Origin of the sequence: Oceanihabitans sediminis, from assembly GCF_003337215.1 — a bacterium.
Lineage (GTDB): Bacteria > Bacteroidota > Bacteroidia > Flavobacteriales > Flavobacteriaceae > Oceanihabitans > Oceanihabitans sediminis.
This window is the reverse complement of record NZ_QPIG01000001.1, coordinates 576,713-692,055: the sequence shown is the minus strand read 5'-3', so window position 1 is coordinate 692,055 and position 115,343 is coordinate 576,713. Positions and strand designations below refer to the sequence as shown.

Annotated in this window: 111 protein-coding genes and 2 tRNA genes (2 of these 113 running past the window's edge); 84 read left to right on the top strand and 29 right to left on the bottom strand. The window is 30.9% G+C overall.

The annotated features are described in order from the left end of the window. Window positions 1-138, bottom strand: partial view of a 4-hydroxythreonine-4-phosphate dehydrogenase PdxA gene (gene pdxA / locus DU428_RS03145; RefSeq protein WP_072347710.1) — the start only. Its footprint begins 909 nt before the window's first position; only the first 138 of its 1,047 coding nucleotides appear in the window; its start codon is at window positions 136-138; the stop codon falls past the left edge of the window. A gap of 62 nt (window positions 139-200) precedes the next feature. On the opposite strand from pdxA, the gene DU428_RS03140 reads away from it, so the two are divergent. After that, the gene (locus tag DU428_RS03140) at window positions 201-794 is read left to right on the top strand and encodes a riboflavin synthase (RefSeq protein WP_072347712.1); all 594 of its coding nucleotides are present in this window, start codon (window positions 201-203) and stop codon (window positions 792-794) included. Here DU428_RS03140 and DU428_RS03135 read toward each other — a convergent pair. The 3 genes from DU428_RS03135 to mce all read right to left on the bottom strand — a co-directional run bounded on the left by DU428_RS03135 (window position 791) and on the right by mce (window position 2,040). After that, the gene (locus DU428_RS03135; RefSeq protein WP_243633439.1) at window positions 791-976 is read right to left on the bottom strand and encodes a hypothetical protein; all 186 of its coding nucleotides are present in this window, start codon (window positions 974-976) and stop codon (window positions 791-793) included. The two genes, DU428_RS03140 and DU428_RS03135, sit on opposite strands and share 4 nt — an antisense overlap. A gap of 532 nt (window positions 977-1,508) precedes the next feature. Continuing rightward, window positions 1,509-1,582 (bottom strand) — tRNA-Ile (locus tag DU428_RS03130). Between the two features lie 56 nt (window positions 1,583-1,638). After that, entirely contained in the window at window positions 1,639-2,040 is a 402-nt protein-coding gene (mce, locus tag DU428_RS03125) for a methylmalonyl-CoA epimerase (protein ID WP_072347749.1), read from the bottom strand. Window positions 2,041-2,238: 198 nt separating this feature from the next. Between mce and rbfA the strand changes: the two genes are divergently transcribed. Next, window positions 2,239-2,634, top strand: a complete 396-nt coding sequence (gene rbfA, locus DU428_RS03120) for a 30S ribosome-binding factor RbfA (RefSeq protein ID WP_072347751.1) — start codon at window positions 2,239-2,241, stop codon at window positions 2,632-2,634. Next, window positions 2,634-3,839, top strand: coding sequence for an ABC transporter permease (locus DU428_RS03115; RefSeq protein ID WP_072347753.1), 1,206 nt, complete (start codon window positions 2,634-2,636; stop codon window positions 3,837-3,839). Before rbfA ends, DU428_RS03115 begins: the two co-directional genes overlap by 1 nt. A gap of 9 nt (window positions 3,840-3,848) precedes the next feature. Here DU428_RS03115 and dusB read toward each other — a convergent pair whose 3' ends face one another. Then, on the bottom strand, window positions 3,849-4,844 hold the full coding sequence (gene dusB / locus DU428_RS03110; RefSeq protein WP_072347754.1) for a tRNA dihydrouridine synthase DusB: 996 nt from the start codon (window positions 4,842-4,844) through the stop codon (window positions 3,849-3,851). Between the two features lie 114 nt (window positions 4,845-4,958). Here dusB and DU428_RS03105 point away from each other — a divergent pair, with 114 nt between their 5' ends. Continuing rightward, entirely contained in the window at window positions 4,959-5,492 is a 534-nt protein-coding gene (locus tag DU428_RS03105; protein WP_072347756.1) for a hypothetical protein, read from the top strand. A 16-nt stretch (window positions 5,493-5,508) separates the two neighbouring features. Here DU428_RS03105 and DU428_RS03100 read toward each other — a convergent pair whose 3' ends face one another. Continuing rightward, complete coding sequence (locus tag DU428_RS03100; RefSeq protein ID WP_243633438.1) at window positions 5,509-7,908, bottom strand: outer membrane beta-barrel family protein; 2,400 nt, start codon at window positions 7,906-7,908, stop codon at window positions 5,509-5,511. A gap of 159 nt (window positions 7,909-8,067) precedes the next feature. On the opposite strand from DU428_RS03100, the gene lepA reads away from it, so the two are divergent. Beyond that, window positions 8,068-9,864 (top strand): translation elongation factor 4, encoded by a 1,797-nt coding sequence (gene lepA / locus DU428_RS03095; protein WP_072347760.1) that lies wholly within the window; start codon window positions 8,068-8,070, stop codon window positions 9,862-9,864. Between the two features lie 116 nt (window positions 9,865-9,980). On the opposite strand, the gene DU428_RS03090 is transcribed toward lepA, so the two are convergent. Continuing rightward, a complete protein-coding gene (locus tag DU428_RS03090; protein ID WP_113965784.1) occupies window positions 9,981-11,834 on the bottom strand; it encodes a cation:proton antiporter in 1,854 nt (617 codons plus the stop codon). 272 nt (window positions 11,835-12,106) lie between these two features. On the opposite strand from DU428_RS03090, the gene DU428_RS03085 reads away from it, so the two are divergent. From DU428_RS03085 to DU428_RS03055, 7 genes are all read left to right on the top strand, one after another. Then, window positions 12,107-12,964 carry an MBL fold metallo-hydrolase gene (locus DU428_RS03085; protein ID WP_072347764.1) on the top strand — a complete coding sequence of 286 codons (858 nt, stop codon included), beginning with the start codon at window positions 12,107-12,109 and terminating at the stop codon, window positions 12,962-12,964. 22 nt (window positions 12,965-12,986) lie between these two features. Then, the gene (locus DU428_RS03080; RefSeq protein WP_072347766.1) at window positions 12,987-14,591 is read left to right on the top strand and encodes a S8 family peptidase; all 1,605 of its coding nucleotides are present in this window, start codon (window positions 12,987-12,989) and stop codon (window positions 14,589-14,591) included. A 68-nt stretch (window positions 14,592-14,659) separates the two neighbouring features. Continuing rightward, the gene (locus DU428_RS03075; protein ID WP_113965783.1) at window positions 14,660-16,474 is read left to right on the top strand and encodes a M1 family metallopeptidase; all 1,815 of its coding nucleotides are present in this window, start codon (window positions 14,660-14,662) and stop codon (window positions 16,472-16,474) included. 91 nt (window positions 16,475-16,565) lie between these two features. Then, window positions 16,566-16,949, top strand: a complete 384-nt coding sequence (gene rnpA, locus DU428_RS03070) for a ribonuclease P protein component (protein ID WP_113965782.1) — start codon at window positions 16,566-16,568, stop codon at window positions 16,947-16,949. Next, window positions 16,946-17,764 carry a DUF4349 domain-containing protein gene (locus DU428_RS03065; RefSeq protein WP_072347772.1) on the top strand — a complete coding sequence of 273 codons (819 nt, stop codon included), beginning with the start codon at window positions 16,946-16,948 and terminating at the stop codon, window positions 17,762-17,764. The genes rnpA and DU428_RS03065 overlap by 4 nt, the downstream gene beginning before the upstream one ends. A 5-nt stretch (window positions 17,765-17,769) precedes the next feature. After that, on the top strand, window positions 17,770-19,404 hold the full coding sequence (locus DU428_RS03060; RefSeq protein WP_072347774.1) for a S41 family peptidase: 1,635 nt from the start codon (window positions 17,770-17,772) through the stop codon (window positions 19,402-19,404). 44 nt (window positions 19,405-19,448) lie between these two features. Beyond that, complete coding sequence (locus DU428_RS03055; protein ID WP_113965781.1) at window positions 19,449-20,315, top strand: OmpA family protein; 867 nt, start codon at window positions 19,449-19,451, stop codon at window positions 20,313-20,315. On the opposite strand, the gene DU428_RS03050 is transcribed toward DU428_RS03055, so the two are convergent. The 4 genes from DU428_RS03050 to DU428_RS03035 form a co-directional block, all read right to left on the bottom strand. After that, complete coding sequence (locus tag DU428_RS03050) at window positions 20,312-20,755, bottom strand: GNAT family N-acetyltransferase (protein ID WP_072347778.1); 444 nt, start codon at window positions 20,753-20,755, stop codon at window positions 20,312-20,314. The genes DU428_RS03055 and DU428_RS03050 overlap by 4 nt on opposite strands. Window positions 20,756-20,846: 91 nt before the next feature. After that, window positions 20,847-21,284, bottom strand: coding sequence for an RpiB/LacA/LacB family sugar-phosphate isomerase (locus DU428_RS03045; protein ID WP_072347780.1), 438 nt, complete (start codon window positions 21,282-21,284; stop codon window positions 20,847-20,849). Between the two features lie 72 nt (window positions 21,285-21,356). After that, window positions 21,357-21,686: a T9SS type A sorting domain-containing protein gene (locus DU428_RS03040; RefSeq protein WP_113965780.1), complete on the bottom strand. Its 330-nt coding sequence runs from the start codon at window positions 21,684-21,686 to the stop codon at window positions 21,357-21,359. Window positions 21,687-21,692: 6 nt separating this feature from the next. After that, window positions 21,693-22,664: a leucine-rich repeat domain-containing protein gene (locus tag DU428_RS03035; protein ID WP_113965779.1), complete on the bottom strand. Its 972-nt coding sequence runs from the start codon at window positions 22,662-22,664 to the stop codon at window positions 21,693-21,695. Window positions 22,665-23,409: 745 nt separating this feature from the next. On the opposite strand from DU428_RS03035, the gene rnr reads away from it, so the two are divergent. From rnr to DU428_RS03005, 6 genes are all read left to right on the top strand, one after another. Beyond that, window positions 23,410-25,647, top strand: coding sequence for a ribonuclease R (rnr, locus tag DU428_RS03030; RefSeq protein ID WP_072347784.1), 2,238 nt, complete (start codon window positions 23,410-23,412; stop codon window positions 25,645-25,647). 22 nt (window positions 25,648-25,669) lie between these two features. Then, on the top strand, window positions 25,670-25,969 hold the full coding sequence (locus tag DU428_RS03025) for a heavy metal-binding domain-containing protein (RefSeq protein ID WP_072347786.1): 300 nt from the start codon (window positions 25,670-25,672) through the stop codon (window positions 25,967-25,969). Between the two features lie 72 nt (window positions 25,970-26,041). Then, the gene (locus tag DU428_RS03020) at window positions 26,042-26,719 is read left to right on the top strand and encodes a head GIN domain-containing protein (protein WP_113965778.1); all 678 of its coding nucleotides are present in this window, start codon (window positions 26,042-26,044) and stop codon (window positions 26,717-26,719) included. 39 nt (window positions 26,720-26,758) lie between these two features. Then, window positions 26,759-27,439, top strand: a complete 681-nt coding sequence (locus DU428_RS03015) for a LysE family translocator (protein WP_113965777.1) — start codon at window positions 26,759-26,761, stop codon at window positions 27,437-27,439. A gap of 185 nt (window positions 27,440-27,624) precedes the next feature. Further along, on the top strand, window positions 27,625-28,812 hold the full coding sequence (locus DU428_RS03010; protein WP_113965776.1) for a porin family protein: 1,188 nt from the start codon (window positions 27,625-27,627) through the stop codon (window positions 28,810-28,812). A gap of 8 nt (window positions 28,813-28,820) precedes the next feature. Then, complete coding sequence (locus DU428_RS03005) at window positions 28,821-29,291, top strand: type II secretion system protein GspG (protein ID WP_113965775.1); 471 nt, start codon at window positions 28,821-28,823, stop codon at window positions 29,289-29,291. Window positions 29,292-29,825: 534 nt separating this feature from the next. Here the strand turns inward: DU428_RS03005 and DU428_RS03000 are convergent. From DU428_RS03000 to DU428_RS02990, 3 genes are all read right to left on the bottom strand, one after another. Then, window positions 29,826-29,896, bottom strand: a tRNA-Cys gene (locus DU428_RS03000). A gap of 70 nt (window positions 29,897-29,966) precedes the next feature. Continuing rightward, a complete protein-coding gene (folB, locus tag DU428_RS02995) occupies window positions 29,967-30,338 on the bottom strand; it encodes a dihydroneopterin aldolase (RefSeq protein ID WP_072347796.1) in 372 nt (123 codons plus the stop codon). Then, the gene (locus tag DU428_RS02990; protein ID WP_072347798.1) at window positions 30,338-30,547 is read right to left on the bottom strand and encodes a zinc ribbon domain-containing protein; all 210 of its coding nucleotides are present in this window, start codon (window positions 30,545-30,547) and stop codon (window positions 30,338-30,340) included. The genes folB and DU428_RS02990 overlap by 1 nt, the downstream gene beginning before the upstream one ends. 138 nt (window positions 30,548-30,685) lie before the next feature. Here DU428_RS02990 and DU428_RS02985 point away from each other — a divergent pair, with 138 nt between their 5' ends. The 4 genes from DU428_RS02985 to DU428_RS02970 all read left to right on the top strand — a co-directional run bounded on the left by DU428_RS02985 (window position 30,686) and on the right by DU428_RS02970 (window position 34,755). Continuing rightward, a complete protein-coding gene (locus DU428_RS02985; protein WP_113965774.1) occupies window positions 30,686-32,698 on the top strand; it encodes a glutamine--tRNA ligase/YqeY domain fusion protein in 2,013 nt (670 codons plus the stop codon). A gap of 56 nt (window positions 32,699-32,754) precedes the next feature. Continuing rightward, window positions 32,755-33,237, top strand: a complete 483-nt coding sequence (locus tag DU428_RS02980) for a DUF1761 domain-containing protein (RefSeq protein WP_072347802.1) — start codon at window positions 32,755-32,757, stop codon at window positions 33,235-33,237. Window positions 33,238-33,304: 67 nt separating this feature from the next. Continuing rightward, a complete protein-coding gene (locus tag DU428_RS02975; protein WP_165839140.1) occupies window positions 33,305-34,462 on the top strand; it encodes a peptidogalycan biosysnthesis protein in 1,158 nt (385 codons plus the stop codon). A 74-nt stretch (window positions 34,463-34,536) separates the two neighbouring features. Continuing rightward, window positions 34,537-34,755, top strand: coding sequence for a hypothetical protein (locus DU428_RS02970; protein WP_072347806.1), 219 nt, complete (start codon window positions 34,537-34,539; stop codon window positions 34,753-34,755). A 33-nt stretch (window positions 34,756-34,788) separates the two neighbouring features. On the opposite strand, the gene DU428_RS02965 is transcribed toward DU428_RS02970, so the two are convergent. The 3 genes from DU428_RS02965 to DU428_RS02955 all read right to left on the bottom strand — a co-directional run bounded on the left by DU428_RS02965 (window position 34,789) and on the right by DU428_RS02955 (window position 37,076). Further along, complete coding sequence (locus DU428_RS02965) at window positions 34,789-35,490, bottom strand: hypothetical protein (protein ID WP_072347808.1); 702 nt, start codon at window positions 35,488-35,490, stop codon at window positions 34,789-34,791. A 124-nt stretch (window positions 35,491-35,614) separates the two neighbouring features. Then, window positions 35,615-36,136, bottom strand: coding sequence for a hypothetical protein (locus DU428_RS02960; protein ID WP_072348866.1), 522 nt, complete (start codon window positions 36,134-36,136; stop codon window positions 35,615-35,617). Next, complete coding sequence (locus DU428_RS02955) at window positions 36,129-37,076, bottom strand: SPFH domain-containing protein (RefSeq protein ID WP_113965771.1); 948 nt, start codon at window positions 37,074-37,076, stop codon at window positions 36,129-36,131. The genes DU428_RS02960 and DU428_RS02955 overlap by 8 nt, the downstream gene beginning before the upstream one ends. 75 nt (window positions 37,077-37,151) lie before the next feature. On the opposite strand from DU428_RS02955, the gene DU428_RS02950 reads away from it, so the two are divergent. Next, window positions 37,152-37,838: a hypothetical protein gene (locus DU428_RS02950; RefSeq protein WP_113965770.1), complete on the top strand. Its 687-nt coding sequence runs from the start codon at window positions 37,152-37,154 to the stop codon at window positions 37,836-37,838. Between the two features lie 55 nt (window positions 37,839-37,893). Here DU428_RS02950 and gltX read toward each other — a convergent pair whose 3' ends face one another. Then, a complete protein-coding gene (gltX, locus tag DU428_RS02945) occupies window positions 37,894-39,402 on the bottom strand; it encodes a glutamate--tRNA ligase (RefSeq protein ID WP_072347815.1) in 1,509 nt (502 codons plus the stop codon). A 277-nt stretch (window positions 39,403-39,679) separates the two neighbouring features. Between gltX and DU428_RS02940 the strand changes: the two genes are divergently transcribed. The 5 genes from DU428_RS02940 (at window position 39,680) to DU428_RS02920 (ending at window position 47,193) form a co-directional block, all read left to right on the top strand. Beyond that, the gene (locus DU428_RS02940) at window positions 39,680-43,063 is read left to right on the top strand and encodes a DUF4175 family protein (protein WP_165839139.1); all 3,384 of its coding nucleotides are present in this window, start codon (window positions 39,680-39,682) and stop codon (window positions 43,061-43,063) included. After that, complete coding sequence (gene ybeY / locus DU428_RS02935) at window positions 43,056-43,472, top strand: rRNA maturation RNase YbeY (protein ID WP_072347819.1); 417 nt, start codon at window positions 43,056-43,058, stop codon at window positions 43,470-43,472. The genes DU428_RS02940 and ybeY overlap by 8 nt, the downstream gene beginning before the upstream one ends. Before the next feature lie 135 nt (window positions 43,473-43,607). Continuing rightward, on the top strand, window positions 43,608-45,479 hold the full coding sequence (gene mnmG / locus DU428_RS02930; RefSeq protein WP_113965769.1) for a tRNA uridine-5-carboxymethylaminomethyl(34) synthesis enzyme MnmG: 1,872 nt from the start codon (window positions 43,608-43,610) through the stop codon (window positions 45,477-45,479). Window positions 45,480-45,603: 124 nt separating this feature from the next. Then, window positions 45,604-46,479: a class I SAM-dependent methyltransferase gene (locus DU428_RS02925; RefSeq protein WP_113965768.1), complete on the top strand. Its 876-nt coding sequence runs from the start codon at window positions 45,604-45,606 to the stop codon at window positions 46,477-46,479. 204 nt (window positions 46,480-46,683) lie between these two features. Beyond that, window positions 46,684-47,193, top strand: a complete 510-nt coding sequence (locus DU428_RS02920) for an OmpH family outer membrane protein (protein WP_072347825.1) — start codon at window positions 46,684-46,686, stop codon at window positions 47,191-47,193. A gap of 27 nt (window positions 47,194-47,220) precedes the next feature. Here DU428_RS02920 and DU428_RS02915 read toward each other — a convergent pair whose 3' ends face one another. Next, window positions 47,221-48,384 (bottom strand): DNA polymerase III subunit, encoded by a 1,164-nt coding sequence (locus tag DU428_RS02915; RefSeq protein WP_072347827.1) that lies wholly within the window; start codon window positions 48,382-48,384, stop codon window positions 47,221-47,223. Window positions 48,385-48,658: 274 nt separating this feature from the next. Here DU428_RS02915 and DU428_RS02910 point away from each other — a divergent pair, with 274 nt between their 5' ends. The 5 genes from DU428_RS02910 to DU428_RS02890 all read left to right on the top strand — a co-directional run bounded on the left by DU428_RS02910 (window position 48,659) and on the right by DU428_RS02890 (window position 56,053). Beyond that, window positions 48,659-49,846, top strand: a complete 1,188-nt coding sequence (locus tag DU428_RS02910; protein ID WP_113965767.1) for a phosphoglycerate kinase — start codon at window positions 48,659-48,661, stop codon at window positions 49,844-49,846. Window positions 49,847-49,953: 107 nt separating this feature from the next. Continuing rightward, on the top strand, window positions 49,954-50,709 hold the full coding sequence (locus DU428_RS02905; protein ID WP_113965766.1) for a GLPGLI family protein: 756 nt from the start codon (window positions 49,954-49,956) through the stop codon (window positions 50,707-50,709). 71 nt (window positions 50,710-50,780) lie between these two features. Then, window positions 50,781-53,393 (top strand): TonB-dependent receptor, encoded by a 2,613-nt coding sequence (locus tag DU428_RS02900; RefSeq protein WP_113965765.1) that lies wholly within the window; start codon window positions 50,781-50,783, stop codon window positions 53,391-53,393. Between the two features lie 68 nt (window positions 53,394-53,461). Then, window positions 53,462-55,051: a LysM peptidoglycan-binding domain-containing protein gene (locus DU428_RS02895; protein WP_072347834.1), complete on the top strand. Its 1,590-nt coding sequence runs from the start codon at window positions 53,462-53,464 to the stop codon at window positions 55,049-55,051. 24 nt (window positions 55,052-55,075) lie between these two features. After that, window positions 55,076-56,053, top strand: coding sequence for a DUF4837 family protein (locus DU428_RS02890; RefSeq protein ID WP_072347836.1), 978 nt, complete (start codon window positions 55,076-55,078; stop codon window positions 56,051-56,053). 80 nt (window positions 56,054-56,133) lie between these two features. On the opposite strand, the gene tatA is transcribed toward DU428_RS02890, so the two are convergent. Next, entirely contained in the window at window positions 56,134-56,316 is a 183-nt protein-coding gene (gene tatA / locus DU428_RS02885; RefSeq protein ID WP_072347838.1) for a twin-arginine translocase TatA/TatE family subunit, read from the bottom strand. 115 nt (window positions 56,317-56,431) lie between these two features. On the opposite strand from tatA, the gene DU428_RS02880 reads away from it, so the two are divergent. The 26 genes from DU428_RS02880 (at window position 56,432) to DU428_RS02755 (ending at window position 83,202) form a co-directional block, all read left to right on the top strand. Next, entirely contained in the window at window positions 56,432-57,301 is an 870-nt protein-coding gene (locus DU428_RS02880) for a M23 family metallopeptidase (RefSeq protein ID WP_113965764.1), read from the top strand. Next, a complete protein-coding gene (locus DU428_RS02875) occupies window positions 57,302-58,804 on the top strand; it encodes a GH3 auxin-responsive promoter family protein (RefSeq protein ID WP_113965763.1) in 1,503 nt (500 codons plus the stop codon). A gap of 28 nt (window positions 58,805-58,832) precedes the next feature. Beyond that, window positions 58,833-60,521 (top strand): DUF6909 family protein, encoded by a 1,689-nt coding sequence (locus DU428_RS02870; protein WP_072347844.1) that lies wholly within the window; start codon window positions 58,833-58,835, stop codon window positions 60,519-60,521. Between the two features lie 5 nt (window positions 60,522-60,526). Then, the gene (locus DU428_RS02865) at window positions 60,527-61,582 is read left to right on the top strand and encodes a YveK family protein (protein WP_072347846.1); all 1,056 of its coding nucleotides are present in this window, start codon (window positions 60,527-60,529) and stop codon (window positions 61,580-61,582) included. After that, entirely contained in the window at window positions 61,572-62,627 is a 1,056-nt protein-coding gene (rfbB, locus tag DU428_RS02860; RefSeq protein WP_113965762.1) for a dTDP-glucose 4,6-dehydratase, read from the top strand. The genes DU428_RS02865 and rfbB overlap by 11 nt, the downstream gene beginning before the upstream one ends. Window positions 62,628-62,662: 35 nt before the next feature. Further along, complete coding sequence (gene rfbA, locus DU428_RS02855; RefSeq protein WP_113965761.1) at window positions 62,663-63,529, top strand: glucose-1-phosphate thymidylyltransferase RfbA; 867 nt, start codon at window positions 62,663-62,665, stop codon at window positions 63,527-63,529. Next, window positions 63,529-64,074 (top strand): dTDP-4-dehydrorhamnose 3,5-epimerase, encoded by a 546-nt coding sequence (gene rfbC, locus DU428_RS02850; RefSeq protein ID WP_113965760.1) that lies wholly within the window; start codon window positions 63,529-63,531, stop codon window positions 64,072-64,074. The genes rfbA and rfbC overlap by 1 nt, the downstream gene beginning before the upstream one ends. Further along, complete coding sequence (rfbD, locus tag DU428_RS02845; protein WP_113965759.1) at window positions 64,071-64,928, top strand: dTDP-4-dehydrorhamnose reductase; 858 nt, start codon at window positions 64,071-64,073, stop codon at window positions 64,926-64,928. Before rfbC ends, rfbD begins: the two co-directional genes overlap by 4 nt. Further along, window positions 64,921-65,715, top strand: coding sequence for a 3'(2'),5'-bisphosphate nucleotidase CysQ (gene cysQ, locus DU428_RS02840; protein WP_113965758.1), 795 nt, complete (start codon window positions 64,921-64,923; stop codon window positions 65,713-65,715). The genes rfbD and cysQ overlap by 8 nt, the downstream gene beginning before the upstream one ends. Beyond that, entirely contained in the window at window positions 65,715-66,146 is a 432-nt protein-coding gene (locus tag DU428_RS02835) for a DUF2061 domain-containing protein (RefSeq protein WP_113965757.1), read from the top strand. The genes cysQ and DU428_RS02835 overlap by 1 nt, the downstream gene beginning before the upstream one ends. Before the next feature lie 95 nt (window positions 66,147-66,241). Further along, window positions 66,242-66,844: an adenylyl-sulfate kinase gene (gene cysC / locus DU428_RS02830; RefSeq protein WP_113965756.1), complete on the top strand. Its 603-nt coding sequence runs from the start codon at window positions 66,242-66,244 to the stop codon at window positions 66,842-66,844. Continuing rightward, window positions 66,837-67,742: a sulfate adenylyltransferase subunit CysD gene (gene cysD, locus DU428_RS02825; RefSeq protein ID WP_072347861.1), complete on the top strand. Its 906-nt coding sequence runs from the start codon at window positions 66,837-66,839 to the stop codon at window positions 67,740-67,742. Before cysC ends, cysD begins: the two co-directional genes overlap by 8 nt. Before the next feature lie 70 nt (window positions 67,743-67,812). Then, the gene (gene cysN / locus DU428_RS02820) at window positions 67,813-69,066 is read left to right on the top strand and encodes a sulfate adenylyltransferase subunit CysN (protein ID WP_113965901.1); all 1,254 of its coding nucleotides are present in this window, start codon (window positions 67,813-67,815) and stop codon (window positions 69,064-69,066) included. Between the two features lie 18 nt (window positions 69,067-69,084). Next, entirely contained in the window at window positions 69,085-69,630 is a 546-nt protein-coding gene (locus DU428_RS02815; protein WP_072347865.1) for a hypothetical protein, read from the top strand. Window positions 69,631-69,681: 51 nt separating this feature from the next. Next, window positions 69,682-70,971: an oligosaccharide flippase family protein gene (locus DU428_RS02810; protein ID WP_072347867.1), complete on the top strand. Its 1,290-nt coding sequence runs from the start codon at window positions 69,682-69,684 to the stop codon at window positions 70,969-70,971. Next, window positions 70,953-72,161, top strand: a complete 1,209-nt coding sequence (locus DU428_RS02805; protein ID WP_113965755.1) for a polysaccharide pyruvyl transferase family protein — start codon at window positions 70,953-70,955, stop codon at window positions 72,159-72,161. The genes DU428_RS02810 and DU428_RS02805 overlap by 19 nt, the downstream gene beginning before the upstream one ends. An 83-nt stretch (window positions 72,162-72,244) precedes the next feature. Next, window positions 72,245-73,174 carry a sulfotransferase family protein gene (locus tag DU428_RS02800; protein WP_113965754.1) on the top strand — a complete coding sequence of 310 codons (930 nt, stop codon included), beginning with the start codon at window positions 72,245-72,247 and terminating at the stop codon, window positions 73,172-73,174. A 3-nt stretch (window positions 73,175-73,177) separates the two neighbouring features. Beyond that, window positions 73,178-73,996 (top strand): glycosyltransferase family 2 protein, encoded by an 819-nt coding sequence (locus tag DU428_RS02795; protein WP_072347873.1) that lies wholly within the window; start codon window positions 73,178-73,180, stop codon window positions 73,994-73,996. Then, the gene (locus DU428_RS02790; RefSeq protein WP_113965753.1) at window positions 73,965-74,639 is read left to right on the top strand and encodes an acyltransferase; all 675 of its coding nucleotides are present in this window, start codon (window positions 73,965-73,967) and stop codon (window positions 74,637-74,639) included. The genes DU428_RS02795 and DU428_RS02790 overlap by 32 nt, the downstream gene beginning before the upstream one ends. Next, entirely contained in the window at window positions 74,636-75,799 is a 1,164-nt protein-coding gene (locus DU428_RS02785) for a glycosyltransferase family 4 protein (RefSeq protein WP_113965752.1), read from the top strand. Before DU428_RS02790 ends, DU428_RS02785 begins: the two co-directional genes overlap by 4 nt. A 99-nt stretch (window positions 75,800-75,898) precedes the next feature. Then, complete coding sequence (locus tag DU428_RS02780; protein ID WP_123796484.1) at window positions 75,899-77,161, top strand: hypothetical protein; 1,263 nt, start codon at window positions 75,899-75,901, stop codon at window positions 77,159-77,161. Next, window positions 77,158-78,255 (top strand): DUF1972 domain-containing protein, encoded by a 1,098-nt coding sequence (locus DU428_RS02775; protein ID WP_113965751.1) that lies wholly within the window; start codon window positions 77,158-77,160, stop codon window positions 78,253-78,255. Before DU428_RS02780 ends, DU428_RS02775 begins: the two co-directional genes overlap by 4 nt. Next, window positions 78,233-79,477: an O-antigen ligase family protein gene (locus DU428_RS13610; protein ID WP_113965750.1), complete on the top strand. Its 1,245-nt coding sequence runs from the start codon at window positions 78,233-78,235 to the stop codon at window positions 79,475-79,477. Before DU428_RS02775 ends, DU428_RS13610 begins: the two co-directional genes overlap by 23 nt. A gap of 63 nt (window positions 79,478-79,540) precedes the next feature. Continuing rightward, window positions 79,541-80,845, top strand: coding sequence for a UDP-glucose dehydrogenase family protein (locus DU428_RS02765; RefSeq protein ID WP_113965749.1), 1,305 nt, complete (start codon window positions 79,541-79,543; stop codon window positions 80,843-80,845). Between the two features lie 10 nt (window positions 80,846-80,855). Next, window positions 80,856-81,842 carry a UDP-glucuronic acid decarboxylase family protein gene (locus tag DU428_RS02760; RefSeq protein ID WP_113965748.1) on the top strand — a complete coding sequence of 329 codons (987 nt, stop codon included), beginning with the start codon at window positions 80,856-80,858 and terminating at the stop codon, window positions 81,840-81,842. Between the two features lies 1 nt (window position 81,843). Further along, on the top strand, window positions 81,844-83,202 hold the full coding sequence (locus DU428_RS02755; protein WP_113965747.1) for an undecaprenyl-phosphate glucose phosphotransferase: 1,359 nt from the start codon (window positions 81,844-81,846) through the stop codon (window positions 83,200-83,202). On the opposite strand, the gene DU428_RS02750 is transcribed toward DU428_RS02755, so the two are convergent. Further along, window positions 83,199-84,362, bottom strand: a complete 1,164-nt coding sequence (locus DU428_RS02750) for a glycosyltransferase family 4 protein (RefSeq protein ID WP_113965746.1) — start codon at window positions 84,360-84,362, stop codon at window positions 83,199-83,201. The two genes, DU428_RS02755 and DU428_RS02750, sit on opposite strands and share 4 nt — an antisense overlap. Before the next feature lie 5 nt (window positions 84,363-84,367). Then, window positions 84,368-85,678, bottom strand: coding sequence for a phenylacetate--CoA ligase family protein (locus DU428_RS02745; protein ID WP_113965900.1), 1,311 nt, complete (start codon window positions 85,676-85,678; stop codon window positions 84,368-84,370). A gap of 85 nt (window positions 85,679-85,763) precedes the next feature. Here DU428_RS02745 and purD point away from each other — a divergent pair, with 85 nt between their 5' ends. Further along, complete coding sequence (gene purD / locus DU428_RS02740) at window positions 85,764-87,035, top strand: phosphoribosylamine--glycine ligase (RefSeq protein ID WP_113965745.1); 1,272 nt, start codon at window positions 85,764-85,766, stop codon at window positions 87,033-87,035. A 4-nt stretch (window positions 87,036-87,039) separates the two neighbouring features. On the opposite strand, the gene DU428_RS02735 is transcribed toward purD, so the two are convergent. Then, window positions 87,040-87,267: a DUF6341 family protein gene (locus DU428_RS02735; protein WP_072347894.1), complete on the bottom strand. Its 228-nt coding sequence runs from the start codon at window positions 87,265-87,267 to the stop codon at window positions 87,040-87,042. Between the two features lie 47 nt (window positions 87,268-87,314). On the opposite strand from DU428_RS02735, the gene DU428_RS02730 reads away from it, so the two are divergent. Continuing rightward, window positions 87,315-88,256, top strand: coding sequence for a DUF6427 family protein (locus tag DU428_RS02730; RefSeq protein ID WP_113965744.1), 942 nt, complete (start codon window positions 87,315-87,317; stop codon window positions 88,254-88,256). Here the strand turns inward: DU428_RS02730 and upp are convergent. Continuing rightward, window positions 88,227-88,886 carry a uracil phosphoribosyltransferase gene (upp, locus tag DU428_RS02725; protein ID WP_113965743.1) on the bottom strand — a complete coding sequence of 220 codons (660 nt, stop codon included), beginning with the start codon at window positions 88,884-88,886 and terminating at the stop codon, window positions 88,227-88,229. The genes DU428_RS02730 and upp overlap by 30 nt on opposite strands. Window positions 88,887-88,957: 71 nt before the next feature. On the opposite strand from upp, the gene DU428_RS02720 reads away from it, so the two are divergent. Both DU428_RS02720 and DU428_RS02715 read left to right on the top strand, forming a co-directional pair. Further along, window positions 88,958-89,566, top strand: a complete 609-nt coding sequence (locus tag DU428_RS02720; protein ID WP_113965742.1) for a DUF4254 domain-containing protein — start codon at window positions 88,958-88,960, stop codon at window positions 89,564-89,566. A 39-nt stretch (window positions 89,567-89,605) separates the two neighbouring features. Then, window positions 89,606-90,625, top strand: a complete 1,020-nt coding sequence (locus DU428_RS02715; protein WP_243633437.1) for a glycosyltransferase family 9 protein — start codon at window positions 89,606-89,608, stop codon at window positions 90,623-90,625. A 74-nt stretch (window positions 90,626-90,699) separates the two neighbouring features. Here DU428_RS02715 and DU428_RS02710 read toward each other — a convergent pair whose 3' ends face one another. Next, a complete protein-coding gene (locus DU428_RS02710) occupies window positions 90,700-91,758 on the bottom strand; it encodes a ferredoxin--NADP reductase (protein ID WP_113965741.1) in 1,059 nt (352 codons plus the stop codon). 96 nt (window positions 91,759-91,854) lie between these two features. On the opposite strand from DU428_RS02710, the gene DU428_RS02705 reads away from it, so the two are divergent. The 19 genes from DU428_RS02705 to DU428_RS02615 all read left to right on the top strand — a co-directional run bounded on the left by DU428_RS02705 (window position 91,855) and on the right by DU428_RS02615 (window position 110,252). Further along, window positions 91,855-93,333, top strand: coding sequence for a DUF5687 family protein (locus tag DU428_RS02705; protein WP_113965740.1), 1,479 nt, complete (start codon window positions 91,855-91,857; stop codon window positions 93,331-93,333). An 11-nt stretch (window positions 93,334-93,344) separates the two neighbouring features. Then, window positions 93,345-94,052: an ABC transporter ATP-binding protein gene (locus DU428_RS02700; RefSeq protein ID WP_113965739.1), complete on the top strand. Its 708-nt coding sequence runs from the start codon at window positions 93,345-93,347 to the stop codon at window positions 94,050-94,052. A gap of 149 nt (window positions 94,053-94,201) precedes the next feature. Then, on the top strand, window positions 94,202-96,781 hold the full coding sequence (gene porW, locus DU428_RS02695; RefSeq protein WP_317047493.1) for a type IX secretion system periplasmic lipoprotein PorW/SprE: 2,580 nt from the start codon (window positions 94,202-94,204) through the stop codon (window positions 96,779-96,781). A 15-nt stretch (window positions 96,782-96,796) separates the two neighbouring features. Beyond that, entirely contained in the window at window positions 96,797-97,219 is a 423-nt protein-coding gene (locus DU428_RS02690) for a bactofilin family protein (protein ID WP_113965738.1), read from the top strand. Then, complete coding sequence (locus DU428_RS02685; RefSeq protein ID WP_072347913.1) at window positions 97,176-97,424, top strand: AtpZ/AtpI family protein; 249 nt, start codon at window positions 97,176-97,178, stop codon at window positions 97,422-97,424. The genes DU428_RS02690 and DU428_RS02685 overlap by 44 nt, the downstream gene beginning before the upstream one ends. Beyond that, window positions 97,417-97,788, top strand: coding sequence for a DUF6168 family protein (locus DU428_RS02680; RefSeq protein ID WP_113965737.1), 372 nt, complete (start codon window positions 97,417-97,419; stop codon window positions 97,786-97,788). The genes DU428_RS02685 and DU428_RS02680 overlap by 8 nt, the downstream gene beginning before the upstream one ends. A gap of 137 nt (window positions 97,789-97,925) precedes the next feature. Next, window positions 97,926-99,038: a F0F1 ATP synthase subunit A gene (gene atpB / locus DU428_RS02675; protein WP_072347915.1), complete on the top strand. Its 1,113-nt coding sequence runs from the start codon at window positions 97,926-97,928 to the stop codon at window positions 99,036-99,038. Between the two features lie 106 nt (window positions 99,039-99,144). Next, window positions 99,145-99,333: an ATP synthase F0 subunit C gene (atpE, locus tag DU428_RS02670; protein WP_072347917.1), complete on the top strand. Its 189-nt coding sequence runs from the start codon at window positions 99,145-99,147 to the stop codon at window positions 99,331-99,333. A gap of 100 nt (window positions 99,334-99,433) precedes the next feature. After that, window positions 99,434-99,934 carry a F0F1 ATP synthase subunit B gene (locus DU428_RS02665; protein WP_072347919.1) on the top strand — a complete coding sequence of 167 codons (501 nt, stop codon included), beginning with the start codon at window positions 99,434-99,436 and terminating at the stop codon, window positions 99,932-99,934. A gap of 67 nt (window positions 99,935-100,001) precedes the next feature. Continuing rightward, complete coding sequence (gene atpH / locus DU428_RS02660; protein ID WP_072347921.1) at window positions 100,002-100,538, top strand: ATP synthase F1 subunit delta; 537 nt, start codon at window positions 100,002-100,004, stop codon at window positions 100,536-100,538. Between the two features lie 6 nt (window positions 100,539-100,544). Then, window positions 100,545-102,125 (top strand): F0F1 ATP synthase subunit alpha, encoded by a 1,581-nt coding sequence (gene atpA, locus DU428_RS02655; RefSeq protein WP_072347923.1) that lies wholly within the window; start codon window positions 100,545-100,547, stop codon window positions 102,123-102,125. 105 nt (window positions 102,126-102,230) lie between these two features. Beyond that, window positions 102,231-103,091, top strand: a complete 861-nt coding sequence (gene atpG, locus DU428_RS02650) for an ATP synthase F1 subunit gamma (protein WP_113965736.1) — start codon at window positions 102,231-102,233, stop codon at window positions 103,089-103,091. Window positions 103,092-103,206: 115 nt separating this feature from the next. Then, on the top strand, window positions 103,207-103,743 hold the full coding sequence (locus tag DU428_RS02645) for a hypothetical protein (protein ID WP_072347927.1): 537 nt from the start codon (window positions 103,207-103,209) through the stop codon (window positions 103,741-103,743). Window positions 103,744-103,806: 63 nt separating this feature from the next. Next, window positions 103,807-105,234, top strand: coding sequence for an oligosaccharide flippase family protein (locus DU428_RS02640; RefSeq protein WP_072347929.1), 1,428 nt, complete (start codon window positions 103,807-103,809; stop codon window positions 105,232-105,234). A 43-nt stretch (window positions 105,235-105,277) separates the two neighbouring features. Then, window positions 105,278-105,712, top strand: a complete 435-nt coding sequence (gene dut, locus DU428_RS02635) for a dUTP diphosphatase (RefSeq protein WP_072347931.1) — start codon at window positions 105,278-105,280, stop codon at window positions 105,710-105,712. Window positions 105,713-105,817: 105 nt separating this feature from the next. Beyond that, entirely contained in the window at window positions 105,818-106,837 is a 1,020-nt protein-coding gene (locus DU428_RS02630; protein ID WP_072347933.1) for a nucleotidyltransferase family protein, read from the top strand. A gap of 51 nt (window positions 106,838-106,888) precedes the next feature. Then, window positions 106,889-108,250 (top strand): tetratricopeptide repeat protein, encoded by a 1,362-nt coding sequence (locus tag DU428_RS02625; RefSeq protein ID WP_072347935.1) that lies wholly within the window; start codon window positions 106,889-106,891, stop codon window positions 108,248-108,250. Beyond that, window positions 108,250-109,017 (top strand): DUF4292 domain-containing protein, encoded by a 768-nt coding sequence (locus DU428_RS02620; RefSeq protein WP_113965735.1) that lies wholly within the window; start codon window positions 108,250-108,252, stop codon window positions 109,015-109,017. The genes DU428_RS02625 and DU428_RS02620 overlap by 1 nt, the downstream gene beginning before the upstream one ends. Then, window positions 109,017-110,252 carry a murein hydrolase activator EnvC family protein gene (locus DU428_RS02615; protein ID WP_072347939.1) on the top strand — a complete coding sequence of 412 codons (1,236 nt, stop codon included), beginning with the start codon at window positions 109,017-109,019 and terminating at the stop codon, window positions 110,250-110,252. The genes DU428_RS02620 and DU428_RS02615 overlap by 1 nt, the downstream gene beginning before the upstream one ends. Before the next feature lie 83 nt (window positions 110,253-110,335). On the opposite strand, the gene DU428_RS02610 is transcribed toward DU428_RS02615, so the two are convergent. Then, window positions 110,336-110,845, bottom strand: coding sequence for an acyl-CoA thioesterase (locus DU428_RS02610; protein ID WP_072347941.1), 510 nt, complete (start codon window positions 110,843-110,845; stop codon window positions 110,336-110,338). 153 nt (window positions 110,846-110,998) lie between these two features. After that, a complete protein-coding gene (locus DU428_RS02605) occupies window positions 110,999-111,937 on the bottom strand; it encodes an HU domain-containing protein (RefSeq protein WP_072347943.1) in 939 nt (312 codons plus the stop codon). A 103-nt stretch (window positions 111,938-112,040) separates the two neighbouring features. On the opposite strand from DU428_RS02605, the gene dprA reads away from it, so the two are divergent. Beyond that, entirely contained in the window at window positions 112,041-113,144 is a 1,104-nt protein-coding gene (gene dprA / locus DU428_RS02600) for a DNA-processing protein DprA (RefSeq protein ID WP_113965734.1), read from the top strand. Here dprA and trpS read toward each other — a convergent pair whose 3' ends face one another. Beyond that, window positions 113,145-114,113 carry a tryptophan--tRNA ligase gene (gene trpS / locus DU428_RS02595; RefSeq protein ID WP_113965733.1) on the bottom strand — a complete coding sequence of 323 codons (969 nt, stop codon included), beginning with the start codon at window positions 114,111-114,113 and terminating at the stop codon, window positions 113,145-113,147. 118 nt (window positions 114,114-114,231) lie between these two features. Between trpS and DU428_RS02590 the strand changes: the two genes are divergently transcribed. Continuing rightward, a complete protein-coding gene (locus DU428_RS02590) occupies window positions 114,232-114,972 on the top strand; it encodes a lysophospholipid acyltransferase family protein (protein ID WP_113965897.1) in 741 nt (246 codons plus the stop codon). Between the two features lie 41 nt (window positions 114,973-115,013). Here DU428_RS02590 and recA read toward each other — a convergent pair whose 3' ends face one another. Then, a protein-coding gene (gene recA, locus DU428_RS02585; RefSeq protein ID WP_072347947.1) for a recombinase RecA crosses the window boundary here: on the bottom strand, window positions 115,014-115,343 show its 3' end. It continues 678 nt past the right edge of the window; the window shows 330 of its 1,008 coding nt (coding positions 679-1,008); the start codon falls outside the window, past its right edge; the stop codon is at window positions 115,014-115,016.

Genomic DNA, 115,343 nt, shown 5'->3' with positions numbered 1-115,343 from the left:
TTTGATAGATGCAAAAATTACTGGAGTACAAAACTCTAGCATTCTTGGGTCTTCAAAAGTTTTAAGCACTATTTCTGCTCCTATTCCGTTTAAATCGCCAATAGAAATACCAACTTTTATATTTTCTTCTTTCTTCATTAATAATACTAACTTTTGTTTGTAATTTTACTGCTGCAAATTTAATTAAATAATCGACAATAATGTTTACAGGAATCATTGAAGTATTAGGAGTTGTTAAACAAATAGATAAAGAGCTAGATAATATTCACTTTACTATTGAATGTGCATATACTCAGGAATTAAAAATAGACCAAAGTGTAGCTCACAATGGAGTGTGTTTAACAGTGGTTTCTATAAGCGATAAAAAGTATGTAGTTACAGCAATTAAAGAGACACTAGAAAAAACAAACCTAAAACAATTAAAGGTTAACGATATAGTGAATTTAGAAAGAGCTATGAAACTTGGCGATAGATTAGATGGTCATATAGTACAAGGACATGTAGATCAAACAGCTGTTTGTACTAATATTGAAAATGCTTCGGGAAGTTGGATATTTACCTTTGAATACGATAGCAAACTTAATAATGTGACTATTGAAAAAGGATCTATAACCGTTAACGGAGTGAGTTTAACCGTTGTTAATTCTAAAAAAGACACTTTCAGTGTAGCTATTATACCTTATACTTATGAACATACAAACTTTAAGAATTTTAAGGTTGGAACAGAAGTGAATTTAGAATTTGATGTTATTGGCAAGTATGTAAGTAGACTTGTAAACTTGAATAAGTACTAGGCTTTAGAATTAACCTTAAACCTTAATATTTTATAAGCTCCGTACATCAAACCAATAACTAAAATTACATAAACACCTGAATCAATAGGTAAACCAGGTGGTGGTGCTGGTGCTGGTGGCTGTGGTGTGTCTTGTGCTACACACACAAAACTTATCAAAACAAATAAGACTGAGGCGAGCATATTTTTGTTTCTATTAATCATTGTGTTGTAAATGTATAAAAAAATGTTAATTATCAAAACAAAAAAAAGCATATTTAAATTTATCTAAAAATTTCGTTTCTAGAATTAGAATAACTACTAGAGTACTACTTTGATTCTAAATATCAGATTATCAGATATGTTTAGGATTTTTCATTAGAAAACACAGGCTGTTTTTAGGTTCTTAAAAAATTAACACTTAAGCTAATTATTATATACTAAAATGAGTTTTTACCTAACGAAAAGGAACTATAAAGATTTTACAAAATCAAACTTGAAAATAATTCAAATTTTTGCCAATAATTTATATCTTAACTTTGCTAATTTTATGATTAACAGGGAATCTTGATATAATTAGGCTCCAGAAATAATCACCTAATATGTCACTTTCAACCAAACAAAATTGCTATTTATAAATAATATTAGAGAGTGCTATAAGACTTAAAAACTATAAAATAATTAAGTATTAAGCTAAAAAAGCCTCTACATTTCTGTAAAGGCTTGATTTTAAATGTGGTCCCACCTGGGCTCGAACCAGGGACTTTCTGATTATGAGTCAGATACTCTAACCAGCTGAGTTATAGGACCCGAATTCGGATTGCAATATTACTACTAATTTTAAAATCTTGCAAACCTTTTTTTAATTACTTGATCTCTTGGCAAAGCTCTATAAGTACACCGTTTGTAGATTTAGGGTGCAAAAAGGCTACTAACTTATTGTCTGCGCCTTTTTTAGGTGTTTCGTTTATGATTTTAAACCCTTCAGATTTTAATCTTTTTATTTCTGCTTCTATATCATCAACATCAAAAGCAATATGATGAATTCCCTCACCCTTTTTCTCAATAAACTTTGCAATAGCACTATCTTTATTTGTAGCTTCTAATAATTCTATTTTATTTTCGCCTACTTTAAAAAACGAAGTATTTACTCCTTCGCTAGCCACTTCTTCAACCTTATAATGAGCTTCACCAAAAAGTTGTGCGTATAATTTGTTAGCCTTCTTAAGGTCTTTTACAGCAATACCAATGTGTTCAATTTTATTCATTGACAAATTATTTATATTTCAGTTTTTACCGAAATTTCATTATTATTAAATTAAAATCTATCTTTAAGATATGAAAATTGTATCTTCAAAAGTAAGATAATCTTTAAATATCAACTATTTTTGCACCAAAGAAGTACATACTAATGTTTTATGTGCAAGGAGATCAAAAGAATAACTTAGATCTAAATTATTATTAAAGTGGAAGAAACTCAAAGACAAAAAAAAATAGGTTCTGTATTACAACGCGATTTAGTAGATGTGTTGCAAAATGCTGCATCGCAAGGTGGAATGCGTGGAATTATCATATCTGTAAGCAAAGTAAAAGTAACTGTTGATCTTTCTGTTGCTAAAGTATATTTAAGCATTTTCCCAAATGATAAAGCTAAGGAGTTGTTGGTTGGAATTAAATCTAACACGCCTTTAATTAGACATGAATTAGCGCAACGTACCAGACACCAACTAAGACGTATGCCTAATTTAGAATTTTTTATAGACGATTCTTTAGAGTATATAGACAAGATTGAACAGTCTTTAAAAGGAAAAGAAAACCCAATTACAGATCCAAATCTTTTAGATAACAGAAAAAAAACATAGTGAACTTCGCACTATACATAGCCAAACGTTATTTACATTCTAAAAGCAGCAACAACGCAATAAATTTTATTACCATAATTGCAGCTATCGGAATTATACTTGGCTCTGCCTCTCTTTTTATTGTACTTTCTGGTTTTGCTGGCTTAAAAGATTTTACGCTTCAGTTTACATCTATAGTGGATCCTGATTTAAAAGCTGAAACAGCTAAAGGAAAATCTTTTTTAGTTTCTAATGAAGAATTAGAAAAACTAAACCAACTAGAAGATATTATATCCTATTCTAAAATTATAGAAGATCGTGTTTTTATTGCTTTTGATGATAAAAACTACCCGAATGCATATATAAAAGGAGTTGACGAAAATTACGAAAAAGTAAATGCTATAGATTCTGTTATTCCTTTAGGAAATTGGCTTACACAGAATACCAATCAGATTGTAGTTGGTTGGGGAATTTCAAGCAATCTTTCTTTTGGGGTTTTAGATTACGGAAAACGTGTTAGCTTATATGTACCGAAGCCTGGAAAAGGACAAATAACTTCTGTAAACCAAATTTATAATACTTTTCAAGCGGTTAATGTTGGGATTTTCGACATAAACGAAGAACATAATGATAAATATGTTTACGCTCCTTTTTCCTTTGCTCAAAAGCTTTTAGACTACGAAGAGAATCAAGTTTCTTCGATAGAATTTAAATTAAAAGAAGGATTTAACGAAGATAAAGTACGAGCAGAAATTCTAAATATTCTTGGAGATAAAGTAGTTTTAAAAAATAGAGCTCAACTTAACGATGCGCTATATAAAATGCTTAACACCGAATATCTTGCTGTATATTTAATTTTCACCTTAGTTTTAATTATTGCACTATTTAATGTTATAGGCTCAATAATCATGATGATTCTAGATAAAAAGAAAAACCTAAACACCTTATTTAATCTAGGAGCTACTCAAAAAGATATTCGTAAAATTTTCTTTTATCAAGGGGTTTTAATGACACTTATAGGGGGAATAGTTGGCTTAGTAATAGGCTTGCTACTTATTTTCCTACAACAAACCTTTTCATTAGTAATGATTACACCATCACTTCCCTACCCTGTTTCATTAAAGGCTATAAATGTTTTAATCGTATTTACAACGATAACTATTTTAGGGGTTTTAGCTTCAAAAATAGCTTCAACTAGAATTACCAAAAACTTGGTTTCAAATTAATTTTTAGAATTATTCAGAAAATTGATAACCAGAAAAATTCGCTAGAACCTCATCAAAAGCTGCAAAAACATCTTCGGAGTGATCACTAGTAACCATTTTCATACGGAATTCTTTAAAATGTGGAATTCCTTTAAAGTAATTAGTATAATGTCTTCTAGTTTCAAAAACACCTAGAGTTTCACCTTTCCAATCAATTGCCATTTGTAAATGTCTTCTAGCGGCTTCTACGCGTTCTTCTAAAGAAATTGGAGCTAGATGCTCACCGGTTTCGAAAAAGTGTTTTACTTGCTTAAAAAACCACGGATTTCCAATAGTAGCCCTTCCAATCATACAACCATCTAATCCGTATTCATCACGCATTAACATAGCTTTTTCAGGAGTGTCCACATCGCCGTTTCCAAAAACAGGAATATGCATTCTAGGATTGTTTTTTACTTCGGCAATTGGTTTCCAATCGGCTTCCCCTTTATACATTTGCGCTCTGGTTCTACCATGAATAGAAATTGCAGCACAACCTACATCTTGAAGTCTTTCGGCAACTTCAACAATTTTTATAGAATCATGATCCCAGCCTAAACGCGTTTTTACGGTAACAGGTAAATTGGTTCGTTTTACGATTTCAGCAGTTAGGCTTTCCATTAAACAGATATCTTTTAAAATACCTGCTCCTGCACCCTTACTTACTACTTTTTTAACCGGACAACCAAAATTTATATCAATAATATCTGGGTTCGATTTTTCAACTATATCAATAGTCTGCAACATACTGTCTAGGTTGGCTCCAAAAATCTGAATTCCAACAGGACGTTCTTTTTCGTAAATATCTAATTTCATGACGCTTTTTGCAGCATCTCTAATTAAACCTTCACTAGAAATAAATTCTGTGTATACTACATCTGCTCCTTGTTCTTTGCATAAAGCACGAAAAGGAGGATCACTTACATCTTCCATAGGCGCTAATAATAGCGGAAAATCTGGAAGTTCTATGTTGCCTATTTTTACCAAGTAATAAATATTTTATGCAAAAATAAGTCTTTTATTATTCTTTGCTTGTTAGATTTTTTAAAATATAAATAATGTGTTTTTATTAAAAACGTATCTTTAGCACTAAAATTTTAAATGAAAAAGCCCCTAATTTTACTTTTTACCTCTTTTATCCTACTTTTTAATTGCAGTGTTATTGATGATTTAACCAAATTTGATATAGATTATCGAAGCAATTATTCGGTTCCTGCTTCTACTTTAATCAACGCCCCAATTATTTTTGATACTCCAGATATTACAACAGAATCGGAGACAACTTTTGAAAATAATAACACGAAGAAAAATTTAATTGAAAGTATTAAGCTGAAAAGAATAAAACTTACAATTGAATCTCCAGAAAACGGAAACTTCAACTTCTTAAAAGAAATGCATGTTTTTATAAATGCTGAAGGTTTAGAAGAAATAGAAATTGCAAATATTTACGACTTAGAAAACACCAATTCTAATACTATAGAATTAAACCTTCTTGATAAAGAACTAAAAGAATTCATTAAAAAAGATAGTTTCAACTTACGTGTTAAAACAATAACAGATGAAACCATTAGCGAAACTCATGATATACTTATAGACACCAAATTTAGAGTAGATGCTAAAATTTTAGGAGTTTAATTTTATTTATAAGAGTTTACTTTTCTAAGCGATCTCTTTCTTTCAACTCCTTAATACGCTCATTGGTTTCTAGATTACTATTACCTAATTTATAACTAAGCCCTAGTTTTATATACCTATTAGGTTCTTTAAAATCTCTTCTGTTGTTTTGGTTTAAGTATCTAGAAGTAACACTGTATCCTTGTGTATTAAACAAATCGGAAGCAGATAAAGAAATAGTTCCTCTATTGTTTAAAACAGTCTTTTTTATTGCTAAATCTGTTGCTAGTCTTGTTTTAACATCTTGAAAACCTTGCTGGTTTTTTCCAATATAAACCATGGTAAAGTTTGCCGTCAAACTTCTGTCTTTTAAAAAAGCAAAATCATTACTTAACACCGAATAGTTAGACCAAGTATCTTTTTTTAGCTGAACATCTGAATTATGTACTTGGTCTTGAATATTGTAAAAAGAAGTTACAAAATAAACAAACCAACTGTTTGTTACATTAAAATAAGTACTAAAATCGAAACCAAACTCAATTGTCTTTTCTATATTAACAGGAGTATAAACTAATTGATTATCGATGTTATCCTGAATAGGTAATTCTAAAAAATTATCGATAGAATGATTGTAATATGCTTCAATAGTATAGGTGTCGTTTATAGAAGTACCAATTACAAACTTATCTATAAATGCAGGTTGTAAATTTGGGTTTCCCACAACAACCGTATTATCATTTAAAAAATATTTAAAAGAGTTTAAATCCTGGTATTTAGGCCTATCTACAGAACGATTATAATTTACATATAAACTAGTGCTTTCTGTTAGTTTACTACTTAAGTTAAAAGTAGGAAAAACCTTAAAATAGTCTTGCTTATCTATTAAGTTTGTTAAAGGAGAATCTCCTTCAATATTAGTTTGTTCTAAACGGAATCCTGCCGATAAATCCCATTTCCCCCAATTCTTTGCGTAACTTACATAAGCAGCAAAAATATCTTCGTAATAATTAAATGCATCCGAATTAGCAGGATTATATGTTTGATTACCTCCTACTTCATCAAAATGGCTGATATCACTTTTATTTTCAATTAATGAAGTCTTAACTCCTACACTAAAAGATTCTGTTTCACTTATAGGTAAAGAATAATCAACTTGTACAGTGAAAATATCTGCTACTTGGTTTGATTTTGAATGAAACGCATTTGAATCATTTGGACTACCAGGAAAGAAATAATTACTTAGTACATCTTGTTTTCTATCATAGTCATAAGCTGTATAATGTGAGTTAAAACTTAATTTTGAAGCATTTTTAAATTTGTGTGTATAGTTCAAATCAAAAGCTAAATTATACTTATTATCTCTTGATGTATTTCGTGAGTTAAAGTTATAAAGTAAGTTGTTTTGATTATCTGTAACATCTACTTCACCTTTTGCTATATACTTGTAATACGGCAAAAACAATAAGTTAGAATTAAAGCTTAAAGTGTTAGAATCATCTATAAAATAATCGAAATTTAAATTTAAATTATGGGAGTCTGACCATCTATTTCTATTAATATTAGAAAACCATTTTTCATAAATTTCGCCATTATTTATGTAGTTTATTTCTTCATCACTTTCTCTATCAATTTTACTACGTGTAAAACTATAATTAGTAGAAATGTTGAATTTATCAGTTTTATAAAAATTAGCTATCCCTGCATTATATCTAGGAAAATCTCCTTGCGTATAATTTGCAAAAACAGATCCTTTATAACCTGTTATTAAATTCTTTTCCATGATGATATTCAATACAGAACCACTAGAAGCATCATAATTTGCAGGAGGATTTGTAATAACTTCTATAGATTTTATATGACTTGCCGGAGTACCTTCTAATAATTGGATTAATTCGTCACCTGTAATATGAACTTTTCTATTATTAATATAAACCACTGGTTCAAAATGCTTAATAATAATCGATTCATCTACAATTAAAACTCCTGGAGTACTTTTTAAAACCTCTAGCATATTTCCTTCGCTTAAGGCTGTATTAGCAATATTGAAAACCAACCTGTCTGCTTCTTTTTTAATAGTTGGCTTTTTAGTAATAATGGTAACTTCTTCTAAGTCTTCCTTATCCTCTTCAAGTATTATAGTTGCAAAATCTAAGTTTTTGTCAACTTCAATTTCTTTAGAGAAATCTTTGAAACCAATAAATGAAACTTTAATAATATACTTTTCTGAAGCAATATTATCTATAAAAAAATTTCCAGAATCATCACTACTTGTACCAGTAACAACAGCATCTGTTTCTGTATTTAATAAAACAATATTAGCGAAAGAAATTGGCGAGTTGTTTACATCATAAACTTTACCTTTAACAGAGTAGTCTTGACTAAATATTCCTACAGGGATAAAAATTAATAGGATAAAAAAGTAGGTTTTAATATTCAATATGTTTTGGGTTTTAAATGCAATATAACAATTGTTTATAATATTTTTAGAATGTTTTAATCTTATTTTAAGTGCGGTATTCCATTGAAATAAAAATGTGAAAAGGCCAATAATTGCATTATATTTGCTAAATCTTATACAGATAAGATAAATTGGATTATGAAGCACATTAGAAACTTTTGCATTATTGCACATATTGACCACGGAAAAAGCACGCTAGCAGACAGATTGCTGGATTTTACTGGATCTGTGACAGATAGAGAAAAACAAGATCAACTTTTAGATAGTATGGACTTAGAGCGAGAACGTGGTATTACCATTAAATCGCACGCCATACAAATGGAATATATTCATAAAGGAGAAGAATATGTCTTAAACCTTATTGATACTCCTGGTCACGTAGATTTCTCTTATGAAGTTTCCCGTTCTATTGCAGCTTGTGAAGGAGCTTTACTTATTGTAGATGCTGCACAAAGCATACAAGCACAAACTATTTCTAACTTATATTTAGCTTTAGAGAATGATTTAGAAATTATTCCGGTACTAAATAAAGTAGATTTACCAAGTGCAAATCCGGAAGAAGTAACAGATGATATAGTAGACCTTCTTGGTTGTAAACCTGAAGATGTAATTCCTGCTAGTGCTAAAACTGGTTTAGGAATTAAAGATATTCTAACAGCAATCATCGAGCGTATTCCTGCCCCAAGTGGTAATGTAGATGAACCACTTCAAGCATTAATTTTTGACTCGGTTTATAACCCATTTCGTGGAGTAGAAACGTACTTTAGAGTTATAAATGGTTCTATTAAAAAAGGCCAAAACATAAAATTCATTGCAACAGATAAAAATTACTTTGCAGATGAAATTGGAACTTTAAAACTGAAGCAATATCCTAGAAAAGAAATAAAAGCTGGAGATGTTGGTTACGTAATTACAGGAATTAAAGAAGCAAAAGAAGTAAAAGTAGGAGATACTATTACTGATGCTAAAAATCCAACAACCAATCCTATTGCAGGTTTTGAGGATGTAAAACCAATGGTTTTTGCAGGAATTTACCCAGTAGATACTGAAGATTATGAAGAGTTAAGAAACTCGATGGAAAAACTACAACTTAACGATGCTTCGTTAATTTTCTTACCAGAAAGTTCGGCGGCATTAGGTTTTGGTTTCCGTTGTGGATTCTTAGGAATGCTTCACATGGAAATTATCCAAGAACGTTTAGAACGCGAGTTCAACATGACGGTAATTACCACAGTACCTAACGTAAGTTACTATGCTTATACTAGAAAGTACCCTGAAACTCCAATTATAGTAAATAACCCAAGTGATTTACCAGACCCTTCTACACTTGATCGTGTGGAGGAACCTTATATAAAAGCAACTATTATTACCAAATCAGATTTTGTTGGTAACGTTATGTCTTTATGTATTGAAAAACGTGGTATTATCACAAACCAAACATATTTAACTCCAGAAAGAGTAGAATTAAGTTTCGATATGCCATTAGCAGAAATTGTATTCGATTTTTATGATCGTTTAAAAACAGTTTCTAAAGGATATGCATCTTTTGACTATCATCCTATCGGAATGAAGACATCTAAACTAGTACGTGTAGACGTTTTATTAAACGGACAACCAGTAGATGCACTTTCAGCATTAATTCACGCTGATAACGCGCATAATATTGGTAAAAAAATGACAGAAAAGCTGAAGGAATTAATACCACGCCAGCAATTCGATATTCCAATTCAGGCAGCAATTGGGGCTAAAATTATTGCTCGTGAAACGGTAAAAGCACTTCGTAAAGATGTAACAGCAAAATGTTATGGTGGAGATATTTCTAGAAAGCGTAAGCTACTTGAAAAGCAAAAGAAAGGAAAGAAACGTATGCGTCAAGTAGGTAATGTAGAAATACCTCAAGAAGCTTTCATGGCAGTTTTAAAACTGAATGACTAAACGAAAAAACAATTAAAATAAGAGGATTACCAAAGTCCTTAAATAAAAAAAGATTCCGCTTTTGCTGGAATCTTTTTTTCGTTTATAAACATAATTAACACTACTATATTTACTTTTTAAGAGGCCGATTTCTGTGCATCAGATTCCTCTTCAAATGTTTTCCCAAGATACACTAATTTCCAATTCTTACCAACTTCATCAACCTCAGTATTATGAGAAGGTATAATTTCTAGATTTCCTTTGTCATCTTTAATAAACAACGGAATCATGTCTTTATCCTTATTCGTTATCTCAATTAAAAACTTATAATTTTCGGTATCCTTAATATCAATTTCTTGAATAGAAGGATATCTTTTAGTTAATTCGTTTAAAGAATTAAAATCGTCGGTACTTGAAAACAATCCTTGCTCTGGCGTATTATTTTTGTCTTGCATTTCTTCTGAAGAAACCAATCTAAAAGAACCATTTTCACCAAACTGACTGCTAAATTTATTTATTGCGTATTTGTTAATATCTGTGTTTCCGGTTAACGCCATTAAATAACCAACATCATTCAACTCAATATTATCGGTTAGGGTTTCCGAATAAATATTAGTTCCAAAAGCTTCTAAGCCCACTGCATTTGCTTTAGCAATATTATTATGGTTACTATCAATTAACACAACATGTCTTCCGTTATTTTCTAGGTATTGCCCTAATAGCCTAGAAACTTTGGAAGCTCCAATAATTAAAATACCTTCCGATTTTTTTAAGAACACACCAACAATCTTAGCAAATAATCTAGCAGTTGTAGCATTTAATAAAACCGTTCCTAAAACAATCATAAACACTAGTGGAGTAATATATTCCGCACCAGGAATACCTAATTTAAGCAACTTACTTCCAAAAAGTGAAGCTATACCTGCAGCTACAATTCCGCGTGGTCCTACCCAACTAATAAATAATTTTTCATTGAATTTGAGTTTGGAGCCGGCTGTACTTAAAAACACTCCTAAAGGTCTAATTACAAACACTACTATGGCGAATAATACTGCTGTTTTCCAATTATAAAGAAGCAGTAAATCATCCATATCGATGTTTGCTGCAAGAAGGATAAATAGTATAGAAATTAATAAAACACTCAGAGATTCTTTAAAATAAAGTAGTTCTTTTATGTTTTCTAATTTTCCGTTTCCTAAAACCATTCCCATAACCACTACAGCCAATAAACCAGATTCATGAGCAAATACTTCAGACTCGACAAAAACTAATAAAACGGTAGATAAAGAAACTACATTAAGCAGATAATGTGGAATGAATTTCTTGTTAATGGCATAAGCTAAAGCATGGGCAAATGTAAACCCGAAAGTTGTTCCGAAGAGTATAATTTTACCAAACTCCATTAAAGCGTTTTTAGTAAAACCTCCTTCGCCACCTACACTTATAAACTCAAATACCAAAACGGCAACCAAAGCTCCAATAGGATCAATAAGAATACCTTCCCATTTAAGAACTGCAGAAACATCCTTTTTTAAAGGAATATTTCTTAAAATTGGGGTAATTACCGTTGGTCCTGTTACTATAATCAATCCCGAAAATAAGAAAGATAGCTCCCAGCTTAGCTCAAAAACATAATGAGCAACAATACCTGCTCCAAAAAAAGTAACTGCAGAACCTAATGTAATTAACTTAGTAATTACTGGACCTACATTTTTTATTTCAGATCTTTTAAGGGTTAAACCTCCTTCAAAAAGAATAATACTTATGGCTAAGGATACAAAATAATACAAACCATCTCCAGGAAATAACCCTTTGGTTCCGTCCCAAACAGGCTCTATCCATTTAGATCCATCTGCAGATAAATACTCTGCTGCGATAGGACCTACTAATAATCCAATTAGAATTAAAGGTAATATTGCTGGAATCTTAAATTTCCAAGCAACCCATTGTGCCAATATTCCTAAAATGATTATTCCTGCTAATTCTATCATCTACATGTTTTTTTGTGAAAATAATAAATAATTGTAACTAATAAATAGATTGATTGATTTTATGATAATTAAATATTCCTTAAAATGTTTTTAATTAAAAAAATTACGGGGCGTTTTTAGCACTATAAGTCTTTCATTTTCTTATAATTAATTAAAAATATGGAAACACTTTTTTCAACAAGCACAAAAAATAAATCTTGTAAAAACAAGTAATTTCTTAATATACTCTTAACGTTTTATAACTTATGCATCTTATTTAGTAATTTGCACTTATGAAATTATACCCTATAAACTCTGGAAATTTTAAGTTAGATGGTGGTGCTATGTTTGGTGTAGTACCAAAATCTTTATGGACAAGAACCAATCCGGCAGATGCTAACAATATGATAGATATTGCAGCACGTTGTTTATTAATTGAAGACGGAAATCGTTTAACCCTAATAGATACAGGAATGGGAGATAAGCAAAGCGAAAAATTCTTTGGTTATTACCACCTGTGGGGAGATGATAGTATAGATAAATCCCTAAAGGCACACGGTTTTCATCGAGATGATATCACAGATGTATTCATGACGCATTTACATTTTGATCATTGCGGAGGAAGTATTCAATGGAATAAAGATAGAACAGGTTACGAGCCAGCTTTTAAAAACGCAAACTTTTGGAGCAACAAAAACCATTGGGAATGGGCAACCAAACCTAATAATCGCGAAAAAGCTTCTTTTTTAAAAGAGAATATACTTCCTATGGAAGAAAGTGGACATTTAAAATTTACTTCGCTTCCAAACGAAACAATTCTAAAAAATTCAGAATTAGGTTTTGATATTTTCTTTGCAAATGGGCATACAGATAAACAAATGATTCCTATGATTAACTACAAAGGAAAAACCATTTGTTTTATGGCAGACTTACTACCTACTGTTGGGCATTTACCGCTACCTTTTGTAATGGGCTATGACACAAGACCTTTGCTAACACTTGATGAAAAAGAAACTTTCCTCAATTTGGCAGCAGATAATAATTATTACTTATTTTTGGAGCACGACGCACAGAATGAAATCATTACAGTAAAACACACCGAAAAAGGCGTGCGACTAGATAAGGTTTTTACATGTAATGACATTTTATAAATAAATAAACTAAAACTAAACTATGAGAATTATTAAATCCTTCCTACTTGCAGGGAGCTTTGCACTTGTTTTAACAGGTTGTGGAAGTACAAGTGAAATCCTTTCAACACCTATTGAAAATATAGATGCTTTACCATTAAAAGTTTCTGACTTAACAGATGTAGAAAAAAATAAATGGGGACATTTAGACCTTGTAAAAGATACGATTCCTGGAATGAGCGTTGAAAAAGCTTATGCAGAAATCATTAAAAACAAAAAAGGACAAAAAGTAATCGTTGCAGTAATAGATTCTGGTATCGATATCGATCATGAAGATTTAAACGGTGTAATTTGGACGAACAAAGGAGAAATTCCTGGAAACGGAATTGATGATGATAACAATGGTTATGTAGATGATATTCACGGTTGGAATTTCTTAGGAGAAGCTTATGATGAGCAATTAGAGCACACAAGAATTGTAGCTTCTGGAGATACTTCAAACCCAGATTACGAAGCTGCAAAAGCTCAATTAGAAGAAGATTACGATTTATGGACTGGCCGTAAAGCGCAGTACGATCAAATTGCACAAGCTGTAAAAGGTGCTAATGAAACTTTAGCTAATCACTTAGGTAAAGAAGATTATACACTAGAAGAAGTTAATAATATTGAAACAGAAGATGAAGCATTATCTCAAGCTATTCAAGTAGCAAACGGAATGAATGCTAACGGATTAACTTTACAAGAAGCAATTGGTGAAATTAACGGTGCTTTAGTAAGTATTAACGAGCGTTTAAACTTCCTTTTAAATGTAGACTTCAACGGAAGAACTACAGGGGATGATATCAATGATTTTTCTGAAATTGGATACGGAGACAATAACGTAAAACCAGTAAAGAAAGACGAATCTCACGGTACACACGTTGCAGGAATTATTGCTGCTATGCGCGATAACGGCATTGGAATGAATGGTGTTGCAAACAACGTTGAAATCATGTCTATTAGAGCAGTACCTAATGGAGATGAGTACGATAAAGATGTTGCATTAGCTATTCGTTATGCAGTAGATAACGGTGCTAAAGTTATTAACGGAAGTTTCGGAAAATCTTTCTCTCCACATGCAGATAAAGTAAGAGATGCAATTAAATACGCTTCAGATAACGATGTAGTATTTGTACATGCAGCAGGTAACTCAAGCGAAAATATTGATGTAGAACCTAACTTCCCAGACGATAATGTGAATTTTGTTGAAGTGTCTGACACGTATATCAGAGTTGGTGCATTAACTTCTAAATACGGTTCTAGTATGGTTTCTAGTTTCTCTAACTACGGAAAGAAAAACGTAGATGTATTTGCTCCTGGTTCTGCAATCTATTCTACATTCCCAGAAAACGAATATAAAGCTATTAGCGGAACTTCTATGGCTGCTCCAGGTGTTGCTGGTGTTGTTGCTTTAGTACGTTCTTACTATCCAAAATTAACTGCAGCGCAAGTAAAGCAAGTGATTTTAGAATCTGGTTTACCATTAACAACGAAAGTGGTTGTTGGAGGAGATTCTTCAAATGTGAAGCCTTTTTCAGATATTTCAAAATCTGGAAGAGTTGTAAATGCTTACAATGCTTTAATTATGGCAGATCAATTATCTAAATAATAATCTTTTATAATCTTAAAGGCATCAACTTTTTTTGATGCCTTTTTTTATTAATTAAATTTAACAAAATGAAAAAATTACTTCTACTTGTTTTTGGGTTGAGTTTGGTTTCATGTGGTACTACAAGTACCACTACATCCACTCCTTTAACACCATTAACACCGGCTGTTTCAACAAATTCTAATGTGAAATCTACCTATTGGCAACAACATGTAGAATACAACATGGATATTGATATGGATGTAAATAAATATCAATATAAAGGAACACAAAACTTAGTTTATACAAACAACTCTCCAGATGTTATAAATAGAGTTTATTATCATTTATTCTTTAATGCTTTTCAACCAGGAAGTGAAATGGATGTACGTTCCCGTACAATTGCAGATCCAGACAAAAGAGTAGGAGACAGAATTAGCAAATTAAGTCCGGATGAAATTGGTTACATTAAAGTTTCTTCTCTAAAACAAAACGGTACGCCGTTAAAATATGAAACAGTTGGTACTATTCTAGAAGTAGACTTAGCAGAACCAATTCAACCAGGAGAAAAAGTAACTTTCGATATGGTTTATGATGCGCAAGTACCTGTACAAATACGTCGTTCTGGAAGAAATAGTAAAGAAGGAGTAGCATTATCTATGTCGCAATGGTATCCTAAATTAGCCGAATACGATTTTGAAGGATGGCACGCAGACCCTTATATTGGAAGAGAATTCCATGGTGTTTGGGGTAATTATACAGTAAACCTAACTATTGATAAAGATTATGTAGTTGGCGGAACAGGATATTTACAAGGGGAACCAGAAATAAAAGGAAACAAAAAAACGCTTCGTTATTATGCTCCAGAAGTTCATGATTTTACTTGGGCAGCAGATCCAGATTATATTCATGATACTTTACAAATGCCTAACGGACCTTTATTAAACTTCTATTACAAGAAAGATTTATCGGAAGAACATTTACAATATTGGAAAGATTTACAGCCAAAAACAGCCGATTTAATGAATTTTTTCTCTGAAAAGATCGGTAAGTATCCTTACGATCAATACTCTGTTATTCAAGGAGGAGATGGCGGAATGGAGTATGCCATGTGTACTTTAATTACAGGACAACGTTCCTTTGGAAGTCTTGTAGGGGTAACTGCTCATGAAATTGCTCACGTTTGGTTTCAATTCTTACTTGCTACAAACGAGTCTAAACACGAATGGATGGACGAAGGTTTTACAAGTTATATAAGCGATTTAGCAATGGATCATGTAATGGATTATCAACAAGAAAATCCTTTAGAAGGATCTTATAAAAGCTATATAAGATTAGCTACTTCAGGAGTTGAACAGCCACTTTCTACACATGCAGATCGTTATAATTTTAATACAGCATACGGTGCTTCAGCTTATAGTAAAGGAGCTGTTTTCTTAGGACAATTAGGATATATTATTGGAGAAGAAAACCTTCAGAAAACACTTAAAAAGTATTTCAATGATTTCGCGTTTACACATCCTAGACCAATAGACTTCATCCGTACAGCTGAAAAAGTTTCTGGATTAGAACTAAACTGGTATTTAATAGATTTTACACAAACTACCAACACGATAGATTATGCTGTAAAAGATATTGAAGGAAACAAAGTAACACTAGAAAGAATTGGTCTTATGCCAATGCCTATAGATCTAACCGTTACTTATACAGATGGAACTACAGAAGATATTTACATTCCTTTACAAATGATGCGTGGTGAAAAACCAACAAACGCAACTATTAAAGCAGATTGGGCTTGGGCATATCCAACCTATACTTTTGAAGCTTCAAAAGCAGTTAAAAGTGTTCAAATAGACCCAACAGAAATGATAGCAGATATCAATAAAGAAAACAATATGAAGTAAATACTTCTATTTAAATAATTTTTTAAAACCACTTAAATAGCTGTTAAGTGGTTTTTTTATTTCATTACCTTTGAAGACTAAAATTAATTGTTTGAAATTTACTTATAACAAATCCGAAAAACTTAAAAGTGAAAAGCTTATTACTAAACTTTTTACTGAAGGAAAATCTGTTTCGGCATATCCTTTGCGACTAGTATTTTTAAAAACTACTTTTCAAGATGCAGTTTCCTTAAAAACTGGTGTTTCTGTACCAAAACGAAATTTTAAAAAAGCAGTAGATAGAATTAGAATAAAACGATTAATGCGGGAAGCTTACAGACTTAACAAGCATTTGGTTTCTAACAACATATCTACACAATATGCGTTTATGATTTTGTATGTAGGTAAAGAAAAACCTACTTTTATAGAAGTAGAAGCTGCAACTAAAAAGATGTTTGATAAATTTTTAGTAAAAACCAAAAACAATAATTCATGAAATTTCTAATATCCATTTTTATACTTATCCTTCCATTAGCATGTTCTAATACCGGAAGTAGCAAATCTGAAAGCTCTTACGATGATTTCGAAGTAAAAGAAATGGTTATAGAAAAGGAAGCTTTTCCAAACGGAAATATTCAAGCTACCCCAAATGAAATGGAGCAAAAGCTAATAAAAGAATCTTACCTACGTTTTCAAACACAAGATTTAGAAAAAACCTACCAACAAATTATTCAATTTGTAAAAGCAAACGAAGGTTTTATACAAGATGATAATGCTAGTAAATCTTACAATACTATAAGTAGAAATTTAATTATTAGAATGCCTTCTAGTAATTTTCAAAAAACTATAGATTCTATAAGCAATCATGTTGCTTATTTTGATACCAAACGTATTTCTTCAAAAGATGTAACCGAAGAATTTATAGATATTGAAGCACGTTTAAAAGCGAAAAAAACATTAGAAACTAGATATCTAGAACTTCTTTCAAAAGCTAAAAATGTAAAAGAAATTCTAGAAATAGAAAGAGAACTTTCAGCTATTAGAGAAGAAATTGAAGCCAAACAAGGCCGATTAAAGTACTTACAAAACAGAGTTTCTTTAAGTACGCTAAATATCGAATTTTATAAACAAACAGCAGAAACTGGTGTAACCGTTTCCTACGGAACAAAAATGTGGAATGCTGTTAAATCTGGTTTTAATGGTATATCTTTATTCTTTCTAGGTATATTATATATATGGCCTTTTATTCTTATAGCACTTATTGTTATCTTTTTCTTTAGAAGGTGGCTTCATAAGAAAAATAAAAAATAATACAGATGAAAAAACTACTTACTAGAAGAATACTTATTCCAATATTTGCGGCAAGTATTCTATTTACCGGATCTGCATTTAAAAATGACTTTTTTGAAATAGCTAAACAGATTGAAATTTTTACAACACTGTTTAAAGAGCTAAACATGAATTATGTAGATGAAACCAATCCTGGTGAACTAATGGATTCTGCTATAAAAAGCATGCTTAACAACTTAGATCCGTATACCCAATTTTATAACGAACAAGACGTAGAAGCAGAGCGTATTAAACGTACCGGAGACTATACAGGAATAGGAGCAAACATTAGAACTTTAAAAGATAAATTAATTATTATAGAACCATATAAAGATTATCCAGCAGACAAAGCAGGATTAAAAGCAGGTGACCAAATAATTAAAATCAATGGGGTTTCTATTGAAGATTATAAAGATGACGCAGTAAACTTACTTAAAGGAGCACCAAACTCAACTGTAGATGTTACCTATTTAAGGCTTGGAAAAGAAAATACAGCCACTATTAAGCGTTCTGAAATAGAAATTGATGCTGTGCCTCACTTTTCTATGATAAACGATAAAACAGGCTATATTGTATTAAGTAAATTCAATACCAAAACTACAAGTCAAACTTCTTATGCTTTAAAAGATTTAAAAGCGCAAGGAGCAGAAAATATTATTTTAGATTTAAGAAACAATCCTGGAGGATTACTAAGTGAAGCAGTGAATATTGTAAACCTTTTTGTTCCTAAAGGGCAATTGGTAGTTACTACAAAATCTAAGGTAAAAAAGTATAACAAAACCTACTACACCCAAAAAGAACCTTTAGATACAGAAATTCCTTTGGTGGTTTTAATAAACGGAAATAGCGCATCAGCAAGTGAAATTGTTTCAGGATCGCTACAAGACCTTGACAGAGCTGTTATTGTAGGTTCTAGAAGTTTTGGAAAAGGATTGGTTCAAAGGCCTAAATTATTAACTTATGGTACACAATTAAAAGTAACTATTTCTAGATATTATACGCCATCCGGAAGATGTATTCAAGCACTAGATTATTGGAATAGAGATGAAGAAGGAAATGCCACTCGTGTAAAACAAGAAAATTATCATGTTTTCAAAACCAAAAACGGTAGAAAAGTTTTTGATGGAGGAGGCGTTTTACCAGATGAAAACCTAGATAATTCTAAACTTTCACCTATCACCAAAGCCATAAGCGGTAACTTCTTAATATTTGATTATGCAACCGAATATTATTACAAAAACAATATAGAAGATATTAATAGTTTTAAACTAACAGATGCCGATTTTACTGACTTTAAAAACTATGTAAATGCTTCAGATTTTAATTTTGAAACAAAAACCGAAAAAGCATTAGCAGAGGTTTTAATAGAAGCTGAAAAAGAAGAGCTAGATACAGATATTCAAAAAGATTACAACACGTTAATAAATAATTTAAACCAGTCTAAAAACAAAGCTATAGACAAAAACAAAGAACAAATTCTTGGTTTATTAACAGACGAAATCGTGAAAAGAAATGTTTACAGAGAAGGCTTATATGAATACTATAAAATTCATAATGAAGAAATTAAAACCGCAACTCAAATTCTAGCAAAACCTTCAAAATATCAAAGCTATTTAAAATAATATCAAAAATTCTTGTATATTTATTCTTGGCCTTGATATTTTAAATGAATAAAATTAACCTATATCTCTTTCTTTTTCTGTGTTCTTTTTCCTTGTTAGCTCAAGAAAAACTAACACATGAAGTTTATTTTGAAACAGATGATTTTCAGGTTCTATCTACAGAAGAAAACAGGTTACTACTATTTATTTCCCAACTAGCAGAAATGGATATTGATAAAATATCTATCTACGGATTTTGTGATGATAGAGGAAGCGAAAACTATAATCTAACCTTATCACAAAACAGAGCAAATGCTATAAAAACCATATTTTCTAATAACGAAATAGACGAATCTTTAATAAGTAATGTAGACGGAAAAGGAAAAGTGCTACTGAAGATTATAAAAGAGGATCAAATTGATAAAATAAGAGGTTTAAACAGGAAGGTAGAAATAATTGTTACCAAAAAGAAAAAGGAAGTTGTAGTTGAAAAACCTAAAGAAGAAGTAAAACAAAGAGCTAAAAACGAAAAAACTACAGAAGATATTTCTAGTGGTAATATTGTAGCTGGTGATAAAATTAGATTAAAAAATATTTACTTTAAAACCGGTTATGCGGAACTAGCAAAAGAATCTAAATCTACCTTAGACGAAATAGCAAACATACTTGTAGAACACGATAATATTTACTTTTCTGTTGAAGGGCATGTATGCTGTACACAAAACTCTAGAGATGCTGTAAACCGCAAAACAAATCAGCGTAACTTGTCGTTAGCAAGAGCTAAATTCATTTATGATTATCTACTTAAAAAAGGAGTGAATAAAAGACGTATGCGATATATTGGTATGCGAAGAAAATTTCCTTTAGGAGGAGATCCAAAATACGACAGACGAGTAGAAATTTTAATCACACATGTTGCAAAAAAACGCTAGTTTTTAAGCATTTCTATATGCGGAATTCCATCTTCAAGATATTCTTCTCCAATTGCTACAAATCCTAAGTTATTATAGAATTTTCTTAAATAAGTCTGTGCTGAAATTTTAATAGTTTTTTCATTATAATAGTTTTTTATAGCTTCGATGGAAGATTCCATAATAGCATAACCATATTTATGTTTTCTTTGTTTTTCAGCAACTAAAACTCTACCTATACTTGCTTCTTTAAAATAAATTCCAGGTTTAAAAACACGAGTATAAGCAACTAATTGTCCTTCTTTGTAAGCTAAAACATGAAGTGCTTTTTCATCTTTTCCATCAATATCTTGATAGACACAATTTTGCTCTACAACAAAAACTTCACTTCTTAATTGTAATAAAGCATACAATTCTTGAGTGCTTAATTCTTGAAAGGTTTTGGTAATAATTGTTATCATAATCTATGGATATTTTTTTGCATAATTAGCTAGGCTTTAAAATAAAAGACTATTTATTTAAGCCAATAATTAAAAAAGCCGAATTATTATATTAACAAGAAGTAGTAGGAATTTTATTTATTCTATTTTCATGTCTTCCACCTTCAAAAGCAGTTTCAAAAAATGTATCAACCATTTCTAAAACTTGTGGTAATGCCGTAAAACGAGCAGGGATACTTAAAATATTTGCATTATTATGTTGTCTTGCAAGCGCTACAATTTCTTTAGTCCAACATAAAGCAGAACGTACACTTTGGTATTTATTTGCAGTCATATTTGCACCATTTCCACTTCCGCAGATTATGATACCAAAATCGGCTTTTTTAGATGCTACATCTTTAGCTACTGGGTGTACAAAATCTGGATAATCTACACTATCATTGCTATCTGTTCCGTAGTTTGTAACAGTAAATCCTTTAGCTTCTAAATGTTTGATTACTGCAAATTTGTAATCTGTTCCTGCATGATCGTTTCCGATAGATATTTTCATTAATTGTAGTATTTAGTTGTTGTTGTTTTAACAGGATAAAGGTACTAAAACTAAAAAATGAAGCAAGACATTTTAATGTTTTAAAATCTTCTTTACTATTTTATTTTGGTTAATATTCATTACTGCAAAGTAAATTCCGCTGCTTAAAGAAGATAAGTCGATTTCATTTTCTGTACTTATTAACAATTCTTTTCCTTCCATATTAATAATACTAACATCTTGTAATTGTTGCTTATTTTCAATATCAATATATAATGTATGTACCACTGGATTTGGATAGATATTTACATTAGATAGTTTATTGTTAATAGTATTTATTAGCTCACAGTCTTCGCTAAAAATAAAGGAGTTATTATCATTATCCCAATTGGCAGTAGAATAAACTTCATTATCTACATTCATACAGGTTTAATTTGTAGTAATCACATTAAAATTACTAAGATTTATATTGTTTCCATTTCTTAAATCTAGGGAATTGGTTCCACTATAATGAAGTATTAAAGTGTGTAAATTAGGGCTATTAGACAAATCTATATCCAAAACAGTTGATTCCTGTACAGTTAAACTTTCTAAACCTGCTAAACCGCTAAAATCAAAATTTGAAAGATCAACGTGATTTAAAGTTAGATTTTTAAAACTATTACAATTAGATATGCTTAATTCATTGAAAGAAAGACACAGCGAAAGGGTTAGCTTTTCAAGATTTGGACAATTTTCTAAATTTAAATTTTGAATATTACAATCATACAAACCAACATTGTTTATCACTGGGTTATCTATTATATCTAGCGAAGCAATACTTGTTTCACTAATATTAATATATTGTAAAGAAGTACAACCTGTAAGATTTATAGTATGCAAAGAAGATTCACTTACATCAACTCTAACTAAAGAACTCAAACCTTGAAGATCTAAGTCCTGTATGTTGTTACCTTTATAAAAATCTAAATTTGTAAGTGCTGAACAAGTACTTAGATCTAAACTATTAAGAGAGGTGAGTCTTAAATCTAAATCGGTTAATCCTGTACAACCAGTTAGATTTAATTTATCAATGCTCCAACTAGCAAATAAATTTAAATCTTGTAAAGTAGTTAATCCACTTAAATCAAGATTTATAATTCTAGTTTGTGAAGCATTTAAATGTGTTAATACCGTAAAATCCTGAATACCTGTTAAATCTGTTATATTTAAATAAGAAATATCTAAGTTATTAACAATAGCCAAATCACTTGTTAATACCTGTCCGTCTAGTGTTCCTTCACTGTCAATAGCTTGATCTATCAAATGTTGCTCAAAAATAGGGTCTGGAATAAGTGTGTATTGTGCATGAATTTGACATGTAATAACAATACATAATAGAAGTGTGTAAAAATTTTTCATCTGTAAATAGTTTAAATGAAACAAAAATTCTTCTCGGTTTTCAAACCGAAACTATTAACAGTGTAATTTTAAATTTAAAGAGAGGATTATAAATTTACGAAATAAAACCTAATTAATTGATTTTATGATACTTATATTTTAATTTTCTATATTCTTACAGTAATCAACAATAGTCTTAATAACTATCAATATAGTGAGGATAACATGTTAATATCTTCTTATTCTTTTTTAAAACTTTAATTAGGAATATTGATAAAAAATTACAAACCAAAACTGGAAGTTAATATGCAAATTAGTTAGCCGAAATTTTTAGAAAACTTATCCGCATACAATTTCACTTTATCAACGTCAAAATTTTAAATATTTATTAAACAATTTCTGTTAGTTAGACTTATTAACAGTTGTTAATAACGAAATTAAATCCTTTAAAAATGAAGAGATTATCAAATTGATAACTTGTTAATAGAGTACTTTAGTCAAACAATCAAACTAAAATCTAAAAAAGTTATACCGATATTAACAAGCAATAATAAACAGTATTATTTTTTTAAATTTTTAAAAGAAAAAGATGATTATATATATATATGTGGATAACTACTTTTTTTGAGATTTAACCTTAAGGAAATATCGATTAAATATAAAAGACGTAAGTTTGTAAAAACTTAATTACTTCTCTTCTCTAAAATTAAGTTTAGAATAACAGAATTTCACTAACTTTAGAAATTCAATACATTTAATAAATTACATGAGTAAAAAGAAACATAGGAAACCTTCACATAACAAGATTTCCAACCTTACAAATACAATAATTAGTATTTTAAAAAAAGAAAGAAATCAAGCTTTTAATTATAAACAAATTGCTGCTAAACTTGGTGTTAATGACGCTAGTAGCAGAAACCAGATCATTAAAAAATTATCCCAACTTAAAGCTAAAGATGAAATTCAAGAAATTGATCGTGGTAAATTTCAAATAGTAAACAATACCGAATACCATACAGGAATTTTAGATTTAAACTCTAAAGGGAATGGTTACGTGGTTTGTGATGATTTTGAAGACGATATTTTTATTGCTTCTAATAATATTAACAAAGCTTTACACGGAGATGAAGTAGAGCTATATGTTTACAAAAGAAAAAAACAAGGAAAGCTAGAAGGCGAAATAACTAATATTATTAAACGCGCTAAGAGCGAATATGTTGGTGTTATTCAAATTCACGAAAAGAAAAACTTCGCATTTTTTATAGCCGATTCTAATAAAATGCACAAAGATATTTTTGTGCCAATTAATAAAATTAACAAAGCTAAAGACGGCGATAAAGTTCTAGTTTCTCTAGAAGATTGGCCAGAAAATGCCGATTCTCCTTACGGAAAAGTGTTAAAAGTACTTGGAAAACCAGGAGAACATAATACCGAAATTCATTCTATTTTAGCAGATTACGGACTTCCAAATGAATTCCCTCATGAGGTGGAAGAGTTTGCTAATCAGATAGATACTTCTATTACAAAAGAAGAAATTGCTAAACGCCGCGATATGCGAGACGTTTTAACCTTTACAATAGATCCTAAGGATGCAAAAGATTTTGATGATGCATTATCCTTTCAAGTTCTTAAAAACGGAAATTACGAGGTTGGAATTCATATTGCAGACGTTTCTCACTATTTACAAGAAGGAACCATTTTAGATGATGAAGCTTACGAGCGTGCAACTTCGGTTTATTTAGTAGATAGAGTAGTACCAATGTTACCAGAAGTTCTTTCAAATAACGCTTGTTCTTTAAGACCAAATGAAGAAAAATATACTTTTTCTGCTGTTTTTGAAATTAACGATAAAACCGAAATTTTAAATCAATGGTTTGGTAGAACAGTTACTTATTCTAATGCAAGATTTGCTTATGAAGAATCACAAGCTATTATTGAAAATAATGCAGATTTAAACAATATTCAAGCTACGCAATTAAAAGAAATTGATACTACTATTCCTTCAGAAGTAGCTATTAGTGGAAAAGAATATCAAACTTCTCCAGAAGTTGCTTTTGCAACCTTAAAACTAAATGAGCTAGCAAAAATTATGCGTGTTAAACGTATGGGAAGTGGTGCAATTTCATTTGATAAAGTAGAAGTAAAATTCAATTTAGACGAAAACGCAAATCCTATTGGAATTTTCTATAAAACTAGTAAGGATGCCAATAAGTTAATTGAAGAATTTATGCTTCTTGCAAATAAAAAAGTAGCAGAATTTATAGGAAAACAATCTCCAAAAAAGACTTTTATTTATCGTGTGCATGACGAGCCAGATCAAAGTAAACTAGCAGCTTTACAAGGTGTAGTTTCTAAATTTGGTTATAAATTAAATTTAAAAGACAGTAAAACAATTGCGGCTTCTTTAAATAATTTACTAACCGAAGTAAACGGTAAAAAAGAACAAAATCTTGTAGATACGCTTACTATACGTACAATGAGTAAAGCCGAATATACTACCAAAAATATTGGTCACTATGGTTTAGCTTTCAACTATTACAGTCACTTTACTTCGCCAATTCGTCGTTATCCAGATGTAATGGCACACAGACTTTTACAGCATTATTTAGACAAAGGAAAATCGGTAAACGAAGCGGTTTATGAAGATAAATGCAAGCATTCTAGTAATATGGAATATCTAGCTACCAAAGCCGAAAGAGATTCTATTAAATACATGCAAGTAAAATTCATGCAAGATCATCAAGACGAAGAATTTGTGGGAGTTATTTCTGGAGCAACCGATTGGGGAATTTATGTAGAAATTATTTCTAATAAATGTGAAGGAATGGTTAGAATGCGTGATATTAAAGACGATCATTACGATTTTGACGAAAAGCAATTTGCAATTATAGGACGAAACAGTAAAAAAATGTACCAGCTAGGTGATGAAGTTATTGTACGTGTTAAAAATGCAGATTTAGTTAAAAAACATTTAGATTTTACCTTAGTTGGAAAAGCAGAATAAATCATTTTTAAACTAAAATCCAATGATTCTTACTACAACAAATTCTATTGAAGGATTTAAAATTATTGATTATTTAGGGATAGTAACCGGAGTTGGTGTACAACTCCGAAAATCTAGTTTTTCCTTTAAAACCAGTAAATATTTAGATGCTTTAAACGAAAATATAAATAGCATTAAAGAAGAAGCTTTTCAAAAATTACAAGAAAATGCTAAAGCCTTAAAAGCTAATGCCGTTGTAGGAATTAAAGTAGACTTAGAAACGCAACCAACTTATGGTATAAACATTGTTTCAGTAACTGGTACAGCTGTTAAAGTTGTCTAAAAGCCACTTATAAACATTTTTAAGCTATACCAATTTTCTACTTTTACTCGTTATTAAAATAAAAAACATAAGATGAAAAAGATTTTATATCTGTTATTTTTAATAACAAGTATCACAACTTTCGCTCAAGAAACTAAAGAACAATCCATTGGAGAATTTAGCGAAATTAAAGTCTATGATAGGATAGAGGTTGAACTTATCAAAGCAGATGAAAACAAAGTGGTCATCACTGGTAAAAACACTAAGGATGTAGTTATTGTTCATAAAAATGATATTCTAAAAATTAGAATGACTTTTAAAACAGCTTTTAAGGGTGATGAAACTACCGTTCAAGTTTATTATACCTCTTTAGATGTTATAGATGCAAATGAAGGTACTTTTATAGGTTCTAATGATATTATGGACCAGTTTGACCTTAAGATAAAAACACAAGAAGGAGGAGTTGTTAAACTCGCTTTAAAAGATGTTAGATTTTTAGACGTTAAAGCTGTTACTGGTGGAAGTGTTTCTCTTTCTGGTAATGTAGTACATCAAACCATAGATATTACTACAGGTGGTGCTTACAATGCAAAAAAACTAATTGCCGAAAATTCTACAGTTACAATCAAAGCAGCAGGAGTTGCTCATGTAAATACCACCAAAAAAGCAATTGCAAAAGTAAGAGCAGGAGGTAGTATTTATATTTATGGAAATCCAGAAACTCTTGAACAAGACACTATTTTAGGAGGAAAAATTATTATTGAAGAATAATCCTATCATTTTTATTAGCTTTGTAAGAAAGACTATCTCATGCTAGATGCTATTCTAACAGCTATTCCATTCGGTATTATATTATCCTTCACCATAGGACCTGTTTTTTTTGTATTACTAGAAACTAGTGCTACAAAAGGAGTTAGAAGTGCTTTAATTTTTGATTTTGGAGTAATTTTAGCAGATATTATCTTCATTATAGTTGCTTTTTATAGTACTAGTAAGCTACTAGACAAAATGAAAGACGACCCTAGTTTTCTCATATTTGGTGGGGTATTACTAACAGTTTACGGTATCATTTCCTTTATAAAAACATCTAAATCTTTTAGAGAAATTGTAAGAGAATATCATAAAGTGGAATTCAAAAAAAATTACGGAAAACTATTTGTAAAAGGTTTTTTGCTAAACTTTATAAATATTGGCGTTTTATTAGGATGGCTTGGTTTTATTGTAATTGGAAATTCTCTAACAGCAAATACCTACGAGCTTCAAGTATTTTTAGGAACCATTTTATTAGTTTATTTTTTAGTAGATTTATTAAAAATATTTGCAGCAAAAACACTTAAAAGTAAACTTACTCCTAGACGAATTTTTAAAACCAAAAAAATCATAGCACTTGTTATTTTAGGTTTCGGAATTTTACTTTTAGTCCAAGGCTTCTTCCCAAAAGAAAAAGAATTAATTAAAGAAAAAATTGAACAACTTAACCCTATAAACTAATAGGTTTATTTAAGTATCTATTTGCAAAACACATATAAATCCCAGTAGAATTAAATTCTATTGGGATTCTTTTTTTTATAAAAAATATCTATTTTAGAAGATTCAATTCAAAAAGTATAAACCAAAAAAACAGTAAAATATTTTAAGAATAATCATTTAATAAATTAATAATAAGTAAACTAACCATGAAAAAAAATCTACTATTTATTTTAATCGTAATTTTAAGTGCAAATTGCTATTCACAAATTATTTATGAAAATGGCTATTATATTGACAATTCAGGGAATAAAGTGGATTGCTTAATTAAAAATGTTGATTGGAAAGATAATCCAACTTCATTTGAATATAAATTAACCGAAAATTCAGATAAAAACATTGCTACACTTAACACTGTTAAAGAGTTTGGGGTTTATAATATTTTCAAATACACAAAACAAACCGTTAATATAGACAGATCCAGTAGTATTGTTTCCGAATTAAGTAATGATAAATATGTTTCTTTTAATGAAGAAGAACTTTTTTTAAAAGTTTTAGTTGAAGGAAAAGCAAGCTTATATTCTTTTGTGGAAGGGAATATTATTAGATATTTTTATAATAAGGATCACTCTGATATAGAACAATTGGTGTATAAAAAATATCTAACAGATGATAATCAAATAGGAGAAAACACTAGATATAAACAACAACTTTGGAATGATTTAAAATGTGAAAGCATTAAAGTTTCTAAAGTAGAAAAGCTTAAATACAGCAAGAACAGACTAATAGATTTTTTTATAGATTATAACGAATGTAATAATCAAGATTTTACAAATTATGAAACTAAAGTAAAACAAGATTTATTTAATTTAAATATTCGTCCTGGTTTTAAAAGCTCATCACTTTATGTAGATAATTCTAAAACAAATTCTAGGGATGCTGATTTTGGTAATAAATCTGGATTTAGAATTGGTCTTGAAGCAGAAGTAATTTTGCCTTTTAACAAAAATAAATGGGCTATTATTTTCGAGCCTACTTATCAAGACTATAAAGTTGAAAAGGAATTAAAAATTACATCTTCTAAAGTTGATTATAAGTCTATTGAATTCCCTATAGGATTAAGACATTATTTCTTTCTTAATGATAATTCTAAAATATTTATCAATGGATCTTTTATCTATGATCTTAGTATGAATTCTTCAGTTACTTATGAAAAATATGAAGATATAGATATAAATGAAGGAAATAATATGGCAGTTGGTATAGGTTATAAATACAACGACAAGTATAGCATAGAGTTTAGATATAACACTAAAAGAGATATTTTAAGTGACTATGTATTTTGGAACTCAGAGTACAAAACTATGTCTGTTATATTTGGTTATACCATCTTTTAACCAAATCAATGTTAGAAATAATACTTTCTTTTTTAGCTGAATTTGGTCTAATTCGTGAAGATTTTAAACATCATAAGCGAATAAATAAAAGAGTAAAAGAAGACGGAATTAAAAGACCAATTCAAAAGTATTTTTTACAACCAAGTGTATTAATATTTCTAACTATTTTTATTGTATTCATGTTAAGTACAGTTCTATTTTTTACTTATCAAAGAACATCTGTTTTTCCTGATAAAACTAAAATTGAAATATCTGAAATGAGTAAAAGAATGGAAAGTTGGAATGAAAAATTTGGCCAATATCCTCAAGATATTAACCAATTAATAGGAAATAGTCCTATAAGACAAGATTGGAAAAAAGATGCTTGGAATCGAGAATATAAATTTAAGATTACCAAAAATGGTAAAGGATTTTTAATTATTTCTGCCGGTTCTGATGGAATATTTGGAACTGAAGATGATATTCAATCGGAAAAATAACTAGAATTTTTAAGTTCATAACTACTATAAACATCAAAGCCTTCGAGTAACTTTTGAAGGCTTTTCAATTTTCTGTACAAGAGATAAAAAAATATTCCAATTTTTTTGTTGTTTCTAGTAGATTCGAACCGCTGTAGTTGGTGATACATTTAATTATAATCTTTCATAAAAATTAAACATAAAAGTATCTTAGTTTTCTATATGGTTTTTGAGGTTTCGAGTAGATTTAAACCGCTGTAGATAGTGTTATATATTTAATCATAATTTTTCATAAAAATTAGAAATAAAAAAACCTCCAAGGTTTACTTGAAGGTTTTGAGGTGTCGAATAGATTTAAACCGCTGTAGATGGTGTTATATATTTAATCATAATTTTTCATAAAAATTAGAAATAAAAAAACCTCCAAGGTTTACTTGAAGGTTTTTGAGGTGTCGAATAGATTTAAACCGCTGTAGATGGTGTTATATATTTAATCATAATTTTTCATAAAAATTAGAAATAAAAAAACCTCCAAGATTTACTTGAAGGTTTTTGAGGTGTCGAGCGGATTCGAACCGCTGTAGATGGTGTTGCAGACCACTGCCTAGCCACTCGGCCACGACACCTTATATTCTCAATTAAAAAAATCGCTTTATTTAACGAGAGGGCAAATATAAAAATAATTCTATTTTAACCCTACTTAGATGCAATTTTTCTTTTCTCTGTCATTTCTATAGTTACCATCTCCACATCTCCACCTATTGGAGGGTTAATTTTACTTACTGCAACAGTAGCTATAGTAATAAGTTTGTCTTCTGCAAAGATACGAGATAAAATACGTTTTGCAACTGTTTCTAGTAATCTAGAAGGTTTTGCCATTTCCTCTCTAACCACCTTATTTAAAAATACATAATCTACAGTATCTTTTAAATCATCTGTATTTGCACTTTTCTGTAAGTCGGCTTTCACTTTTAAATCTACACGATAATCACTACCAATTTTCGTCTCTTCGGTTAAGCAACCATGATTTGCAAAAACACGAATATTTTCAACTTTTATTATTCCCATTAGTTTGTAAAAAAATCAAAGATATTACTTATTGCGCTACTTTTAGTCTTAAAAAACTCCGTATAGGTACATTTTTTACATGTTACCGAGGTAAACTTCTTATTTTGAATATTAAACAACTTTGTAAAAAGTCCTCCCGTTGCTTGTATTTGATCTAATTCGTAGGTTGTATTTGCACATTTAGGACAGGTATAATTCATATTTCTCATCTTAAGTTTCCCTTTAGTTATACTTATAAGTAGAAGAAACAAAAACTTTGTTACAATTGTGTAGTATTTTCCGTAATTTTACAGCCTATTTTAAGCAGGTTATTCTTCACAGAAAAACCTTATAGATAAAAGAAATATATGTCTGAAGAAACTAAATCGCTCCACTTTATTGAGCATATTATAGAAGAAGATTTAAAAAACGGAATGCCTAAAGAGCATTTACGTTTTCGTTTTCCACCAGAACCAAATGGTTATTTACATATTGGTCATACAAAAGCCATCGGAATTAGTTTTGGTTTAGGTGAAAAATATAATGCACCTGTAAACCTTCGTTTTGACGATACAAACCCTTCAAAAGAAGAACAAGAATACGTAGATGCTATTAAGCGTGATATTTCTTGGTTAGGTTACCAATGGGCAAACGAATTATACTCATCAGATTATTTTCAACAGTTATATGATTGGGCTGTTTTAATGATTAAAGATGGAAAAGCCTATGTAGATTCTCAATCTAGCGAAGCTATGGCAGAGCAGAAGGGAACCCCAACTCAAGTAGGAACAAATAGTCCGTATAGAAATAGAAGCGTAGCCGAAAATCTAGATTTATTTGAGCGTATGAAAGATGGTGAATTCCCTGCTGGAACTCACGTACTTCGTGCTAAAATAGATATGGAAGATCCTAATATGCTTATGCGTGATCCTATCATGTACCGTGTTATGCATGCAAAACACCACAGAACTGGAAACGATTGGTGTATTTATCCAATGTACGATTGGACACATGGTGAAAGCGATTATTTAGAACAAATTTCACATTCTTTATGTTCTTTAGAATTTAAACCACACAGAAAACTGTATGATTGGTTTAAAGAGCAAGTATATACTTATGCTTCCAAAGAATATCCATTATTACCAAAACAACGTGAGTTTGCTCGTTTAAACTTAAGCTATACCATTATGAGTAAGCGTAAGCTACTTAAATTGGTAGAAGACGGCGTAGTTTCTGGTTGGGATGATCCTAGAATGCCAACAATTTCAGGATTAAGAAGAAGAGGTTATACACCAAATTCTATCAGACAGTTTATTAAAAAAGTAGGAGTAGCAAAACGTGAAAACGTGATTGATGTTTCTCTTTTAGAATTCTGTGTTCGTGAAGATTTAAATAAAACGGCACCTAGAATTATGGCTGTTCTAGATCCTATAAAAGTCGTAATTACTAATTACCCTGAAGATAAAGAAGAATGGTTTGAAGCTGAAAATAATCCAGAAGATGCTTCAGCTGGAACTAGAAAAGTTCCTTTTTCAAGAGAAATTTATATAGAAAAAGAAGATTTTAAAGAAGAAGCTGGTAGTAAGTTTTTTAGATTAAAACTAGGAGGTGAAGTTAGACTTAAAAACGCTTATATAATCAAAGCTGAAAGTGTTGTAAAAGATGCAAACGGAAACATAGAAGAAATTCACTGTACTTATATCGAAGATACTACTAAGAAAGTAAAAGGAACCTTGCATTGGGTTTCTATAAAACATGCTATTCAAGCTGAAGTTAGAGAATACGATAGGTTATTTTTAGATGCAGCTCCAGATAGTCATTCAGAAAAAGATTTTATGGAATTTATTAACCCTAATTCTTTAAAAATCGTGAATGCTTTTATTGAGCCAAGTCTAGCAGATGCGAAGCAAGGAGAGCAGTTTCAATTTCAACGTATAGGATATTTTAATGTAGATGATGATGCTACAGCTGAAAAATTAGTTTTTAATAAAACAGTTGGTTTACGTGATTCTTGGGCTAAAGCAAAACCAAAAGCTTCCGCTGGAACTTCTAATAAACAAGCAAAACCACAGCAACAAGCTCAAAAGAAAGCTATTAATGTGATTCAGCAGTTAGGTAAGAAATACACTAATCTTTCAGAAGAAAAACAACAAAAAGTAAGAGCTGAAATTTTAGAACTTGCTAAAGAGGTTACTTTTGAAGAATTAGAACCTCTTTTTGGAACAGCTGTTAAAAAGGCCGGAACTAGAATTGCTGCTATGCTTACTTTAAGTATTTTATTGAAAAACGGTTTAGAAAAAAACGAAGCGATAGACGATTTTATTAATAAAGCACTAGAAGATAAAAACGAAATATTAGTTGCTGAAGCACAAAACTTATAATAAAAAAACTATAATTTTTACGTACCTTTAAAAGACGAACTATAAAATAAATATATATGCAATTAATTAATCCATGGGCTATTCCTATAGCTGCTGTTTCCGCATTACTAATTGGCGCTTTCTGGTACAATCCTAAGGTTTTTGGAACTGTTTGGATGCGTGAATCTGGCATGACAGAAGAAAAAATAAAAGGAGGAAACATGGCAATAATTTTTGGTTTGTCTCTAGTTTTTTCAGCCCTATTAGCCTTTTTGTTAATGCAATTTACCAACCACCAGTTTGGTGCATTAGGTATGATAGGAGGGGATGCTACAAATTCTTTACCATCCTATGTTGCTTTTATGGAAGACTACGGTAGTGCTTTTAGAACTTTTAAACATGGTGCTTTACACGGTGCAATGTTTGGTGTTTTAGGTGCTTTACCAATTCTCGGTACCAATGCTTTATTCGAGCGTAAAAGCTTTAGATATATTTTTATAAACGCAGGATATTGGATTCTAACACTTACGGTAATGGGTGCACTTCTTTGCGGATTATAAAAGATTGTAATGATTTAATATATTAAAAGACTGAAAGTGTATATTTTCAGTCTTTTATTTTTTCTATTTGGTACACTTTAAACTTTTTAAGAATACAAATGAACTTCCAAATACTTGGGATGCACTTCCTACGTGTGATATTTTCTTAAAAAAAGCTTTTTTAAGCGCTTTAGAACAATCTTCTCCTGCAAACATATATAGTAACTATTTGTGTGTGTATAAAGCCGAAAAACTAGTCGGTATTGCGGTTATTCAACGTGTACAGATGTATACCGATGATATATTTCGAAATACCTCCTCAAATAATTTAAAATTTCTTGGTAAAAAACTTTTTGCAAAGATTGTAAAAGGAAATGCATTGATAATTGGAAACCTAATGCATACTGGCCAGCATGGTATATTTTTTCTTTCCGAAGAAATTTCTATGGAAGCGTATTTCAAACAATTAAGTCAAGCCATACATCAACTTAAAAAGGATATTAAAAAGCAATATCAGAAGAAGATTAGAATAATAGCATTTAAAGATTTCTTTGAAGAAGATCCAATTCACACAAATACAGCATTTTTTAAAAAGGAAAACTTGTATAAAGTCCAAGTGCAACCAAATATGCTTTTTTCAATTCCAAAGCAATGGACTAGCACAGAAGATTATATTGCAGCTTTCAATAAAAAATATAGAGATAGGTACAAAAGAGCCAGAAAGAAAGCCTATTTGATTCAAACAAGGGAATTAGATTTAGAATCTATAAAGAAGCAATCTAAGATACTTTATACTCTTTATGAGAATGTATCTGATAATGCAGGGGTAAATTCCTTTAAACTTGCTCCAAATCATTTTTATAAGTTAAAAGAATACTTAAATGAAGACTTCAAGGTTTTTGGTTGTTTTTTAAAGGAAGAGTTAATTGGTTTTTATACCTTGATTTTAAATGATAACACGATAGAAACCTATTTTTTAGGATATAAGCAAGATTTACAGCAGGAACACCAGCTATATTTAAATATGCTTTACCAAATGACCATTTATGGTATTGAAAATAATTTTGAAAGTATTGTTTTTGCAAGAACAGCTATGGAAATTAAAAGTTCTATTGGAGCAAAACCGCATGTAATGCACGTTTATTTAAAGCATACAAATAACTTTATTGGCAATACTTTTTTAAAACTTTTAGTTAAATATTTGAATCCTATTAGAGATTGGCAAGAACGTCATCCTTTTAAATAATCTAATAGTATAATAATTTTGAAAATTGAATATAATTTATTAACTTAAATTGTTGATTTTAAATGTATTGAATTATGAAAACACAACAAAAATTATTAACTAAGATTTCTGAACTTTTACTAGATATTCAGAATAATCATCATGAATTGTATGTGCATTTAGATGAAAATCCTATTGCTATACCTACACTACATCAGTCTACTGTAGATAAAAAATGTTTAGAAGATTATTTATCCAGTCTTAAAACAGTATTTAAGAAATATATTAATAAGCAAAAAAAAAGCTCCAAGTAAGAACTTGGAGCTTTTTTAGTATTTAACAGGTATTTATAGAGTATTTATATAATTAAATAGCTCTATTAAACCTTCTTCTTTGTTTGTTTTTATTCTATTTTTCTTCATAAACTTCTCTACTTTATCTTTCTTTTCAGAATCTAAATTAAGAGCGTATACCAAGTCCTTTTTTCTTTTAGGAACTTCTGTAACATAAATTTGATCTTTTAATAAGAAGTAATATTTATCTTTTTCTCTTTTAAATTCAGCTGGTCTAGCACTATCATAACTATTTGTTGCTAGTTTTTCATCATGAAATTTAATGATTTCCTTCTTTAAAAGTTTTATATCATCATCATTTAAAACTACGAAATAGCCGTTTCTATTAGAGTTGTTTTCGTTTTTATAATAAAAAACACGATACTTTTTATTAGATATTAAAAAGGTAACTTCTAAGTTTGTATCACGAGAAAGGTTATAAGCTTTTCCGTCTTTCACTAAAATTTCCATAGCATCTGCTGCTGCATTAAAACGTGCGCTAAAAGTTTCCCCTTCTATTTTATTTATAGAAATTACAGAATAATCTTCATTAAGATATGGTGTACCTTTATAGGTTTCGTTAATTATAACAGGAGATGTTTCAATTAAGCCTGCGCCTCTACCAGCAACATCTCCACCAGTATCAATTAGCATACTCTGCGATGTAACCAAACTAGGTGAAATTAATAATATAAATAATCCAAAAATTCTTAACATAATTGTACTGTGTTTTTTAATTTGTAATAAATTTAAGATACAATTTCGTATCTATACAAACAAATATAACTTGAAAATGAGTTTATTTGATTTTTTGTTACGTTTTTTAACTGTTAAATAACTACTATTCTTTAATTTCTTCAGTTTCTACTACGTCTTTCGGAATCTCCAATTTGGTTTTAAATCCTGGAAATAAAGTATCAGCAAGCTCTTTATTATTCATTTTATCTGCTTCAATAAAATACCAAATACTATCTTTTGCATTATAAAAACCCATTAAGTAACTAGTAGCTTTTACTCTTAGATTAGGTAATTTCATTTGGTTATAGCCTTTTACAAGACACCTGTATTCGTCTTGTTCAAAAACTACATCTGAAACACTTAGTATTTCGGCTTTTTCATAAACTATTCCTTTAGAACGAAGCTCTTTAAAAGATGCTTTAATTATTTCTGAAGCATTTTCATTCCCACCCATAAGGTTTATAAGATATGGATGGGTATGTTTTAAAACTGTTTTATAATCTTCAGAAATGGTAGCCTCACTTGTTGTTTTGGCGTTTCTTAAAGCTAATTCTTTCAATATTTCTTTGTTTTGGGCAATGCTTATTCCGCTACACAAAAACAATAGGAGGAAAATTTTATTCATTGTTAGCTCCCTTGTTGCTATCTTTCTTTTTCTTAGCATCTTTCATTGCTTCACCAATTTGATTACTTGCTGTAAAACTTGCAACCATATCATTTAGCATTTGGCTTCCTGCCTGTGGTGAATTTGGTAATAAGATTAAGTTAGAGTTCGTTTCACTTCCAATAGCCTGTAAGGTATCGTAATGTTGCGTAACAACAATTAACGCTGAAGCTTCTTGGCTATTAATACCTACACGGTTTAATACATCTACAGACTCTTCTAAACCTCTTGCAATTTCACGACGTTGATCGGCGATACCTTGTCCTTGTAGTCGCTTGCTTTCTGCTTCAGCTTTTGCTTTTTCAACAATTAAAATACGTTGTGCATCTCCTTCATATTGCGCTGCTGTTTTTTCTCTATCGGCAGCATTAATACGGTTCATCGCTATTTTTACTTGAGGATCTGGATCAATATCTGTTACTAAAGTTCTAATAATATCAAAACCATAATCCATCATAGCGTCGTTTAACTCACTTTTTACAGCTACTGCAATATCATCTTTCTTCACAAAAACATCATCTAATTTCATTTTTGGAACTTCGGCACGTACCACATCAAAAACATATGAGGTGATTTGCTCATGCGGATAATCTAATTTGTAAAAAGCATCGTAAACTTTTTCTGTAACTACCTTATACTGTACAGAAACTTTTAGTTTCACAAATACATCATCTAAGGTTTTTGTTTCCACAATTACATCTAATTGTTGAATTTTTAAACTTAATCTACCAGCAACACGGTCTATTAACGGAATTTTCATCTGTAAACCAGAATGACGAATACTGTTAAATCTACCGAAACGTTCAATAATTGCTGCGGTTTGCTGTTTCACCATGAAAAAGGATGATGCTAAAATGATTAATCCGAAGAATATTAACGGAATTAAAATAAATTGTCCCATAAAATTGATTTTTATTAGTTAAAAGGTTAAAATTTTAAAAATAAACTATATTTGTTTGATACTTAAACATAATTTATGAATTTAAAACAATATATCCTATTAGTAGCATGTACTATAGGTTTTGTTACAATTAATTTTGCTCAACATAGACAAGTACCTATAAAAAATGGTTTAGGACTTCACGGTGGACTCACGCAATTCGATATAATTACAGATAATTTTGAGACTCAAAAAGGAAATGGTTTTGTAGTAGGAGGGTCGGCTACGGTAGATTTAACCCATAAATGGTATAACGTAAGTTATAGTATTCAACTTTCTGAAAATACTATTGGTATTGCCGCAAGACCTACACTTGTTTCTCCTACTAGTGAGTATATAGATTATAAATTATTTGCTGCACAAATTACTTTACAAGCGCACATAAAGCTTATAGGTAGTTATTTGACATTAGATGTTGGACCAATGCTACAATACAATGGCGAATTAGAACTAAAAGACGATAAGTATAAAAACTATATTATTACTAATTATAATAATCTTCTTGCAGAAGAAATTAGTGATATTTCAAAATTTAATATTGATGGAGCAGTAGGTTTATCTGCAGGACTTAGTCACTTTAGAATTAAAGCTCAATATATTTATGGCTTTACAAATATGCTAAGCAAATTAAATAAGAATGATTTAGATACTTCTGGAAATAAGGATAGTAAGTTTAACGGAAATCAATCTATGTTTGCTATTAGCGCAATGATTACTTTTTAGTAACTATTTATATAAACATAAAAAAAGCGAGCTTATTTAGCTCGCTTTTTTGTTTTTACATAGCTGTTGCTAAGTTTTTTATTCGTTCTATCGATTGGTTTTTACCAATCATATACATAATATCAAATACATCTGGACCTTGTAGTGCACCAACTAAAGCTAGTCGTAATGGCATCATTACTTTACCAAAACCAATTTCTTTACTTGTTATCCATGATTTTACAGTAGTAGTAAGATTTTCTACTTCAAAATCGTCTACTGTGTTTATAATATTTGAAAGTTCACTCAGTAATTCGCGAGTATCTTCTTTCATTGCCTTTTTATATGCTTTTTCATCATAGCTCTCTGGAGCTTGAAAAAAGTAATGGCTTAAATCCCAAAAATCACTAACAAAAGTTGCACGTTCTTTAACTAAACCTACCACTAATGAAATATAATTTACATCAATATCTTTTAAGTTTTCGTGCTTTTGTTTAAATAATGCTGCTAAGTCATCATTATCTTGCTCTTGCATATATTGATGATTAAACCATTTTATTTTATCTGGATCAAATCTTGCTCCAGCTTTATTAACACGTTTCAAATCGAATGCTTCAACCAATTCCTTAAGGCTAAATATTTCTTGCTCTGTACCTGGATTCCATCCTAAAAAGGCAAGGAAATTAATCATAGCGTCTGCAAAATAACCATCTTCTTTATAACCTCTAGAAACCTCTCCATCTGGTGAATTCCATTCTAATGGAAATACAGGGAATCCTAATTTATCTCCGTCACGCTTACTTAATTTACCTTTTCCTGTAGGTTTTAAAATTAGTGGTAAATGTGCAAATTCAGGAGCTTCCCAACCAAAAGCTTTATATAATAAATAGTGTAGTGCTAAACTTGGTAACCATTCTTCACCACGTATAACATGCGTGATTTCCATTAAATGGTCATCTACAATGTTTGCTAAATGATAAGTTGGCATACCGTCACTCTTAAAAAGCACCTTATCATCAAGAATATTAGTGTCTATGCTAATATTACCTCTAATAATATCATTTAGGTGTAAAGTTTCATCTTGAGGAGATTTAAAACGAATTACATAATCTTCTCCTGCATCTAATTTTGCTTGAACTTCTTCAGCAGATAGAGATAAAGAGTTATTTAGTTTTAAACGATTATGCCAATTGTAAATAAAGGTCTTTTTCTTTGCTTCATGATCTTTTCTGTGCGCATTTAATTCCTCTGCAGTATCAAAAGCATAATATGCATTACCAGAAGCGATTAATTGATCTGCATATTGTTTGTAAATTTCCTTACGCTCACTTTGTCTGTATGGTCCAAATTTTTCGTTTTTATTTGGCCCTTCATCAAAAGGAATATTACACCAATTTAAAGCATCAATAATATATTTTTCAGCGCCTTCTACATAACGGTTTTGGTCTGTATCTTCAACACGTAATACAAAGGTTCCGTTGTGTTTTTTAGCAAATAAATAATTGAATAGAGCCGTACGAACTCCTCCTATGTGTAATGGTCCTGTTGGACTTGGTGCAAAACGCACTCTAACGTTCTTGGTCATTGTGTTTGTCTTTTGAAGCTGCAAAGATAGATTTTTTGAAATTCATAACAGATTATTAAAGTTCAAAAGTTTGTTAAATGAAGTTGGCTTATTGGTTACTATTATTACATACATAGCTAAGTATTTCCTTTTTGTTTCCTTTGTAGTTATTCGTTTTTAATCTTCTTTGAAAAGAAAAAAACGTAGCATGATTGTGTTAGCTAATTAACAGAATGTTATATATTTTACTAGCTTATGCTAAAAAATAAAATTGTAGTTTTATAGGTTAAATAGTTTCATGTTGCAGAATTTTAAAAACATACAAGCAAAATTAGAAGCGTTTATTAGAAGATATTACACTAATGAACTCATAAAAGGTAGTATTCTATTTTTTAGTATCGGTTTGTTGTATTTTTTATTTACCCTTCTAATCGAACATTTTTTATGGTTAAGTCCAATAGGAAGAACCATTTTATTTTGGCTTTTTGTTGCGGTTGAAGCTTTGTTATTTATCCAATTTATTGCTTTGTCTTTTTCTAAATTAATAAAGCTTCAAAAAGGAATAGATTACGAAGATGCTTCTAGAATTATTGGTGAGCATTTCCCAGAAGTAAATGATAAACTTCTTAATGTTATTCAACTACAACAATCTGCATCCCAATCGGAACTTCTTCTTGCTAGTATTGAACAAAAGTCTATTGAATTAAAGCTAATTCCGTTTAAACTTGCTATAAATTTTAAAAAGAACATCAAGTATTTAAAATATGCTGTAATTCCAGTTCTTATTTTGCTTTTAGCTTCGGTTTCTGGAAGATTCAACCTTTTTAGTGATAGTTATGAACGTGTGGTAAATTATAAAACTGCTTATGAGCCACCTGCTCCGTTTCAGTTTTATGTTTTAAATGAAAACCTACAAGCAACCGAAAACAAAGACTTCAAATTAATTATTAAAGCTGCAGGAGAGGTGCTTCCAGAAAATGCACAAATTACTTATAATAACGAAACTTATTTATTACAACAAAAAGCTATTGGTGATTATGAGTATGTAATAAGTAAACCAAAACAAGATATTACATTTCAACTTTCGGCAAATAAAGTGACTTCAAAATCTTACACTATAAAAGTTATTGAAGCACCAACACTTTTGTATTTTGATATGGTTTTAAACTATCCAAGCCATACAAAAATGCAAGATGAAATTTTAAAAAGTACTGGTAACGCTGTTGTTCCACAAGGAACCAAAATTACTTGGAAATTACATACAAAAGCAACAGAGCGAGTTCGTTTGTATACTGCAGATACTTTAGAGTTTCAAACTAATTCTAAAGGTGTTTTTGAAGCTTCTAAGCGCGTTTATAAGAATTTAAAGTATCAACTTACAACTAGTAATAAAAACCTAAAAGATTACGAGAAATTAGCCTTTAATATAGATGTTATTAAAGATGAATACCCAGAGCTAAATTTAAAAATGCAAGTAGATAGTTTAGATCAGCAAAGTTTGTATTTCTACGGACAAGTTAGTGATGATTACGGATTATCTAAACTTCAAATGGTTTATTATCCAACGGAAGATGAAAAGAATAAAACCGTTAAAAATATACCTATCAACAATGCAAATGTAGCCGATTTTATTAGCGCCTTCCCGGATAATCTAGAACTAAAAGAAGGTGTAAGCTATGAATTATATTTTCAAATATTTGATAATGATGAGATTAATAAATATAAAAGCACCAAAAGTGAGATCTTTTCTTATATTAAATTGACTAAAGATGAAGAAGAACAAAAGCAGTTACAAGAACAAAAGGAAACTATAAAAGATCTAAACGAAACCTTAGAAAATTTTAAAGAACGCGAAAAAGAACTGCAAGAACTTTCAAAAACACAGAAAGAAAAAGCTACACTTAATTTTAATGATAAACGTAAATTAGATAATTTCTTAAAGCGCCAAAAGCAGCAAGAAGAAATGATGAAAAACTTCAATAAGCAGTTAAAAGAAAACTTAGAAGAATTTCAGAAAGAAAATGAAGAATTAGACACTTTTAAAGAAGATTTAAAAGAGCGATTAAAAGAAAATGAAGAGCAGCTCAAAAAAGATGAAAAACTTCTAGAGGAGCTTGAAAAACTACAAGAAAAAATAGATAAGGAAGAATTAAGTGAGAAACTTGAAGAGCTTTCTAAGCAAAATAAAAGTCAGAAGCGAAGTTTAGAACAACTATTAGAACTTACTAAAAAATACTATGTAGCTAAAAAATTAGAAAAACTTCAACAAGAATTAGAAAAATTAGCCGAAAAGCAAGAGAAACTTTCTGAGGAATCTCCTAAAAATAACACTAAAGAAAAGCAAGACGAGCTCAATAAAGAATTTGAAGAATTCCAAAAGGAAATGGATGCTTTAGAAAAGGAAAATCTAGAATTAAGGCAGCCAGAAAAAATTGATCGTGACCTTAAAGGGGAGGAAAAAGTTAAGGAGGATCAACAAGAGGCATCTGATAAATTAGAAGAGAAAAAGGAACAGGAAGAACAAGAAAAAACTTCCGATAGTCAAAAATCAGCTAAGCAAAAACAAAAACAAGCAGCTGAAAAGATGAAGGAAATGAGCAAGAAAATGCAAGCAGCTATGTCTGCTTCTTCTGGAGAGAGAATTGCTGAAGATGTGACTATGCTTCGTCAAATCCTGGATAATTTATTACTATTTTCTTTCGATCAAGAGTCTTTAATGGATCAATTTCAAAATATAGAAATCAATCATAATAAATACGCTTCTCACTTACGTAAGCAACACCATTTAAGAGAGCATTTCTCACATATTGATGATAGTCTATTCGCTTTATCTATAAGGCAACCTAAGATTTCTGAACGAGTGAATAAAGAAATTCATGAAGTTTTTTATAATATAGATAAATCCTTAGGTGAATTCTCAGAAAATCAAATATATAAAGGTGTTTCTAGACAACAATATGTAATTACCTCTGCCAATAATCTTGCAGATTTTTTAAGTAATATTCTTGAAAATATGCAAATGCAAATGAGTGGTCAGGGTAGTGGTGGAGAAGGACAACCTAAGCCAGGTCAAGGACAAGGTGATGGCGGACTACCAGATATTATAAAAAGTCAAGAAGAACTTGCAAAAGAAATGCAAGAAGGTATGAAAAAAGGCGACAAAGGTAAAAAGGAAGGTGAAGATGGAGAAAAAGGTAAAGACGGAGAATCTGGTAAAGAAAATGGAGAAGGTGGCTCTAAGCAGGGTGAGGGAGAAGGTAATAGTGAGCAAATGAATGGTGAAATTTACAGAATCTATCAGCAACAACAGCAATTACGTCAAGCGCTTCAAGATATGTTGAATAAAAAAGGCTTAAATGGTGCAGGAAACAATCTTCTAAAGGAAATGGAACAGATAGAATTAGATTTATTAAACAAAGGCTTTACAAATAAAACTTTAGAAAAAATGATGCATCTAAAACATGAATTACTAAAATTAGAAGAAGCTGTTTTAGAGCAAGGACAAGAAGAAAAAAGAGAAGCACAAACAAATAAAAAACAATTCGATAATAAAACTAAAAGCCAAATACCTACCGCAAAACAATATTTTAATACTACTGAAATATTAAACAGACAAAGTTTACCTTTGCAACCTATTTATAAAAAGAAAGTACAAGAGTATTTTAAACAAAAGGATGATTAGTTTTAACTACGAAAACAATTTTAATTTAGAAAACGAAGAAGTTTTATCGTCATGGATTTCTTCTGTAATTATAGCTGAAGAATGTAAAGAAGGGGATATTAATTATATCTTCTGTGATGATGATTATCTACATAAATTAAATGTAGAATTTTTAAATCATGATACCCTTACAGATATTATTAGCTTCGATTATTCTGTAGGAAAAATTGTACAAGGTGATATTTTTATTTCCACCGAAAGAGTAGAAGACAATGCAAAAGATTTTGAAGTACCCTTTTCTGAAGAACTTCAAAGAGTACTTGTTCATGGTGTTTTGCACTACTGCGGTTATAAAGATAAAACAGAAGAAGAAGCTAAGTTGATGCGTGAAAAGGAAAACTTCTATCTAAATCAACTTTCTTCTAATTAGAAGATTCCTTGTATATTTGCACGATTTTTTAATCGTGAAAAAGTCAATGTTCCACGTGGAACAATTATGTTTTTCTGAATTTATTATAGCTCAGAAAGACTTTAAATAAAGTAAAATTAGTTAAAAGAATAATACATGTTCAACGAAGTATATGATGTAATTGTTGTAGGAGGTGGTCACGCAGGAAGTGAAGCTGCTGCTGCTGCTGCAAACATGGGAAGCAAAACATTGCTAATAACCATGAATTTACAAAACATTGCACAAATGTCTTGTAATCCCGCAATGGGAGGAATAGCAAAAGGGCAAATAGTTCGTGAAATTGATGCGCTTGGAGGTTATAGTGGTATTGTAAGTGATACTTCTGCTATACAATTCAAGATGCTTAATAAATCTAAAGGACCTGCAATGTGGAGTCCGAGAGTGCAAAGCGACCGAATGCGTTTTGCTGAAGATTGGAGAATGATGTTAGAGCAGACTAAAAATCTTGATTTTTATCAGGAAATGGTTGCTGGTTTGTTAGTGGAAAATCATAAAATTATTGGAGTTAAAACTTCACTAGGATTAAAAATAAAAGCCAAAACAGTTGTTCTAACTAATGGTACTTTTCTTAATGGTTTAATACATATTGGAGATAAAAGTTTTGGTGGTGGTAGAGCTGGAGAAAAAGCTGCTACAGGTATTACAGAAGAATTAGTAGAATTAGGTTTTGAATCTGGTAGAATGAAAACTGGAACACCGCCAAGAGTGGATGGAAGATCTTTAGATTTTTCTAAAATGACGGAGCAACCAGGAGATGAAAAGCCAGAGAAATTTTCTTTTCTTGATGTAACAAAACCTTTAACTAAACAACGTTCTTGTCACATGTCTTATACTAGTGAAAAGGTACATGATTTACTTCGTGAAGGATTTGATCGTTCACCAATGTTCAATGGTAGAATTAAAAGTTTAGGTCCAAGATATTGTCCATCTATTGAAGATAAAATTAATCGTTTTGCTGATAAGGATAGACATCAATTATTTGTGGAACCGGAAGGTTGGAATACATGTGAATATTACATTAATGGTTTCTCTACATCGCTTCCAGAAGATGTTCAATTTAAAGCATTGCGTTCTGTAGTTGGATTTGAAAATGTGAAATTTTTCCGTCCAGGTTATGCGATTGAATATGATTATTTCCCACCTACACAGTTAAAGCATACTTTGGAAACAAAGCTTGTAGAAGGACTTTATTTTGCAGGACAAATTAATGGTACAACTGGATACGAAGAAGCGGCTTCTCAAGGTTTAATGGCAGGAATAAATGCTAGTTTAAAAGTTCTAGAAAAAGATCCTTTTACGCTACAAAGAGACGAGGCATATATTGGGGTTTTAATCGATGATTTAATTACAAAAGGAACAGAAGAGCCTTATAGAATGTTTACTTCTCGTGCCGAATATAGAACCTTGTTAAGACAAGATAATGCCGATTTGCGTCTTACTCCTAAAGCATATGATTTAGGAATTGCTTCTGAAAAACGTTTAAAACGTATGGAAGAAAAGCATTCTAAGGCGGCAGATTTTGTACAGTTCTTTAAAGACACAAGTGTAAAACCTGAAGAAGCAAATCCGGTTTTAGAAGAAAAGAATTCTTCTCCAGTGAAACAGCAAGACAAGATGTTTAAGATATTTTCTAGACCTAATATCACTATAGATGATGTTAGAAAATTTAATGCTGTAGAGAATTATATTCAAGAAAATAACCTAGATAATGAAGTTATTGAACAGACAGAAATTCAAGTTAAATATTCTGGATATATAGCTAAAGAAAAACAAAATGCCTATAAATTAAATAGGTTAGAGTACGTGAAAATCCCAAGTGATTTTGACTATTCAAAAATCAAATCTATGAGTTTTGAAGCGCGTGAAAAATTAAAATCTATTCAACCAACTTCTATTGCACAAGCTTCAAGAATTAGTGGAGTATCTCCTAATGATATTTCTGTATTATTAGTTTATATGGGCAGATAATTTTTAAGGAATCAAACAGATGTTCCACGTGGAACATCTGTTTTTTTTATATGAAAAACACATATGTATTTGCGACAAATTGTTCTGATTTGTCCTTTTAGAATTAGTTCCGGTTTTATTCAAAATGAAAAAAAAAGAAAGTTATTTTAAGGTAAAAGATTATTCTGTTTCTGGAGAAGAATTTGAATTAGTTCAAAATAAATCCTACGGATTTTTAGAAACGGTTCCGCAACCAAAAGAAGAAAATCTTTCTGAATATTATAAAACCGAAGACTATATTTCGCATACAGATTCTAAAAGAAATTTGTTTGAAAAAGCATATCACTTGGTTAGAAGTATTTCTTTAAAACGAAAACTAAAAATCATTAATTCGTTTTCTGAGCGTGCAAATAATTTTGATTCTTCTGAAAAAAAATCGCTTCTAGATTTTGGATGTGGTACTGGAGATTTTTTACAAACTGCACAAAAAAATAATTGGAAAGTTTTAGGGATTGAACCAAACCAACAAGCAAGAGAAATTGCAAATTCAAAAACGACTAATGCTGTTTTTAACTCTGAACATTTAAATAAAATTGAAGATCAAAGTTTCGATGTTATTACCCTTTGGCATGTTTTAGAACATGTACCAAACTTAGAAGAGCAAATTTCTGTATTTAAAAAACTACTAAAAGAAAATGGAGTTTTAATCGTAGCTGTTCCTAATTATAAAAGTTTCGATGCAAAACATTATAAAAACTTTTGGGCAGCTTATGATGTTCCTAGACATCTTTGGCATTTTAATCAAGATTCTATAGCTTCTCTTTTTTCAAAAGAAAATATGAAAGTGGTGAATACGCTTCCAATGAAATTTGATTCTTATTATGTAAGTCTACTTTCAGAAAAATATCAAAATGGATTTATGAATCCGTTTAAAGCTTTTTGGATTGGTTTTCGATCTAATTGGCTTGCAAAACGATCTGGAGAGTATTCTTCCTTAATTTACATCTTAAAAAATAGCTAATTCTTATTTATAGAAGGTTTATTTGATGATTTTTAGTCGCAACAACGAAATACACGACTAATTTCTGTTTCGCTCTTAAAACGCTTTATTTTAAGTTATTTTTAATAGTGTTTCTTTATTCTTATTTCAAATACTATAACAATCTTTTATAATTAGTATTTCCTTTCCTTTTTCTACATTTGTGGTCTAATAAAAAATATAAAAATGAAAAAAATAATTTATGCACTCTTAACTGTTTTGGTTTTTACTTCTTGCGAGCAACAAAAAATTGCTTTTATTGATAACGGAGAATTAATTAATAATTATCAAGCTAAAATTGATATTGAAGAAAAATTCAAACTTAAAGACGAAGCTTTTAAAAAGAATACAGATAGTTTAGCAAATGCTTTTCAAGTAGAGGCAAAAGCTTTTGAAATGGCTGCTGGAAAAATGGCACAGAAAAAAGCAGAAGAAAAATACCAAGAGTTAATACAAAAGCAACAAGGATTACAAAGACAAATTCAAATGCAGCAACAAGTAATGCAGAATGAGTTTCAAACGGAAATTGATTCCGTTTTAGTAAAAGTGAAAGACTTTGTTGCAGACTACGGAAAGAAGCACGGTTATACGTATATCTTAGGTAAAAACGAAGCAGGTAGTGTTCTGTATGGTAGTGAAGCTAACGATATTACAGAACCTGTAACAGAAGCTTTAAATGCTAGTTATAAGAAATAAAAAAACTATTTTAAGAGTATTAAAAAGTCAGGCAGTTGTCTGACTTTTTTTATGCAGTAATCTGGTTAGTTTTATAGATAAATCTGTTAGGATAATTTTAGAGTTTCCGTTACGCTCTATATGATAGATAGCGTTTTGTAATTCTTCAGAGATTTCTAAAATATTATTGTCATGTATAAAAGGAGCAAAGTTCTCTAGTTTAAATTTTTCGGTTTTAGGTTCAAAATAAACTAAATCATTCGCATTATAATTCATAAGTAAAGCTTGTCGGAAAAATTCTACACAAAAATGTAGAAATTGTTTTTGCGTTTCTCTTCCTGTTTTTGCTATTTCTTCACTCCATGAAATTAAATCGTGAATAGCTGCTTTGTTTCCTTTTGCTTTAAACGCGCTTCTAATCCAGAAAATAAACCAAGTTTCAAATTGAATATCTTCACTATCATGATAAACTAGATCACAAGCTTTGTTGTAATTACCATTAGCTTGGTGAGCAATTTTTGTTGCAACACTATCTTCTAGATTGTATTTCTTGATTAGCGAGTTTTTAATATCGTTTTCAGCTAAAGGAGGGAAGTGTAAAATTTGGCAACGAGATTTAATCGTATTAATTATTTGTTCTTCGTCTTCAGCAATAAGAATAAATATGGTTTTGTTTGGTGGCTCTTCAATCAGTTTTAAAAGCTTATTGGCAGCCGAAATATGCATTTTTTCAGCCATCCAAATGAGCATGACTTTATATCCACCTTCATATGATTTAAGTGTAAGAGATTTTACAATTTCATTTGCTTCTTCTACATTAATAAGTCCTTGTTTATTATCAACTCCAAGACGTTTGTACCAGTCAAATAAATTTCCGTAAGGCTGTTCTTTTAGTAGTTCTCTCCATTCTTCTAAATAGTATTTAGAAACTGGTTTGCTTTTTACTTTATCGCTTGTAGTTACAGGAAAAGCAAAGTGTAAATCTGGATGCGAAAGATTCTCAAATTTTAAGTTGCAAGCAGCATTACCATTATTGTTTTCTTTGCCCGTATTTTTACATAAAAGGTATTGCGCATAAGCAATAGCCATAGGAAGTGTTCCGCAACCTTCGGGTCCTACAAAAAGTTGTGCATGCGCAATTCTACCATTATCTACACTTTGTGTTAAATGGTTTTTTATATGTTCTTGTCCTATAATTTCACTAAAAAGCATGAAGCAAATATACCTTAAAATTTATCAAATATATGAAGTTGTTTTGTTTTGAATCTCGAGACATTTTTCATTGAAATAAGAAAAATCAAGCAGATTCTAAAAATCACAAGATAGTCAAGTTGTCATTTTTAATAAAATATAAACAAAGGTTTTAATGCCTATGCTTCATAATTGTTTAAGATGTAACTTTAAATAAATAAAATATTGTGCATTTTGTTATTTTTATTGACCTTTAAACTTTTAAATAAACGCACAATTTATATATCTCATACAAATGAAAACACTTAACGACTTCAATTTTAAAAACAAGAAAGCCCTAATAAGAGTAGATTTTAACGTGCCCTTAGATGAAGACTTTAAAGTAACCGATAGTAATAGAATTGTTTCGGAAAAACCAACTATTATTAAAGTTTTAGAAGATGGCGGAAGCTGTATTTTAATGTCTCACTTAGGAAGACCAAAAGGCGTGCAAGATGCATTTTCCTTACGTCATATTGTAAGTACGATTGAAGACGTAATAGGTGTGGAAACTAAGTTTGTAACTAATTGCGTTGGTGCGGAAGCCGAAGAAGCAGCAAAAAAATTAAAACCAGGTGAAATTTTATTATTAGAAAACTTACGATTTCATGAAGAAGAAACATCTGGCGATAAAGACTTCGCTGAATCCCTTTCTAAATTAGGAGATATTTATGTGAATGATGCTTTTGGTACAGCGCATAGAGCACATGCATCTACTACCGTTGTTGCTCAGTTTTTTCCAGGAAATAAATGTTTTGGTCATTTGTTAGCTAAAGAAATTGAAAGCATTAAAAAGGTAATGGAAACAGGCGAAAAACCTGTTACAGCAATACTTGGCGGGGCAAAAGTGTCTTCTAAAATAACAATTATCGATAATATTTTAGATAAAATAGATCACCTTATTATTGGTGGAGGAATGACTTTTACATTTATAAAAGCACAAGGAGGAAAAATAGGAAACTCCTTAGTGGAAGATGACAAAATGGAACTTGCCTTAGAAATATTAGAAAAAGCTAAAAACAAAAATGTACAAGTGCATTTACCAACAGATGCTGTAATTGCAGATGCTTTTAGTAACGATGCGCATACAGATACCTGTGCTGTAAACGAAATTCCAGATGGTTGGATGGCTTTAGATGTTGGGCCTAATACCGAAGCTGCTTTTGCAAAAATCATTGCGCAATCTAAAACCATTTTATGGAATGGACCCTTAGGAGTTTTTGAAATGAATAATTTTGCAAAAGGGACTATTGCTTTGGGTTATGCTATTGCAGATGCAACAAAAAATGGTGCTTTTTCGTTAGTAGGAGGAGGAGACTCAGTTGCAGCAGTAAAACAATTTGGTTTTGAGAAAAAAGTGAGCTATGTAAGTACAGGAGGAGGTGCTATGCTAGAAAGCTTAGAGGGTAAAACACTACCGGGAATTGCTGCTATTTTAGAGTAAATACAGCGATAGTTGATAAATAAAAACGATTTTTCTTAGGTATTAATTTGTTTTTGTTATTCTTTCTTTCTTTCTTTCTTTCTTGTTGTTTTGTAAAGTCTTTTAAAATGAAATACCTATTCTTTTTATTCCTTCCGTTTCAGTTTTTAATTGCTCAAAACAGCAAGAATACTGGTCATATTATCTATCAAGTGTCTCTAACTGAGCCTTTTTTTTATTCTGATGAATTTAGAAGAGACTATGAAGAAGGATACCAAAGAACACTAGTTAGGGATAGCTTAATGAACGCTGTAGAGCTGGGAGTAGCTTTCACTAAAAAAAGTAGCCAATCTTTTCTGTTAAGGGATTATGATACAAAAAATTATAATCTAGATCATGAGGCTTTGTATAAAGCAAATGGCGAGCCTGATTATACCTATAGTGTTGCAACTAAAACTGCAACCGCAAGTATGGATTATTGGGATAAATTAGTAAGCATTTCTGTAGACCTAAATAGCAAGTGGAAAATAGATTTTAGCAAATCTAAAAAAATTGATGGCTATACTTGTTATTATGCAACTTACACCGGAAAAAACCTTTGGTATCTAGTTACTGAGAAATCCATTTACGCTTGGTTTACCACAGATTTGCCATTGCCCTTTGGGCCATTGCACTATCACGGTTTACCAGGTTTAATTATAGAACTTAATATTGAAAACATAAGATATACAGCAAAAAAAATAGCTTTTAATGACACCTATAGTTCGAAACTAAAACCAAAAAAATTATCTAAACATGAAGTATTAACAGATGAAGAGTTTATTAATACTAGAGAGGATATTAAAAGAAGATACAAGCGAATTATAATACAAGGCGGAAATTAAAAACAAGCTATTTTACTCTTAATAACGTTGCTTATTTAAGTAACGTTATTTTTATTATAAACTTTTATTACATGCGTATATTACTGTTTTTTCTTATATCTACTTGCTGTTTTGCACAACAAGAGTTTACTGGTTTGGTAAAAGATATAAGCGGGAATACCATTGAGCAAGTTGTAGTTATAGTTTCAGATTCTTTAAGTCAACAAACACCAGAAAATATTTTAATTTCAGATTCTTTAGGTGCTTTTAAAGTTTCTTTAAACAGTAATAAAAAGTATGTGTTAAAGACAAAGCATTTAAGTTTTAAAGACACTATTGTTGGTTTTAATCCAGCTAAAGAAAATAAAATCTCCATTTTTTTAAGCCCCAATAATCATGCGCTAGAAGAAGTTATTATAAAGCACGAAAAACCTAAAGTAAAAGTAAGAAGAGATACCATATCTTTTAATTTATCTAAATATATAGACGATAATGATAGGAAGTTAAAGGATTTGGTAGAAAAACTACCAGGATTAACCATTCAAGAAGATGGTAGTCTTTATTTTAAGGGAGAAAAGATCACAAAACTATTAGTAGAAAACGAAGAATTTTTTGGAGGAGGTACAAAATTAGGATTAGAAAATATTCCTGCAGATGCGCTTGAAAAGCTAGAAGTAATATCCAACTATAGTAAATCAAATTTATTAAAAAGTAATCGTAGGACAGAGCAACAGGTTATTAATCTAGTACTAAAAAAAGATAGAAAATCTATTATTTTTGGTAATGTTTCAGGGGGTTCAGATTTTAGTAACTTTTATGAAGCACAGGCATCCTTTTTTCAGTTTAAAAGAAAAAATCAAAATAATCTTATTGTTAATGCCAATAATATTGCCCAACAATTAATAGGAAATAATGAAGCAGAGGCATTTTCTAATATTAACTCAGAACTTTTTAATTTAATAGAAACACCTATTGCCTACGGTATTGATAAAAATGAGTTTTCTAAAATTGACAATAAAATAGTGGCTCTAAATGCTAAACGAATTAACAAAAACTCTACTTGGGATTTTTTGAGTTATTATAATTTAGTAAATAAAGAAAAATCGTTTACAGAAAAAACAGAATACCTCAATAATAATAGTATAGACACAAGACAGGAGTTTGAAAACATTCAGAATAAATCCTTTTATTTTCGGGCAACAAACTATTTAAAAAACACTAAAAAAGAAAGGCTTTTTGCAAATGCTATTGTAATAAATAATGATACAAACCATAATAAAACAGCATCTATTAGTGGTTTAGGAAACAGAGACTATGCTACTTCCAGTAGAGGAGAAAACCTTAGTATAAATTCTATTTTTGAAGAAGTGTTAGCTTTAACAGACAATGAGACTTTAGTTTATGGATCTAACTTAAGCTACACAAATAGCAATGAAAATAATTTATTAGCGAGTAATCAAGGTTTCTTAGAGGAACAAATACCATGGTTAGATCAAAACCTTTATTCTCTAGATAAAAATCATCGTAAAAGTGAATTTAATGTGCAATTAGGAGCTATTTATTACTACAATCTAAATCAAAACAATACACTTTTTGCCAGTAATAAAACAAGTTATGATTTTGCTGATTTAACAAACAATCAAAACCAATTATTGGAGAATGAAAGTGCATATTATTTAGGAAGTAATTTCAACTCAAAATTGCGTTTTCATACTATGCAATCAGATTTTAAATTAAATTATAACTACAAAAAAGATAATTGGAATGTGGATTTCGGTGGTGTTGTACATATGTTTTCACTAAAAATTAAAAAGTATAATTTAGAGAATACTTCTTCAGAAACTGTATTTAATCCTTTTACAAATATTAGGTATTTCATCAATACAAAAAAACAAATTACTTTTAATTATAATAGCAACATTAACTTACCAAAAGTAAATCAACTAGATGACTATTATGCTGTCAATAACTATAATACAGTTACAATAGGTAATATAGATTTAAATAAGTCTACAACCCAAAATTTTGTTTTAAAATACACAGATTATAATATTCCTAAAAACTATTCCTTTAATTCAATAAGTAGTTTTCAGATATTTAAAAACACTCTAGAAAAATCCTATATTTTTAATGATATAAATAGTGTTTCAACATATTACAATCAAGCTAAAAACGGATTTAATTTCAGATCAAGAAATTCCTTTTTTTACTTATTTAATACTTGGGAAGCAGGGGTTAGTTTAACATATTCAGAATCTGTTAAACATATAGATTTACTAGAAAACCAAGAGGTAGCCAACAAAAGAATAAACTTTTCGCCTAGATTTAAAACGAATTTTAAAGCGTTACCAAACATCTATTTTAAACCTTATCTAGCTTATAATACTCAAAAAGTTGGTTTAAATTCTAGAGACTTCGAATCTATAGGGTTTCAATCTAAAATAGAATATCATTTTCTCTCCAATTTTTTAGTTAAAACAGCATATAATTATTCAGAAATTGCTAATGAAAAAGCATTTTCTTCTTTAGATTTCGAATTCCGTTTTACAAATAAATTAAAGTATCTAGACATATCTTTAAACGGTTATAATGTATTAGCAACTAGGTTTAATACAAGTATCTTACAGTCTTCATTGTTTCGAATAGAAAACATCTCTACCAATTTAGGAAGAAGTATGTTGTTCAAGGTTAATTATTTTTTCTAAAATAGATTTTTGTTAGGTTAAATAAGAAAGTAGTAACTTTCCCGTTTTAAAGAAAACCTTATATAATCATGCAGATACATAAACTATTTATTTTTTGTTCTTTTTTAAGTTTTGCTGTGGTCAATGCGCAAGACAGCTTACAGGTTTCTGTAGATACTTTAAGGCTTTCAGAGAATGAACTGGAAGCAGGTAAAAACTATATTATAGATACTATAATAGACGGTCAAACTTTTTATAAAAAAGAAATCAAACTAGCAGAAGAATTAGATGAAAATAAAGAGTTTGAAGATCATGAGCACGCTGCAAAAATAGACGAGAAGTGGTTAGAAGAATTATATAGCAATTCTTTATACGACACTATTTACAGAACAGTTAGCGAACTAGACTATAAAGATGTTTATTACCCAGAATTAACCACAGAAGTTTTAAAAGAACGGCTTGCAAAGCTAAATGCAAGAACTCCATTTAATGTAGAATACAATCCTTCTTTAGAAAGCGTTATTAAGTCATTTTTAAAAAACAGAAGAAAATCTTTTGAAAAACTAATGGGAATAAGCCATTATTATTTTCCAATGTTTGAGCGTGAGCTAGACAATTATAACATTCCTTTAGAAATGAAATACCTTGCCATTGTAGAGTCTGCTTTAAAACCAAGAGCACGTTCTAGAGTTGGTGCAACCGGTTTGTGGCAATTTATGTTTGCAACAGGTAAACAATACGGTTTAGATGTTAGTTCTTATGTAGATGAGCGTAGTGACCCTATAAAATCTACCGAAGCTGCATCTAAATATTTATCTAGATTGTATGAGATTTTTGGCGATTGGGATTTAGCACTTGCAGCTTATAATTCGGGTCCAGGAAACGTAAGTAAAGCTATAAGACGTTCTGGAGGATATCAGAATTATTGGAATATTCGACATAATCTTCCACGTGAAACAGCAGGTTATGTTCCTGCATTTTTAGCAACTATGTATATTTTTGAATTTGCTGAAGAACACGGATTCAAGCCTCTAAAACCAGAATTTCAATACATAGAAACAGATACTATTCACGTTAAACAAATGATTACCTTAGATCAAGTTAGTGAAAGTGTAGGAGTAGAGGTAGAAACGCTTCAGTTTTTAAACCCTTCGTATAAGCTGGATATTATTCCGTATATAGAAGGAAAAAACTATACTCTACGCCTGCCAAGACATGCAGTAGGGAAGTTTGTAACCAATGAAAAAGCTATTTATGCTTTAGCTAAAGCCGAATTAGATGAACGTGAAAAACCATTACCACAGTTTTTTAATTCGGAAAGTAAAACAAGATACACCGTTAGAAGTGGTGATTACCTCGGAAAAATTGCAAGAAAATATGGAGTTCGTGTAAGTCAACTAAAACAATGGAATGGTTTACGAAGTAATGATTTACGTATTGGCCAGCGATTAACAATTTATCCTAGAAACACAGCAGCAAGAACGGCAAGTGCTTCAAAACCAAAGGTAAACACTCCAATTCCTGCTAATGCTAAAACCTATACCGTAAGGAGTGGAGACTCCCTTTGGAGTATTTCGCAAAAATATCCTGGAGTTTCTGTTCAAAATATTCGAGATTGGAACGATATTAGTGGTAACAATTTAAAACCAGGAATGAAGCTTATTGTTTCTAAAGGCTAATACTTCTATAAAAATAAAATAATTATGCGTAATTTTCTTTATGTAGCAATGGTATTACTATTGTTTACTTCTTGTGATGATGAAAAATCTACTAAACGAATCCTTCCACAATCCTCAGGAACTCTTAACAATATTTCCGTAGTTGTAGATAATGAACTTTGGGACGGTGCCGTTGGTGAAGCAATTAGAAATGTACTTGCTGCTCCAATTTATGGTTTACCACAGGATGAGCCAATTTTCACCATGGCGCAAATACCACCACAAGTTTTTTCAGATTTTGTAACTAAAAATAGAACTATTTTTAAAGTAGAATTAGGAGAAAGCGAAGCAGGAGTTAAGCTTACAAGCGATGTTTATGCATCCCCACAAAAAGTTGTTTTAGTTACCGGAAAAACAAAACAGGAAATCATTCAGCAAATAACAGAAAATGCTAAAAAAATTGTTTCAGCTTTTAAAAATGAAGAGTTAAAAGAAAAACAACGTAGAATCAATTTATCCTTACATAAAAACAATTCTATTGAAGATAATTTAGGCCTAACCATCAATTTTCCTACTGCTTACAGAATTGCTAAGGAAGAAAATAATGTGTACTGGATTAGAAAAGATATTACTACCGGTACTACCAATTTAATGCTTTATTCAATTCCGTATGAAACTATTAATAAAGAAGAAAATTTAGTAAATCAAATTATTAAGGTTAGAGATTCAATAAATAAAGACTTTATCCCAGGACCAACAGAAGATGCTTATATGATTACCGAAGAAGCTTATGCTCCTTTTCTTTCAGAAATTATTGTAGACAATAAGCCAACAACAGAAACTAAAGGTATTTGGGATATGAAAAACGCATTCATGTCGGGGCCTTTTGTTAATTATATGATTGAAGATGAAGCAAACCAACGTTATGTGGTTGTTGAAGGTTTTGCCTTTGCTCCATCTGTTGCCAAACGCGATTATATGTTTGAGTTAGAAGCAATCGTAAAGTCTATAAAAATAAAGTAGATTTCCTTTAATTAAAAGACACAAAAAAACCAACGTAATGCAATTACGTTGGTTTTTCTTATTTAAAAGAATAAGGTAACCTACTCTTTCTTGTTTTTCTCTTCCTCTTCTTCTTTGCTAGCGTCTTTAAATTCTTTAATTCCGCTACCTAGTCCACGCATAAGTTCTGGAATCTTTTTTCCTCCAAAAATTAGTAAAATTACAACAGCGATTAATACTACTTGAGGCCAACCTATAAAAAGAGGTGTCATATTTAAAATCATAATCTTTAAATTTAGAGCAAAGTTAATAATTAAAGTTTAATTATGTCGTTTTAACTGCAACTTTAGTATAATATTAAACCTGAGACTTTATAATTTTACATACTTTTGTTAGAAGATGAAAGCAAAAAAGAAAAAAGAAAAAAAAATAGCTAAAAAGCTACTGAACAAGTATCGGCTAGTTATCCTAAATGAAGATACTTTTGAAGAACGTCTGTCTTTTAAATTAACAAGACTGAATGTTTTTGTATTGCTTGCACTTTCTTCCATTTTTATTGTAGTTTCAACAACTATTTTAATCGCTTTTACACCTTTAAAAGAATATATTCCAGGTTATTCTTCAACAGCTTTAAAGAAGAAAGCTACTATATTAAATTATAAAACAGATTCCTTAGAAAAAGTAATAGCTATTAATGAGCGTTACTTCGAGTCTATCAAAAAAGTATTACACGGCGAACTAAGTAGTTTAGATTTTAATAAAGATTCTATTGTAGAAGCAGCAAAACTAGATGTAAGAGATATAGATCTTGCGCCTATAAAAGAAGATTCTTTACTTCGTGAAAAAGTAGATAAAGAAGATAAATACAACCTGTTTGAATCTGCAATTTCAAAAGCTAGTTTTATATTATTTCCACCAGCAAACGGAACTATTTCATCACCATATAACGCCAAAGAAAAACACTATGCTGTAGATATTGTTTTAGCTAAAAACACCCCAATTAAATCTACTGCAGATGGTATTGTAATTTTTGCAGAGTGGACAACCAAAACAGGGCACGTTATTATTGTAGAACATAGCCACGGATTAATTTCTGTATATAAACACAATGCTTCTTTAACTAAAGAACAAGGAGACTTGGTAAAAGCAGGAGAAGTTATTGCTATGTCAGGAAATACAGGAGAATTAAGTTCTGGACCACATTTACATTTTGAACTTTGGAGTGATGGTTACCCAATAAACCCAACCAATTTTATAGATTTCGAATAAATGTTATCACTAAAAGCAGCTTTAGCAAAACCATTTGCAAAAATCATCTATAAGTCTATTCAAAAATGGGCCAATAACCCTATTGAAACACAAAACAAAGTCTTTCAAAAGCTAATTAGCGAGGCTGTTTCTACCCAATTTGGAAAAGACCACGATTTTGTAAGTGTTAACAATCATAACGATTTTGTTAATCGCGTTCCGGTAAGAGATTATGAAGCTTTAAAACCTTATGTAGATAGGGTAGTTGCGGGAGAAGAAAACATACTTTGGAAAGGGAAGCCACTTTACTTTGCAAAAACCTCAGGAACTACTTCTGGTGCAAAATATATTCCTATTACCAAAGAGAGTATGCCAACACATGTAGAGGCTGCTAGAAATGCCATTTTAATGTATATTCATGAAACAGGCAACGCGAAGTTTGTAGACGGAAAAATGATCTTCCTACAAGGCTCTCCGGTTTTAGAAAAACAAAACGGCATTCAATTAGGAAGGCTTTCAGGTATTGTAGCGCATTATGTGCCTAAATACCTACAGAAAAATAGAATGCCATCTTTAAAAACAAACTGTATTGAAGATTGGGAAACTAAAGTAAATGCTATTGTAGAAGAGACACTTCCGGAAAACATGACTATTATTTCTGGAATTCCTTCGTGGGTGCAAATGTATTTTGAAAAGCTTCAAGAAAGAACAGGAATGAAGGTTGGCGATATTTTTAAAAACTTCAATTTGTTTATTTTCGGTGGAGTAAATTACGAACCCTATAGAGCAAAATTTGAAAGTTTAATAGGTAGAAAAGTAGATAGTATTGAGCTTTATCCTGCAAGCGAAGGATTTTTTGCTTACCAAGATAAACAACATGAAAAAGGAATGCTTTTGCAATTAAATTCCGGAATCTTTTATGAGTTTATTAAAGCAGATGATTTTTATACCGAAAACCCAAAAAGAATAACGATTGCAGATGTAGAAATTGGAGTAAATTATGTGATGATTATCTCTACAACTGCAGGACTTTGGGCTTATAATATTGGAGATACGGTTCAGTTTACTTCAACAAAACCGTATAGAGTGATTGTTTCCGGTAGAATAAAACACTTTATCTCGGCTTTTGGAGAGCATGTAATTGGAAAAGAAGTAGAACAGGCTATTCAAGAAGCTTTGGTTGGTAGCGATGCAGAAGTTTCAGAGTTTACAGTAGCTCCTCAAATAAGTCCTTCCGAAGGATTACCATACCATGAATGGTTTGTAGAATTTGAAAAAGAACCAGAAAACATTTCCGCTTTAGCGCAAAAAATAGATGCATCTTTACAAAAACAAAATTCATATTATTTAGATTTAATAGAAGGTAAAGTATTGCAGCCCTTAAAGCTTACTAAAGTGAAAAAAGGAGGGTTTCAGGATTATATGAAATCTATAGGAAAACTAGGCGGACAAAATAAATTGCCTCGCTTGTCTAATGATAGGAAAATAGCTGATAAATTAGCAGACTTAGGGTTAACTAAATAATCCTATATTTGTAAGTCAAACAAAGTATATGAGTAATATAAAACAACATGCAAGAACAAGAGCTCAAGAAAGCTCGAACGCTATAGAACGTATGTATATTACCATGAGACACCTATTTAATAGAGGTTTTTATAAACCAATGGGAGTTTCTGGTGAAACATTAAGAGAAGCTTTACTGCTTTTAAGACCTGAAATATATGGGTCTATTGGTTCAGAAAAAGCAGAATTAGAAGGACTACTTTACGTAATAGATAGGTTACCAATAGGAATAGAAGAGTGTACTTTTATCAATTTAACTAGTGATGAAGGCTATGCTAACTCGCATTTTAAGGCAATTATTCCGCCAAAAAGAAGACGTAATTGTTATAGAATTGATGAAGAACAAATGAACATTGAGATTACTCGTGGTCGTTCGGAGATTTATGATATACTTACGCATTTAACTTTCCTTTTTGTTGAATCACATAAGATTAGCAAACGCGTTTTAATTAATGAAGACGGAGCTACAACTAGAGATTGGATTAAATTAGAGAAAGCTGTAACAACTAAAAAGAAACTTACACAGCCAGAACGTGAAATTGCAATTACGCATACTGCTAATATTTTAGGAAGAACCTTCAATGAAATTTTAGAAGTATATGAAGAATTTGCAACACCAAATCAACCAGAAAGATTATTACACATCGTTTATTGGTTAGGAAAATTGGCTATAGAAGAAGTTGTAAACAACAACAGAAGAACCATAACTTTTACTCCAGTTTTAAGAGAAAGACTAGGTCATCATATTCATGGAGAAATTTGGGCTAACAATATTAAATCTATTTTACACAAAAATGGATTGTTAGAAAGGCCAATTCATATTATAAGTGCGAATATGCATAGTGTCATGAATACGCTTTTTGCTCCTAATGCATTAAAAACATTAGTAGCCAAAAAAGATATTTTTCAAGTTTATGAAGCAATAAGTCATAAAGATAGTTCAGACCTACGTAACAAAGTAACAAAAGAAGCCCTACAAAAAGGGATGATTTATGTTGAAGATTCTTCTGGAACAAATATCAATGTTCAGATTTTTGATATCGATAAGATTGATTTTTCAAAAATTGATATTAAAGTCAATGCTAAAAAATTAAAAGAAGAGAAGCCAATTATTGTTGTAATGGATTATGCTTTTGGTGAACAAGCATACGAAACTATTGATGAGCTTTTAAAACCATATAAACAAGAAGAATCAGATATACACCTGTATGTAGACTCTATTTCTATTATGGGGAAAGCTGGTATTTTAGAAGGAGGAAAAGGAGATATTATGATACCTTCAGCACATATTTTTGAAGGAACAGCAGATAATTACCCTTTTAAAAATGAGTTAAGTAAAGCCGATTTAGACGGGCAAGGACTAGAAGTTTACGAAGGGTCTATGATTACTGTTTTAGGAACTTCATTACAGAACAAGGATATTTTAAAATTCTTCTACAATTCAACTTGGAATGTCATCGGACTTGAAATGGAAGGGGCACATTACCAAAAAGCAATTCAGGCAGCCTCTAAGGTAAGAGGAAGCATCAATGAAGATGTAAAAGTGCGTTATGCATATTATGCAAGTGATAATCCTTTAGAAACAGGAAGCACATTAGCCTCTGGTGGTTTAGGAACATCGGGAGTAAAACCAACTTATTTAATAACAAGAAAAATATTAGAACAAATATTTAATTAACCTCTATGAGTGATAAATTACCTCAAAACAGAAACAATGAAGAAGTAGATTTATTGGTTCTCTTCGATTATTTCGGGAAAAGTATAAACCGCGTAATTAATTTTTTCTATAAAATAATAAAAGGAATATTTTCCTTCTTTATTTACGCTTTAAAACCATTTATTAGAAACTTTAAGTTAATAGCTTCAGTAGTTCTAGTTTCAGCTATACTAGGTTTTATTATTCAAAAAACTCAGCGAGACGTCTATACTTCTCAAATGCTAGTAAAGCCTTATTTTGATTCTAAATATCAGTTAGTTACTAATATAAAATATTATAATGCTTTAATAAATGAAAAGGATTATGCACAGTTGCAGGAGATTTTCAATATCAGTGAAGAAGATACTAAACAGATTATAAGTTTTGATATTCATTCTGGACCAGAAAATGAAAACGATAAAATAGTTCAATACGATGAATTTCTAAAATCAATAGATAGTTCTAGGGCTAAAAATATTAGTTTTAAAGAATTTGTTGAAAATAGAAGTATTTATTCTGGAGATGTATTTCAAATTGAAGTTTTTTCACATAAAAAAGATATTTTTAGATCTTTAGAGGAGGGACTAAATACGACTTTCACAAACACCTATTCTGTAAAGAAAATGCAAAAAAGAGATTCCTTAATCTCTATTGAAAGACAGAATATTTTATCATCTATTAAGCAAGTAGATTCTTTACAAAAAGTATATATTGATGTGATGAATGATGAGGCAAATTCTAACAAAGGGTCTTATACAACCAAGGATGGAATGAGTTTTATACAAGAGCGAACTAAAACTAAAGAGTATGAATTACTAAAAGAAAGTATGCAGTTGAGACAAGCTTTAAGTGAATTAGATGCTCAAAAAGTAGAAGAAGATGTTTATTTTGATACCCTATCAAGTTTTCAAGATACAGGAGAAAAGTACACCTCAATTTGGAGAGTATACACACTTATTTTCCCTCTAGCTGCGTTTGTTACCCTGTGCTTTGTTTTTACTGGAAAAAATATCATAAGATTTATAGTAAACTATGAAGCATAATAAATCTATATTAATTACTGGTGGAGCAGGTTTTATTGGTTCTCATGTTGTACGGTTATTTGTAAACAAATATCCAGATTACCATGTTTTTAATTTAGATAGTTTAACCTATGCTGGGAACTTAGAGAATCTTACAGATGTAGAAACCGCTTCTAATTATACATTTATAAAAGGCGATATTACTAACGAAGGTTTTATTAATGCCCTTTTTACAGAGCATCAATTTGATGCTGTAATTCATTTGGCAGCAGAATCTCACGTTGATAGGTCTATTACAGATCCTTTAGCATTTGTAAAAACAAATGTTATTGGAACCATGATTTTATTAAATGCGTTTAAAAATCTTTGGAAAGATAATTTCAAGAATAAACTATTTTATCATATTAGTACCGATGAGGTTTATGGAACCCTAGGAGAAACTGGTTTGTTTACAGAAACTACCTCCTACGATCCAAACTCTCCGTATTCCGCTTCAAAAGCAAGTTCCGATCATTTTGTAAGAGCCTATGGTGAAACTTATGGCCTGCCTTACGTAATTACAAACTGTTCTAATAACTATGGACAAAATCAGTTCCCAGAAAAATTAATTCCGCTATTTATTAATAATATAATTAATAACAAGCCACTACCTGTTTACGGTGATGGAAATTATACAAGAGATTGGCTTTATGTTGTAGATCACGCCATAGCTATAGATTTAGTTTTTCATAAAGGAAACCAAGGAGAAACATATAATATCGGAGGTTTTAACGAGTGGAAAAACATCGATCTTGTCAAGTTGCTTTGCCAACAAATGGATGTTGCTCTAGGGAGAGAAAAGGATTCTTCAGAAAAGTTGATTACCTACGTTAAAGATCGCCCAGGACATGATTTAAGATACGCTATTGACGCATCAAAAATTAATAAAGAATTAGGTTGGAAACCATCCGTAACTTTTGAACAAGGATTAAAAAAGACCATCGATTGGTATTTAACTAACAAAGATTGGTTAGATAACGTTACAAGTGGCGCTTACCAATCTTACTACGAAAAACAATATAGTTAATTACCACCTTCGTAGTAATAAAAATATAGCTTTCTATGAAAGGAATTATACTAGCAGGAGGATCAGGAACGAGACTTCATCCATTAACTTTATCAGTAAGTAAGCAGCTAATGCCTATTTACGATAAACCAATGATTTATTATCCACTTTCAACCTTAATGTACGCAGGTATTAGAGATATTTTAATAATTTCTACACCTAAGGATTTACCGCTGTTTAAGGATTTATTAGGGGACGGTAAGAGCTTAGGATGTTCCTTTTCTTATGAAGTCCAAGAAAGCCCAAACGGTTTAGCAGAAGCTTTTATTATTGGTGAAGAATTTATTGGAGATGATAAAGTTGCTTTAATATTAGGAGATAATATTTTTTACGGAACCGGTCTATCCGAGTTATTACAAAGTAATAATGACCCAGACGGAGGAATTATTTATGCTTACAGAGTTCATGACCCGGAACGCTATGGTGTAGTAGAGTTTGATAAAGAAGGTCATGCAATTTCTATAGAAGAAAAACCTGAGAACCCTAAATCTAATTATGCGGTGCCTGGTATTTATTTTTACGATAATTCCGTTGTTCAAATAGCTAAAAACATTAAACCAAGCCATAGAGGAGAACTTGAAATTACAGATGTAAATAAAGCTTATCTAAGCAAAGGAAAACTAAGTGTTAGCATACTAGATAGAGGAACAGCTTGGTTAGATACGGGGACATTTCAGTCACTAATGCAAGCCTCACAATTTGTTGAGGTTATTGAAGAGCGTCAAGGGCTTAAAATAGGCTCCATTGAAGCTGCGGCTTTTGAAATGGGTTATATCTCGGAAAAACAATTTAAAGAGCTTGCAGAGCCTTTAATGAAGAGTGGATACGGTAAAAATTTATTAGGCCTTTTGAATAAAAAATAATGAATGTACTAGAAACAAAATTAGAAGGCTGCTTTATAATTGAACCAAAGATATTTGAAGATAAAAGGGGATATTTTTTTGAATCTTTTAATGAAAATAAGTTTAATACATTAACAGGTACTTCTTCAAAGTTTATTCAGGATAATGAATCTTTTTCTACAAAAGGTGTATTAAGGGGTTTACATTATCAAAGAGGTGTTCATGCACAAGCTAAGTTGGTAAGAGTTATAAAAGGAAAAGTATTAGATGTAGCAGTGGATGTTAGAGAAAATTCTTCAACCTTTGGCCAATATGTAACCATAGAGCTTTCTGAAGACAATAAGAAACAGGTATATGTGCCAAGAGGATTTGCACATGGCTTTGTTGTTTTAAGTGATACTGCTATCTTTTCATATAAATGTGATAACTATTATAATAAGGAATCTGAAGGAGGAATTATTTATAATGACCCAACTCTAAATATAGATTGGCAGCTGCCTAATAATGAGTTGGTTGTTTCTGAGAAAGATATAATTTTACCTACATTAGACAATGCTGAATTATGATAAACATCTTAGTCACAGGAGGAAATGGGCAATTAGCAACTTGTATAAAAGATATAGAATCTAATTATTCTAATCTAAACATTATTTATACAGATTCTGATATTTTAGATATTACCGACTTAAAAGCTGTTCAGAATTTTTTTAACAATAAAACAATTCATTATTGCATTAATTGTGCTGCATATACAGCGGTAGATAAAGCGGAGACTGAGCAACAAGTAGCGAAGGAAATAAACACTCTAGGCCCTAGTAATCTTGCAAGAATCTGCAAGGATAATAAAACGACATTGATTCAGATTTCTACAGATTTTGTTTTTAAAGGAGATAAATCAATAGCCTATATAGAAACTGACACAACCATTCCAACCGGCATTTACGCTTTAACAAAGCTGGAAGGAGAACAAGAGGTTGCAAGATATTTAAATCAACATTTTATAATTAGAACGTCTTGGTTGTATTCTGAAAACGGGAATAATTTCATGAAAACCATGATAAAATTATCACACGACAGAAATGAATTAAATGTTGTGGCAGACCAAATAGGTACACCAACGTATGCAACAGATTTAGCAGAAACTATTTTAAAAATCATCACAACAAATCATCAAGAATACGGAATCTATCATTATAGTAACGAAGGTGTTGCTAGTTGGTACGATTTTGCCAAAGCAATTTTTGAAGAGGCTCGTATTAACATAAAAGTATTACCAATAAAAACCAAGGAATACCCAACACCAGCTAAAAGACCTCATTTTAGTGTGTTAGATAAATCCAAAATAAAAACCAGTTTAAATATCGAAATTCCTTATTGGAGAGATAGTTTAAAAAAAGCCCTATCAAATTATAATGGATAAAAATTTACAAATAGCCATAGAGGCTTCATTAGCAGCAGGAAAAGTTATTATGGAAGTTTATGATACGGCTTTTGGTGTAGAAGTTAAAGATGACAAATCTCCTTTAACTGAGGCTGATACAAAAGCGAACGATATTATTAACTCTTTTCTAATCCCTACGGAAATTCCAATTATTTCTGAAGAAAATAAGCAAACAGATTATTCCGTTAGAAAAACATGGGAAACTTGCTGGGTTGTTGACCCGGTTGATGGAACAAAAGAATTCATTAAGCGTAATGGAGAATTTACGGTTAATATTGCTTTAGTTACGAACGGAATGCCTGTTTTAGGTGTTATTTATGTTCCAGCTACAAAAACTATATATTATGCAGATGTAGAATCTAATAAAGCTTTTAAAGCAGATTTAACCTCTCATGATGTATCAGTTAAGCAGGTTTTAGAAGCATCTATACCAATACAACCAAAAGAAGGAAATACAAAAGTTGTTCAGGTTGTAGGTAGCCGTTCTCACATGAATCAAGACACATTAGACTTTATTGAAAGTATAAAAAAGCAAGGGAACGATGTTGAGGTAGTTTCAAAAGGTAGCTCTTTAAAATTTTGTTTAGTTACAGAAGGAAATGCAGATGTTTATCCGCGATTTGCACCAACGATGGAGTGGGATACAGCTGCTGGACAAGCTATTTGTAATGCTGTTGGCCTTAAAGTTATTTCTCAAGAAACAAAAAAAACATTAACTTACAATAAAGAAAATTTACTTAATAGCTATTTTATTGTTAGTAAATAATGCGAGATAAATCCTATAAAAGACATATAGCAAAAACCATTACTTGGAGGTTTATAGGTACCATAGATACTATAATATTATCATGGTTTATTACTGGCGATCCTTATGCTGGATTAAAAATAGGTTTAGCTGAAATCACCACGAAAAGTATTTTATATTATTTACATGAGCGGGTTTGGTTTAAGATTAATTTATCTAAAGAAGGTGTGTCCTTAGAGAGTAGAAAACGCCATCTTGCTAAAACAATTACTTGGCGAATAGTAGGTACCCTAGACACAATGACTTTAGCGTGGATAATATCAGGAAATCCTTTAGCAGCTCTTCAAATTGGTTTAGCAGAAGTTGTTACAAAAATGTTATTTTATTACCTACATGAGCGTGCGTGGTATAGAGTTGATTACGGTTTAAGAGATCGAAATAAAACATTGTAATAAAGTATAGGTATAAGGTAGAAAATACTAAACAAATATGCTTCGGCTTATGTTTATTTATAATTTCATTTATATTGTAAAAGAATAACTAGTCAATGAAAGAAAATATTATCACTCATACCTATCATATATCTCATCAAGATAGGAGAAAAGCAAATAATCATAACTCACTTCTATTGTGGTTTACAGGACTTTCTGGCTCTGGAAAGTCTACTATTGCTAATGTTGTAGAACAGAAACTATTTCAACAAGGCATTAAAACCTATACCTTAGATGGCGATAATATTAGAAAAGGTATTAATAAGGATTTGACCTTTGCACCAGAAGATAGAACGGAAAATATTCGAAGAATAGCAGAAGTTTCAAACTTAATGATTGACGCAGGTTTAGTGGTTTTAGCTGCTTTTGTTTCACCCTATAAAAAAGATCGTCAGAATATTAGAAGTATCGTTAAAGATGCTAACTTTGTTGAGGTGTACATAAATACTAGCGTTGAAGAGTGTGAAAGACGTGATGTAAAAGGGCTTTATAAAAAAGCTAGAGCAGGCGAAATTAAAAATATGACTGGAATTTCTGCTCCTTATGAAGCCCCAGAAAATCCAGGTATAGAGATTAAAACGGAAAACGAAACTGTTGAAGCAGCTGCTCAGCGTATCGTAGATTATATAACTCCAAAATTGTCCATGAACAATGAGTAAGTATTATTTAAATTATTTAGACGAATTAGAAAGCGAAGCCATTTTCGTATTACGTGAAGTATGGGCGCAATTTGAAAATCCTGTAATTTTATTTTCAGGAGGTAAGGATTCTATTTTAGTAACACATTTAGCTAAAAAAGCATTCTATCCAGCCAAAATTCCATTTGCTTTAATGCATGTGGATACTGGGCATAACTTCCCTGAAACCATTCAATTTAGAGATAATATTATAAAGGAATTGGGCGTACAACTTATTGTAGGATCTGTTCAAGAATCTATTGATGAAGGGAGGGTAGCAGAAGAAAAAGGTAAAAATGCGACAAGAAATGCCCTTCAGACGACCACTTTATTAGATGCTATTGAAGCTAACAAAATAGACTGCGCTATTGGTGGTGGAAGACGAGATGAAGAAAAGGCTAGAGCAAAAGAACGTTTTTTCTCACATCGAGATGATTTTGGACAATGGGATCCTAAAAATCAACGACCAGAATTATGGAATATTTTTAATGGAAAACATTTTCAAGGAGAACACTTTAGAGTATTCCCAATAAGTAACTGGACAGAAATGGACGTGTGGAATTATATTAAACGCGAAAACATCGCTATTCCATCTCTTTATTTTGCTCACGAACGAGAAGTAGTACGACGTGATGGCGCTTGGATTCCATATTCAGAATTTTTAATTTTAGAAGACCATGAAGAGGTTGTAACAAAAAAAATACGTTTTAGAACCTTAGGAGATATTACCATTACTGGAGGTGATGAATCTGACGCAGATACACTTGAAAAAATAGCTGCTGAGGTAGCAGGTATGAGAAATACAGAACGTGGTAATAGAAGTGATGATAAGCGCTCTGAATCTGCTATGGAAGACCGTAAGCGTTTAGGGTATTTTTAAAAACTACAATTAATCTTGAAAAGGACCTTTGGTAAAGTTAGAAAGGTTTTTTTTACAATTTCACAAAAAAATGATAGATAATAATCAATTATTACGTTTTACAACGGCGGGTAGTGTAGATGACGGAAAGAGTACCTTAATAGGTCGTTTGCTATATGATTCAAAATCTATTTTTGAAGACCAATTACAAGCTATTACAAATACAAGTAAAAAGAAAGGTCACGATGGAGTAGACCTAGCTCTGTTTACCGATGGTTTGCGTGATGAGCGCGAACAAGGTATTACAATTGATGTAGCTTATAGGTATTTTACCACTCCGAAACGTAAATTTATAATTGCAGATACTCCAGGGCATATTCAATACACTCGTAATATGGTTACAGGTGCCTCTACAGCAAATGTGGCTATTATATTAATAGATGCTAGACACGGAGTTATCGAACAAACTAAAAGGCATGCTTTTATAGCATCTTTATTACATATCCCACATATTATTGTTTGTATCAATAAAATGGATTTAGTAGATTTTTCAGAAGAGGTTTACAATAAAATTGTTTCAGAATTTGAAGAAATAGCTTCTAAATTATTGGTTACAGATATACGTTTCATTCCTATATCTGCCTTATTAGGGGATAATGTGGTTAATAAATCTGAAAACATGTCTTGGTATCAAGGAGCACCTATGTTGCATACTTTAGAAACTATACATATTGGAAGCGATATAAATAAAGTAGATGCTCGTTTTCCTGTGCAAACGGTACTTAGACCTCAAAGAGATGGGTTTATAGATTATAGAGGTTATGCAGGACGTGTAGCTAGTGGAATTTTTAGAAAAGGAGATGATGTAACAGTATTACCTTCAGGATTTACATCTAAAATTAAAACTATTGATACTATAGATGGTGAATTGGATGAGGCTATAGCATCTATGTCTGTTTCTATTACATTAGAAGACGATATTGATGTAAGTCGTGGAGATATGATTGTTCGCTCTAATAACAAGCCAGAAACCTCTCAAGACATTGAAGTCATGTTATGTTGGTTAAATAATAGTCCTTCTAAGCCTCGCGCTAAGTATTCTATTAGACACACAACTAATGAGCAAACAGCAATGATAAAGGAGGTTATTTATAAATATGATATAAATACTTTTGAGCGTCTTACAGGGGATACAGAGTTAAAAATGAATGATATCTCAAAAGTTAGAATTAGAACCACAAAACCATTAATGGTGGATTCTTATAGAGAAAATAGAGCAACAGGTAGTATTATTCTTGTTGATGATACCACAAATGAAACTGTCGCAGCTGGTATGATTGTTTAAATTTTAATACTCAAAATAATGAAAAAAATATTCTTATCTATACTTATAATAGTAAGTTTGAATGCTTGTAAAAATGATAAAAAAGAATCTAAAGAATTTACAGAGCAAGAAGGTATTAACGTTGAAGTAAAAAACAAAAATATTTTAAAATTTAATATCAACGCGATAGTTTCTGGTAATGAGGAGTTTACGGTTTATTATTTAGATGTAGACGATAAGGAAATCTCTAAGAAACGCTCAGTTTCAAAAAAAATAATTGGTTCTGAAATCATGCAGACTATTAATTTTGATTTTCCTGAAAATGTTATTCCAATTAAAATTTTATTTATGACAGGGAAAAATCAAGAAACAAAAATTGATATTATTGATGCATCTTTTGAAATGGATGATGTCGTTTTTGAGATACCAGGAGATAAGTTTTTTGATTACTTTAATCCAAATAAATTTATAGAATACAATCGAACTTCATCAAGCTATTCTCTTAAAGTTATTGAAGGAGAGTTTAATCCTATGTTTTTTTCAAGAATAGTATTGATAGATCGATTGGAAATGTTTTTTTATTAAAAAACCAAAAAGGTTATACTTAATTTCTATTATATTTAATCTATTAAATCAATGAGAAGTAAGATTTTAACTTTTTTTTATTCTGGGATTTCAACATTTTCAAATTTAATTGCAAGTTTTGTTGTATTTATTATTTTAGCTAGGGTTTTAAACAAATCAATTTTTGGGGATTATGTTTTTTATAACTCGCTAGCAGCTATTTTTTGTGTCTTAATTGATTTTGGTATAAATCAAAAGCTATTGAGAGAAGGGAGAATAGATTTGGGGAATCTTAAAAATCTCTTTTTAAATAATTTATTACTAAAAATCTATATTTTTATAGCTGTTTTTATTTTATATTTTGTTGTTTTAATAAAAATACTGAATTATGATTTTTACAGTATTTTGATTTTTTTAACGGTTTCCTCTTTTTCCTTTTTTCAATTATCAACCATTGTTTTTAGAGTTGTTGAAGATTATCGTATAGAAGCAATAATAACTTTAATAGGTTCTTTAATATTAGTTCTATCTTGTCTAGTTACATCCTATTATACTACCAATATAACAGTTATCTGCATGGTCATGTTAATTGTTAGGTTGTGTACGTTTTTAGCATCTCTATTGATTGTTAGTAAAAAAACAAACTTTAAGTTTAAGAACAATTCTATTCAGTATAAAACATTAATAGTAGAGTCACTACCATATCTAACGGACCGTATAGTTTCTGTGTTATATTCTAATGTTGATACTATAATAATAAAGTATTTTATTGGGTCTGTTGGTGTTGCAACGTATAATAGTGGATTAAAACTTGCATCAGGATCTTTAGGCGTTTCTACAATTTTATCTAATATCTACATACCGAAAATTAGTGTAATTACACATCAAGGAAATGAAATTAGTAAAAAAAACACTAAAATTTTTATAGATTTATGGTTATTGTTAGCTGTATTGGGACTGTTTGTTGTAATAATCTTCACCTTTTTTAATCAGGTTATTTCAGACGTTTTTTTTAATAATAAATTTGAGGAATTAATTTTCCTAATTCCAATGTTTGGTTTGTTTGTTAGTACTAGGTTATTAGCGTCATATTATGGTATTATACTAACCGCAATAGGGAAACAAAAATCAAGAGCAAAAGCAAACATTTTGTCTTTTGCAACAATGGTAATCTTTGGTATCTTTTTTACTTTCCATTTTGGTTTAAAAGGAACATTATTTTCATTAATTTCAACATCAATTTTATTAATTATTTTTTATGTTTTTATCTTAAAACAGATTAAGTTTAAACATTTATATCTTAAAGGTGTTTTTGGAATATTAATACTTACAATATTTATAGTATGGACAAGGTTATCGTAATAGGAGCTATTGATAGGCATAATTATGGGGATTTATTATTTCCTATATTAATAACAGAATACCTTAAACAAGAATTAAAAGAAGACTACTTAAAGCTTCAAATTGAATATTATGGAAGTGTGAATTCAAATTTATCTGCTTTTGGAGCAATTAAAACAGAATCATGCAATGAGTTGTTCAATAGTAAAGTAACAGATAAGACGGTAGTTGTTGTTGTAGGTGGGGCAGTATTGTTTGCTACCTGGATTAATATAATATCTTATTTAAAATCAGATTTATTGTTTAAAGTAATTAGTGTTGCAAATAAATTAATTCCTTCAGATATTTTGGAAAGGTTATTAGCCAAAACATATGGGTTTAAAATTAAAAAACCATTTATTATACCTAAAGAAATTTTTTTAGATGCACAACCTAAAATCACATACAATGCTGTTGGTGCATCTGGATTATCATTTGTTAGTCAGAAATCTAGAAAATATTTGTCTAATTCTTTAAATTATTCAGACTTCTTATCGGTTAGAGATCAAAAATCATATGATAACCTAATAGAAATAGGTGTAACAAAAGAATTTTTCGTAAGTCCTGATTCGGCTTTGATAATGTCTGATTATTTTCCTATTGTAGAATTAGAAAGAAAAGTAGAAAAAGCAACTCTTGATTTGGTGAATAAGTTTGGAAGAGACTACTTTTGTTTTCAGGTCGGATTAAAATATGCAAAAAACAATTATAATGTCATTGCAAAAAATTTAGATGAAATATCGCTCAAGCATAATCTCCCAATTTTACTACTTCCAATAGGAAATGCTCCTGGCCATAGTAATGATATTGCACTAAAGAAAATATTGAGTACCATGAAGTCAAATAATGTTGAGATATTAAAAAGTAGTAATGTCTATGATATTATGTTAGCAATTGCTGTTTCTAGAGTTTTTGCAGGAACAAGTCTTCATGGAAACATTACAGCTACTTCATTTAACGTCCAAAGTATTATATTAACCTCTGAAATACCTAAATTAAATAATTATGTAAAAACATGGTTGGACCCTGATGTTATCCACATAGTTGAATTTAATGATTTATACGATACTTTTTCTGTTATAATGGATAATGGATTTAATGGTTATAAAAACCTTGACAGTTTAAAGAATAAAGTTTATGAAAACTATAAAAGTTTGTTTAGTTTGACTTAATGCATAATTGAATTATATTCTTGAAATATATTTAATAAGTCGACCTCTAATAAATGGAGAGTCAGGACTAAAATACAACAAAGATGTTGATTAAAACAAAACCAAATTTTTTAGTAGTTGGAGTTCCAAAAGCAGGAACCTCATCTTTATACAACTACTTAAAAGAACATCCAGAGATATATCTTCCAGAACAAAAGGAACTTCATTTCTTCGCAAATAGAATACTTGAAAAAAACACAGAAGGACCAGGAGATAAACTAGCATTAAAAACTATAATTCGAAATAGAGAAGATTATGAATCACTTTATAAAAGTATAGATGAAGAAAGTGCTTTTGGAGATATTTCACCTTCTTATTTTTACTTTTCAGATACAGTAATTCCTCTAATTAAATCATATTTAGGGGATGAATTGAAAATTATTATCTCTTTAAGAGACCCAATTAGTAGAGCTTTTTCAAATTACTTGCATCAAAAACGTTTGCTACTAGAAACTCTTTCATTTAGTGAAGCTATCGATAGTGAATTAAAGAGAAAAACAAATAGATATGGTGATTTTTGGCGATACACTGAGCATTCATTATATTACGAAAATTGTAAAAAATATATTAAGGCTTTTGGAGAAGAAAATGTTAAAATTGTACTTTTTGAAAATTTAATTGCAGACTCCGAAAAAGAAATAAAGGACATTTATAAATTTCTAAATGTTGCCGATAATTTTAAACCACCAAATCTTAAAGAAATATTTAATAAAGGTGGGGTATACAAACAAAACAAACTAACTACTACTTTATTAAAGCCAACAAGATTTAAGCAACTAGCGTCAAAAGTCATAGGGCAAAAACTCTCTAATAAGTATAAAACTTATAAAGAAAGTGTCTTACAAAAATATACCGAATCTAAACCAGAAATAGATACGCAAACTTTAATAGAATTAAAAACATATTTTAAACAAGATATAGATCAACTTAAAACCTTGAATTTAGATATCTCGAAATGGAAATACTTTAAATAATAAATGACAAAACAACTCTCAATAATTATTATTAATTATAATGGTGAACGGTTTTTAAAAGACTGTATTGAGTCTATTAAAAAAACATGTCAAGGTATATCTTATGAAATAATTATAGTTGATAATGCATCACAGGATAATAGCATACAAGTATTAGAAAAGGAATTTGCTACAGATATCACATTAATAAAAAGTAAAGATAATTTAGGGTTTGCAAAAGGCAATAATTTAGGGGTTAGTAAAAGTAATGGCGAATTTATTCTATTGCTAAATAATGACACTATTTTAAGACATAGTTTACAACCGGCAATAGAGGCTTTTAAAACTAATAATGTTGGTATTGTAGGTATTAAAATGCTAGGAAAAGATAGCGAATATAGACACTCTGCTGGTTATTTTCCTTCAGCTAGTAGGTTAATCAAACTATCGCGATTATACAAATTTACAAACGGTTTTAAAACAGGCGATTTTAAAGACCTGGCACCAAAATCTGTAGATTGGGTTGAGGGTTCTTTTTTAATGACTAAAAAAGCTATTTGGCACAAGGTAAAAGGTTTAGATGAAGATTACTTCATGTATGTAGAAGATATAGATTTTTGCAAAAAAGTAACTACACACAATTTCAAAGTATTATATTTACCAAATATAGAATACCTTCACTTTGGTGGCTATGGTGCAAGTAGAGAACATATGCTAAAAGAAGGGTTTAAAAAGTATATAAACAAACACTTAAAAACACCTAAAAAACAATTAGCACATTTAAGCGTAGGTTTTAATTTCATGATTAAAGATGTTAAAAAAACTTTTACAAAAACTTCTTAAAATTTTTGGTAAAACCTATACACCAGACCAAAATATCCCCGATAAATTAATAGTTTCTATTTTTAGTAGAAGACTTTTAATGCTTTTAAGAGGTATACTGAATACAAGAAGAAAAATATTCTTGGGTAGAGGAGTTAAAATCTACAATAAAAGCAATTTTAAATTTGGGAAAGGTTGTACAATTGAGAATTATACAACAATTGATTGTTATGCTAAAAACTCTATAATATTTGGAGACTCTGTAAAAATAGGTTCCTTTTCTACTATAAGCACTACTAGTCATTTATCTAAATATGGTTTAGGACTAAATATTGGGAATCACTCTGCAATTGGAGAATATTCATATTTTGGGTGTTCTGGTGGAATTTTAATTGGTAATGATGTTATAATGGGGCAATACATTAGTTTCCATTCTGAAAATCATATATTTTTAGACCATACCAAACTAATTAGAGAGCAGGGAGTAATTTCTAAAGGTATTTCATTAGGAAATAATATATGGGTTGGTTCTAAAGTAACGTTTCTTGATGGATGTATACTTGGAGATAATTGCGTTGTAGCAGCTGGTTCTGTGGTGAAAGGTGAGTTTTCTTCAAATGTAATAATTGGAGGGATTCCTGCTAAAGTTTTAAAACAATTATGAGTAAAACCATTCTTTATATACATCAGTCTGCAGAATTATATGGCTCAGATAAAACCTTGTTATACTTAGCTAATGGCATTAATATCCGACCAGATTTTAATGTAATAGTGGTGATTCCTAATGATGGTCCTTTAAAAAAGAAGTTAGAAGCACATCATATAAAAGTAATCATTTCTCCAATCATTAAAGTTTCGAGAAGTATGTTTACTATAAAAAGCTTATTGTTGCTACCTTTTACTATTATAACTTCTGTAAATAAATTAAAAAAAGCTTTAAAAGGAACTAAAGTAGATATTGTACATTCTAACACTTTAGCCGTATTAGTTGGTGCTTTTTATGCTAAAAAATACAAAATCAGACATATATGGCATGTCCATGAGATTATAGAAAAACCAAAAATAGTTAGCAGTATATTTCCTGTAATTGTTGATTTGTTTTCTTCCGAAGTTGTATTTAATTCGAATGCTTCAAAAACTTTTTTGTGCAATAAAAGACCAAGGTTATTAAAAAAATCACATATAGTATTAAATGGTTTGGATAGAGAAGCACCAAAAACTAGTACAGCTAAAATAAAAAATATTAGAACTAATTTATTTAAAGTTGAAAAACATGATGTTGTACTGGGGTTAGTAGGAAGAATAAACAAATGGAAGGGGCAACTACTACTTCTTGAAGCTTTTAAAAATGTAAAACCAGAATTTAATAATTTGAAACTAATTTTTATAGGATCACCTCCACCTAATCAAGATTATTTTATTCATGATTTACAAAACAAAATTGAAGAATATAAGCTAGAAAATGACTGTAGAATAGTTCCGTTTCAAAATAACATATGGGGTATTTGGGACAGTATTGATATTGCAGTTATACCTTCTACAGAACCTGAACCTTTTGGATTAGTAGCACTAGAAGCAATGTTGGCTAAAAAACTAATAATTGCAGCAAATCATGGAGGTTTGGTTGAAATTATATTGCCAGAAACAGGTTATTTATTTGCACCTAATGACGTAAAGTCTTTAGAAGTAAAAATAAAACAATCTCTTACAAATGAGGGGCAAGTTGAAAATTTCATTCAAAAAGGTTATAAAAGAGCAATAAATGAATTTTCTTTGCAAACTTACCTCAACCACTTTATCAAGTTGTATAAGATCTCTTTTTAATTATAAATTTTAAAGAACAATTAAGGTATAATCCTTTAAAATGGTTATTAAAATCTTTTACGCAATACTAAAATAATCTTAGGTAATTTAAATGAGTTAATGCAACGACTATTATTTAATATTTCAATAGCTAAAACATATAAGATATTATTTATTTTATATGTTTTAAATGTTTATTATTTGAAATCATTTGAGCTTACCTACTCACTAACTTTATTGTTTGGAATATTTATGCTTCCTACGATAAAGATAAGTAGGTTCACTTTTGAAATAATTTCATTACTATTTTTAATATTGATAACATCAATTGTTAGTTCTTTATATTACGGTTTTGATACTTTTAATTTTTTAAAGGGAATTTTATATTTTACTAAACCAATTTTAATGATTTTAGTAGGATATGCTTTCTGTTTAAAAATAAATAATAAAGATTTTATATTTAAATTTTTAATCTATTTCTCCATATTATTAGCTTTATCACATATTTTTATAGTAATTAAGTGGTTTTATCTTGAAGATATAAGTGTGAATTATTTGAGATATTTAGGAGGAAAAAGTAACCTAATTGAGTTTTTTGGACTTATCTTCTTATTATCTAGAAATAAACTCAAGCTATTTTTTTTAAATAAAAACTTTGTAAGTATAGGCGTTATAATCCTCACTATATCATTTGTTTTCTATTTTTCTAGAACACAATTTGTGGCGTTAATTATTTTTATGTTTTGTATTTATGGATATACAAGATTGAACACGAAGTCAATCTTAATTGGTGTTTCATCTATTTTCTCAATAATTCTTTTGTTTGTAATCTTACACTCCGTTAACTTAGATAGAAACTCAACAGGAGTTGAAGGCTTCTTGTATAAGCTAAAAGTGGCGCCATCTGAAATATTCAATGCAGATATTAATATTGAAAATCATGCTGAACTATGGGATAAATGGAGAGGTTTTGAAGCTAAAAAAGCTATCGATCAAATTAGTGAAAGAGGAACTTTCGCTGTTATTTTTGGTGCGGGAATAGGAAGCTTAGTTGATTTAGACATAGATTTTGCAATCCAAGGAATTGATTCCAAACTGATTCCTATTATCCATAACGGTTATATTTTAGTATATTTTAAAGCTGGTCTTTTGGGAGTCTTTTTCTATTTAGTTTTTATCGCTCGACTTTATTCAAAAACTTATGCTAAATCTATAAATAATGGATACTTGGAGACAATAAATAATTTAGTGGGTGGATTTGCATTTTATTTGTTATTTACCTCCCTAATTATTTCTGGAATTTATAATGTTAATAGTTTACTACCATTTATATTAGGCTACTTTTTATGTGTAAACCACTTAACTAACTTAAATAGAATATGAGGATTGGAATATTAGGAACTAGAGGTGTACCAAATTATCATGGAGGTTTTGAGCAGTTTGCAGAGTTTTTTTCTGTGTATTTGGCAAAGCAAGGCCATGAGGTGTCTGTATATAATTCTAGTTGCCATCCTTATCAAAATAAAAACTTTAAAGGTGTAAACATTATACATTGTTATGACCCAGAGGATAAGATAGGGACTGCAGGACAATTTATATATGATTTAAAGTGCATTTTAGACGCTAGAAAAAGAGGTTTTGATGTACTTCTTCAATTAGGGTATACAAGTAGTACTGTTTGGTATAAATTACTACCTAAAAAGGCGTTAATTATTACAAATATGGATGGTTTAGAATGGAAACGATCTAAATACTCCAAGCCAGTACAAAGGTTTTTAAAATTTGCTGAAAAGCTAGCTGTAATTTCTAGTGATTACTTAATTGCAGACTCTATAGGAATTCAAAATTATTTAAAAAATACGTATAATATAAACTCAGAATATATTGCTTACGGAGCGGAAATATTTAACACTCCAAATCAACACATTTTATCTGAATATAATCTAGAACCATACAGTTACAATATGTTGATAGCTAGATTAGAACCAGAAAATAATATTGAAACGATACTTGACGGAGTTGCTTCGTCTAATAATAAAACTCCGTTTATAGTTGTAGGAAAGCATGACGTAAATGCTTTTGGAGCTTATTTAAAAGATAAATTTAAGCATCAACCACATATTCATTTTGTAGGAGGGATATATAACTTAGAGCATTTAAATAACTTAAGATATTATTCAAACTTATACTTTCATGGTCATTCTGTCGGCGGAACAAACCCGTCTTTACTTGAAGCAATGTCTTCAAGAGCTTTAATAATTGCAAATGATAATGAGTTTAATAAAACTATTTTAAAAGAAAATGCCTTTTATTTTAAATCAGGAGATGATGTTAAAAATTATCTAGAAACAGTTTTGAAAGCAGATCATCAGGATAAGCTAGATAATTGCAATAATCAAATAATTAAATATTTTAATTGGAACTTAATTAATAAGAAGTATTTAGATTTCTTTAATGCATGTATTAGTGAACATTAAGACTATCATAAATCATCCAGATTTTTTTTCTTATTTAATAGGGCTAATACTTTCAACCCTATTAATAGGTTATGCTCCAAGTAGTATTGCATTCGGAGTCTTTCTGTTTTTTGTATTAAGATTTACTATAATTAATAAACCAAAATTTAAAGTATCTCCGATGCTTTTACTGCCCATAGGGCTATACCTTTTGTTCTGTTGTTCTTATTTTTGGTCTGTAGATACTAAAAACACCATCAAAGGGATAGAAAGATTCGTTCCTTTGTTTTTATTTCCAATAGCGTTTAGTGTAATTCCTAAGTTTTCCAAAAAACAATATAATATTGTACTTAATATTTTCACAAAATCTAATGTTTTGTTTGGAGTATTGTTTTTGTTGTCCGCATCATTGAACTATTTTAAAACTAAATCCTTAGATGTATTCACTTATCATAATCTAGTATCTATTCTGGATCTAAATGCTATATATGTATCCGTTTTTTTTAGTTTTAGTTATTTCTATTTGTTATCCAAAAAAAACAAATCTAAACTAGAAAAGCTGTCACTATTTTTTCTCGGACTTATAATTTTGCTTCTATCATCCAAAATGTTAATTACTGCTTTTTTGATTTGTAATTTGTTGTTTTTATTTTTTTATAAAAAGGTCGAATACTTTAAAAGCATAAAAGCAATATTGTCAATCTTGGTGCTAACAATAGTTTTTGGGATTTCTTCAAGTCAAGTATATGATAGGTTTTTTGAGGAAACTAGAACTGATTATGATGAGGTTCTACATAGTGAAAAATTTAATAGAGTCTATCCTTGGACAGGGAGTTCGATACGAATATTGCAACTAAGAATTTTAAAGGATCAAATAGAAGAAGAAGATATATTTTGGCGAGGGTTCGGATTATATGCTTCTAGAGAAAATTTAAGAGAAAGACACCTAAATTTTAATACCTATAAAGGGTATCACGAATATAATTACCATAATTTATATGCTCAATTTTTATCAGAACTTGGGATTTTTGGGCTGCTTTATTTGTTGGTTATTTTAGTTTTAAATACTCGCAAAGCAATAAAGTCAAAAGTATTTCTGTTCTTAGTATTTAATATTATCTTTATGATGATGTTTCTTACAGAATCTTTTCTTTGGGTGCATAGGGGAATGTTTCTTTTTATTATTTTCTTTTGCCTATTTAATAGCACAATGTTTCTTAAGAAACACACTATTACCAATTAAGAATCTATTTTAAGTAACATACTCTATTTATTTCCTATTTTTGTTTAACATAAATCAAACATTATGAAAATATCAGTAATTGGCACAGGCTATGTTGGCTTAGTAACAGGTACCTGTTTAGCAGAAACAGGTAACGAAGTTCTTTGTATAGACATAAATGAAGAAAAGGTAAAACAAATGCAAAATGGTATTGTTCCTATTTATGAGCCTTTACTAGATGTTTTGTTTGATAGAAATATAAAAGAAGATAGGCTACGTTTCTCTACTTCTTTACAGGAAGGAATCGATCACGGAGAGATTATTTTCTTAGCGCTTCCAACTCCAGAAGATGAGGATGGTTCTGCAGACCTTTCTTATGTTTTAGGAGCAGCTAAAGATATTGGGAAGCTTCTTACAGAATATAAGGTTATTGTAGACAAAAGTACCGTTCCAGTAGGTACATCAGATAGAGTAAAAGAAGCTATAGCAAATGAAACAACGGTAGATTTTGATGTAGTTTCTAATCCGGAATTTTTACGTGAAGGTTTTGCTGTAGATGATTTCTTAAAACCAGAAAGAATAGTAATAGGTTCAAGTTCCGATAGAGCAACAGCATTAATGCAAAAACTATATAGTCCGTTCGTAAGATCAGGAAACCCAATTATTATTATGGATGAAAAGTCAGCAGAACTTACTAAGTATGCTGCGAATTCTTTTTTAGCCACAAAAATTACCTTTATGAATGAAATAGCTAACTTTTGTGAAAAAGTTGGTGCAGATGTAGATATGGTTCGCTTAGGTATGGGAACAGATTCTCGTATTGGTAAACGCTTCCTTTTTCCAGGAATAGGGTATGGTGGTTCTTGTTTTCCTAAGGATGTAAAAGCATTACATAAATCCGGAAAAGAGAATAATTACGATTTCGATATTTTAAATGCAGTAATTAAAGTGAATGATATTCAGAAAAAAATATTAATTCCTAGAATACTTTCGCATTTTAATATGGATTTAAAAGGAAAAACCTTTGCTATTTGGGGCTTAGCATTCAAACCAGAAACTGATGATATTCGTGAAGCTCCAGCATTATATATGATGGAAGAGCTATTAAAACACGAGGCAAACTTAAAGGTGTATGACCCAGAAGCAATGCCTAATGTAAAACGAAAGTTTGGCGACCAGTTACAATATGCTAATAATATGTATGAGGCAGCAAAGGATGTAGATGCGCTTATTATATGTACAGAATGGAGTATTTTTAGAACACCAGATCTAGATAAGCTAAAACAGATAATGAATAATCCTGTGATTTTTGATGGTAGAAACTTATACGATGTAAAAGAAATGAAGGCAGAAGGGTTTAATTATAGTTCGATAGGAAGAACATCTTAAAAACACATTTATGAAGAAGGTACTTATAACAGGAGCAGCAGGTTTTTTAGGTTCGCATTTAACCGATAAATTCTTAAAAGAAGGATTCTATGTCATTGGTATGGATAATTTCATTACCGGAGATAAGAAAAACATTAGCCATTTAGCTGATAACCCAAATTTTGAATTTATAGAACATGATGTTACAGAATACATAAAAATTGAAGGAGATTTACATTATATCCTACATTTTGCTTCACCAGCAAGTCCTATCGATTATTTGAAAATTCCAATTCAAACTTTAAAAGTTGGTTCCTTAGGAACACATAATCTTTTGGGTTTAGCTAAGGCTAAAAATGCTAGATTATTAATTGCATCTACTTCCGAAGTGTACGGAGATCCGTTAGTTCATCCACAAACCGAAGAATATTACGGTAACGTTAATACTATAGGTCCAAGAGGAGTTTATGACGAAGCAAAACGCTTTCAAGAGTCAATTACTATGGCTTATCATAGATTTCATGGTTTAGAAACACGTATCGTGCGTATATTTAATACTTATGGTCCAAGAATGCGATTAAACGATGGTAGAGTAATTCCTGCTTTTATGGGGCAAGCTTTAAGAGGTGAAGACTTAACCGTTTTTGGCGACGGAATGCAAACAAGGTCTTTCTGTTATGTTGATGATCAAGTAGAAGGAATTTATAAATTGTTATTTAGTGATTATTCTTATCCAGTAAATATTGGTAACCCTAATGAAATAACAATCAAAGACTTTGCGGAAGAAATAATTAAGCTTACAAATACAGAGCAAAAAATTATTTATAAAGATCTACCTGTAGACGACCCAATGCAAAGACAGCCAGATATTTCATTAGCAAAAAAACTATTAGGCTGGTATCCAAAAGTAGAAAGGGAAGAAGGAATGTTAAAAACATTCAATTATTTTAAGTCACTATCTGAAGAGGAGCTACATAAAAGTGAGCATAAAGATTTCTCTAAACACATAAAAAAATAAATTGAGTACAGTTAAACCCGGAAGATATTCAGTCTATTTAAGACCAATCTCGTATTTTATAGATTTAAGCATCATTAACGGTCTTGCGCTACTTTGTTTTTTCAAAAGTGTAGATCCCGTTTCATTTGTGTTTCTAATCTCTATTGCTTGGGTTGTTATATCCTTGTATTCTAATTTCTATGCTGTTTTTAGGTATACGAAGGAGGTGTTGATAATATCGCTTATTTTAAGGCAAATGGCGCTTTTTACCCTTGTCGTTTTTGCTTTCTCAGGTCTTTATTATAAAATTAATATTCTCCCAGAAACAATCTTTAAATATGTAGGTTCCGTTTTTCTTTTAATTAGCATATTTAAGTTTGCACTTTATTATTTATTACAGAGATATAGGGTTTCCTTTGGTGGTAACTTTAGGATTACTGCAATTTTAGGAAAAAACAAACAAACGCAAGCTTTAGAAGAGTTTTTTACAGAAAACCCAGAATATGGTTATTCTCACACAAAAACCTTTAGTTTTAAAAACATAACAGATGAAGAAATAGAAGCTTGTTTCAGATTTATAAAAGAAGAAAAAGTTGATGAAATCTATTGTTCTTTATCGCAATTAACAAATAGTCAGCTTAATAAAGTGGTTGATTTTGCGGATAATAATCTGAAATTAGTTAAGTTTTTACCAGATAATAAGGATGTGTATTCAAAGAAATTAAAATATGAATACTATGATTATATTCCAATTCTATCCTTAAGAAATATTCCCTTAGAAGACTCTGTAAATCAGTTTGTAAAAAGAGCTTTTGATATTGTTTTTTCTTCACTAGTCATCGTTTTCTTTTTATCTTGGTTAACCCCTTTAATAGCTATTTTAATAAAACTAGAGTCTAAAGGGCCTGTGTTTTTCAAACAATCTAGAAACGGTTTCAACTATAAGGAGTTTGAATGTTATAAATTCAGATCTATGATGCCAAATAAAAATGCGCATTTACATCAAGCTACTAGAGGAGATCAACGTGTAACTAGAGTAGGGAAATTTATAAGAAAAACAAGTATAGATGAACTTCCTCAATTCTATAATGTGCTTTTTGGAGATATGTCTGTAGTTGGTCCAAGACCTCATATGGTAAGCCATACCAATATGTATGCTAAGAAAATAGATAAGTTTATGGTTCGTCACTTTGTGAAGCCTGGTATTACCGGATTAGCACAAATTAGCGGCTATAGAGGAGAGGTGGAAACCGATAAGGATATTATTGGTCGTGTTAAATATGATATTTTTTATATTGAAAATTGGTCGTTATTATTAGATTTTAAAATCATCCTTAAAACCCTCATAAACACCATAAGAGGTGAGGAGAAAGCATATTAGATTAACCTTGAAACTTCTTCTAATTGCTTCTCTAAATTAAATACGTTTATTGCTTTTTCTTTTATTTTCTGTTTATACTCTAAAGTCAGTTCCGAAGTATTTATTCTTGCAATAAGCTTATTTAAATCTTGGTAATTCCCTGCTTCAGCAACCCAACCTAGTTTGTTTTCATTAACAATATTTTCTCCTTCACCACCTCCAAAATATAATATAGGAAGGCCTAGTTTTGCGTATTCAAATATTTTAGAAGGAACCGATCCGTAAATTCTGTTTAATAGTGGAATAATAGCAATATCATATTGTAAAAGGGCTTTGTGTAAACTGCTTCTGCTTACACTTCCGTGGAAATAAATAGGTAGTTTTGGATGCTTTTTTATGAAATCTTCAATTAGATTTTGTTCTGCCCCAGAACCATATATATGTAACTCTATATGGTTATATTTTAATTCGGTACAGAGTTTATGAATTCCTTGTGCAATACCCAAAAGACCTGCGTACACTAGTTTTATCTTCGTTTCATTAGGACTTCTTTCTACTATCTTCGGAGCTATAAAATCAGGATAGTTTCTGTATAATAAGCTTTTCTTTTCTGGAGATAGTGTTCGTATATGTGTGAGTATTTCTTCACTTTGCCCTAATATTATATCGGCAGATTTATAATTAAAACGCTCAATATTTTCAAGCATTTTATAGCTGAAGTTCTTCTTTAAAGCTCCAAGTTCTAATCCTGCTATAGGCCATAAATCGCTCACGTTTAAAATAAGTTTTCTTTTTTTAGAACGTAAAAAAAACATTGAAGTAAATGCAACTAACAAAGGTGGGGATTGAACAATTACGGTTTTAGGAATTTTATTAAATGTAAAAAACCATATCAAACTGAAACTGTAAGAAAGCATAGCTATTAGACGCAAAAACTTATTTTTAGATACCGTTGCATAAAGCCATAATCTATGGATTTGTATGTTGTTTTCTGTACTACTGTGCCTAAACTCCCCTTTGTAGTTTTCAAATATTTTTCCCGTTGGGTAGTTTGGTAAGGGGGTGATAACTTGAACGTTAAAGTTGCGTTTTTCTAAACCTTCTGCTAAATGGAAAATACGATTAGAGGCAGCTCCAATTTCTGGCGGGAAGTAACTTGTTATAATTAAAACGTCTTTCATTTATATTAATTAATAAAGGATGTAAATTGTTTCAGTTTTCCACTTTTAGATCGCTTAATCATATCTTGTCTCTCAAAAATAACCTTTAGCCCTTTTTCTAGATAGTTTTCCATTTCAGATTTTATCTTTTCTATTTTATCTTTAGAAATCACCTCTGAACTCGCGTAAATAACTTTAAAAGTGTCTATTTTATGTTGTTCTATAATAAACTCTCTTACTTTTCCGTCGTCCTCAATAATGCTTTTAGTAATATAATAAAAAGTTAATCCTGCCGCTTTTTTTCCGCTAGGTAAAATGGCAATATCATTGGTCCTACCAATTAGTTTCTCAAGAATAGGTTTTTGCATTGTACTCTCTTTACTTAAGATCCCAATGTCTCCACTATCATAGCGTATAAACGGATGTGCCTTGTTATAAAGAGATGTAACTACAATTCGGCCCTCTTCTCCATATGGTAAAATATGGTCGTTCTCATCTAATATTTCTACATACGTAGTTTCGCTGTTTACTTGCCAGATATCTTCTGGGTTTTGAAACGCGATTAAATCTATTTCCGAAACACCATATTCGTTAATAACCGGTACATTAAGTTGTTTTTCTAACAGTTTTTTGTCTTCTTCAAAAAGCATTTCAGAAGTTACTACGCAGGCTTTTAATCTAGGACAAACAGTTGTGAGGATGAGGTTTTTCTTTTTAAGGAATTTTGCAAATTGTACAATGCTACTAGTGTAACCATTGATGTAATCAAAAGGCGTTTTTTTGAATTTCTCCAAGCATTTTTCAAAAGCTGTATCACTTAAATCAAAAACAGAAAAGCGATACCTATTGCCTAATGCGTCTTTAAGCCTCTCTTTATAATACCCTTTTTTGTCTAAGGGAATTCCGTAAAATCGTGCTTGTTTCGATTTGTTAAAATCAATATCAAACCAACCAAATCTATTTTGAATAATAGACCAAGTTAAGGCATGGCAAAAGTTGTCTTTTGCATAGAAAAAAGGATCTCCAGAAGCGCCTGAGGTATTACTTATATATACGTTTTTGGTTGAAAATCCTTTAGAAAGTCTTTGTTCTAAAGGGCGCTGTACATCCCGTTTTGTCATTACAGGAACATCCTTCCAATCTTTAATATCAGCGTTTTTTATAATTTCTTTATAGAAGGAATTATTTTGAAGATGATAATCTAAAATCTCTTTTCTTTTTTGAAAGATATAGGCTTCAAAGTCTGTATCCTTTATATTTTGAATTTCCTCTAAAGCAAGTCTAGCCTTCGAAATAGGAAAGCCATTTAATTTTAAAGAAAGATCAAATAAATTCAACTGTAAAAGATATTTTTGTAAAGTAAATAAAAAATATTCGTGTAATCGAAGCATTAGTTTTATTTTTGAACAAACAAAAAACAACATGACAATTTTAATTCTTGGTTCTGGCGGAAGAGAGCATACTTTTGCCTGGAAAATTTCTCAAAGCCCTTTATGTAAAAACCTTTATGTTGCTCCTGGAAACTCCGGAACAGCTAAAATTGCTACCAATGTGAATATTGGAGTTACAGATTTTCAAGCTATTAAAACCTTAGTTTTAGAAAAAGAAATAAACATGGTTGTTGTGGGGCCAGAAGATCCTTTAGTACAAGGGGTTCATGATTTCTTTTTAAACGATGCCGACTTAAAGCATGTTTCTGTTATAGGTCCTGAAAAAGCCGCAGCAGAATTAGAAGGAAGCAAGGAGTTTGCAAAAGAATTTATGTACAGACATAACATTCCAACTGCAGCTTACCAAAGTTTTGATGCTAGCAATGTACAAGAAGGTTATGCTTTTTTAGAAACTTTAAACCCTCCGTATGTTTTAAAAGCAGACGGATTAGCAGCAGGTAAAGGTGTTTTAATTCTAAATAGCTTAGAAGAGGCTAAAGCAGAACTAAAAAGCATGTTGGTAGATGCAAAATTTGGTACAGCAAGTAATAAAGTGGTGATTGAAGAGTTTCTTGACGGAATAGAACTTAGTTGCTTTGTACTTACAGACGGAAAAAACTACAAAATCCTTCCAACGGCAAAAGATTATAAACGAATAGGAGAAGGAGATACAGGATTAAATACCGGTGGAATGGGAGCGGTTTCTCCAGTTCCTTTTGTTACAGAAGCATTTTTAAATAAAATTGAAGAGCGTATTGTAAAGCCTACTATTTCTGGCTTACAAAAAGATAACTTACCTTATAAAGGTTTCGTTTTTATAGGCTTAATTAAAGTTGGTGACGACCCTAAGGTTATCGAGTATAACGTTAGAATGGGAGACCCAGAAACCGAAGTGGTTTTGCCTAGACTTAAAAATGATTTAGTTGAAATATTTCAAGCTATAGCCAATCAGACTTTAGATAAAGTTGCTATTGAAATTGATGAAAGAGCAGCAACAACAGTAATGTTAGTGTCTGGTGGTTACCCGGAAGCTTATGAAAAAGGAAAAGAAATTTCTGGTGTAGAAAACATTACAGATTCTATAGCTTTTCATGCCGGAGCAAAACTAGAAAATGATAAGATAGTGACTTCTGGAGGGCGTGTAATGGCAATTACTAGCTACGGAGATACCTACAAAGAGGCCATAAAAAAATCTTACCAAAGTATAGAAAAACTACATTTTGATAAGATGTATTATCGTAAAGATATTGGATTTGACTTATAAAATCTTATAAAAAAGAATGCGAAGAGATACTTTTATCCTCTTCGTTATTCTTGTCAAATTTTCTTAATTGCATCATCCAATAAACCATGGCAACAAATCCAATAAGAATAAAAATCCAAGAAAAGATGTTTGCAGCAAACCAATTCTCTAATTCTAATGCTACTAAAGCATCAATAGGAGCAAATAATACATCCACAAATAAATCCTGAATTGCGTATAAGAAGTCTTTCATAATAGTAATAATAGTATATTTACAATGCAAAAATACAAAAAGGGTTCATGATTACAAGTATTTTCAGTAAATCTAAACCAATTAATTTTTTAATTGTTTTTGTTATTACTGCTTTAGCATTTTTAACAATCAAATTTAAGCATATAGATGCGCCAGTATCTAGTATGTTTATTTTTGAACAGGTGATAACTTTTTTAGGGCTTTATTTCTCTATTTTGGTACTGAATTTTATTGCTTCTAAAAACGATTTAACTCCAAAGAGTAATCTTGAAATTGTCCTTTTTAGCTTCTTTCTACTTTTGCTACCTGAATCTTTGTTTAGTGCAAAAGTTATATGGGCTAACTTTTTTATTTTATTGGCAGTTAGACGATTAGTAAGCTTACGAACAAAAAAAAGAGTTAAAGCAAAGTTGTTTGATGCAGCAATGTTAATTGGTATTGCAGCCTTATTTTACTTTTGGGCAATTTTATTTTTTCTGCTTATTCCTTTAATCTTATTGTTTCATTCAGATGATAATATAAAACATTGGGTAATCCCTTTTGTGGGATTAATGACCTTGTTTATTTTATGTGTTGGGGCTTCTATAGTGATGCATGATGGTTATTTTCGTTTTTTTAAAGTGAATCATGCTATATGCCTAGATTTAAGTGTCTATAATACATTGCAGTATATAGTTTCAACTGCAATTATGTTGGTTTTTGGTTTATGGTCTTCTTTTTCTTATGTGTCTAGTATTAAAATGAAAACTAGCGGGTTAAGGCCTGGATTTAAGGTCGTTTTTGCAGGTATGTTTATTGCCGTAGTAATCATTTTAATTTCCCCGAATAAAAACGGAAGTGATTTTCTGTTTCTATTTGCTCCTTTAGTAATTGTGATTGCTAATTATATAGAGTTAATAAAACAGAAATGGATTAAAGAGGTGTTTTTTAGTGTACTATTAATTACCCCAATCGTATTTTTAGTGCTGAACTTTTTGTCCGTAAGCTAAATCTCCTGCATCGCCTATTCCTGGTACAATATAGCCTTTGTCGTTTAGTTTAGGGTCTATTGTTGCAATCCATAAATGGGTATCTTCGGCAAAATTCTTACTAACATAATCAACACCTTCTTGTGCTCCAACAATACTGATTAAATGCACGCTTTTTGGAGTTCCAAATGGTTTTAAGGCTTCAAAAGTTGCAAGCATAGATTGTCCGGTTGCAAGCATAGGGTCTGCAAGAATCAATGTTTTTCCTTCCAAACTTGGGCAAGCTAAGTACTCTACAATAATTTCAAAAGTATCCGGATTTTCTTTATGATGTCTGTATGCCGAAATAAATGCGTTTTCTGCAGCATCAAAATAATTTAATAATCCGTTGTGTAATGGTACTCCAGCTCTTAAGATAGAACATAAAACAATATCACTTTCAGGTAAATCTATATCGCAGTTTCCTAATGGGGTTTCTACATTTTTAGAATTAAAAGGCAAAGATTTACTCATTTCGTATCCTAAAATTTCACCTACACGCTCAATATTTCGTCTAAAACGCATGCTGTCCTTTTGAATGTTTACATCTCTTATTTCAGCAATAAAAGTGTTTAAAATCGAGTTTTCTTCAGATAAATTGTGAATATGCATAGCTGTAATTTTGTTTTGAGTGGTAAAGTTAATTATTTAGAAGTATATTTACATCTTTAAAATTTATCATTATGTTTTCAGAAAAAGCCAATAAAATATTTCAAGAAGTAATTGAAAAATATCACGTAGTAAATACGGTTGATCAACCATTTACCAATGTATATGACAAAGACACTAATTTATTAGAACATTTATTATACAGAAAATGTTGGATTGACACAGTACAATGGCATTATGAAGATATTATTAGAGATCCACAAATTGATCCTGTTGCTGCCTTAAAACTGAAACGTCAAATTGATGCTTCAAACCAAGATAGAACAGATATGGTGGAGTATATTGATAGTTATTTTTTAGAGAAATATAAAGATGTTTCTGTAAAAGAAAATGCTACAATTAATACCGAAAGCCCTGCTTGGGGAGTAGATAGACTTTCTATTTTAGCACTAAAAGTATACCATATGCATGAAGAAGCTACTCGTGAAGATGCTTCAGAAGCACATAGAGAAGCTTGTCAGAAAAAATTAGACATTTTACTAGAGCAACGTGTAGATTTAAGTACTGCAATTGATACTTTATTAAATGATATTGCAAACGGAGATAAATACATGAAAGTGTACAAGCAAATGAAAATGTATAATGACGATGAACTAAACCCAGTTTTACGTTCTCAGAAGTAATACATTCCTGCGAAAGCAGGATTTTCTTTTTATAATTATATGCCCAAAAAATCTAAACATATACTTGTTATTAGGCTTTCTGCAATGGGAGATGCTGCAATGACAGTTCCTGTGTTGCGAGCATTTACGCAACAACACCCCGATGTAAAAATTACTGTTTTAACACGTGGGTTTTTTAAACCGTTTTTTAGAGGTTTAGCAAATGTTTCTGTTTTTTCTATAGATTTAAAAGGAAAGCATAAAGGTGTTTTTGGACTTTATAAACTTTCAAAAGAATTAAAAAAACTAGATATTGATGCTGTTGCAGATTTGCATAACGTATTACGAACTAATATTCTGAAAGTATTTTTCTTCGGAAGAAAATTTATACAAATAGATAAGGGTAGGGCAGAAAAGAAAGCTTTGGTTTCTGGTAAATCTTTTCAGCAATTAAAAACAACTCACGAGCGTTATGCCGATGTTTTTAGAAAATTAGGTTTCTCTTTAGATTTATCAAATCCGGAGTTTCCAAAGCGTGTAACATTAAGTTCTAAAACATTAGAAATTACTGGTACAGATACTCGAAAATGGATTGGAATTGCGCCTTTTGCTGCACATGAGAGTAAGATGTATCCACTAGATTTAATGGAAGAAGTTATCGAATCTCTTTCAAAAGACTATAAAGTATTGCTTTTTGGTGGCGGTAAAAGAGAAGTTGAAATTCTTAATGGGTTTCAAGAGAAAAATGATAATGTCATAAATCTAGCAGGTAAGTTAAATCTAGAGGAAGAGCTAGATGTGATTTCTAATCTAGATATAATGCTTTCTATGGATTCTGGAAATGCACACATGGCTGCCATGTTGGGAAAAAAAGTAATTACCGTTTGGGGAGTTACGCATCCTTACGCAGGATTTGCACCTTTTAATCAGCCAGCAGAATATGCTTTACTTGCAGACAGGGAAGCCTTTCCTTTAATACCAACTTCGGTTTATGGGAATAAATTCCCGGAAGACTATGTAGATGCAAGCAGAAGTATTCCTCCAAAAAAAATTATAGATACCATTAATAATATTATATAACTTGTTGTTTGCTCAATAAGAAATAAAAAAAGCCTACTCGTTGGAGTAGGCTTTTTTATTAAGCTTGTTTTCTGTTAAACATCATCGTAATCGATAACGATTTTAGATGTGGTAGGCTGCGCTTGACAAGTTAAAACTAAACCTTCTGCTAATTCGCTTTCGGTTAAAATATTATTTTGTCTCATAGTAGCTTCACCTTCTTTTATTCTAGCAATACAGCTACTGCAAATTCCGCCTTGGCAAGAATAAGGAGCGTCTATATCTTCATCTAAAGCTGCTTCTAGTATAGATTGTTTTTGCGACATTGTAAATGTGAAGTCTTCGTCATCTACCGTAATAGTGATTTCTGTGCTTCCTGAAGCTACATTAGAATCTTCTTCAATTGCTTCTTGTTTTGCCGCCTTAAAAAGTTCAAAATGAACTCTGTCATTTGGAATTTCATGTTCTGATAAAACATCCTTCACAGTATGTATCATAGCTTCTGGTCCGCAAAGATAAAAAGCATCTACTTCTACGTTTTTATGTTTGTTTTTCATGACATAATTCACCGTGCTTTTTTCAATTCTACCAAAAATAGAATCTTCTTCATCTGCCTGGCTAAATACAAATTGTATAGAAAAACGATCTTTATATGTGTGTTGTAATTCTAACAGTTCGTTTAAGAACATGGTGTCTTTTGTAGTTTTGTTTCCGTAAACAAGAATTACTTTACTGTTAACTTCTTCTTCTAAGGCACATTTTATAATGCTTAAAACAGGAGTGATTCCGCTTCCAGCAGCAAATGCAGCAATGTTTTTAGTGATTTTATCGTTTGGTGTGAAAACAAATCTTCCTTTAGGTGAAGCTACTTCTAGCGTATCTCCAATTTGTAATTTATTGTTGGCATAGGCAGAAAAGGTTCCGTCTTCTACCTCCTTAACAGCAACTTTTAATTCGTTGCTTTTTGGTGATGAGCATAAAGAGTAATCTCTTCTTACTTCGTGTCCTTCAATAGTAGTTTTTAGAGTTATATATTGACCTGCTTTAAATGAAAAAGCTTCTTTTAAGTCTGCAGGAACATTAAAAGATATACTTACAGCTTTATCTGTTTCTCTATGTATATTTTTAACCGTTAATTTATGAAAATGCGACATAAGTTTTTTTTGTAAAAATAATAAACATAATTAGTATTTGCATTTTGTTTGTAACAAAATGGGCTTTAATATTACTTATGTGTAAAACCCAACCAAATGATAAAACATTTTTTAGATTTAGAGTGGAAGCAATTTACTAGGTCTGCCAGTTTTGGTAAGAGTGTTGCACTTAAAATAATTATGGCATTTTTTGCCTTATATTTTATTGCCATGTTTTTAATTTTAGGGGTAGCCATGTATCCTTTATTAAAAGAAACATTACCGGAAAAAGATCCTTTTGTCGTTTTTAATGGTTTTATTTTCTTTTGGATTTTAGGAGATTTAGTACTTCGTTTTTTCTTTCAGAAATTACCAGTAATGAGTGTAAAGCCATTGCTAACGCTTCCAATAAAACGAGAAAAAGTGGTAAATTTTGTTTTAGGAAAATCGGCTTTATCCTTTTTTAATTTCCTGCCTTTGTTTGCTATCATTCCATTTGGAATAACACTTATTGTGAATGATTATGATGTTTCAAGCATTGCGTTTTGGATGCTTGCAATGGTGCTAATTACTCTTATTATTAATTATTTGAATTTTATAATTGAAAGCTTAACCGCAGAAACCGAATTAGCTTTTTTGCCTATCATAATTGTTGCAGGTTCCCTTTTTGCTTTAAACCATTTTGAAATTATAAACTTTGCAGATGTTTTATCTAACGGAATTCTAGCAATTGCTAATAATCCGCTTTTTATTCTTGTGCCAATAGCAATTTTGGCTGTTGTATATTACTTCAATTTTAAAATCCTTCGTAAGAAGCTGTTTTTAGATAGTTCTTTAAAATCTAAAGTTCAAGAAGTGCATGCTTCTAATATGGAATGGACAAGGTTTTTTGGAGATGTTGCACCTTTTATGCAACTAGATTTAAAATTAATTTGGAGAAATAAACGACCAAAATCTTCTCTAATGTTGATGGTATTTGGGGTTTTATATGGTTTATTCTTTTACCCTAATCCGGTTTATCAAGACATGGAATTCTTATTTGCCTTTGTCGGAATATTTGTAACTGGAATTTTTCTTATAAACTTTGGGCAATTTATTCCGGCATGGGATAGTGGTTACTATAAAATGCTAATGAGCCAAAATATTAAGTATAAACAGTACTTAAAATCTAAATACACTTTAATGACTATGAGCGTAATTATACTTTTTGTTTTAAGTATTCCGTATGTGTATTTTGGATGGAAAATTTTATTAGCCCATTTCGCAGCCGCTATTTATAATATTGGAGTAAATACCTATGTGATTTTATTGGGCGGCTCTTTCAACAGAAAGAAAATTGATTTAAATCAAAGAGCAGCTTTTAATTTTCAAGGCACAGGTGCGGTACAATGGATTATTGGCTTACCATTATTGATTTTACCAATAGGAGTTTTTGCTCTTGCAAACTACTTTTTCAGCTTTGAGATAGGGATTTTGGTATTAATACTCTTAGGGCTTGCCGGAATTATCTTCCACCAGAAAATAATGACTTTTATTACCAACAAATATCTAGCTTCAAAATATAAAATGATCGATGCTTTCGATCAAGACAACTAAAACTTTACATCATGATAACTACAACAAATCTTACTAAAAAATATAATTCAAATTTAGTTTTAAATATTGAAAACCTAGACATTCCAAAAGGTCAGAGCTTTGGTTTGGTTGGAAATAATGGAGCGGGAAAAACTACTTACTTCAGTCTGTTGTTAGATTTAATTGAGCCAACAACTGGGCATATTAAAAATAATAATATTTTGGTTCATGAAAGTGAAGCATGGAAGCCTTTTACTTCTTCGTTTATTGATGAAAGTTTTTTAATAGGTTACCTTACTCCTGAAGAGTATTTCTATTTTATTGGGGAACTTCGTGGTCAAAATAAAGCAGATGTAGATGCCTTAGTTTCAAAATTTGAAGATTTCTTTCATGGCGAAATTCTAGGTCAGAAAAAATATCTAAGAGATTTAAGTAAAGGAAACCAAAAGAAAGCAGGAATAGTTGCTGCTCTTATAGGTAATCCAGAAGTAATAATTTTAGATGAACCTTTTGCAAACCTTGATCCAACAACGCAAATTAAACTAAAACAAATTATTAAAGAACTAGCACAAGAACAAGGTGTAACCGTATTAATATCGAGTCACGATTTAATGCATATTACCGATGTTTGTGAGCGTATAGTTCTTTTAGAAAAAGGAGAAATAATTAAAGATATAGTTACTAGCGAGGCTACTTTAAAAGAGTTAGAGTCCTATTTTGCAGGAACACAGGCAGTCTAAAAACACCTTCATTTTATAGCTAAATTAAAAAAGATGCGTATTTTTACGTTCTTATGTAATTTTTCGCCATTTCTATTTAAAAAATAGCAACGGTTTTTATAATAATTACCTGAGTTTAAAGTTATTTATTTGATTAAATACACCAACGTTTGAAAACATCTTATAAAATTATATTAGGTATTATAGTTTCTATGACTTTAGTAACTAGCTGTTCTAGAAAAAAGAACACTTTTATTAGTCGAAACTATCATGCTTTAGCTGCTAGAGATAACATTCTTTTTAATGGTTATAATGCGCTAGCTGAAGGTAGAGAAAACCTAAACGCAAACTATACAGATAATTATTGGGAAATTCTTCCGGTAGAGAGAATGCAAATATCAGAAGATGTTACCCTTCCTGGGCAGAGTGAAAATCAGAACTTTACAAGAGCCGAAGAAAAAGCTGTAAAAGCAATTCAAAAACACGGTATGAATATTCAAGGTAAAGAATATAATTACCAAATTGATGAAGCATATTTACTACTTGGTCAAGCACGTTATTTCGATCAACGTTTCGTTCCTGCCTTAGAGTCTTTCAACTATATTTTATACAAATACCCTGCAAGCGATAAAATAAACAAAGCAAAAATTTGGAGAGAAAAAACAAATATTCGTCTAGAAAACGATGAACTAGCTATTAAAAACCTTAAACGTCTTTTAGAACAAGAAACATTAAAAGATCAAGATTTAGCAGACGCAACTGCAATTTTAGCTCAAGCTTATATAAATACACAAGCTCTTGATAGTGCATTAACCCAAATTGATATTGCTTCAAAAGCAACAAAAAGTAATGATGAACGCGGAAGATACAGGTTTATCCAGGGGCAGCTTTATAATGCTTTAGGAGATAAGGACAGTGCAAATATTGCCTTTGATAAAGTCATTGCACTTAACCGAAAAACGCCAAGAGTTTATCATATAAGTGCATATATTGAAAAAGCTAAAAACTTTGATTATAACGAAGGAAACAAATTAGAGTTTTTAGAGCTACTTACAGACTTAGAAGAAAATCGTGAAAACAGACCTTTCTTAGATAAAATATACCATCAAATTGCAGAGTACCATTTAAAAAACCAATCGGATTCTTTGGCAATTTCTTACTATAATAAGTCTCTAAGAACCGATACAAACGATAATGTTTTAAAAGCTAAAACCTACCAAACCTTAGGGGATATGCATTTTGATGTTTCTGAGTATAAAATGGCAGGAGCTTATTATGATAGTACCATGCTGCATATGGTAACAAATAGTAAGCCGTACAGACTTATAAAACGAAAAAGAGATAACCTAGAAGATGTAATTTATTACGAAGACATTGCAAGAAGTAATGATAGTATTTTAAATCTTGTTTCTTTATCTGAAGCTGATAGAATCACATTTTTTGAAGCTCATATTGAAAAACTTAAAGTAGAAGCCGAAAAAGAAAAAGAAAGACTTGCAGCAGCAGAGCGAAGCAAAGGCTTAATTGCTGCAAACAATAACTCTTTCGGTCAAAAACCATCCGGATTATCTAATTTAAAAGGTTCTAGAGGAAATATGCCTCCGGGACAAGGATCTTCGTTTTATTTTTATAACCAAACAACCGTTGCTTATGGTAAAACCGAATTTGCTAAAATTTGGGGAGACCGTGAATTAGAAGACAATTGGAGATGGTCAAATAGCGTAAAAACTGGAACCAATGTAAATACTTCTGTTGCAGAAAGCGTAATTGCTTCCGAAGAAGAATTATATGACCCACAGTTTTACTTAGATAAAATTCCTTCTGATGAAAAGATAATAGACAGCATTGCTAAAGGAAGAAACTACGCATACTATCAATTAGGTTTAATTTATAAAGAGAAGTTTAAAGAATATCCTCTAGCAAAAGATAAATTCAAACAACTTTTAAATAACCAACCAGAAGAAAACTTAGTGCTTCCAGCAAAATATAATTTATTTAAAATCTACGAATTATTAGGTGAGGATGCTGAAGCTAATATTGCTAAAAATGATATTACTACAAACTATCCGGAATCTAGATATGCTGCTATTTTAAACAATCCAGATGCTGCAAATTTTAGCGACGAAGGTAGCCCAGAAAACATCTATAAAAACCTATATACTAAGTTTACAAATCAGGAATATGCAGAGGTGCTTTCTAAGGTAGATGATTATATTACAGCTTTTGAAGCCGAAGAAATAGTAACTAAATTCGAATTCTTAAAAGCAACCACCCTAGGGCGTTATCAGGGTTTTGAAGCCTATAGTAAAGCAATTAATTTTATTGCTCTTAACTATGCCAATACAGAGGATGGACAGCAAGCACAGGAAATATCTGCAAATGTGTTACCTAATCTTGCTGTAAAAGAATTTAAAACAGATAGTACAACTAATAATTATAAAGTACTCTATTCGTTTAATAAAACGAATACGGAAGAGGTGGCTAATTTCACTAAAACCCTTAATGAAGTAGTTGCCAATATCGCTCATTATGATTTAAGCACTTCTATAGATGTGTATAATCCGGAAACTACTTTTGTGGTGGTGCACGGATTGAAAAGTTTAGAAGGAGCAAAAGGATTTGCTTATATATTAAAAGAAAAAGATAGACTTAAAATCACCAAACCTCATATAGCCATATCTTCTCAGAATTATAAAATCGTTCAGATTCATAAAAATTTAGAAGATTATATAGAAAGCCTCAAAGAATAGTAAAAAGTTAATAGCATGTTTTCAGATAACAAAAGAAATAAAAAAACGAACGCAGGATCTTCATCACAAAATATCATAGCCCAAGGAACAAACATCACAGGAGATCTTTCTAGTGAAGGTGATTTAAGAGTTGATGGAACTGTTGAAGGAAATATTCAAACTCCTGGAAAAGTTGTAGTAGGAAAAAGTGGTGTTATAAAAGGAACCTTAAACGGAACAGATGCTTACTTTGAAGGAAAGTTCTCTGGAAAACTAACCTTATTGGGTACGCTTACATTAAAATCTTCAGCATATATTGAAGGAGAAGTTGTAATAGGAAAGTTAGAAGTGGAGCCAGGTGCTACATTTAGTGTAACTTGTAAAATGAAAGGAGCTTTAAAAGATATAAACCAAGGTGAGCGAGAAAAATCCACAAAAAAAACAGCCCAAACAGCTTAATAAGTTTGTTAGGTTTTCATCCATTGCTTTGCAAATGGGTTTAACTATTTATCTAGGAAGTAAGCTAGGGGAGTGGTTAGATGTAAAATTTAACAACACAGACCAATTATATTATAAGGTGGTAACCCTTATTGCTGTATTTGTCTCCATGGGCTCGGTAATATTTCAAGTATTAAAATTAACAAATAAAGATTCTGATGATTAAACGTATTGTGTTTATGCTAATAGCTGTAGTGCTATTATTTGTAATAAGTTATTTCGTTCATATTAACCTTATAAGTATAGATTTAAGTTTCTCACTTTTAGGTGTGTATATATTTCAAGCTATAGCGGTAATAATAATTTATGCAGCAGTAGAGTTTGTGGCAGAGCATTTACCTACCCAAGCAGGTTACACATATCTAATGCTTATGTGTTTTAAAATAGGAACTTTCTTGTTAATTTTTAAATCTACAGTTTTCGAAAACGACGATTTATCTCAAGTAGAACGCGTAGGTTTAGTAGTGCCTTTTCTTCTTTTTTTGTTTTTAGAAGCAGGTGCTATAGCAAAGTTATTAAATAGCAAATAGTTAGAGTTGAAATTTTAGCGATTTTAAGTTTTTGTTGAAACGAAAAAAACTTGATTAAAAAAGGGCTCTCATTTTAAATTATTCCTTACATTTGCACAAAATTTAGGAAAGCTTAATTTCATTAGTTAGAAAATAATATGATGGTAGCAACAAAATCTATCAAGTTTTTAGTAGTATTCGTATTAGCATTAACTTCTTTCACAGCGTTTGCTCAAGAAGAAGTTGTTGAAAATAATTTAGTAGATTCACCTGACGAGATAAGAGAGTTTATTGCTCATCACCTTAAAGATTCTCACGACTTTCATTTATATACAGATAATGCGTCTGGAAAACATTACGGCTTTCCACTTCCTGTTATTGTTTGGACAAGCAACGGATTAAAAACGTTTATGTCTTCAGAATTTCACCACGATGATAATGGTGAGGTTGTTGTGGATAAAGACGGGACTAAAATAGTAAAATACCACACAAAAATATACGAGTTAGACGAAGGAGCAGCTGCACTTTCTTTTGACGAAGCGCACCACCCAACAAACGCGTCTAAAGTAATTGACTTCTCTATTACTAAAAGTGTTTTCGGAATGATATTAACAGGATTGTTAATGTTAATAGGATTTAGCTCTTTAGCTAGAGGTTATAAGAAAGGAAACACGGTTCCTAAAGGTTTTTCTAGAGTATTAGAGCCATTAGTAATTTATGTTCGTGACGAGATCGCAAAACCAAATATTGGAGATAAAAAGTACCGTAAGTTTATGGGCTTCTTGTTAACGGTATTCTTTTTCATCTTTATCTTAAATATTTTAGGATTAACTCCGTTAGGATTTAACGTTACAGGTCAAATAGCAGTTACAGCATGTCTAGCTATTTTCACTATGGTTATTTATTTATTTAGTGGTACAAAAGATTTCTGGGCACATACCTTATGGATGCCAGGAGTACCTATTATATTAAGACCAATATTAGCGGTTATTGAGTTATTAGGTTTTGTAGTTATTAAACCTTTCTCATTATTAGTGCGTTTATTTGCAAATATTACAGCGGGTCACTTCGTAGTAATGAGCTTAATGGCATTAATGGTTTCGCTTAAAGCAGACTTTGGGCCTGTTGCATCTACAGGAATGTCGTTAATATTATCATTGTTTATCATGTTTATTGAGCTTTTAGTTGCCTTTTTACAAGCCTTTATCTTTACGATGTTATCATCGTTATTTATTGGTATGGCGGTAGAAGAGCACGACGAGCATCATTAAAAATTAAGAAAGCTACTTGTAGCATTCATTATATAGTTGAAACACTAAAAGTGTTTAGGCTTAAATTAAGAATTTGTTTAATTAATATTTATAAAACCAAATTAGTATGTACAATTTAATTGGAGCAGGAATTATCGTAATCGGTGGAGGTATCGGTCTAGGTCAAATTGGTGGAAAAGCAATGGAAAGTATTGCTCGTCAACCTGAAGCAGCTGGAAAGATCCAAACTGCGATGATCATCATCGGAGCCTTATTAGAAGGTTTAGCATTCGGTGCGTTAATCCTAGGGAAATAAGAATTTCCCAGTAAAGAAAAAAACAAGTTTCTGCAACGGTTGGTTGCAGAAACTGTTTTAAATTAAACAAAAAAAAGAGAATTTTAATAATCTATATATAATGGAAACTTTATTAAATGATTTTTCGGTAGGCTTGTTCTTTATGCAGGCACTTATCTTATTAATAGTAATTGTATTAATGAGAGTATTCGCATGGAAACCTATTTTAGATGCCTTACAAACAAGAGAAGATGGTATTCAAGAAGCATTAGAATCTGCTGAGAATGCTAAACTTGAAATGCAAAACCTACAAGCTAATAACGAAAAGTTATTAAAAGAAGCACGTGCAGAACGTGAGTCTATGCTTAAAGAAGCGCGCGAGATGAAAGAAAAGATGATCGAGGATGCAAAAACGCAAGCGCAAGAAGAAGCAAACAAAATGGTTTCTAATGCTCAACTAGCAATAGAAAACGAAAAGAAAGCAGCTGTTGCAGAATTAAAATCTCAAGTAGCAAATCTTTCTATAGAGATTGCGGAGAAAGTAGTTCGTGAAGAATTATCTAACAAAGACAAGCAAGCGAAACTTGTAGAGTCTATGTTAAGTGAAGCAACATTAAACTAATTATAAATTAAAACGAAGTCCTTTTCTCTTTTATTTAACGCAAAAGAAAAAGGATTAAAGATAGGCTATGGCAGAATCAAGAGCAGCAATACGTTACGCAAAAGCAATATTAAGCTTAGCTTCAGATCAAAAATTAGCAGATGTTGTTAATAATGACATGCAATTAATTGCTGTAACTATATCAGATAATGAAGATTTAAATGAAGCACTTAATAGCGCTGTAATTCAAACAGAATCTAAGAAAAATATATTACTACAAGTTTTCCCAGATTTAAATGAAGCTACAAAAAAGCTAATAGATGTTTTAGTAACTAACAAAAGAATTAATATCTTAGGCCAAGTTGCTACAAAATATAGTCAACTTTTTGACGAATTAAACGGAAAACAAGTTGCAAAAGTTACTACCGCAATACCAATGACTAGCGATTTAGAAGCTAAGGTACTTGCAAAATTAAAAGAGCTTACTAATAAAAGTGTTGTATTAGAAAGTATTGTAGATGAAAGCATCTTAGGTGGGTTTATATTACAAGTAGGTGATAAACAATACAATGCTAGTATAGCAAATAAATTAAATAAGTTAAAAAGAGAATTTACTTTAAATTAAAATAAAATGGCAGAAGTAAAACCAGCTGAAATTTCAGCAATCTTAAAACAACAACTACAAGGGTTTGAAGCAGGAGCTTCTCTTGACGAAGTAGGAACAGTATTAACAGTAGGTGATGGTATTGTACGTGCATACGGACTTTCTAACGCACAATATGGTGAGTTAGTAGAATTTGATGGAGGTCTAGAAGGAATTGTACTTAACCTAGAACAAGATAATGTTGGTATCGTACTATTAGGACACTCTAAAGTAGTTGCAGAAGGATCTACAGTTAAACGTACAGGACGTATCGCATCTATCAACGTAGGTGAAGGTATTGTTGGTCGTGTAGTAGACACTTTAGGAAATCCAATTGATGGTAAAGGACCAATCACTGGAGAAACTTACCAAATGCCACTAGAGCGTAAAGCTCCAGGAGTAATTTATCGTGAACCAGTAACAGAACCATTACAAACAGGTATCAAGTCTATTGACGCAATGATTCCTGTAGGACGTGGACAACGTGAGTTGGTTATTGGAGATAGACAAACAGGTAAAACAACTGTTTGTATTGATACTATCTTAAATCAAAAAGAATTTTACGATGCAGGTGAGCCTGTATATTGTATATATGTTGCTGTAGGACAAAAAGCGTCTACAGTAGCAAACATCGCTAAAGTATTAGAAGAAAAAGGAGCATTAGCTTACACAACTATTGTTGCTGCAAATGCATCAGATCCTGCGCCAATGCAAGTTTATGCACCAATGGCAGGAGCTGCAATTGGAGAGTACTTTAGAGATACTGGTCGTCCAGCTTTAATTATCTATGACGATTTATCTAAACAAGCAGTTGCATACCGTGAGGTATCTTTATTATTACGTCGTCCACCAGGACGTGAGGCGTACCCAGGTGACGTTTTCTACTTACACTCTCGTTTATTAGAGCGTTCTGCAAAAATCATCAACAACGATGCTATTGCTAGAGAAATGAACGATTTACCAGACAATTTAAAACCAATGGTAAAAGGTGGTGGTTCTTTAACTGCTTTACCAATCATTGAAACACAAGCGGGTGACGTTTCTGCATATATCCCAACAAACGTAATTTCTATTACAGACGGACAAATCTTCTTAGATGGAGATTTATTTAACTCTGGTGTACGTCCAGCAATTAACGTAGGTATTTCTGTATCTCGTGTTGGAGGTAACGCACAGATCAAATCTATGAAGAAAGTATCTGGTACATTAAAATTAGACCAAGCAGCTTTCCGTGAGTTAGAAGCTTTCGCGAAATTTGGTTCAGATTTAGATGCAGTTACTTTAAACGTAATAGAAAAAGGAAAACGTAACGTTGAAATCCTTAAACAAGCAGAAAACGATCCTTATACAGTAGAAGATCAAATTGCAATTATTTATGCTGGATCTAAAAACTTATTAAAAGACGTTCCTGTAGAAAAAGTAAAAGAATTTGAAAGAGATTACATCGAATTCTTAAACAACAAACACAGAGGAATTTTAGATACTCTTAAAGCAGGAAAATTAACTGACGAGGTAACAGATACATTAGTAGCTGTAAGTAAAGACCTTTCAGCTAAGTATAAAGCTTAAAAAATATAGTTTAGAGTTATGAGCAAACAAACTCATAACTCTAAATTTTAAAAGTTAAATTAATGTCACTCTAAGCACAGTCTAAGAGTCTTTATAAAATAAAGAATGGCGAATCTTAAAGAAATACGTAACAGAATAACATCAGTATCTTCCACGATGCAGATTACCAGTGCCATGAAAATGGTATCTGCTGCAAAGTTAAAGAAAGCACAAGATGCTATTACAGCAATGCGTCCTTATTCAGATAAGTTAACAGAGCTTTTACAAAGCTTAAGTGCTACTTTAGAAGGAGATTCTGGAAGTAAATATGCAGAACAACGTGAGGTAGAAAAAGTGTTAATTGTTGCAGTTACTTCTAACAGAGGATTATGTGGAGCATTTAACTCAAACATCATCAAGCAAGTAAACTTATTAACATCAGAAAAGTATGCTAACCAAGAAGTTTCTTATGTAGCTATTGGTAAAAAAGCAAATGATGCTTTTAATAAGACAAACAAAGTTATTGCTAACAACTGTGATATATTTGATGATTTAACTTTTGATAATGTAGCAGAAATAGCAGAAATGCTAATGGAAAAGTTTGTTGCTGGCGAGTTTGATAAAATCGAAATCGTTTATAACAGATTTAAAAATGCAGCTACACAAATTGTAACTACAGAGCAGTTTTTACCAATTGTTCCTATTGAAGGAGAAGCAGATACTAATTCAGATTATATTTTTGAACCTTCTAAATTAGAAATAGTTGAGGAATTAATTCCTAAGTCGTTAAAAACACAATTATACAAAGGAATTAGAGATTCTTTTGCTAGTGAACACGGTGCTCGTATGACAGCAATGCATAAAGCAACAGATAACGCAACAGAATTAAGAGACCAACTTAAGTTAACTTATAATAAAGCGCGTCAAGCAGCTATTACTAATGAAATCTTAGAGATTGTTGGTGGAGCAGAAGCTTTAAATAATTAATAAACTCCTTCACATACAGGATTCTTATAAATACAAAATTAAAACCTCACAATCTGTGAGGTTTTTTTATGGAATACTATTTGATTTATTATCTTTAAAATAACTAATATTCGTTATGAAAATAATCCAAACTAGTTTTCTTTCTTTGACTGTATTATTGTCTTTTGTTACTTTTTTTAATTGTTCTTCGGTTAAACAAAACAATGCAGAAAACAATAATTCCTATAAATATTTAATTCAAGAAAACCCTCCAATAGAAATAACAGAAAGTTACTATCAACATTGGGTTGCAGATGTAAAAGGTGGTGCTTCTGGTATTTATTTACATATTTATGTAAAAGATAATACGAATAATGTTTTACTAGAAAGCGTTTATTTTAGAGGTATGCACGCTAAATTAGAAACAATAAAACCAGGATATGTCGCTAACTTTATCACAGAAGCTAATTATACAAATGATATTATTATGAGTAGCGAGCCTGAATCGGAATATGCTAACCAAATACCATCTAAGGATGAATTTCCCTTTAAATTAAAGGATAATGAGTGTGTAGTTGGATATAACCAACGTAATACCATCAAATATTTTAAAATTAAAAATCTATTTAAAAAACCTATGGAAATATATCCCGCAACCCAACCTGGACAATAAGCAATAAGCATTGCAAAACGTTTATTATTCGTGTATATTTAGCAGAATTAAAAAACAAACTTCTTGAGTGCATTAAAAAAGTTCTTTAAAGACACCATCATTTATGGTCTAGCAACTGTGTTACCTAGACTTATGAACTTTATTTTAGTTCCTCTTCATACCAAAACTCTAGGAACTGTAAGCTATTCCGATAATACTACTTTTTACGTTTACGCAGCTTTTTTCAATGTGCTTCTTACCTATGGAATGGAAACAGCTTTCTTTAGGTTTTTTAGTAAAAGTGAAGATAAACAGAAAGTTTTCTCTACGGCTTTAATTAGTTTAACGGTAACTTCCTTATTGTTTTTAGGTGTTGTTTTTTCTTTCAATCAACAACTAGCAGCATTAGTAAACCTCGATCAAACATATTTTAATTTATTAGTCGGAGTTTTAGTGCTAGATGCTCTTGTTGCAATTCCTTTTGCATACCTAAGAGCCACCGGAAGGCCTATTAAATTTGCTTCTATAAAAATTGCAAACATTATTATAGTTGTACTTCTTAATTTCTTCTTTTTATGGGCTATTCCTAAATACGGCATCAATTACCCGGAGTACGATAGTGCAGATTTAGTGAAGTATATTTTTATCGCAAACCTTGTTGCTAGTATTGCTACATTTTTATTGTTAATACCATATTTCTTAAGAACAAAACTACAATTCAGTATCCCTATATTTAAGCAACTTTTAAACTATGGCTGGCCTATAATGGTGGCAGGTATGGCATATGTAATTAATGAAAATTTTGATAAGTGGTTACTTCCAAGTGCATTAGGAAAAGATATAAATGGTGCTTATAGCGGTTGTTATAAGATTGCTGTATTTATGACTATTTTTATTCAAGCGTTTAAACTAGGTGCAGAACCATTTTTCTTTAATCATGCGCAAGAGAAGAACGCCAAGCAAACCTATGCAACCATCATGAAGTACTTTGTGATTTTTGGTAGCGCCATGCTTGTGTTTATTATAGCTTACTTAGATATCTTTAAAGAGTTTATTGTTAGAGATGAAAGCTATTGGCTTGCAATTGAAATTGTACCTATCGTTTTATTGGCAAATCTGTGTTTGGGAATATATTTCAATCTTGCAATTTGGTATAAACTTACAGATAAAACACGCTACGGAATGTACTTGTCTATTGTTGGTGCAATAATTACCATTGTCTTCAATATAGTAATGATAGAGCAAATAGGTTTTATTGCAGCTGCCTGGGCAACCTTATTAGCTTATGGAGCAATGATGGTGCTATCTTATTATATTGGTCAAAAACACTATCCAGTTCCTTATAACTTAAAAGCTATATTAGGCTATTTGCTTTTAGCGGTTGCTCTTTCAGTAATTGCCTTAAACACAAATGCTAACTATTATCTAAATACCGCTTTAGTTTTATTATTTTTGACAATAGCTTTGCTAGTAGAAAAAAAAGAGCTAAAAAGAATGTTTATCAATAGATAATTTATATACTAGGAAGAATAGTTTAAATTGAAATTAGAAGTAAATGAAAATTAAAATAATTAATAAATCTAGTCACGCATTACCTAACTACGAAACTATAGCTTCAGCAGGAATGGACTTAAGAGCGAATATTCAAGAGCCAATTATACTGAAGCCATTAGATAGAACAATTGTTAAAACAGGTTTGTTTATAGAATTACCTATAGGTTTTGAAGCACAAGTAAGACCAAGAAGTGGCTTAGCTGCTAAAAAAGGAATTACTGTATTAAATGCTCCTGGAACCGTAGACGCAGATTACAGAGGGGAAATAGGAGTGATCTTAGTAAACCTTTCAAACGAAGACTTTACAATTGAAAATGGAGAGCGTGTAGCACAATTAGTAATAGCAAAACACGAAAGAGCAGAATGGGAAGAAGTTTCAGAACTTTCTGAAACCGATAGAGGTGCAGGTGGTTTTGGGTCTACTGGAGTTAAATAAATTCCTACGAACCTAGCAATCTCTAATTCAATAAAATTGAAACTATGGTATATATACCATGACAATTAAAGCAACAACTAAATAAATATCGAATCACATTAAAATATGAAAATAATAGTACCAATGGCAGGACGAGGTTCTCGTCTTCGTCCACATAGTTTAACAGTTCCAAAACCATTAATTCCTGTAGCAGGACAACCAATTGTACACCGATTAGTAAAAGATATTGCTAAGGTTTTAAAACAACCTATAGAAGAAATAGCTTTTGTTTTAGGGGATCCAGCTTGGTTTGGTGATGATGTAGTTAAAAGCTTAGTAGCATTAGCAGAAAGCCTTGGAGCAAAAGCGTCTATTTACAGACAAGACCAACCTTTAGGAACAGGTCATGCAATCATGTGTGCAGAACCTTCTCTTTCCGGACCAGCAGTTATTGCTTATGCAGATACTTTAATCCGTGCAGATTTTAACTTAGACCCTGAAGCAGATGCGGTAATTTGGACAAAAATTGTTGAGAATCCTGAGGCTTACGGAGTAGTAAAATTAAACGCCGAAGAGAATATCACAGAGCTTGTTGAAAAACCAGAGAACTTTGTTAGCGATCAAGCGGTAATTGGTATTTATTATTTTAAAGATGTAGCTGTTTTAAAAGGGAAACTTCAAGAAATTTTAGACGAAAACATTACCAATGGAGGCGAGTACCAAATCAATGATGGTATTTTACGAATGATGGCCGAAGGGAAAGTTTTCAAAACAGGAACCGTAGATGAGTGGATGGACTGTGGAAACAAAACCGTTACCATTGAAACCAATACAAGAATGCTTGGTTTCTTAAAAGCAGATAACGAAGAGCAATTAATTGCAGATTCTGTAAGCTTAGAGAACTCAAAAATCATAGAACCTTGTTATATCGGTGAAAATGTAAAACTCGTAAACGCTACAGTTGGACCAAATGTATCTATAGGAAACAATTGTACTATCGAAAATGCTAGCATTAAAAACAGCTTAATACAAAATAATACCAGTATCAGAAACGCTAAGCTAGATGAAGCAATGATTGGTAATCATGTAAAGTATAACGGCGAATTCACTAAAATAAGTATTGGTGATTATTCTATTTTGGAATAACTATTGCTTCCTACTTTAATTAGAAATAAACTTATTTTTCAGGTAAATTAAATGAAAAAACAACTGTACATACTCTTTTTTGTCTTCGGAATTTTTCTTTTTCCGCAGGTAAATTATGCGCAGGTGGATTTCAATAAAAAACCTGAAGATGATTTAGGAGATGTTTCAGATGCATATCAAGAATTATTCTTTGAAGCTTTAAAGCAAAAGGGAATTGAGAATTATGATCGTGCAGTGGAAGCTTTACTGAAATGCGAAAAGTTAGATGATTCAGATCCTGCCTTATATTTCGAATTAGGTAAAAACTACAATAAGCTTAAAGATTTCGGGCTCGCAGAAGAAGCGCTAAAAAAAGCAGTTAAAAAAGAACCAGATAACGAGTGGTTTTTAGACGAGCTTTATGTGACCTATTCCAAACTAAACGAGACAGATAAAGCAATACAAACTGTAAAGCAACTAGTAAAGTATCATCCAGATTATAAAGAAGATTTGGTGACACTTTACGTTAAAAGCAGGAATTTTGAGGAAGCTTTAAAAGTTTTAGATGAAATAGATGCAGAGAAAGGTGTTTCAGCCGAAAGAGATCGCGTTAGAAATCGTATTTACCATATCACCGGAAATAAAAAAGAACAGATAGAAAATCTAGAAGAACGCGTAGCAGACAATCCAGATGAAGAGAAAAACTACCTGTCTCTAATTTATAGATATAGTGAAAATAACGAAAAACAAAAGGCTTTTGAAACTGCAAAAAAACTTCTAGAAAGTCACCCTAATTCCCAGTTAGTGCATTTGGCTTTATATAAGTTTTACTTAGATAATAAGGAGGCAGACAAAGCTGTTTCGTCTATGGAAATAGTTTTAAACAGTACTCAAATTAAGCCTGAAGCAAAAATGATGGTGCTTTCAGACTTTGTAAAGTTTGTAGGTGAAAACCCAGAATACGAAAGTCAGTTAGTAGAGATTACCTCTAAAGTCACCGAAGATGAAAAGGGAAAATCTAGCATTGAACTTGCCCAATATTTTTTAGCAAAAGGGGAAAAGCAAAAGGCATTAGACTATTATAAGCAAGCTTTACAAAAAGAGCCAGATAACTTTGGTGTACTTCGTAATGTAATGTTATTATATCTTGAAGTAGAAAATTATACCGAAGCAGAAAAAATGAGTAGTGAAGCTTTAGGAAATTACCCTTCACAGCCTATATTTTATTTGGTAAATGCAGTAGCTCAAAACAACTTAAACCAGCCGCAAAAAGCTATTAGAAACTTAGAAGCAGGTTTAGATTATATTATTGAAGATACCAATATGGAAATCGATTTTTATAAACAATTAAGCATCGCATATACCCAACTAAACAATACAAGTAAGGCAAAGTCGTTTATTGATAAAGTAAAACAATTAGAACTTAAAAATTAATGCAGTTAAAACGTGTTATATATATACTTTCCTTTGTTGTTCTACTGTTTGGTTGTAAATCTTCCAAAACAGTTGCAACAGGAGAAGGTAATTTAAATCTTTCAGCAAAACAGCTTATAAAAGCACATTTAAAATCTACTCCAGATTTTGAAACACTTGCTGGTAGATTAAAGATAGATTATACCGAAGGCTCCAATTCTAAAAGTACCACGGTAAGTTTTAGAATGGAAAAAGACCAGGTTATTTGGATTAGTAAATTAGGAATTATTAAAGCTCTAATTACCCCAACTAGAGTCGCTTTCTATAATAATTGGGATAATACCTATTTCGACGGAAACTATGCTTATTTAAGCGATTTAATGGGTATAGAATTAGATTTTAATAAAGTACAAAATCTGTTGCTTGGCGAAGCATTATATAGTTTGAAAGAGGATGATTTTGAAGTTCAAACTTTAGACGATCAGTATATTTTAAAACCGAAAACACAATCGGAAGCTTTAGAGTTATTTTACCTATTGAATGCGTCTCATTTTAAGATGAATTCTCAGCAGCTAGCACAAGCGAAAGAGCTTAGAATGCTTCAAATAGACTATACAAGTTATCAAAAAGTAGATAAGCAAACATTTCCAGAAACTATAAAAATACACGCTGTAGAAGCTAATGAAGAAACGAATGTAAATTTAGAATTTAGATCCTTAACCTTAAATTCAAAACTAAGTTTCCCATTCCGTATTCCTTCAGGATACGAAGAAATTGTACTTAAATAATGGCAGATAAATCAATATTCAAAATAGCTTTTATTCTTGCATTATTTTTATGCACAACTGCTGCGTTTTCTCAAAGTAAAAAACAGCAAGAATTAGAAGATCGCAGACAAGAATTACGCAGAGAAATTCAGCAAATAAACAGTTTGCTTTCTAAAAACAAATCGCAACAAAAATCGCAATTAACATTAATTGAGGATTTAAATTATAAAGTTAGTGTTCGTAGAAACTTGATAAAAGTAACCAACCAACAGGCTAATTTACTTACTAGAGAAATAAACGACAATCAGCATAAAATTTCAGAATTAAGAGAAGAGCTAGAAGTTCTCAAAGAGAATTATGCTAAAATGATAGTTACTTCTTATAAAAGTAAAAGTGAACAAAGCCGAGTAATGTTCTTATTGTCTTCTAGCGACTTCCAGCAGGCATATAAGCGTGTTAAATACATTAACCAATATGCAGAATACCAAAAGAAGCAAGGGGAGTCTATAAAGCTTAAAACAGCCGAATTACAAGAGGTGAATAAGGCCTTACTAAAACAAAAGGCCGACAAGCAAAAACTTATAGCAGAAAACAAAGTTGCTCAGGTAGAATTAGAAAAAGAGCTGAAAGAACATCAATCTTTAATGGAGTCTATCAATAAGGATTTAAGTAAATACGCAGCTCAAATTAAAAACAGACAAGCTGAAGCTGATAGAATTGATAGAGAAATAGAACGAATTATTAGAGAAGCCATTGCGAGTTCTAATACAAAGGCAGGAAAAAAATCTACTTCAAAATCTTCTGCAGTGTATGCAATGACACCAGAAGACAAGGTCTTGGCAAATAGCTTTGTTACTAGTAAAGGTAAATTACCTTGGCCTGTAGAAAAGGGTGTGGTAAAACTACGTTATGGTAGACAACCAAGTCCTATTGTAAAAACTATTATGATTCAAAGTAATGGAGTGCGTATAGCTACAGAAAAAGATGCTAAAGTACGTGCCGTTTTTAACGGAGAAGTATATAGAATTATAGCTTCTAAAAACGGAAACCCTTCTGTTTTAATTCGTCATGGTAATTACTTTACAGCATATTCTAACCTAGGAAAAATCTATGTTAAAAAAGGAGATAAAGTAAGAACAAAACAAGAAATAGGAGAGGTGTTTACCAATCCTTCTAACGGACAAACAATCCTAAGTTTCAGTGTTTTTAACAACTCTAAAACAGAGAATCCAGCCTCTTGGATTTACAAAATGTAGTATTACTTATAGGTTTATATAAAATTCATATAACGAAAAACTCCCTCGAAAGCAGGAGTTTTTTGTTTTATATAAGCTCTGTTTTAATTAAACAATGCTTTTAATTCTGTAGCATCATCTGCTTTCATTTTTCCAGCAAGAACCAAGCTTAATTGCTTTCTTCTTAAAGCACCTTTGTAACGTTCTTTTTCTAACTCTGTTACTGGTTGAATTTCTTCAATTCTAACCGGTCTTCCTGTTTCATCAACAGCAACAAAAGTGTAAATAGCTTCGTTTGCTTTTGTTTTTTCTCCAGACTCTCTATCTTCAATCCAAACATCTATATAAATTTCCATCGAACTTTTAAAAGCACGAGAAACTTTAGCTTCAACAGTTACTACACTTCCAAGGGGAATCGCACGGTTAAAAGCAACGTGGTTTACAGAGGCTGTAACAACAATACGTCTAGAGTGTCTTCTTGCCGCAATACTAGCAGCACGATCCATTCTAGCAAGTAATTCGCCACCAAAAAGGTTGTTTATTGGATTGGTTTCACTTGGTAAAACCAAATCGGTCATAATGGTTCTAGATTGTTCAGGAGTTTTTAAAGACATTTTATAATTTTTAAATGAATAGCAAAGGTAAAGCGATTTTTAGAATTTATCTTCATTTTATTAGCAATCCTAGTTAACAGGAAACTTTAAAAAGAAGACATAAAAAATCATCCCAACTTGCAGGAAAAATAAAAATAATAAAAAATAAGGGAATTAGTTGATGTCTTTAACTAATAACCAAGCGGCTTTATTGTGCGTCCTTTTAACTTCGCGTAAGGTTTTTAAAGCTTCAAGTCTATCGAAATGACTAGAGTAAACAACTTGATGTAAACCATATTTGTTTACGCCAATTTTTCTAGCGTCAAATCCTTGCTCTTTTAATTGTTGCACCTTTTTATCGCAGTTTTCTTCCAATCTAAAAGCACCAGCAATAATATGGTAATTTCCAACTTGCTTGTTTACTTTAAGAGTAACAGCAGGAAGCGGATTTTCTATAACAAAAGTAGCTTCTTGGATTTTACTTTCTAACTGCGTGTTAGCTTCTTCTTGTGCTAATTGGTTGTGCGTATTAATTTGGTTTACATAGTAGTTAGAAGCAGCAAAACCACCTACAGTTAAAGCAAGTAAAGCAATTGCTGCATATTTTAAATAAGGTCTTGTTTTACGCTTTTCTGGAGTAACAGATATAGGAATAACTTTCTCTATTTTTTCTGCTTCTTCTTTGTAAACTTCTCTTGTAATGGCAGGAGAAACTAACTGATTTAAACCAAATGCATCGGTTAAATAGTTTAGGTGATAAGAAGGTTCAAAAACAATTTTTCCTTCATTATTAAAAGATAAATCACCAATATTATGAAAAGAAAGTGTTTCTCCTTCTGTTAACAACGATTTTAAAGATTGTACTCTTTTTTCAATCTTTATAACCGCTACCTCAAAAGGAATCTTTTCTACATCTGCAATATAGCTTGCTAATAATCCATCGTTCTTTTGTATTTGCTCGTTAAAAGACAATACTTTTTTAGGAGGATAGAAGGCATTAGTTGATTCGTGCACTTTTGCAGAAACACGTTGTGTTAAAAAAGCACCAAATCCTGGTACTGTAACACAGTCATATCTATATAGTAAATCGCTTATGTAAGTTTCTAATCGCATAAAACAAAGTTAGAATATTTTTACTGCAGATAAAAATTCCATCTAACAATTTATTAACACTATAAAAATTAATTAAATTGTAGGTTGAAAATCAATTTATTAAATGTCTGAAAATAATTTATTTTATGCTTTGGCCCTGCAGCATGTCTCGAAAATTGGAGATATTACTGCTAAAAAACTCATTGCTCATTGTGGTTCTGCGGAAGCTGTTTTTAAAGAAAAAAAGCAGAATTTACTAAAGATTGATGGAGTTGGAAGTATTCTTATTAGCGATTTGTTTAGCAGTGAACATTTACAGGCAGCCGAAAAAGAATTACAATTTATTAATGACGAAAATATTATCTGTCATTATTTTGCTGATGCCTCCTATCCAGAAAAGCTAAAACATTGTATAGATAGCCCTATAGTTTTGTTTCAGGCAGGAAATATAAACCTAAAACAACAAAGAATTATTAGTATTGTAGGGGCAAGAAAAGTTACTTCTAGCGGTATTGCTTTTTGTGAGAAACTAGTAGAAGAACTTGCTGTATTTAATCCGGTTATTGTTTCTGGTTTTGCCTATGGAACAGATATAACCGCACAAAAGTCAGCTATAAAACACGAGCTTCAAACCGTAGGTTGCTTAGCACATGGCTTAAATCAAATTTATCCAAAGTCTCATAAAAAGTATGTTGCTGAAGTGGAGAAAAATGGTGGTTTCTTTACAGATTTTTGGAGTTCCGCAGCCTTTGAAAGAACTAATTTTTTAAAACGAAATAGAATTATCGCGGGTTTAAGTCAGGCAACCATTGTTATAGAATCTGCTGAAAAAGGCGGTAGTCTAGTTACTGCAGATATTGCAAATTCCTATAATAGAGATGTTTTTGCAGTTCCAGGACGTGTTACAGACGTGCAAAGTGTTGGTTGTAATAACCTAATAAAATTCCAAAAAGCACACTTATTATCTACTCCTTTAGATGTCCCGTATATATTAGATTGGAAATTAGAAGAAATTGAAAAACCTTCTGTGCAAAAGCAACTCTTTGTCGAGCTAGATGATCAAGAAAAAATAATTTATGATTTTTTACAAAAGCACGACAAAGAAATGCTAGATGTTATTGCACTAAAATGTAACCTGCCAACTTTTAAAGTAGCAAGTTTACTTTTAAATATGGAATTGAAAGGGGTTGTAAGGCCGCTTCCGGGAAAATTATTTGAGGTTATTTAATTAATAACCAACTTTTTCTCTAACACGAGCAAGAACCTTATTTGCAACTGCTGTTGCTTTTTCTGCTCCAATAGCAAGAATTCTGTCTAACTCCTCTTTATTGTTCATATAGTAGTTATAACGTTCTCTTTGCTCTGCAAATTTTTCAACAATTAGCTCAAATAAAGCTTGTTTTGCATGACCATATCCGTAACCACCTTTTTCGTAGTTAGCTTTCATGGTTTCAATTTCCTCTTCAGAAGCTAAAATGCTATAAAGCGCAAAGCAGTTACAAGTTTTCCAATCTTTAGGATCTTCTAAAGCAGTACTATCTGTTTCAATACTCATGATTTGTTTACGCAACTTTTTGTCATCTAAAAAGATGTTGATAAAGTTGTTTCTACTCTTGCTCATTTTTTGTCCATCGGTTCCAGGAACAAGCATGATGTTTTCTTGTATTTTCCCTTCTGGAAGCACAAAAGTTTCTCCCATTCTTGTATGAAAACGGGAAGCAACGTCACGAGTCATTTCTATATGTTGAAGTTGGTCTTTTCCAACAGGAATAATATCTGCATCGTATAATAAGATGTCTGCCGCCATAAGCATAGGATATGTAAATAAGCCTGCGTTTACGTCGTCTAATCTGTCTGCTTTATCTTTAAAACCATGCGCTAAGGTTAAGCGTTGGTACGGAAAGAAACAGCTTAAATACCAAGAAAGTTCTGTTGTTTGCGGGATATCGCTTTGTCTGTAAAATACTGTTTTTTCAAAATCTAAGCCAAAAGCAAGCCAGGTTGCAGCAACAGAATAGGTGTTTTCTCTTAAAACTTCAGCATCTTTAATCTGTGTTAAAGTATGTAGGTTTGCAATAAATAAAAACGATTCGTTTTTATCTTCTTCAGCCATTTTTATAGCTGGCATAATTGCTCCTAAAATGTTTCCTAAATGTGGTGTTCCTGTACTTTGTACTCCTGTTAAAATTCTTGCCATATTTTTTACCTGTCAATCCCGAGAGTTATTGGGAGGAATCTTTATTATAGTTAAACTAGAGTACAAAGATAAATTTTTTATAAAGATGACTTCGATAATTTTATTAGATTTGATCCATATGAAAATATTAAAATACATTTTCTGGATTTTCTATCGTATTTGGTTCTATATCCTAGTTGCTTTACCTATTATCCTGTTTTTTCCTATTCTAATAATATCTATTTTAAAAGAAGCTTGGTATCCTTTGTTTTTTAAAATAGCACGTATTTGGGCGAGGATTATTTTAATAGGAATGGGCTTTAAAACTAAAATTGAAAGAGAACAAACTCCAGAACCCAACAAGAGTTATATGTTTATTGCAAATCATACTTCTATGGCAGATATAATGTTCATGTTGGTTGCTGTAAAAAATCCTTTTGTATTTGTAGGTAAGGCAGAGTTAGCTAAAATTCCTTTATTTGGTTTCTTTTATAAACGTACTTGTATTTTAGTTGACAGAAGTAGTGAAAGAAGTAGGAAAGCTGTGTTTTTAAGAGCACAAAGAAGATTGAAGCAAGGAGTTAGTATTTGTATTTTCCCTGAAGGAATGGTTCCAGAGGAGCATATTCTTTTAACCGAATTTAAAGATGGTGCATTTAGGCTTGCCATAAACCACCAGATACCAATTGTACCTATAACTTTCTTAGATAATAAAAAACGATTCTCTTATACTTTCTTTAGTGGAAGTCCGGGGAAAATGCGAGCAAAAATACATAAGTTTCTTCCTACCGAAGGATTAACTACAAAAGATACAAAAACCATAAATGCTAAATCTAGAGAAGTGATTTTAAATCACCTTAGTAGTAATGGTGTGGTATAAAAAAAATCCCCGAAACGTTTCGGGGATTTTGATTTTTAAATTTATTCTTTAGCTTCTTTTAAAGCTGCTTTAATTTTTTCTTCTAACTCATCCATTAGTTCTGGATTGTCTTTTATCAAGGCTTTAACAGCGTCTCTACCTTGTCCTAATTTGGTGTCGCCGTAGCTAAACCAAGAACCGCTTTTCTTTACAATTTCATATTCTACAGCAATATCTAGAATTTCACCAACTTTCGAAATTCCTTCACCGTACATAATATCAAATTCCGCTAATCTAAACGGAGGAGCTACTTTGTTTTTAACCACTTTTACTCTAGTCTTGTTTCCTTGTACATCTCCGTCTGTACTTTTTATTTGTGTAGACCTTCTAAT

Bases quoted from the DNA above. Each gene is read 5' to 3' on its own strand.
- DU428_RS02750 (WP_113965746.1), bottom strand. From the start codon at position 84,362: ATGAAAGACGTTTTAATTATAACAAGTTACTTCCCGCCAGAAATTGGA.
- DU428_RS02715 (WP_243633437.1), top strand. From the start codon at position 89,606: ATGCCCAAAAAATCTAAACATATACTTGTTATTAGGCTTTCTGCAATG.
- DU428_RS02710 (WP_113965741.1), bottom strand. From the start codon at position 91,758: ATGTCGCATTTTCATAAATTAACGGTTAAAAATATACATAGAGAAACA.
- DU428_RS03040 (WP_113965780.1), bottom strand. From the start codon at position 21,686: ATGAATGTAGATAATGAAGTTTATTCTACTGCCAATTGGGATAATGAT.
- DU428_RS02690 (WP_113965738.1), top strand. From the start codon at position 96,797: ATGTTTTCAGATAACAAAAGAAATAAAAAAACGAACGCAGGATCTTCA.
- mce (WP_072347749.1), bottom strand. From the start codon at position 2,040: ATGAATAAAATTGAACACATTGGTATTGCTGTAAAAGACCTTAAGAAG.
- tatA (WP_072347838.1), bottom strand. From the start codon at position 56,316: ATGATTTTAAATATGACACCTCTTTTTATAGGTTGGCCTCAAGTAGTA.
- rfbA (WP_113965761.1), top strand. From the start codon at position 62,663: ATGAAAGGAATTATACTAGCAGGAGGATCAGGAACGAGACTTCATCCA.
- DU428_RS02815 (WP_072347865.1), top strand. From the start codon at position 69,085: ATGAAAAAAATATTCTTATCTATACTTATAATAGTAAGTTTGAATGCT.
- DU428_RS02905 (WP_113965766.1), top strand. From the start codon at position 49,954: ATGAAATACCTATTCTTTTTATTCCTTCCGTTTCAGTTTTTAATTGCT.
- DU428_RS03075 (WP_113965783.1), top strand. From the start codon at position 14,660: ATGAAAAAATTACTTCTACTTGTTTTTGGGTTGAGTTTGGTTTCATGT.
- DU428_RS02810 (WP_072347867.1), top strand. From the start codon at position 69,682: ATGAGAAGTAAGATTTTAACTTTTTTTTATTCTGGGATTTCAACATTT.
- DU428_RS02700 (WP_113965739.1), top strand. From the start codon at position 93,345: ATGATAACTACAACAAATCTTACTAAAAAATATAATTCAAATTTAGTT.
- cysD (WP_072347861.1), top strand. From the start codon at position 66,837: ATGAGTAAGTATTATTTAAATTATTTAGACGAATTAGAAAGCGAAGCC.
- DU428_RS03050 (WP_072347778.1), bottom strand. From the start codon at position 20,755: ATGATAACAATTATTACCAAAACCTTTCAAGAATTAAGCACTCAAGAA.
- folB (WP_072347796.1), bottom strand. From the start codon at position 30,338: ATGGGAATAATAAAAGTTGAAAATATTCGTGTTTTTGCAAATCATGGT.
- atpE (WP_072347917.1), top strand. From the start codon at position 99,145: ATGTACAATTTAATTGGAGCAGGAATTATCGTAATCGGTGGAGGTATC.
- DU428_RS03085 (WP_072347764.1), top strand. From the start codon at position 12,107: ATGAAATTATACCCTATAAACTCTGGAAATTTTAAGTTAGATGGTGGT.
- DU428_RS02760 (WP_113965748.1), top strand. From the start codon at position 80,856: ATGAAGAAGGTACTTATAACAGGAGCAGCAGGTTTTTTAGGTTCGCAT.
- DU428_RS02645 (WP_072347927.1), top strand. From the start codon at position 103,207: ATGAAAATAATCCAAACTAGTTTTCTTTCTTTGACTGTATTATTGTCT.
- rfbD (WP_113965759.1), top strand. From the start codon at position 64,071: ATGATAAACATCTTAGTCACAGGAGGAAATGGGCAATTAGCAACTTGT.
- DU428_RS02955 (WP_113965771.1), bottom strand. From the start codon at position 37,076: ATGGGACAATTTATTTTAATTCCGTTAATATTCTTCGGATTAATCATT.
- ybeY (WP_072347819.1), top strand. From the start codon at position 43,056: ATGATTAGTTTTAACTACGAAAACAATTTTAATTTAGAAAACGAAGAA.
- DU428_RS03065 (WP_072347772.1), top strand. From the start codon at position 16,946: ATGAAATTTCTAATATCCATTTTTATACTTATCCTTCCATTAGCATGT.
- DU428_RS02880 (WP_113965764.1), top strand. From the start codon at position 56,432: ATGAAAGCAAAAAAGAAAAAAGAAAAAAAAATAGCTAAAAAGCTACTG.
- DU428_RS02605 (WP_072347943.1), bottom strand. From the start codon at position 111,937: ATGCGATTAGAAACTTACATAAGCGATTTACTATATAGATATGACTGT.
- DU428_RS03035 (WP_113965779.1), bottom strand. From the start codon at position 22,664: ATGAAAAATTTTTACACACTTCTATTATGTATTGTTATTACATGTCAA.
- DU428_RS02620 (WP_113965735.1), top strand. From the start codon at position 108,250: ATGCAGTTAAAACGTGTTATATATATACTTTCCTTTGTTGTTCTACTG.
- atpH (WP_072347921.1), top strand. From the start codon at position 100,002: ATGGCAGAATCAAGAGCAGCAATACGTTACGCAAAAGCAATATTAAGC.
- DU428_RS02890 (WP_072347836.1), top strand. From the start codon at position 55,076: ATGCGTAATTTTCTTTATGTAGCAATGGTATTACTATTGTTTACTTCT.
- DU428_RS02720 (WP_113965742.1), top strand. From the start codon at position 88,958: ATGTTTTCAGAAAAAGCCAATAAAATATTTCAAGAAGTAATTGAAAAA.
- atpB (WP_072347915.1), top strand. From the start codon at position 97,926: ATGATGGTAGCAACAAAATCTATCAAGTTTTTAGTAGTATTCGTATTA.
- DU428_RS02735 (WP_072347894.1), bottom strand. From the start codon at position 87,267: ATGAAAGACTTCTTATACGCAATTCAGGATTTATTTGTGGATGTATTA.
- DU428_RS02625 (WP_072347935.1), top strand. From the start codon at position 106,889: ATGAAAAAACAACTGTACATACTCTTTTTTGTCTTCGGAATTTTTCTT.
- DU428_RS02630 (WP_072347933.1), top strand. From the start codon at position 105,818: ATGAAAATAATAGTACCAATGGCAGGACGAGGTTCTCGTCTTCGTCCA.
- DU428_RS02865 (WP_072347846.1), top strand. From the start codon at position 60,527: ATGAGTGATAAATTACCTCAAAACAGAAACAATGAAGAAGTAGATTTA.
- DU428_RS02765 (WP_113965749.1), top strand. From the start codon at position 79,541: ATGAAAATATCAGTAATTGGCACAGGCTATGTTGGCTTAGTAACAGGT.
- DU428_RS02590 (WP_113965897.1), top strand. From the start codon at position 114,232: ATGAAAATATTAAAATACATTTTCTGGATTTTCTATCGTATTTGGTTC.
- DU428_RS02910 (WP_113965767.1), top strand. From the start codon at position 48,659: ATGAAAACACTTAACGACTTCAATTTTAAAAACAAGAAAGCCCTAATA.
- DU428_RS02730 (WP_113965744.1), top strand. From the start codon at position 87,315: ATGATTACAAGTATTTTCAGTAAATCTAAACCAATTAATTTTTTAATT.
- atpA (WP_072347923.1), top strand. From the start codon at position 100,545: ATGGCAGAAGTAAAACCAGCTGAAATTTCAGCAATCTTAAAACAACAA.
- DU428_RS02615 (WP_072347939.1), top strand. From the start codon at position 109,017: ATGGCAGATAAATCAATATTCAAAATAGCTTTTATTCTTGCATTATTT.
- cysC (WP_113965756.1), top strand. From the start codon at position 66,242: ATGAAAGAAAATATTATCACTCATACCTATCATATATCTCATCAAGAT.
- DU428_RS02895 (WP_072347834.1), top strand. From the start codon at position 53,462: ATGCAGATACATAAACTATTTATTTTTTGTTCTTTTTTAAGTTTTGCT.
- DU428_RS02680 (WP_113965737.1), top strand. From the start codon at position 97,417: ATGATTAAACGTATTGTGTTTATGCTAATAGCTGTAGTGCTATTATTT.
- DU428_RS03060 (WP_072347774.1), top strand. From the start codon at position 17,770: ATGAAAAAACTACTTACTAGAAGAATACTTATTCCAATATTTGCGGCA.
- DU428_RS02800 (WP_113965754.1), top strand. From the start codon at position 72,245: ATGTTGATTAAAACAAAACCAAATTTTTTAGTAGTTGGAGTTCCAAAA.
- dut (WP_072347931.1), top strand. From the start codon at position 105,278: ATGAAAATTAAAATAATTAATAAATCTAGTCACGCATTACCTAACTAC.
- DU428_RS03105 (WP_072347756.1), top strand. From the start codon at position 4,959: ATGAAAAAGCCCCTAATTTTACTTTTTACCTCTTTTATCCTACTTTTT.
- trpS (WP_113965733.1), bottom strand. From the start codon at position 114,113: ATGGCAAGAATTTTAACAGGAGTACAAAGTACAGGAACACCACATTTA.
- DU428_RS02925 (WP_113965768.1), top strand. From the start codon at position 45,604: ATGAAAAAAAAAGAAAGTTATTTTAAGGTAAAAGATTATTCTGTTTCT.
- lepA (WP_072347760.1), top strand. From the start codon at position 8,068: ATGAAGCACATTAGAAACTTTTGCATTATTGCACATATTGACCACGGA.
- purD (WP_113965745.1), top strand. From the start codon at position 85,764: ATGACAATTTTAATTCTTGGTTCTGGCGGAAGAGAGCATACTTTTGCC.
- DU428_RS02790 (WP_113965753.1), top strand. From the start codon at position 73,965: ATGTTAAAAAAACTTTTACAAAAACTTCTTAAAATTTTTGGTAAAACC.
- rnr (WP_072347784.1), top strand. From the start codon at position 23,410: ATGAGTAAAAAGAAACATAGGAAACCTTCACATAACAAGATTTCCAAC.
- DU428_RS02870 (WP_072347844.1), top strand. From the start codon at position 58,833: ATGAGTAATATAAAACAACATGCAAGAACAAGAGCTCAAGAAAGCTCG.
- DU428_RS03080 (WP_072347766.1), top strand. From the start codon at position 12,987: ATGAGAATTATTAAATCCTTCCTACTTGCAGGGAGCTTTGCACTTGTT.
- dprA (WP_113965734.1), top strand. From the start codon at position 112,041: ATGTCTGAAAATAATTTATTTTATGCTTTGGCCCTGCAGCATGTCTCG.
- DU428_RS03010 (WP_113965776.1), top strand. From the start codon at position 27,625: ATGAAAAAAAATCTACTATTTATTTTAATCGTAATTTTAAGTGCAAAT.
- DU428_RS03090 (WP_113965784.1), bottom strand. From the start codon at position 11,834: ATGATAGAATTAGCAGGAATAATCATTTTAGGAATATTGGCACAATGG.
- DU428_RS13610 (WP_113965750.1), top strand. From the start codon at position 78,233: ATGCATGTATTAGTGAACATTAAGACTATCATAAATCATCCAGATTTT.
- rfbC (WP_113965760.1), top strand. From the start codon at position 63,529: ATGAATGTACTAGAAACAAAATTAGAAGGCTGCTTTATAATTGAACCA.
- DU428_RS02780 (WP_123796484.1), top strand. From the start codon at position 75,899: ATGCAACGACTATTATTTAATATTTCAATAGCTAAAACATATAAGATA.
- DU428_RS02960 (WP_072348866.1), bottom strand. From the start codon at position 36,136: ATGAATAAAATTTTCCTCCTATTGTTTTTGTGTAGCGGAATAAGCATT.
- DU428_RS02970 (WP_072347806.1), top strand. From the start codon at position 34,537: ATGAAAACACAACAAAAATTATTAACTAAGATTTCTGAACTTTTACTA.
- DU428_RS02875 (WP_113965763.1), top strand. From the start codon at position 57,302: ATGTTATCACTAAAAGCAGCTTTAGCAAAACCATTTGCAAAAATCATC.
- mnmG (WP_113965769.1), top strand. From the start codon at position 43,608: ATGTTCAACGAAGTATATGATGTAATTGTTGTAGGAGGTGGTCACGCA.
- cysN (WP_113965901.1), top strand. From the start codon at position 67,813: ATGATAGATAATAATCAATTATTACGTTTTACAACGGCGGGTAGTGTA.
- DU428_RS03135 (WP_243633439.1), bottom strand. From the start codon at position 976: ATGCTCGCCTCAGTCTTATTTGTTTTGATAAGTTTTGTGTGTGTAGCA.
- DU428_RS02920 (WP_072347825.1), top strand. From the start codon at position 46,684: ATGAAAAAAATAATTTATGCACTCTTAACTGTTTTGGTTTTTACTTCT.
- DU428_RS03005 (WP_113965775.1), top strand. From the start codon at position 28,821: ATGTTAGAAATAATACTTTCTTTTTTAGCTGAATTTGGTCTAATTCGT.
- DU428_RS03020 (WP_113965778.1), top strand. From the start codon at position 26,042: ATGAAAAAGATTTTATATCTGTTATTTTTAATAACAAGTATCACAACT.
- DU428_RS02950 (WP_113965770.1), top strand. From the start codon at position 37,152: ATGAATTTAAAACAATATATCCTATTAGTAGCATGTACTATAGGTTTT.
- DU428_RS02835 (WP_113965757.1), top strand. From the start codon at position 65,715: ATGCGAGATAAATCCTATAAAAGACATATAGCAAAAACCATTACTTGG.
- upp (WP_113965743.1), bottom strand. From the start codon at position 88,886: ATGCATATTCACAATTTATCTGAAGAAAACTCGATTTTAAACACTTTT.
- DU428_RS02610 (WP_072347941.1), bottom strand. From the start codon at position 110,845: ATGTCTTTAAAAACTCCTGAACAATCTAGAACCATTATGACCGATTTG.
- DU428_RS02795 (WP_072347873.1), top strand. From the start codon at position 73,178: ATGACAAAACAACTCTCAATAATTATTATTAATTATAATGGTGAACGG.
- DU428_RS02665 (WP_072347919.1), top strand. From the start codon at position 99,434: ATGGAAACTTTATTAAATGATTTTTCGGTAGGCTTGTTCTTTATGCAG.
- DU428_RS02900 (WP_113965765.1), top strand. From the start codon at position 50,781: ATGCGTATATTACTGTTTTTTCTTATATCTACTTGCTGTTTTGCACAA.
- DU428_RS02940 (WP_165839139.1), top strand. From the start codon at position 39,680: ATGTTGCAGAATTTTAAAAACATACAAGCAAAATTAGAAGCGTTTATT.
- DU428_RS02785 (WP_113965752.1), top strand. From the start codon at position 74,636: ATGAGTAAAACCATTCTTTATATACATCAGTCTGCAGAATTATATGGC.
- DU428_RS03015 (WP_113965777.1), top strand. From the start codon at position 26,759: ATGCTAGATGCTATTCTAACAGCTATTCCATTCGGTATTATATTATCC.
- DU428_RS03140 (WP_072347712.1), top strand. From the start codon at position 201: ATGTTTACAGGAATCATTGAAGTATTAGGAGTTGTTAAACAAATAGAT.
- DU428_RS02990 (WP_072347798.1), bottom strand. From the start codon at position 30,547: ATGAGAAATATGAATTATACCTGTCCTAAATGTGCAAATACAACCTAC.
- cysQ (WP_113965758.1), top strand. From the start codon at position 64,921: ATGGATAAAAATTTACAAATAGCCATAGAGGCTTCATTAGCAGCAGGA.
- DU428_RS03055 (WP_113965781.1), top strand. From the start codon at position 19,449: ATGAATAAAATTAACCTATATCTCTTTCTTTTTCTGTGTTCTTTTTCC.
- DU428_RS02980 (WP_072347802.1), top strand. From the start codon at position 32,755: ATGCAATTAATTAATCCATGGGCTATTCCTATAGCTGCTGTTTCCGCA.
- DU428_RS03025 (WP_072347786.1), top strand. From the start codon at position 25,670: ATGATTCTTACTACAACAAATTCTATTGAAGGATTTAAAATTATTGAT.
- DU428_RS02965 (WP_072347808.1), bottom strand. From the start codon at position 35,490: ATGTTAAGAATTTTTGGATTATTTATATTATTAATTTCACCTAGTTTG.
- DU428_RS03045 (WP_072347780.1), bottom strand. From the start codon at position 21,284: ATGAAAATATCTATCGGAAACGATCATGCAGGAACAGATTACAAATTT.
- DU428_RS02915 (WP_072347827.1), bottom strand. From the start codon at position 48,384: ATGCTTTTTAGTGAAATTATAGGACAAGAACATATAAAAAACCATTTA.
- DU428_RS02775 (WP_113965751.1), top strand. From the start codon at position 77,158: ATGAGGATTGGAATATTAGGAACTAGAGGTGTACCAAATTATCATGGA.
- gltX (WP_072347815.1), bottom strand. From the start codon at position 39,402: ATGACCAAGAACGTTAGAGTGCGTTTTGCACCAAGTCCAACAGGACCA.
- atpG (WP_113965736.1), top strand. From the start codon at position 102,231: ATGGCGAATCTTAAAGAAATACGTAACAGAATAACATCAGTATCTTCC.
- DU428_RS02705 (WP_113965740.1), top strand. From the start codon at position 91,855: ATGATAAAACATTTTTTAGATTTAGAGTGGAAGCAATTTACTAGGTCT.
- DU428_RS02985 (WP_113965774.1), top strand. From the start codon at position 30,686: ATGTCTGAAGAAACTAAATCGCTCCACTTTATTGAGCATATTATAGAA.
- rfbB (WP_113965762.1), top strand. From the start codon at position 61,572: ATGAAGCATAATAAATCTATATTAATTACTGGTGGAGCAGGTTTTATT.
- DU428_RS02805 (WP_113965755.1), top strand. From the start codon at position 70,953: ATGGACAAGGTTATCGTAATAGGAGCTATTGATAGGCATAATTATGGG.